We start from the raw sequence: 86,997 nt of genomic DNA on the forward strand, positions 1-86,997 counted from the left end.
CGGTGAAGTGCGAGCCGACCGAGATCAGCTTCGTGCGCGCCTTCCACGTCATCCAGTACGAATTGCACTGGGCCGCCGTCACCCGTGCGCAAGGCAAACTCCCAGCCCTGCTGCAACGTCTGCGCCAGCGCCTCGTTGCACTCCTCAAAGAAGAACGGCCCGGTCGAAAATTCGAGCGGGCCGTGAAGGCTGTACCGAAACGTTATGCCGTCCGCGTCCTTAAAAAGGACCTTAACTGAACGGCATTAGGGCTTAGGCTCGTCTTTTTGTTTAGACTGACGGCACCGGGCCGTCGCATAGCGAGAGAGGGCGGCCTTGCACGATTCAAGGAGCCGTCATGCCCCACACGCACTACACCACGCTGATCTCGGCCGCCAATCTGCACGAACGCCTGACCGCCGCGCCGGGCAGCGTGCTGGTTTTCGACTGCCGCTTCGATCTCGCCAACCCCGCCGCGGGTGAGAACGCCTATGCGCTCGGCCATCTGCCCGGCGCCCAATACCTGCATCTGGACCGCGATCTCTCGGGGCCGAAGACCGGCAAGAACGGCCGCCATCCGCTGCCCGACCGCTCGGCACTCGTCGCCACGCTCCTGCTGCGCGGGCTGAACGAAGGCCAGCAGGTCGTGGCCTACGACGCGCAAGGCGGCGCCTACGCCGCGCGCCTCTGGTGGCTCCTGCGCTGGCTCGGCCACGACTCAGTGGCCGTGCTCGACGGCGGCCTCAAGGCGTGGGAGGCGGCGGGCTTCCCGCTCGTGCGCGACGTGCCCACGCCCGCACGCGGCACCTTCAAGGCCGGCGCGCCGCTGCAGGTGACGGTGGACGCGCAGGCCATCGTCCGCAATCTCGCCACGCATGAACTCACGGTCGTCGACGCACGCGCCGCCGACCGCTATCGCGGCGAGAATGAAACGATCGATCCGGTGGGCGGCCACATTCCTGGCGCGCGCAATCGGTTTTATCAGGACAATCTCACGCCGGATGGCCGCTTCAAGTCGGCGCATGCGCTGCGCGAGGATTTCACGGCGGTGCTGCCGGGCATCACGCCCGAACACGTGGTCCTGCAATGCGGCTCGGGCGTGACCGCCTGCCACAATGCGCTCGCGATGGAAATTGCCGGCCTGCACGGCGCGGCGCTCTATCCCGGTTCGTGGAGCGAATGGAGCGCCGATGCATCGCGGCCGGTCGCGACCGGCCCCAACCCCTAAGCCGGGTATCCGGAGCCGGGCACGGCGTCACACCACGCCGTGCTCCTTGAACCAGGCAATCGCGCGCTTCCAGCCATCCTCCGCATCGGCCTTGCGATAGCTCGGCCGGTAGTCCGCGAAGAACGCGTGGCCTGCGTCGTCGTACACGACGATTTGCGAGCCGCGCCCGCCCTGCGGACCCTGCGCGATGGCGGCCTTCATCTGCTCGAGCGTGTTCTGCGGAATGCTGTTGTCCTGCAAGCCATACATGCCGAGTACCGGCACCTGCAGACTGCCCGCGAGATCGAGTGGATTCTGCGGCGAATTTTCCGTGTGTGCGCCCGCTACGCGGCCATACCAGGAAACCGCCGCCTTGATGCGCGGATTGTGCTCGGCATAAAGCCACGTGTAGATGCCGCCCCAGCAGAAGCCATTGACGCCCACGCGCTTCAGATCGCCACCGTGCCCGCCAGCCCAGACAAGCGCCGCATCGATGTCGCCGAGCACCTGTGCATCGGGCACCTTGCTCGCGATGTTCTCGCCGATTTGCTGCACTGTCGGGTACACCGAGGCATCGCCCTGACGCACGAAGAAGTCCGGCGCGATGGCCAGATAGCCGAGCTTCGCGAAGCGGCGGCACACATCGGCGATATGCTCGTGTACGCCGAAGATCTCATGGATCACGATGATCACCGGCAAGTGCGTCTTGCCGAGCGGCTGCGCGCGATACGCCGGGACGAGCGTGTCGCCCGACTGGAAGCCGATCTCGCCGGCTTCGAGACCTTCGCTGTCGGTGTGGATGGTTTGCGCCGAGACGGGCAGCACGGCAGCGGCGAATCCGCTGCCGAGCGCCGCCTTGATGAAGGTGCGCCGATCGAACGGTACGTGCGGGACGAGGCTATCGACTTCGGGTTTCAGCATGCAGCGCTCCTTGAAGATAGATCGAACAGCGGAAACAGGCAGAATAGCGCCGCCCCGGACGCAAGCGCCGCTCGGTGCAGCCGCTCAGTGCAGCTTCACGCGCGGCAACGTCGTGCGGCGCAGCCAGTGCGCGAAGGTATCGAGCACCATGCGCGCGTAGCCGTGCAGCGCCGCGATGTGCAGCCGGTACAGCGACATGTACATGAAACGGGCGAACAACCCTTCGATCAACATATTCCCGCCGATCAGCCCGCCCATCAGGTTGCCGACCGCGCTGAAGTGCCCGAGCGACACCAGCGAGCCGAAGTCGCGATAAGTGAACTCCTCGAGCGGCTTGCCGGCGAGCAGATTGCCCAGCGACTTGAACAGGAAAGTGGCCTGCTGGTGCGCGGCTTGCGCGCGCGGCGGCACCCCGCGCTCGTGGCCCGGCCATTCGCAGGCCGCGCAGTCGCCGAGCGCGAAGATGTTGTCGTCGAGTTCCGTTTGCAGCGTACGGCGCACGATCAGTTGGCCGAGCTTGTTGACAGTGAGACCGTCGAGCCGCGAGAGCACAGCCGGCGCGGTAATGCCAGCGGCCCAGACCGTGAGGTCCGCGCGCAGGTTCTTGCCGCTCGCGGTGCGCACGACGCCAGGCGCCACTTCGATCACGCGCTCGCTCGTCAGCAGCTTCACGCCGAGCTTCTGCAGCAGCTCGCCCGTTGCCGACGAAACGCGCTCGGGCAATGCCGGCAGGATGCGCGGGCCCGCCTCGATCAGCACGATGCCCACGTCGTTGCGCGGATCGAGCTTGTGCAGTCCATAGGCCGACAGCACCTGCGCGGTGTTGCGCAGCTCGGCGGAAAGCTCGACGCCCGTCGCGCCCGCGCCGATGATCGCCACCTGCACGCGCGGCTCGGCGCCGGCGTCCATGGCCGGCGCGAGGTCGTCCGCCGTGACCTCCGCCGCGACTTTTTCGGGCGCCTGATGTTCGGCGCGCATACACGCGGCGATCAAGCGCTTGCGAAAGCGCTCGGCTTGCTCGACGGTGTCGAGCGCGATGGAATTCTCGGCCGCGCCCGGCACACCGAAAAAGTGCGTCGTGCTGCCGATTGCGAGCACGAGCGTATCGTATTCGAGCACGCGCTCGGGCAGCATTTCCGCACCGTCTTCGTCGAGCACGTGCCCGAGCGTGATGCGCTTCGCCGCGCGGTCGAGGCCGGTCAGCTCGCCCTGCTGGAACTCGAAGCCGTGCCAGCGCGCCTGCGCTGGATATTCGAGCTGATGGGTGAACGGATCCATGCTGCCCGCCGCGACTTCGTGCAGGAGCGGTTTCCAGATATGCGTTGGATTGCGGTCGACCAGCGTGATCGATGCCGCCTGCGGCTTGCCCCGCTTCGCGCGCGCTTCGCCGTAACGGTCGCCGAGCCGCGTTGCCAGTTCCAGCCCGCCTGCGCCTCCTCCCACAACGATAAAGCGATGCATAGACTCTCCGTGCATGTCGAAAGGCGATAGAAAGGCCGATGCATCGACAACATGACGTGCGAGGCACCGGCCTTCAGTCAAATCATTGTCGGCTGACGGAGCGCGCGGCGGCAACCCTTGCGGCGCGCATTCGCGACATCACGCACGCGAGGCTTGCCTTATCGCGCGCGTGCAGTTACATCCTGGTTACGGCTTTGCGGCGGCACAGCGCATTCAGTATGTACTTAGTAGAGCTTCGCTAAGCACCTTGACGCGTCTTCAGTGCGCCTCTTCCCAGTTCTCGCCCACGCCCACTTCGGCGACGAGCGGCACCTTGAGCTGCGCCACCGAGCACATCAGCTCGGGCAAGCGCTTGCGCACTTCGGCGAGTTCGTCGCCCGGCACTTCGAGCACGAGTTCATCGTGCACCTGCATGATCATCTTCGTGCCGATCTTGCGTTCGTCGAGCCATTTCTGCACCGCGACCATGGAAAGCTTGATGAGGTCGGCGGCCGTGCCCTGCATGGGCGCGTTGATGGCGGCGCGCTCGGCGGCCTGGCGGCGCGGGCCGTTGCCGCCGTTGATCTCGGGCAGCCACAGGCGGCGCCCGAAGACAGTCTCCACGTAGCCGCGCGACTTCGCGTCCATGCGCGTTTCGTCCATATAGCGCGCCACACCCGGATAGCGCGCGAAATAACGGTCGATATAAAGCTTCGCCGCGTCGCGCGTAATGCCGAGATTCGATGCGAGGCCGAAGGCGCTCATGCCGTAAATCAGGCCGAAATTGATGACCTTGGCGATGCGCCGCTGGTCCGCGCTCACTTCGAGCGGCGTGACGCCGAACACCTCGGAAGCCGTAGCGCGGTGAATATCGTCGCCGCGCGCGAACGCCGCGAGCAGCGACTCGTCGCCCGAGATATGCGCCATGATGCGCAGTTCGATCTGCGAGTAGTCGGCGGAAACGATCTTGTGACCCGGCGGCGCGATGAACGCCTCGCGAATGCGCCGGCCTTCGCCCGTACGCACGGGGATGTTCTGCAGATTCGGATCGTTCGACGCAAGACGGCCCGTGACCGCCACGGCCTGCGCGTAGTTCGTGTGCACGCGGCCCGTTTGCGCGTTCACCATGCGCGGCAGCTTGTCGGTATACGTGGACTTGAGCTTGGCAAGCCCGCGATGCTCGAGCAGGATCTTGGGCAGCGGGTAATCCTCGGCGAGCTTTTGCAGCACTTCTTCGTCGGTGGAAGGCGCGCCGCTCGGCGTTTTCTTCACGACCGGCAACTGCAGCTTCTCGAAGAAGATCTGACCGATCTGCTTGGGCGAGCCCAGATTGAATTCGCCGCCCGCGAGCGCATACGCTTCCTCTTCGAGCGCGATGAGCCGCACGGCAATTTCCGCGCTCTGCTTTTCCAGCCTCTCGGTGTCGATCAGCACACCGTTGCGCTCCATCTTGCGAAGCACGCGCGACGTGAGCAGTTCGATGTGGCGATACACGTAATCGAGGCCCTTCTCGGGCGCGATCTGCGGATAGAGCGCGCGATGCAGTTGCAGCGTGACATCGGCGTCTTCGGCAGCGTATTCGGCGGCCTTGTCGAGCGAGACGTCGTCGAAACCGATCTGCTGCGCGCCCTTGCCCGCCACCTCTTCGTACTTGATCGTCTTGATGCCGAGATGGCGCAGCGCGAGGCTGTCCATGTCGTGGTTGCGATGCGATTCGAGCACATACGATTCGAGCAGCGTGTCATGCTCCACGCCGTTCAGCTCGATACCATAGTTCGCGAGCACCTGCTCGTCGTACTTCATGTGCTGGCCGACTTTCTTGTGCTGCTCGCTTTCGAGCCACGGCTTCAGGCGCGCGAGCACTTCGTCCTGCGGCAGTTGATCGGGCGCGTCCGGGCCGCGATGCGCGAGCGGCAAATAGGCGGCCACGCCAGGTTCCGTCGAGAACGAGATGCCGACGAGCTTCGCGACCATCGGATCGAGCGCCGTGGTCTCGGTGTCGAACGCGGTGAGTTCGGCGTCTTCGATTCGCCTGAGCCATGTGTCGAATTGCGGCCACGTCTGGATCGTTTCGTAGTGGCGCGGGGCATCGACGAACAGCGCGGGCTGCACGATCGCATCTTTTTCGGGCGCGTCGCCCTGGGTCGCGGCGGGCACCGTCTCCCTTTGCTGACTCGCTTCGGTGACTTCGCGCAGCCAGGTCTTGAAGCCGTGTCGCGCGAAGATATCGCGCAGTTCTTCGCGCGCTTCGGCTCGCGTGGCGAGCGACGCTTCGATCGACTCGAGATGCGGCGTCAGATCGCAAGCCGTTTCCACCGTGACGAGCTTTCTCGCCATCGGCAGGAAGTCGAGCGCGTCGCGCAGATAGCCGCCCACAGCGCCCTTGATTTCATCCGCATGCGCGATCACGCCGTCGAGCGAGTCGTATTGCGTGAGCCATTTGACCGCCGTTTTCGGGCCGCACTTGTTCACGCCCGGCACGTTGTCGACGGTGTCGCCGATGAGCGAGAGATAATCGATGATGCGCTCCGGCGGCACGCCGAACTTCGCGATCACGCCTTCGCGATCGAGCGTTTCATTCGTCATCGTGTTGATGAGCGTGACGTGGTCCGTCACGAGCTGCGCGAGGTCCTTGTCGCCCGTGGAAACGATGACCTTCATGCCGAGATTCTCGGCTTGGTGCGCAAGCGTGCCGATCACGTCGTCGGCCTCCACGCCTTCGATCATCAGGAGCGGCCAGCCGAGCGCGCGCACGGCCGTGTGAATGGGCTCGATTTGTGCAGCGAGCGGCTCGGGCATGGAAGGCCGGTTGGCCTTGTACTCGGGATACCAGTCGTCGCGGAACGTCTTGCCCTTTGCATCGAACACGCACGCGCTATACTCTGCCGTAACGTCCTTGCGCATGCGACGCAGCATGTTGATGATGCCGTATAGCGCGCCCGTGGGTTCGCCGCCAGGACCGCGCAGATCCGGCATCGCATGGAAGGCCCGATAGAGGTAGCTAGAACCGTCGACCAGCAGCAGGGTCTTACCTTCCAGCCCGTTTTGTAGCTTTAGCTTTGTATCCACGCGTAGTTCTTCAGGCATTATGGACAAGAGAAAAGTGATTCCGAGTCTGCGTTCACTCGCAGATCAAGAGCGCGCGACGGCCAAGAAGGCGCGCGCATCGTGGCAGATGTTCACGATTATGGCAGAGTTTATCGAGGCGACCGAGTACCTGTCCGAGATCCGGCCGGCGGTCAGCATCTACGGTTCCGCCCGCCTGAAACCGGAGTCGGAGTACTTTCAGCTCGCCTCCACCATCGCGCGCAAGGTGTCCGATGCGGGCTTTGCGGTGATCTCCGGCGGCGGCCCCGGCATCATGGAAGCCGCGAACCAGGGCGCGCATGCGGGCAAGTCGCCTTCGGTGGGCCTGAACATCGAGTTGCCGCACGAGCAGTCAGGCAACCAGTGGCAGGACATTTCGTTGCGCTTCCGCCATTTCTTCACACGCAAGGTCACGTTCGTGAAGAACTCGGACGCCGTGATCGTCATGCCCGGCGGCTTCGGCACGCTCGACGAACTGGCCGAAGTGCTCACGCTCATCCAGACAAAAAAGTCGCGTCACGTGCCCATCATTCTGGTGGGCGCCGACTTCTGGAAGGGACTGCTCGACTGGTTCCGCTCGGCGCTCGTGCCCATGGGCCTCATCAATCCCGAAGATATGGACCTGATGCAGGTGATCGACGACCCGGACCAGGTGCTCGAAGCCGTTCTCAAGTTCTACGAAGATGCGGACACTGCCGAAGATACCGGCAAGGAGCACCCGGCGCGCCGCGACCGCGACTCCGACGAAGACCGGATGTTCTATCTCTGATGCACGCTTGCGGATGGCCTGCGGTTAATGTTTTCGCAGGCCTTCGCACCGCTCGTGCATCAGCGCATCACTCCCCTCATGCTTTCTCCGCGCTTGCGGGCACGCCGGACGCACCGAGCGGCGCCCGCGCGCTCGCCTGCTCTTCCAGCCAGCGGCAAAACTGCACGACGAGCGGCGCTTGCGCCACCTCGCGGCGCGCCACCCACCAGTAGCCGCGCGCGTCGAGATGCGGCCCCGCGAGCGGGGTGACGAGACGCCCCGACGCGAGTTCGTCATCGAGCAGCGGCAGCGGGCCGAGCGCGACGCCCAGTCCATCCACGGCGGCCTGCAAGGCCAGATAGAAGTGGTCGAACGACTGCTTCTTGCGGCATTTGGCTTTCACGCCTGCAGCCGCGAGCCAGGTGCGCCACGCATCGGGGCGCGTGTCCGAGTGCAGCAGCACGTGGCGTGCAAGATCGCTTGCCTGATGAATCGGCGCACGTTTGAGCAGCGCCGGACTGCACACCGGCAGTTCCGTCTCGTCGAGAAAATGACCGGCCTCGCAGTCGGGCCAGTGGGCTGGACCGCGCCGCACGGCCACGTCGAAGCCTTCGAGCGTCTCGACCGGCGCGTTCGAGGTCGACAGGCGCAACTCGACGTTCGGCGCGAGGCGCTGAAACTGCGAGAGCCGCGGCAGCAGCCATTTCATCGCGAAGGTGGGCAGCGCGCTCACGCGCAGCACGTGCACCACGCCCGTGTCGCGCAATTGGCTGGTTGCGCGCGCGATGTCGTCGAATGCGGACTGCACGGCCGCGAGGTAGCGCCGCCCGTCCTCGGTCAGCGCGACCCGTTTGCCGTGCCGGTGAAACACCTGCACGCCGACCCACGCCTCGAGCGCGGCCACCTGCCGGCTGATGGCACCGTGAGTCACATTGAGCTCGCCCGCCGCAGCGGAGAAGCTGTTGTGCCGTGCAGCGGCTTCGAACGCGCGCAGCGCGGGAAAGGGAGGAAGGGAGCGTGCCATGCTTGTGAGTGTAGATCACAAGAGCACGCCATAGAAATCGTTTTGCCGCGCGCGCGATTGGGCTTAATCTCCGAACTTGCCTCAGAAGTTCCTTCCATTCATGAAACAACCCATCTCATCGCCCGCCGCAGCCGGACATGGCACGGAAGACGGCCTGCACACGCCGACGGTGCGCGATCTGTTCCTCGGCTTTCTCGGTCTCGGCTTCACGTCGTTTGGCGGCGCATTGCCGTTGGCGCGGCGCACCATCGTCGAGCAGCTCCGCTGGCTCACCGCCAGCGAGTTCACCGACCTGCTCGGCCTCTGCCAGTTCTTACCGGGCGGCAACGTCATCAATCTCTCGGTCGCGCTCGGCATGCGTTTTCAGGGATGGCGCGGCGCGCTCGCAGGCATTCTCGGCCTGATCGCGGGTCCGTCGCTCGTCGTGATCGGGCTCGGTGTGCTCTACGAGCGCACGCAAAACGACCCGCACGTGCGGCATCTGTTCGTCGGGCTCGCCGCGGCGGCCGCCGGGCTGCTCGTCTCGATGGCCCTGAAAATCGTTCTGCCGCTGCGGCGCGAGCCCGCAGCGGCCCTGGTCGCCGCGCTCGGCTTCGTGGCCATCGCCGTGCTGCGCACGCCGCTCTTGCCCACCATGCTCGTGCTCACGCCAGTCGGCATCGCGCTCGCGGCCCGCGCGGCGCGCAAGGAAGGAGGCTTGCGATGAGCGCCACACTCGTTGCGCTCGCCGCGATCTTCGGCCAGCTTTCGCTGCTCGCTTTCGGCGGCGGCAACACGATCCTGCCCGAGATGCAGCGTCAGGTCGTCGAGGTCCACCACTGGATGCCCGCCAGCGAGTTCAGCGCGCTATTCGCGCTCGCCCAGGCCGCCCCGGGCCCGAACATGATGGTCGTGACGCTGGTGGGCTGGCACGTGGCCGGCTGGGCAGGCATGCTGGTCACGTCGATTGCGAAGTTCGGGCCGTCGTCGCTCGTCACGATCGCCGCGCTGCATGCGTGGGATCGCTTCAAGGACCGCCCGTGGCGGCGCATCGCGCAAAAGGGGCTCGTGCCGGTGACGGCGGGTCTCGTGGCCGCGAGCGCCGTGCTGATCGCGAGGGCCTCCGATCCTTCCTGGATCGCCTGGGCGATTACCGGCGTATGCGCCGTGCTCGCGTTTCGCACGAAGATTCATCCGCTGTGGCTGCTTGGCGCGGGGAGTTTGATCGGGCTGTCGGGATTCGGGCAGTAGGCGACACCCGCGAATGATTCGGTATCCGAATTGATGCAAGGCAAGAGCGCAATTCGACGGACTGGCCGGCGCCCACCGTGCGCCAGCCAGCCATAAAGCGGCTACTGAAACGCCACCTCGGCGAAGCTGCGCAATTTGCGGCTATGGAGCTGGTGAAGGCCGTTCGTGCGCAGAATCTCCATCGCCTTCACGCCGATCTGCAAATGCTGATCGACCTGCGCGCGATAGAACGAATCGGCCATGCCCGGCAGCTTGAGTTCGCCGTGCAGCGGCTTGTCGGAAACACACAGCAAGGTGCCGTACGGCACGCGAAAGCGGAATCCGTTCGCGGCGATGGTTGCGCTTTCCATGTCGAGCGCGATCGCGCGGCTTTGCGAGAGGCGTTGCACCGGCTCGCGATGATCGCGCAGTTCCCAGTTGCGGTTGTCGACGCTCGCCACCGTCCCGGTGCGCATCACGCGCTTGAGCTCCACGCCGTCGAGCTTCGTGACCTCAGCGACCGCGCGCTCGAGCGCGAGCTGAACTTCAGCGAGCGCCGGAATCGGCACCCACAGCGGCAAGTCGGCATCGAGCACGTGATCCTCGCGCACATAGCCGTGCGCGAGCACGTAGTCGCCCAGGCGCTGCGTGTTGCGCAAGCCCGCGCAGTGGCCGAGCATGATCCACGCATGCGGACGCAGCACGGCAATGTGATCGGTGATCGTCTTCGCGTTCGACGGTCCGACGCCGATGTTGATCATCGTGATGCCGCTGCCGTCCGCACGCTTGAGGTGATAGGCCGGCATTTGCGGCAGGCGCGCCGTCGCCGTGCCTTCGTCGTCCTGTTCGCCCAGGTTCGCGTTGTACGTCACCACATCGCCGGGCTCCACGAACGAGGTGTATTCGCTGCGATAGTTGCGCAGGTCGGCGTCGTCGGTATGTGCCATCATCGCGCGGCCGAGCTTCACGAACTCGTCGATATAGAACTGATAGTTCGTGTAGAGCACGTAGTTCTGCACGTGCGTGGGCGACGTGGCCGTGTAGTGCTTGAGCCGGTGCAGCGAAAAGTCCACGCGCGGCGCGGTGAAGAGTGCAAGCGGATGCGGCTCGCCGGGCTCCGGCTCGTAGGTGCCGTTCACGATGCGGTCGTCGAGCTGCGCGAGATCCGGCGTATCGAATACGTCGCGCATGGCGAAGAGGCGCTCGCGGTCGAGATCGCCTTCGAGGTGTATGCCTTCGGCGAACGCGAAATGCACGGGAATCGGCTGATCCGACACGCCCACTTCGATGCCCACATGATGGTTCTTCGCCAGCAGACGCAACTGCTCGCGATAGTAATTGCCGAAAAGATCGGGGCGCGTGACGGTGGTCTCGAACACGCCGGGGCCCGCCACGAAGCCATACGAGCGGCGCGAGTCGATATGCGTGTTGACGTTGGTGCGGATGCGCACGAACGGGTAGCACGCGCGGACGCGGCGCTCGAACGCCTCGCCGCGGCGATAGCGCGCAAACGCGTCGCGCAGGAACGACGTATTCGCTTCGTAAATGCTCGAGAGGCGCGCCACGGCGTCGGCGGCGTCTTCGAAAAATTCGTCCGGGAAGTCGTGCGCCGGCGTCATGAGGGGCCGCAGGTAGCTATCGTTGTTCATCTTCGTTCGCCTCTCCGTTTGATGGGTCCACATTACCACGGAAGGTGCGACTTTCTGGCGACGGACCTCGCCACGCCCAGGGCTTTTGGAGCACCCGCCGGGAGGACGCTGCGAGCGTCGCGCACGGCCCGCCGGCGCGGGCCGCAGCGCTTGCGCGACATGGGGCAAAGCGCCCGGATTTGCTAGAATTGGGGCATCCCATCGGAGAAAGACCATGAAGTCGCACCTTCTTGCCGCCGTCGCGGTGACGCTCGCTTTCAGCGGGGTCGCCATGGCCGCGCCGGCCGACGACGCAAAGACCGCCGTCGAGGCACAATCCGCGCAGGCCGAGAACGAACGCGCGGGCCTGCCCGATCTGGCTGCGATCAACAACAAGCCGGCCGCACGCGTCACCTCGAAGGTCAACATCAACGACGTGCCGCGCGTGCCCAGCTATCACGAAGTGAGCCCGAACGGCACAGAAATCACCGAGTTCCGCGACAAGGGCAAGCCCGTCGAGATCAACGTGCATTCGAACTTCGGCACGCGCTATACGATGAGCGCGAACCCCGACACCTCGCCGCAAGTACGCAACAACGGCCAGGCCAGCACGCGCCTGCCGTCGATCAACCTGCATTACTGAGCCATCCGGGCGCGCGCATGCCTTTGAGGAGGCAGCCCGCCCCAACGCCATGTGCGCCGCCCCATGAGCCGGGCCGCGGCCATCGCGCCTGAGCCGGACACGCCTGCAAGCCCCTCGGGCAGTACCGCGCAGCGTTCGCCGACCCGCCATTACCAATCAACCGACCTTCTTGCATGGCCGTCTTTACCGCTGTCACCGACCAGGATCTTGCCCAATGGCTGCGCGACTACGAGCTCGGCGACGTCGTCGAATTTCGCGGCATCCAGTCCGGCATTGAGAACAGCAACTTCTTTCTGACGACGACGCGCGGCGAATACGTCCTGACGATCTTCGAAAAGCTGACGGCCGAACAACTGCCGTTCTACCTCGACCTGATGCGGCATCTCGCCTCGCATCGCGTGCCGGTACCCGACCCCATGCCGCGCAAGGACGGCGCGCTCTTCGGCCTGCTGCAGGGCAAGCCTGCGGCCATCGTCTCGAAGCTCGAAGGCAAGCCCGAACTCGCGCCCGGCGTGGAGCACTGCGCGGAAGTGGGCCAGATGCTCGCGCGTATGCACCTGGCGGGCCGCGACTACCGCGGCGACCAGCCGAATCTGCGCAGCCTTTCATGGTGGGAAGAAACCGTGCCGACGGTGCTGCCGTTTCTGGACGACGCCCAGCGCACCCTCCTCACGAGCGAACTCGACCATCAGCGCGCATTCTTCGGCTCGGCCGACTACGCGGCGCTGCCGGGCGGTCCGTGCCACTGCGACCTGTTCCGCGACAACGCCATGTTCGCGCACTCGCACCCGGCGCCGGGCCACGAAGTTCGGCTGGGCGGCTTTTTCGACTTCTATTTCGCCGGCTGCGACAAGTGGCTCTTCGACGTTGCCGTGACCGTGAACGACTGGTGCGTCGATCTCGCCACCGGCAAGCTCGACGCGGCGCGCGCCGACGCGCTCCTGCGCGCCTACCAGACCGTGCGCCCATTCACGCCCGAGGAAACGCGGCACTGGATGGACATGCTGCGCGCAGGCGCGTACCGCTTTTGGGTCTCGCGCCTGTATGATTTCCACCTGCCGCGCTCGGCCGAACTGCTCAAGGCGCACGATCCCGGCCACTTCGAGCGCATCCTGCGCGAGCGCCTCGCCGGCAGCGAGGCGGGTTCCCATCACGCCTTGCCCCATCGCCCATGCAACTAATTGAAGTCCCCGCGAAGACGGGCTACGTCTGGTTCCGCCAGGGTATCTGGCTGTTCCGCCGCAATCCGCTCGCGTTTCTCACGCTGTTTTTCGCCTATTTGCTGGCGATGACGCTGATTTCCGCCATTCCCGTGATCGGCGGCGTGCTGCCGCTGCTGTTCGTGCCCGGCGTGGCCGTCGGCTTTATGGCGGCGTGCCGCAACACGATCGCGGGCAAGCCGGTGTTCCCGACCATTCTGATCGACGGCTTTCGTTCGTACGGCAGCAACGTGGCGAAGCAACTGCTGGTGCTCGGGGCGATTTACGTGGGGGCGATGTTGCTGGTGCTGGCCGCGTCTGCGTTCGTGGACGGCGGCGCGCTATTGCGGCTGATGACGATCGGCGGCGACCTCGACGCGCAAGCGCTCGCCAACAGCGACGTGCCGCTCGCAGTGCTTGCCTCGCTGCTCTGCTACGTGCCGGTGTCGATGCTGTTCTGGTTTGCGCCCGTCCTCACGGCTTGGCACGACGTGCCGCCCGTGAAGGCCCTGTTCTTCAGCATCGTGAGCTGCTGGCGCAACAAGGGCGCGTTCATGGTGTATGGGGCGCTGTGGTTCGCCGTCTCGACGGTCGTCTCGATCGGCCTGTCGGCGCTGCTGCGCGCGCTCGGCGCCGGCGACTTCACGGTGGCGATCCTGATGCCTGCGCTCATCATCGTGACGACGATGCTCTATTGCTCGTTCTACGCGACCTATCGTGGCTGCTTCGGTGTGCAGGAAAAGCAGGCCGCCGAAATGCCGGATTCGGGACGCTGACCGGCGCGGTAGTCGTTCAAGCTCAAAACGCAAAAACGGCGCCTTTGCGAGCGCCGTTTTTATTTTGCCACGTTAGCAGGGCGCAGCATTCCTGCTTAGCCGTAGTGGTTCATCCACGACGGGTGGCGCGTGGCCTTCTCGCGATCCATCTTGCGCATGCGGAACTCGAGATCGTAGATGTCGACGGACTGCGCGAGATACGCTTCCTCGCGCTGCTGGCGGCGAGCTTCGGCGGTTTCGGAGAGGAACAGGAAAAGACGGCTGAGCAGGTACATGATTTGGCCCTTCTTTGACGGGCACGTGCCCGCGAATCGAATGAAGCCATTATAGGGTAAACCCTGTTTAGGGTAAACCCCTAAGTTGCACCTGGTCGCTTTTAACCAACGTCCTGCGTCAATTCGGCGTCGTAGGCCTCGTCGAAGGCCTCGCGGCGATGAGCCTCGAAAAACTCCCAGATCAGCGCGCTCGCGTCCGGTCCGGTCGAGGAATGGAAGGGCACCGTGTCGTCGCCGCCGCTCCAGGCGTGGTCGAGGTCCGCCACGCGGCACAGCCGCACGACACTCGCGCCGTCCAGCTCGTAATCCTGCTCGCGATAACCGTCCCTGAAAGTCTCGCGCGACACGACGCCCTGACGCACGCCGCGCGTATCCGCAAGACCGTTCAGACGCAGCAGTTGCAGCGCGAGCTGTTCCGCGTTGACGGGCGCGACGACGGCGTCTGCGTCGCCCTGCACGACGATCGCGGGCATGCCCGGGTGGATACGCGCGCCCAATTGGGTATCGACGAGCGCCACCGGATCGTGGTGCACACCGCGCCGCATCACATCGAGCGCGGTCACGCCCGAGCGTGCTTCACCGAATGCGGGGCCGGAATGCAGTGCGATGGCGGCGAAACGGCTGGGCGAGCGCACCGCGAGCAACATCGCGAGCCCCGCGCCCGCCGACAAACCCGCCAGATAGACGCGCGAGCGGTCGAAGCCGTGCTCCTCGACGAGCGCATCGACCAGAGAAACGACGGATGCCGCTTCGCCGCCGCCGGCCGCGTCGCGCGCGTCGTACCAATGCCAGCATTGGTGCGGGTGCGCGCGTTCCGACTGCTCGGGATACACCACCGCGAAGCCATGCCGGTCGGCGAGCAGGTTCATGCGGGTGCCTTCGGCGAAGGAGTCCATTGACTGCTTGCAGCCGTGCAGCATCACGACGAGCGGCATGCCCCGCGTCTTGCGCGCCGTCGGCAGGTACAGCCCGTAAGGCAGGGAACGTCCGGCATGCTGGTCGTTCGCCGGTACCAGGTGATCCGCGCGGCGCCATTCGCCCGCGGCCCAGGCGGCCGCACGCGGACCCACGCGCGACTCGCGCACCGGCGCGCCGCTGCGAGCCTGCCCCGGCGTCACGCGCCTGGCCGCCTGCTCGGCTGCGGCCTGAGCGGCGCGCCAGATTGCCTGCGGCTTGGGCGTATCGATTCCCGCCCCTTTGAGGGCGTTGCGGGTCGCCCCGGTCTGGATGGCGAGCAGACGTCGCATGCCACCTGCCCACAGCTTCGTCAGATTTTTCGTCATCTAAGGCCTCGTAAAAGGGTCCGACGCATCGTGGCGTTTTGCCCCGATACGTCGTTGTGCAACGCACAATAACACCATTTGGATGACGCTGCAGATCGGACAAGCTGGGTTCTGTCCGTCCGTGCGTTCGTCGAGGCACGCCTTCGTCTAGGCGAGGCCAGCTATACTGGATGAACGTCTCACGCGCGTGTCGGCCAGCCAGGCGGCTCGCGCGTTAAGTCGCCATGAAGTAGCGGTTAAGCACCTGCAATCCCAGGATCCTCTTCAGACAGCCGGCAGCGGACTCATGCCAGATTTGCCCATTCACCTTTGGTACTCGATTACCAATCTCGGCGGCGCAGGCCTCACCCTGCCGCTGGCGTTGGCGATCGCGCTGTGGCTCGTCGTCGGCTACTCGTGGCGGATGGCGGCGAGCTGGGTGTTTGTGCTCGGTCTGGCAATCGGCCTGGTAACGCTCACCAAGATCGCGTTTCTCGGCTGGGGCGTGGGGGTAAGAGAACTGGATTTCACGGGGATCAGCGGCCACGCCATGCTGTCCACGGCCGTCTATCCCGTCGCGTTCTTCTTGATGCTGCAAGGCGCGCCGTCAATTGTGCGCGCCACAGGCGTGACCATTGGCCTCGCGGTAGGGCTCGCGGTCGCGCTCTCGCGCGTGGTGCTCGACGCCCACTCGCCTTCCGAGGCCGTCACGGGCTGCGTGGTCGGGGCGCTCACCGCGCTCGTGTTCGCGCGCTACTGGTGGCAGGCGCAAGCCCGGCGAATTTCTGCGGCGGCCGTCGCGCTGAGCCTCACGGCGCTGACCATCGCATTGCACAACGTGCATGTGCCCACGCATCGCTGGGTCACGCACATCGCGCTCACGGTTTCAGGCCACGACCGGCCCTACGTGCGCGCCAAATGGAAGGCCAACCGCGCCAACCGCGCGCCGGTCGCGCCCGTCTCGCAAACCCGCAACGGCCTCACGCCGCCCGCCCAGCGCCACGCCTGAGCAGCCCGCCTGACTGGCGGCGTTCCGTTCGACGCCGCTCAACCGGCCACGCCTAGCAGCACGCTCGAAGCCTTGAACACGGCCGTGGCCGTTTGTCCTGCGGCGAATCCCAGCGCGTCCACGCTCGCGTCGGTCACGATCGCGGCGATCACGGCGCCGCCCGGCAGCGCGAGCCTCACTTCGGCGTTCACGGCGCCGCGCCGCACGACCTCGATGGTCCCGCTGAGCCGGTTGCGCGCCGAAAGCCGCTCCGCGTCCGCCGCTCTCGCGACCAGCACGACCGAAGTCGCCTTCACGAGCGCCACCACGGGCGCGCCCGCGGCAAGGCCGAGCGCTTCAGTGCTCTCGTGTGTGATCGTGGCCACGATGCCTTCGCCGCCGGGTAGCGCGATCGACACCTCGTCGTTCACCGCGCCCCGCACGATCCCCGAGACGGTGCCGAACAGCTGATTGCGCGCGCTCGTGCGCATGGCGAAGCGGCCGAGCACGGCCAGGTCGCGCGTGAACCCGCCAGCGTGTGCATCGCCGCGTTCGCCCGCAACGGCCCCAAGCGCGTGCGCCGCACGCTCGATAAAGCGCTGGTGCTCATGCTCGATGGCGCGAAACGTCTCGACGAGCCGCAGCGCCCGCGGCGTAAGCGTCGTCCCGCCGCCGCCCTTGCCCCCCGTCGCGCGTACCACGAGCGCCTCGCCCGCAAGATTGTTCATGACGTCGACGGCATCCCAGGCGCCCTTGTAGCTCATGCCAACCGCTTTCGCGGCGCCTGTGATCGAACCGGTTGCATGAATGGCTTCCAGCAGCGCAATGCGCGCCGCGCCACCCAGCATCTGCTGGCCGCACTGAAACCAGACCGAGCCGCCGAGACCCAGCTCCGGCGCTTCGGCGGGTGTCGATGTATCAGGGGAACCTGCGTCGGCTTGGCCGGTTCCGGTGATTGGGGAGTTCGGGTCAATGGGGTTCATCATGCGCAAAAAAAGCCAAAACAAGCCGCGCCGGCCTGGAACAGTGCAAGCGGATGAAGCGCCAGGAACTGCAACGACGCGATCGATGGTACACGCGAGCGCGCCTCGATGCCCCCAGGTAACGTCCCTGAGCTTCGGGCAACCGGAGTCTGATGATGGTCAAGACTGCTACGACCAGACGGTGGAAAAATAATTACGTGCCAATTTCCTTCATTTTTCCTGTCTGTAAGGAGTGTTGAGTGTTCCCTGAGTACAGAGATTTGATTTCGCGCCTCAAGATCCAGGACGACCATTTCGCCCGGATTTTTCATCGTCACAACGAACTCGACCAGCAGATCAAGAACATGGAGGCCGGTGTCGTGGCTTCGCACGGCATGGAACTCGAGAAGCTGAAAAAGGAAAAGCTTCGACTCAAGGACTCCCTCTACCTCATCCTCAAAAAGGCGGCAAACGCCTGAAACCAGGCGGCGTCGGGCGCTGGCCGTCAGCTGGACTTAGCGAGCTGGTACCGGCCATCGGCGCGCCTGCTTTTGCCTCGGCGCCGCTCTGCCAATCAAGCCGCGTCGACTTCCCTGCGTGCCATCGCCGCTCGCGCTTCGACGCATTCACCTGAATGCGAGTCACTCCGCACGCACTCCCATCCCCGCATCCGCCGACACCATGCCCAAATCCATTCCCTGTCCCGCTTCCGACTCCGCCAGCCCCGCCGCACGACTGCCGCTCGTCACGCCCCACAGCGCCGAGTTGCGCACCGTCGGCAGTGCCGTCGAGTCCGCGAGCGAGGCCATCGCGGGCGCTGTCCACGATCTCGTCGAGCGGGCTCGCGCCGGGCACAATCCGCCCGCCATGCTGCTCGAGTCGATTGCGGCATTGATGCAAGGCATGTCGCCCGACGAAGCCGCCCAGTTGCGCAGCCTGATCCTCGAAGGCAACCCTGCGGACTGGCGCAACTCATGCACGCGCCACCCCGACGAGGAGCTTGCCTCCGGCTGGCGCGAAGGCGGCTATCCGTATCGCAATTTGATGTCGCGCCGCGCATACGAGCGGCAGAAATACCGGCTGCAGGTCGAACTGCTCAAGCTCCAGGCCTGGGTGCGCGAGACCGGTCAGCGCGTGGTGATCCTGTTCGAGGGCCGCGACGCAGCCGGCAAGGGCGGCACGATCAAACGCTTCATGGAGCATATGAACCCGCGCGGCGCGCGCGTCGTCGCGCTCGAAAAGCCCACCGAAGTCGAGCGCGGCCAGTGGTATTTCCAGCGCTATGTGCAGCATCTGCCTTCGGCTGGAGAGATCGTGCTGTTCGATCGGTCCTGGTACAACCGCGCGGGCGTCGAGCATGTGATGGGCTTCTGCTCGCCTGAGGAATATGCCGATTTCATGCTTCAGGTGCCGGAGTTCGAACGGCAGTTGATCCGGAGCGGCATCCACCTGATCAAGTTCTGGTTTTCGGTAAGCCGTGGAGAGCAGCGGCGGCGCTTCAAGGAACGCAAGGTGCATCCGCTCAAGCAATGGAAGCTGAGTCCCGTCGATCTCGCTTCACTCGACAAGTGGGAGGCGTACACGCAGGCGAAAGAGGCGATGTTCTCGCAGACGGACACCGCCGATGCGCCGTGGACAGTCGTCCGCTCCGATTGCAAGAAGCGCGCGCGGCTCAATGCGATGCGGTTCGTGCTGCATAAGCTGCCTTACGCGAGCCGGGACGCGCAGGCGATTGGGGCGGTCGATCCGTTGCTGGTGAGTCGGGCGCTATAGGCCGACTTGCCGATTCACGGGTTTGCGCGCTTCCCCCAGATCAATGCCTCAGGGTGGCGTTCGAGATAATCGGCCAGGGCGTTCAGGCTGGCCAGCGTCCGCCGCAACTCGGCCAGCGCCTGACGAGTATCGCTCTGCAACGGCGAACTCTCGTCGAGCATCGCGTGCGCGGAACGAAACGCCTCTTGCGCCGATTCGAGCGATGAGCGCGCAGCCGGCACGAGCTCGGTGTCGAGCCGCGCAAACAGGACATTCGACTGCTGCAAGGAGGCGTCCAGGTTGCGCCCGATCTCCTGAAGCGGCATGCGGTCGAGCCGGCGCACGATATTCGACACCTGGTCCTCAAGTTCCTCGAGTGAGTTGGGCACCGTCGGCATTTCGACCGGCGAGCGATCCGTGTCGACGCGCGCCGCTGGTGCGTGCGGGAAGATGTCGAGTGCGACGTACTTCTGCCCCGTCAAAAGGCTTCCCGTGCGTAGCTGTCCGCGCAGTCCCTGAGCGACGAGCTGGCGCAGCAGGCTCTTGCCCCCCATTCCCGCACCGTCACCGAACGCGTCGCGGTAGCTCCGGCCGAGCCGCGAGGAATACAGGCTCAGTGTGACCAGCATGTCGAAACGTCCGCTTTCGGGTTGAAGGTCGATGGCGACCGCCGTGACCGCGCCCAACCCGACGCCGCGAAATTCAACTGGCGCGCCAACGGACAGCCCTTGCACCGACTGCGCGAAGCGCATGCGCACCACGGCAGGCGGACCTTCGTGCGCACGCATCGCGTCCGTGCGGCTTTCCGCGAGCCGGAAATCCTCGACGCTCGTGGCGGACATGGCGCGCACGCCACCGCGAGGGGTATCGAACGCCAGCCCGCCCGCCAGCAACGCCGCGGCGGGCGGGGTATCCAGCCGCATGCCGCTGGAATCGATATTGAGTTCGACGCCGCTCGCCTGCCACCAGCGCGTATCGGACGTGATCAGACGATCGAACGGTCTCCTTACGAAAACGCCAACGCGGACGCTGCCGCCACTGGGCGCCAGCGAGTAACCGAGCACCTCCCCGACCTGCACGCCGCGAAAATAAACAGGTGAGCCGGCATTTAACGAGCCGAGCGTCGGGGCGCGAATCACGAAACGCGTGCCCTCTTCGTCGCTGGTGATGGCCGGCGGCGTGTCGAAGCCGGTGAACGTGTGGCACGCCCTGAGCGAATGAACGTCGATATCCGCGTCGATCCAGGTTCCCGATACAGCGCTCAGGAGTCCGGAGATGTTCTTCACGTCGATGCGTGGACGCACGACCCAGAATTTCGTGCCGCACATGGCGATGTGTGGGCCGGCGGCGTCGAGCCTGAGTTCGGCATCGACGCGCTCACCGTCCGTGGACAAATGCAGATGCTCGAGCCGGCCAACGACCACGCCGCGATATCGCACCGCCGTTTTGCCGGCGACAAGCCCGGCGCCGGACACGAAGCTAACGGTGACGCGAGTGCTGCGTTGCGACAGCGCTTGAGCAAGCATCAGGCCGCCAGCCAGGTTCGCCAAAACCCACGCGGTCCAGACTGCGGCGCGCCACCACCGCCGGTCACTCACAACTTCCCCACGACGACATGCCACACGCGCCTCGCACATCGGAATGCAAAGGCGAGCGCGCATGCAGAGAAGCGAGAGAGATTCACGGTGCGTTGAAGATGTGGCGAGAAAGTCGATGAGGTTCGGACCGGCGGCGCCCTTTGCCCGCAGGCGGCTTCGCCGTTAGCGCAACTGCTCGACGAGTGCATCGGCGCCCTTGTCGATGCCGGTTTCGGCCGCGCTCAGAGAGCCGAACGCGGCGGGCAGATTCATCGCATTCGGGTATTGCTTCGTCACGTAGGCGCGAAGCAGACGCCCCGACGCACTGTCGTAGACCTCCACGGCATACGACACCGAGCCGCTAAACGCCCCCTTGCCGCCCCGGATCGCCTGAACGCCGTTATAGAGATTGCCCGCGATGTCGAAATGCATCGCCTGGCCGATCACGGCAGTCGTTTTCTCGGCGCCGGTCAAGGTGAGTTTCACGCGCAGCGTCGCGGGCGACGGCTGGGTCGCCAGGTCAAAACGCTTTGATAGCGTGTCGGCAAACGTCTTGTGCATGTACGCGGAAAGCACGTCCTTGTCCGAGTCCGAGAGGTCGCCGAACTGATTGTCGGCGCCTTGATACACCGCGACCGGATCGACGATGACCTGCGAATAGCGCGACCAGAGCACCGGCGCCGCATAGCGGAACGGCATCTGCGCGGCGTCGTGATCCCGGTTCTCCTCGAGCTGGGAAGACGAGGCGAGGCTGTTATAGGCAACGGGCTGCACACCCGCACACGCCGATAACATCAGGAGTACTACGCAAGCCGAAGACGTGAGAAGAAGACGGTTGTTGAGCACGAAGGCATCCTTTTAAAAGTTGCCGGATACCGCCTGGCATCCGGCCGAGTCCACGACGAGACGAAGCGTAGCATCGGTCTCGGAGGATGTAAACCGTCTATCCGGTTTGTTTGTGGAACGATGCAGGGGTACAATCGCGCCCATGGACAACCAGACACGTTCCGAGATTTCCCGCAGGAAGGCAATTGACGCGGCGCTTGCGATCCTGACCCGCGACGGGGTCGGCGCACTGACATTCGATGCGCTCGCGCGCGAAAGCGGCATCAGCAAAGGCGGACTGCTCCACCAGTTCCGTAACAAACTGGGCGTGCTGCGCGCGCTGCTGGATCGTCAGCGGGAACAATTCGAGCAGATCGCTCAAGACCACCTGGCGGCGGGCGGCCAGTCCAGGGCCGAACCGGTCCTATCGGCGCAGATCGCGATTTTCAGGGAGTCGATCAATCAGCCGGACTCCGTCGCGCGCGCCGTGCTCGCAGCCCTGGTCGAAAGCCCGGCGCTGCTCGAGGACCTGAAGGCCCAGGACGCGGCCAAGATGGAACAGCTCCAGGCCGAGGCCCGCGATCTCGAACTCTCGCTGCTACGCTACTTCGCCGCGAGCGGCATCGCGTTCAGCGCGCTGCTCGGGCTTTCGGCCGTGCCCGACGCGATGCGGGAACGGCTCTTCGATCGCCTGCTCGACGAGAAGAAGTGGTGACGCGGCTGCCGAGCGGGAGCGTTCGCGAGGCATGCTGACGGCCGCGTCAGGCAACAGGCTCCGCGCTCAAGTCGCGTACTGCGCCACGCCATTCCCGAACGACCAGTTCTCCCGCGCGACGTCCACGAGATTCACGAACACGTCCTCGCGCCTCACCCCCGGATCGCGCGCGAGGTTTTCGGCAATCTGCGCGAACAGCGCCTTCTTCTGATCCTGCCCGCGCGTGTTGCTCACGGCGATCTGGATCATGACCAGATCGTCGCTGCGCTCGATCCCGAGGTAATGCCGGCCGAAGACGAAATTGTCCGCATCGTGCTCGGTGATGACCATGAAGATGTCGTCTTCGGGCGCCTTGAACACCTCCATCAACGCTTGATGAATGCCCCGCGTGAGCGCCTTGCGATACGTGGCGGGCTTGCCTGCGCGAACCGCGATACGTGTGAACGGCATGTCGATCTCCTGCTTCGGTGGGTTGGACATGACATCAGCTTAGATGCGCTCTATCATAATAAACAGCCATAGATAGATATTTCATCCATTTACACCTGAAATGAAACCCCTCGATCTCGACGCCGTGCGCGCCTTCGTGCTCGTCGCCGAACTGCACAGCTTCACGCGTGCCGCCGACGCCCTCGACACCACGCAATCGGCGGTGAGCCTCAAGCTCAAGCGCCTCGAGACGCATCTGGGCAGGCAATTGCTCGAACGCACGCCGCGCGTCGTGCGGCTTTCGGCGGATGGCCTCGCGTTCCTCGCCGCCGCGCGCGACCTGCTGGGCGCGCATGAGCGCGCACTCGGCGCGCTTGCTGGCGACGAGCGGCGGCTCGCGCTCGGCCTGAGCGAGCACGTTGCCGACGCCAACCTGGCCCGCCAGCTCGCCCAGCTTCGCGTCCATGATCCGGCCCTCGTAATCGAACTGCACCTGGGGCTCTCGGCGCATCTGCTCGCGCAGTTCGACGAGCGGCGGCTCGATGCCGTCATCGTCCGTCAGGAGGAAGAGGAGACGCCGCGCGGCGATGCCCGCCGGCTCTTCGCGGAGCCGCTCGTCTGGCTCGCCGCGCCGCAATGGCAGTGGCAGCCCGGCACGGCGCTGCCGCTCGCGCTGCTCGCCGCGCCATGCGCGGTGCGGGCAGCGGCGATTCGCGCGCTCGAGGCCGCGGGCGTGGCGTGGACCGAAGTGTTCGTGGGCGGCGGTGTCGCCGCGGTGGGAGCGGCGCTGGCCGCCGGTCTCGCGGTTTCGCCGCTGGCGCGCCGCGTGGCGCCGCGAGAACTGATCGACGTCGGCGCGCGGCTCCGTTTGCCCGAACTGCCGGTTTCGCAGGTCCTGCTTCACTCGCGAGTACGCGAGCCGCGAACCGCGGCAACGCTGCAATTGCTCGCGTCGGGGCTCGGCACCGGCTAGCCGGGCGCTCAGCTCAAGATGGGCGGCAGCGCGTGCGGCACCGGAATCGCACGCGGGATGTGCGGCGGCGCCACATCCACCAGAGCAGTCAAACTTGCAATAATCCACATATGGACTAATATCTACTAAAAGTTCAATTCAGGACTCGACCACCATGTCACCCGCTACCGCTTCCGTCACTCCGTCGCGACGTCCCCGCGCCGAACCCTCGCTCACCGAAATGTCCGCAGCGGGGCTCAGGGCGTTCTTCAACATTGCGCGCGACTGGGACCTGAGCGCCGAAGAGCAGATTATTCTGCTCGGCTCGCCGGGCCGATCCACGTTCTTCAAGTGGAAGCAGTCCCCGCAAACCGCCCGGCTGGGCCGCGACACACTCGAACGCCTTTCGCTGCTGCTCGGCATCTACAAGGCGCTGCAGATTCTCCTGCCCCAACCCACCTCCGCCGACACCTGGATCAAGCGTCCCAACAGCGCGCCGCCCTTTGGCGGACGGCGCGCGCTCGACCGCATGCTGGCCGGCAACGTCAGCGACCTCGTGGCGGTGCGCCAGTATCTCGATGCAATGCGAGGCGGCTGGGCGTGACGCAAACGAACTGGCAAGACCGCTGGCGCAGCGCGCAGCTCGCCTGGTCACCCGCGTTCAGGGTAATTCCCACCCGGTTTCCCGCCGTCAACCTGTTCGACCGCGTGGCTTGCGCAGACGACTTCGAGGCGCTCTACGCGCTCGAAGCGCTCACCAATGACCGCCTGCGCACCGAAACCGGCGACCTCGACCTCGTGCCGCGCGAGGAGCGCCGCTTCGGCCCCGGCTACGGGCCGATCATGGCGGCCTTCACGCACCTGAATCCGCAGGGCAGCCGTTTTTCCGACGGCACCTACGGCGTGTTCTACTGCGCGCGCTCGCGCGCCACCGCCGTGGCGGAAACGCGCTATCACTCGGGGCTTTTTCTCGCGGCCACGAACGAGCCGCCCATCCGCCAGCAAATGCGGCTGTATACGGTGATCGCGCATGGCGAGGTGATCGATCTGCGCGATGACCCCGCGCTCGACCCGAGCGTGCTCTCGCCCGACGACTACACGGCCGGCCAGGCGCTAGGCCGCGCCGCCCGCGAGGCGCGTGCACCAGGTATTGCGTATCCGTCGGTGCGCGACGAGGACGGCGAATGTCTCGCCGCCTTCAGCACGACGCTGCTGCGCGCGTGCCATCACGCGGCGTATCTGGAATACAACTGGAATGGGCACACCATCGACATGGTGTTCGAGTTGAACCGCATCGTATAAGCCGAGCGGCCAACGGGGGACCGGCAGGCGCGAGGCCTCAGGGCAGCACGATCGCGGCCGCGCCATGCGCGAGCGCCTCGACCTGCGAGACCGACAAGATGCGCGATGTGAGCGCCTCCACCATGGTGAGGCGTCCTTCGGTGATGAACGCTCCGGTGTCGATGAACACCTGCGAGCCGATCTGCCGGACTTCACGCACCGGCGTATGCCCGCAGAACGTGAGCGAGAGCGCATGGCGCGCCGGGTCGCCCGTGCCGAGCACAAGATCGCGGCCCCAGAGCATGCGTTCGCGCACGTCGGAATCGAACTGGCCGCTGTCGAGCGCGGCGTCGTCGCCAAAAAATTCCGCGTGAATGATATTGAATCGCTTTTCGCCCTCGCCTACTACGCGCGCGAGCGGCAATTGGCGTAGCCGTTGCGCGTAGTGCACGAGTTCGGCGTCAGGCACGCTGTGCGCCCAGCCGCCGCCGATGCCGTACCAGCGGTTGCGCGGCATCCGCCCTTCGGCCACGGCGCACAGTGCGTCTTCGTGATTGCCGAGCACAGCGTAGAACCATGGTTTATCGAGCAGCGCGAGCGCCTGTTCGCACTGCTCGCGCTCGCCCCGGTCAACGAGATCGCCCACCGAAAACAGCCGGTCACGCGCGGTGTCGAACTCGACTTCGCGCAAAAGATAGCGCAACGCCTCCACGCAACCATGCAAATCGCCTATTACGAAGTCGCGACCTGCAAGATTGGCGGCATGGTGCTGCACGAGAGCGTCGGGTGTATGCGTCATCACTTCATCATAGCGCTGTGTGAGTGGACCATATGAGCGCCAAATATCGTACCGAATACGATTGCGACAGGCGCGTCACAAAGCACACTATATGCAAGCCGCGTGCCTGCGTTCACAGCATACGCGTTTGCGGTTATCAGGGCCGCCGCGGGCGCGGCGCAAACCCCGGCCTCACGGTGAGTTAATGGGGCTGGGCACGCAGCGCCGCGACCTCGCCGGCCGTGAGCGTGGCCCGGGGATCGCCGAACTGCGTCGTCACGTAGTTGGAAATGGCCGCCACCTGTTCGTTGCTCAATGCATCGCCGAATGCCGGCATCAGCACGTCGCTGTCCTTCGTTTGACGCCTCACACCGTGCAGGATCACCATCGTGAGATTGTCCGGGCTCGGCGCGCCCGCGACGCTGTTATGAATGAGCGATGGATACGCGCCCGGCGCGCTTCCCCCCACGCCCTCGCCGGTCCAGTGGTGGCAACTCGCGCAGTTCGCCACGAAAAGCTGCAAGCCGTTCACGGCCGTGACCGCCGTACCGCGCAGCGCCGTGACGTCGTTCACGGCGGGCTTGCCCCAGGCGTCGCGCGGCCGCGTCACGCCGCCCGAAACCGGCGGCAGCGCGCGCAGATACGCCACGATCGAACGCAGGTCCTCATGCGTCAGATATTGCGTCGAGTGCTGGACCACGTCGGCCATCGGACCGGCTGCGCTCGCATGACCGGCGGCAATGCCCGTGGAGAGATAGGCGATCACCGCGTCGTCGCTCCAGTTGCCAATGCCGCTCGCGCGATCGGGCGTCATGTTGTAAGCCTGCCAGCCTGCTTGCGTCGCGCCCGAGAAACGCTCCGTCGTCTTGAGACCCTGCATGAAGTTGCGCGGCGTGTGGCATTCCTCGCAATGCGCGAGGCCTTCGACGAGATAGGCGCCGCGGTTGAATTCGGCGCTTTGCTTCGGGTCCGGTACGAAGCGGCCTTCGTTGAAGTTGAAGAGATTCCACAAGATCATCAGCCAGCGCTGGTTGAACGGAAAGCGCAGCTCGTTCGCGGGCGGCGTGTAATGCACCGGCGCGACCGTATTCAGATACGCGCGGATCGCGAGCATGTCCTGCTCGGTCATACGCGTGAATTCGACGTAAGGAAACGCGGGATACAGGCGCTCGCCGCCCTTGCCGATGCCTTCATGCAACGCGCGTATGAAGTCGGTATCGCTCCACTGGCCGATGCCGGTATCGGGGTCCGGCGTGATGTTCGGCGTGTAGATTTTTCCAAACGGCGTGCTGATGGGCAAGCCGCCCGCAAACGGCCTGCCTGGGTCGGCGGTATGGCACGCAATGCAGTCGCCTATGCGCGCGAGATAGGCGCCGCGCTTGACGAGTTCGGGCTTGTCCGCGTCCGCGATGGGCGTCGACGTGTCGTCGCCGCGCGCCGTGGACATCGGCAGTTCGTCGACGGGACGCGTGTTCGACTCGTGCGACGCGTGCCACGCGATATACAGCGCGAAGGCACAGAAAAGCGCGGCCGCGATAGCGGCACGCGCGCGTCTCTCTCGCTCGTGATTCGTGGCGGCCGCGGTGGAGGACTTCGCTGTTTTCATCGTCTGGCTCGTATCAAAGCTCGTGGCGCAGCTTGTCGGCCAGCTTCAGCGACAGCGCGGCAATCGTCAGCGTGCAGTTGACCGAGGCGGCCGAAGGCATCACCGCGCTGCTGGCGACGAACAGATTCGCATGATCGTGCGTGCGGCAATCGGCATCGACGACCGAATCGGCGGCGTTCGCGCCCATGATCGTCGTGCCCATGATGTGACTGTTGGGTGCGAAGGTGTCGTCGAATGCGATGTCCGTGCCGCCGAAGAGCTGCGCGATCTGCGCATAGAGTTCATGCGTGTTCGCCGCGCTCTTCTTTACGTAATCGTTGATCGAGTAATAGATCTCGGGCCGTGGAATGCCCAGTCCGTCCTTGTGATCGTTCGAGGGCAGCACGCGGTTCTGCGGTTCGGGCAAATGCTCGTGGAAACTGTTGATGTTGAGCGTGCGCGACGTGCGTTCGCGTATTTCCCGGTCCAGCTCCGCGCCGGTCAAGCCGTTCGCGATGAGCGCGGCCGTGACGGCCATGGTCGGCACCGCGTTCGACAGATGCAGTTTCTTCGCGGCGTATGCAGAGCGGAACGCGCCGTCACGGAAGTTCACGACCGACGTCATCTCCATGGGCCCGCGTCCCGGCCATAGCGGTTCGTTGGCCATGAACGTGATGCCCGTGCCCGGATGATCCATGAGATTGCGGCCCACCTGGTCGGAGCTGTTGCCAATGCCGCGGGCAAATGCATCGCTCTTCGACATCAGCATGAGCTTAGGCGTCTCGATGCCGTTCGCGGCGAGCACGAAGAGCTTGCCGGTCACACGCGTGCTTCTGCCGCTCGGGTCCTTGTAGTGGACCGCGGTAACGAGCCCTTTGTTGTCGGCCTCGATGCGATAGACCACAGCCTGCGCAATGAGCTTCGCGCCCGCACGCTCGGCCTTGTCCGCGTGAACCACGCCGTTGTACATCGCACCGATCGGGCAGATCGGCATGCAGTTGTTGTTGCCGCAGCAGGTGGGACGCGCATCGAAGGGGCGGCTATTGCGAGCGACCGGCTCGGGCACCACGTGAAAGCCATTCGCATTCAGCACTTGCGAGAAGCGCTGATCCATCCAGGAGAGCGGCAGCATGCTCATTGGATACGGCTTCGCGCGCGGCGAGCCGAGATCGTACGTCGCGTCCGGTCCGGACACGCCCAGTTCCTCTTCCGCGAGCTGATACCACGGCTCCAGCGTCTCGTAGGGATAGGGCCAGTCGCGCCCCACGCCGTACTGCGTCTTCAAGCGAAAGTCCGCTGGCAGCAAACGCCACGCGGCGGCGGCCCAGTGCCACGTGGTGCCGCCCACGAGCCGCAGATATTGTGAGTTGTACGGATAATCGCCCTTCTGCACGAGATACTCGTTGGGCGGCGCGTATTCCGGATGCGGCGCGTAGTTCACCGACGGATACGGCGTGGCGAAATCGGCTTTGGCGGGCGAGTTGCGGAAATTCTCCACGATCTGCCAGCGCGGGAGGCGCGGCCCCGCTTCGAGCAGCACCACGGAGGCGCCGGCCCGGGCGAGCTGATGCGCCACCAGACTGCCCGCCACGCCGGAACCGACGACGACCACGTCGGCGGAATGTCCTGTCGCCATTGTCGACCTCATCTTTTGGCTTTCGTTGTGGGGGCCTGGCGCGGCCGGCGATGGGCGTGCCTGTTGCTCCGCTATTCGCCTGTGGGTTTGTGCTTCCAGTAGAACGGCACGTCGCGGCAATACGAGGGAATCGTGAGTACGTCGTTGACGGGGTCGAACATCAACGCCTTTTCGAACGCCACCACCTGCATCTTCGGCATCTCGCCCACGACACCGAGATACCACGCGCGCATGATGTCGCCCACCATCGAGGCCAGCTCCGGCTGATCGGGCTTGAGCGCGGCGGTCACGGTATCGGAAGGCACGCCGCCGTGACCTTGAATCCAGGTGTTGAGCGTCGCGACGTTCGCGTCGAACTGAGTGCTCGCGTGTTCGAGCGCGGCATAGACGCGCTTGCCGAGCACGGCGTCGAAGCTCGTGCGGCCAGTGAGGCGCTGCGATAGCTTGATGAAGGCTTCATAGCCGCTGCCGGATGCGCTCGCCGGTGTAGCCGCAAAGGCGCGGCCCATGCCGAAAGGCGCACGTGAGCGCCCGGCAGCCGCGAAGGCGAGCAGCGCCGCTGCGCACGTTCCCAAGATGAAACGCCTGCGGCGGGGACGGCCGAGGCGCTCGAATACAACGGGAAGATCGTGCGGCGCCTGAGACATCCCGTGTTGGGTCACATCTGTCATGGGCACTCCAGATGAGGTCGATCCCGCCAGGTTCCCCTGGCTGGGGCGAAACACGCTTGCCGCCGGCGCGGGCGGCGCCTGAAACCAGGCCATACGGAAAACGTTTGCTATCGACGGCCACCCGCGATCAATGCATATGCACCCTCGCTGCGCTGACTGCGAGAGCGCGCTCCCGCGTTGCGCAAGCAATATAGCCCCTTATCGCCCGATAAGACAAACCGAAAGCTTGCATGCCCGGCATAACGGCGAACAGCGCGTCACCGCGGCGGACCACGCACGGTAGAATCGCCGCAATTGATTGCTAACCCGCGCCACCCCGCGCCACGCCATGAACCTCATCCCGCTGGTACTGCGCAACCGACCGCACTTGATGATCGCCATCGCCGTGGGCGTCGTGCTCGGCTTGCTCGCGCCCGCCTCGATCCATACTTCCGCGCGCGTCCTGCTCGGCTGGGACGCCACGGTATGGACCTACCTCGTGCTGATCTGGCTGCACATGGTGTTAGCAAACGAAGAAAGCGTGCGCGCGAACGCCCGCCGCGAAGACGAAAACGCGGGCACCGTGCTGTTTCTCGTCTGCATCGCAACGGTGGCGAGCATCGTCGCCATCGTCATCGAACTCGGCACGACAAAGGATCTCGGCACAGCCTCGAAAGTGCTGCATTCGCTGCTCACAGGGCTGACGCTCATCGGAGCCTGGTTTCTCATTCCCACCATCTTCACGTTGCACTACGCACGCCTCTACTACGGCTCAGATCCCGACGAGCCCGCCCTCGCGTTTCCCGACAAAAAGCTCACGCCGAATTACTGGGACTTTCTGTACTTCTCGTTCACCATCGCCTGCGCGTCGCAAACCGCCGATATCGGCCTGCGCGGACGCAGCGCGCGGCGCGGCGTGCTCGCGCAATCGATTTTGTCGTTCTATTTCAACGTTTCTGTGTTAGGCCTGTGCGTCAATATCGCCGCGGGCATGGTCGGTAGCTGAGCGCCTTCCCTTTTTCGCCCCTGCAACGGATACCGGCAATCGCCGCCGGTTTATCCGCTCGCTTCGCCCGTCGTTGCGCCCAGCCTGTGCGAAGGTGCGCCTGCACGCGCCGCCGCGCGCCGGGATCGGTCATGGGCATGTGCCTTGCTCGACAGCCCCGCAAGTCGCCACGCGGCGCACGCGGTTTGGTTCCGGCCTGCTCTTGCACTACTCTGAACAGGTGCCTGTCCACCACGCGCAGCGCGGCACGCTCCGGCAGCCCCCGGGCGGCGCGATCGCATTTCGGCTAACCCCGACTTGCATCCCCTTCGCCTGACGTACCTGGAATACGACCGATGGAACCCCCCCACGCCTATGCGCCGCGGATCTACTTCGTCCATTCCGTCCTGGCAGGACCCCTCGACGCGTGGCCGGCGCTTATCGCGCGTGCGGCGTCGCTCGGCTTCGATCATGTCCTGATCGGCGCGCTGTTCGCCTCGGGCGCGTCGGGCGACGACCGCATCGTCGCCGACCACGCGCGCCTGAACGCGGCCTTCGGCAGCCAGCTTTGCGCAGACGACGCCATGCGCGAACTCGCGCTCGCGGCGCAATCGCGCGGCATCACGCTGCTCGCCGATCTCGTGCTCGACCGCAGCGCCGCCGACGGCGCGCTCTACGCCGCGCATCCCGAATGGTTCTACCCCTTCGAGGCCGAAGACGCACGCCTCGACCCACGCCACGGCCACAGCGAAGCCAACGTGGCCTATGCCGATTTCGAGCGCGCGAGCGCGCCGCTCATCGCATGGTGGACGGCGCGCGCCATCGCGCTCGTCGAAGCGGGCATCGGCGGCTTTCGTGTGGACTCGCCGCACCGCACGCCGCCCCATGTGCTGCGCGCGATTTTCGATGCCGTACGCGCGCGCTTTCCGCAAACGCGCTGGCTCGCCGCTACACCGGGCCTGCCGCGCGAGGCGCTCGCGCACCTCGAAGGTGCGGGCTTCGACGCGGCCTTCTCCTCGCTGCGCTGGTGGGACTTCTCGTCGAGCTGGATGGTTGAGGAGCACGCCGTCTTGCGCCGCGTGGGCTCGCCGATAACGTTTCCAGAAGCGCCCTATGGCGCGCGTTACGCACACGACCAGGAAGGCGCCGCCGATGCGCGCGCGGTCGAGCGCGCCTACCGCCGCATGCTGCGCGCGGCAGCCGCACTCGGCACCGGCTGGCTCATGCCGATGGGTTTCGAATACGGTGTAGACGAAGCGATCTCGCACAGCGGCACCAGCGCGCAGGCATGGGAAGCGGCAAAGGCGCGTGCGCCCTTCGATCTGAGCGCCGATGTCGCGCACGCCAACGCGCTGCAACGCGAAACTTGGGCGCTACAGACCAACGGTGAACTGCGCGCGCTCAGTGGCCCTGGCGCGAGCGTCGCGGCGCTCTTGCGCGGCGACCGCGCGGACCTGCGCGACGCGGACGACGCCATCCTCACGCTCATCAATCCGGCACTCGCCGCGCCTGTGCGCGTGGATCTCGCGCGCCTGCTCGACGGCGTGCCTGGCGGCTTCACGCGCTTCGCACCGCTCGACGCCGAAACGCTGCGCGGCGCCCGCCTCCCCGCGCGACGCGACGCGAGCGCGATCCCCGACGCGTTCACGCTCCCAGCGGGCGCATGCTGGATGTTCCGCGCGCTTGCGAGCCCGTACGTCGTTCTTGCACCGCCCGAAGATCGCGGCAAGACCGACACGAGTGGACACAAGAGCGTGCTCGAAGCGATCGCCGCGCCGCGCATTGCCATCGAGAGCGCGCAGCCGTCGATCGATCACGGCCGCTTCGCCGCGAAGCGCACCGTGGGCGAGCGCTGCGAAGTGCGCGCGGCCATTTTCGCCGAGGGCCACGACCGCATCGACGCCGCCGTGCTCTGGCGCGCCGCCGACGAAACCGCCTGGCACGAGTCGCCGATGACGCCCGTGCCGCCCGCGGGCACCGACCTGTGGGCGGGCCACATTCCGCTCGATCGCATCGGACGCTACGAGTATGTCGTGATTGCATGGCGCGACGACTTCGCCTCGCTTGCTGAACATGTGCACAAGAAGCGCGCGGCGAACCAGTCCGTCGATCTCGAGCTGGAGGAAGCGAGCCGCCTGTTCGCGCTCGTGCTCGCCACGGCGGAAACATCGGGCGCCGGCGACGACGACCAGAAGCGCACCAATGAAACGCTCGACGCCATCCTCAAGCGCTTCATTGCTGCGGACACCGAAACACGCTGCGCAATTATCGCCGCGCCTGCGACGGCTGCGGCCGTGCGCGCCGCGCGCCATCGGCCGTTTCTTTCGCGCGACACAATCGTCAATCGCGTGGATGCGGAGCGCGGCGCCGCGCGCTTCGCGAGCTGGTACGAGATCTTCCCGCGCTCGATGAGCGACGACGAATCGCGCCACGGCACCTTCGACGACGTGATCGCGAAGATGCCGCGCATCCGCGAAATGGGCTTCGACGTGCTGTACTTCCCTCCGATCCACCCCATCGGCCTCGCGAATCGCAAGGGGCGCAACAACACGCTCAATGCACAGCCCGGCGACGTGGGCAGCCCCTACGCGATCGGCGCGGCCGAAGGCGGCCACACCGCGGTGCATCCGCAACTGGGCACGCTCGAGGATTTCTGCCGCATGCTTGCCGCGGCGCACGAACAAGGCCTCGAAATCGCGCTCGATTTTGCGATTCAATGCTCGCCCGACCACCCGTGGCTGAAGGCGCATCCCACCTGGTTCGCATGGCGGCCCGACGGCACCCTGCGCTACGCCGAAAACCCGCCGAAGAAGTACCAGGACATCGTGAACCCCGAGTTCTACGCGCACGACTCGAAGCCTGATTTGTGGCTCGCGCTGCGCGACGCGATTCTGTTCTGGGTGGACACGGGCGTGCGCATTTTCCGCGTGGACAACCCGCACACGAAGCCGCTGCCGTTCTGGGAATGGATGATCGCCGACGTGCGCGCACGCCACCCCGACGTGATCTTCCTCTCCGAGGCCTTCACGCGCCCGCGCCTCATGTACCGCCTCGCCAAGCTCGGCTTCTCGCAGTCGTACACGTATTTCACGTGGCGCGAATCGAAGCGCGAATTCACCGAGTACCTCACGGAACTCACGCAAACCGAGGTGCGCGACTTCTATCGGCCGAACTTCTTCGTCAACACGCCCGACATCAATCCGCGCCATTTGCAGACCGGCGCGCGCTCGAGCTTCCTGATCCGCGCCGCGCTGGCCGCGACGCTCTCGGGGCTGTGGGGCGTGTACTGCGGCTTCGAACTGTGCGAAGGACGCGCCATGCCCAATTCGGAGGAATATCTGGACTCCGAAAAATATCAGCTGCGCGCATGGGACTGGCATCGCCCCGGCAACATCGTCGCGGAGATCGCCACGCTCAACCGCATCCGGCGCGCCAACCCGGCGCTGCACACGCATCTCGGCATCACGTTCCTCGACGCGCGCAACGACTCGCTGCTCTGCTTCGAGAAGGCCACGCCCGCGCGCGACAATGTGCTCGTCGTGGCGATCAACCTCGATGCCTTCAACGAGCAGGGCGCCGACTTCGAACTTTCGTGGGCGACGTTCCAGCGCTGGCACCTCGACGACCACGCCCCCCTCAATGTGATCGACGAAATGACGGGCGAGCGCTTCGAGTGGCGGGGGCGCTGGCAGCACGTGCGGCTCGACCCCCATGCGCGAGCGTTTGCGATCTGGCGCATCGAGCCCGCGATGGGTCTGCCGCGCGAAGAACCGCTGCCGGAACACGCCGATGAACACATCGAGGGCCATCCCGAACTGGACGCGGACTTCCCGCCCGGAGGAGCGACATGAAACGCGACCCCGCTACGCACGAGCCTGTGGCAACGAACGTGCAGACCGTCACGCGAGACTCGACCGCGCACGATCCAAACCACGAGGAACGCGGCACGCAACGGCGCGGCAAGCCGTCGATGCTGTCCGACGACCCGCTCTGGTACAAGGACGCGATCATTTACCAGGTGCACGTGAAATCGTTCTTCGATGCGAACAACGATGGCGTGGGCGACTTCCCTGGCCTGCTCGCGAAGCTCGACTACATTGCCGGCCTCGGCGTCACGGCGATCTGGCTGTTGCCGTTCTACCCCTCGCCGCGCCGCGACGACGGCTACGACATCGCCGACTATCGCAACGTGCACCCCGACTACGGCCAGCTCGCCGACGTGCGCCGCTTCATTCAGGAAGCGCATGCGCGCGGCATGCGCGTGATCACCGAACTGGTCATCAACCATACCTCGGACCAGCATCCGTGGTTCCAGCGCGCGCGGCGCGCCAAGCCCGGCTCGAATCATCGCAACTACTACGTGTGGTCCGACACCGACCAGAAGTACCAGGGCACGCGCATCATCTTCATCGACACGGAGCCGTCCAACTGGACGCACGACCCGGTGGCCGGCGCGTACTACTGGCACCGTTTCTATTCGCACCAGCCCGACCTGAACTTCGACAATCCGGCCGTGCTGCGCGAAGTGCTGCAGGTCATGCGCTTCTGGCTCGACATGGGCATAGACGGGCTGCGACTGGACGCCGTGCCGTATCTCGTCGAGCGTGAAGGCACGAACAACGAGAACCTGCCCGAAACACACGGCATTCTCAAACGGATCCGCGCGGCCATCGACGAGAACTACCCTAACCGCATGCTGCTGGCCGAAGCGAACCAGTGGCCGGAAGATGTGCAGGAGTACTTCGGCAACGAAGACGAATGCCACATGGCGTTCCACTTCCCGCTCATGCCGCGCCTCTACATGGCGATTGCGAGCGAGGACCGCTTCCCGATTCTCGACATCATGAAGCAGACGCCTGACTTGCTGCCGAGCTGCCAGTGGGCGATCTTCCTGCGCAATCACGACGAACTCACGCTCGAAATGGTGACGGACTCTGAGCGCGATTACCTCTGGAACACCTACGCGAGCGACCGGCGCGCGCGGCTGAACCTCGGCATTCGCCGGCGTCTCGCGCCGCTCATGGAGCGCGACCGCCGCCGCATCGAACTCATTAACTCGCTGCTGCTCTCGATGCCCGGCACGCCCGTGATCTATTACGGCGACGAACTCGGCATGGGCGACAACATTCACCTGGGCGACCGCGACGGCGTGCGCACGCCGATGCAGTGGTCGTCCGACCGTAATGGCGGCTTTTCGCGCGCCGACCCCGAACAGCTCGTCTTGCCGCCGCTCATGGGCTCGCTCTACGGCTACGACGCCATCAACGTCGAGGCGCAAAGCCGCGATCCGCATTCGCTGCTCAACTGGACGCGCCGCATGCTCGCCACGCGTCGCGCAAAGCAGGCGTTCGGGCGCGGCACGATCCGCTTCCTGCGGCCCGCGAACCGCAAGATTCTCGCGTACCTGCGCGAAATGCCCGGCGAAGCGCCGATCCTGTGCGTGGCGAACCTGTCGCGCGCGCCGCAGGCGGTGGAGCTCGATCTTTCCGAATTCGCGGGCATGTCCCCCGTCGAAATGACGGCCGACTCCGTGTTTCCGGCCATCGGGCAGTTGCCCTATCTGCTGACTTTCCCGCCCTACGGCTTCCTGTGGTTCCTCCTGAGCGCCGGCCATCAACGGCCTTCGTGGAGCCAGCCGACCTCGGAGCAATTGCCCGAGTTCGTGACCGTGGTGATCCGCGAAGGGCAAACCGGTGCCACGCCCGAAAACGTGCGGCTGCTCGAATCGGAAGTGCTGCCTTCGTGGCTCTCGCGTCGCCGCTGGTTCGCCTCCAAGGACAAGCCGCTGCGCGCCGTACGCCTCGCGGCGCTCACGACGATTCACGGCGCGGGCTTCGCGTTCACGGAGATCGAGGCCGAGTTGGCGGATGGCACGAGCGAGCGCTACGTCCTGCCGATCGCCATTACGTGGGGCACCGAAATCACTACGCCGCTGCACATTCAGCTCGCGCTCTCGCGCGTGCGGCGCGGCCGCACGGTGGGCTATCTCACGGATGCGTTCTCGCTGCCGTGGTTCGCCTACGGCGTGCTGCGCAAGCTGCGCGAGCGCGCCGCGGTGCCTACCGTGCAGCAGAGCACGATCCGCTTCGAGCCGACCGATCGACTCGACGAACTCGACCTTGGCGAGACGCCGGAGGTGCGCTGGCTCGCCGCTGAGCAGAGCAACAGCTCGCTCGTGATCGCGGAAACCCTCGTGCTCAAAATCGTGCGCCGCCTGATGGCTGGCGTGCACCCCGAAGCGGAAATGAGCCGCTATCTAACGAAGCTCGGCTACGCGAACACCGCGCCGCTCTATGGCGAAGTGGTGCGCGTCGACCCCGCGGGCGTGCCGCATACGCTCATCATCGTGCAGGGATTCATCGACAATCAGGGCAACGCGTGGGACTGGGCGCTCGACTATCTGCGCCGCACGATCGACGAACTTGCGCTCGCGGTGGACGACGACACGAGCGCCGACCACGCGCACGAAGAAGAAGCCGTGCAGGGCTACTGCGCGGTGATCGGCGCCATCGGCAAGCGGCTGGGCGAACTTCACGCGTTGCTCTCGAGACCCAGCGACGACGAAGCCTTCGAGCCCGTTGCCGCGACACCCGAGGACGTGCGCGCCTGGATAGCCGACGCGAAGACCATGCTCAACGAGGCGCTCGACATCGTCGCGCAGCATACGGGCGAAGACGAGCAAACGCTCGACCAGGACGCACGCGAGCTCGCGCGCAGCCTGATCGACCGGCGCAAGGCGCTCGTCGCGAAGATCGACGAACTCGTGCCGGACGACACCAAGGCCGCGCGCATCCGCATACACGGCGATTTCCACTTGGGCCAGGTCCTGCTTTCCCAAGGCGACGCGTATTTGATCGACTTCGAAGGCGAGCCCGCGCGAGCGCTCGACTACCGGCGCGCCAAGGCCTCGCCGCTGCGCGACGTGGCGGGCCTGTTGCGCTCCCTCTCGTACGCGGGCGCCGCCGCGCAATCGACGCTCGAAAGCGCGCCGCAGCAAGTCGTCGATCGCAAGCGCGCCCTGTTCGAGCGCTTCCGCGGCTATGCGGCCGAAGCGTTCCTGAGCCAGTACCGCGCAGCCGTCGCCGAAGGACCGCTCACGCTCGTCAGCGCTTCGCACGAGCAGGCGCTGCTCGACCTGTTCCTGATCGAGAAGGCGGCCTACGAGATCCGCTACGAGGCGGCCAACCGGCCCACCTGGCTCGCACTGCCGGTACGCGGTCTCGCGGCGCTGGCGGCACGCGTGCTCGGACTCACGCCTACGCAGTCCACGCAATCGCATACCGGCGGAGGCGGCCATGGTTGAGCGCGCGGCCCAAGCCGGCCTGAATCCCCACGACGCCGACGCACTCGCCGGCGCGTACCACTCCGATCCTTTCTCCGTGCTCGGGCTGCACTGGGTGGACGGCGCCCCCTACGTGCGCGCCTGGCTGCCGAACGCCTCGGGCGCGAGCGTGGTGGCGCGCGACCGCGCCCACACGCTCGGCGAACTCTCGCTCGTGCATCCCGCAGGACTCTACGCAGGGCCAATCGCGGAAGCGGTGCCCTACCGGCTCGTGGTCGACTGGCACGGCGTGAGTCAGGAAATCGAGGATACCTATTCATTCGGTCCGCACCTTTCTCACGAAGCGCTGGTGCGTCTCGCAGACGGCGACCCCTACGCCGTGCTCGAATGCCTCGGCGCGCGCCCCTTGACGTGGGATGGCGTACCCGGCGTGCGCTTCGCGGTCTGGGCGCCGAACGCGAAGCGCGTCTCCGTGGTGGGCGACTTCAATGCGTGGGACGGGCGGCGTCACCCCATGCGGCTGCGCCACGAAGCGGGCGTTTGGGAGCTTTTCATTCCGCGTGTGGCGCCCGGTGCCCGCTACAAGTACGAGATACTCGGCGCGCGCGGCGTCGTCCTGCCGCTCAAGGCCGACCCCTGCGCGCTGCAGACGGAATGCCCGCCGGGCACCGCTTCGATCGTCGCGCCCGTGGAAGCGATCGACCACTACGCGTGGCGCGATCAGGAGTGGCTGCAAACGCGCGCCGAACGTCAAAACGCGCGCGCGCCCATGTCGGTCTACGAGGTGCATGCGCCTTCGTGGCTGCCCACGCAAGGCGCCGACGCCCCGGCGCCCGACTGGGGCGCCCTCGCCGAGCGCCTGATTCCCTACGCGCAGGGCATGGGCTTCACGCACATCGAATTGCTGCCCGTGGCGGAACATCCGTTTGGCGGCTCGTGGGGCTATCAGCCGCTCTCGCAGTTCGCCCCCACCGCGCGTCTTGGCGCGCCGGTGGACTTCGCGGCGTTCGTCGATCGCGCGCACGAAGCGGGGCTTGGGGTGATTCTCGACTGGGTGCCCGCGCACTTTCCAAACGACGCGCACGGTCTCATCGATTTCGACGGCACGGCGCTCTACGAGCATGCCGACCCGCGCGAGGGCTATCACCCCGACTGGAACACGATGATCTACAACCTGGGACGCCGCGAGGTGAGCGCGTTCCTCATCGCATCGGGCCTTGCGTGGCTCACGCGCTATCACGTCGATGCGCTGCGCGTGGACGCGGTCGCCTCCATGCTCTACCGCGACTATTCGCGCGCGCAAGGCGAGTGGGTGCCCAACATCTATGGCGGCCGCGAAAATCTCGAATCGATTGCGTTTCTCAAGCGCCTCAATCACGAAACGCAGTATGTTCCGCAACGCCCCGGCGTCATCACCATTGCTGAGGAATCCACAGCGTGGCCGGGCGTCACAGCGCGCCCCGAGGATGGCGGCCTCGGCTTCCAGTTCAAGTGGAACATGGGCTGGATGCACGACACACTGCACTTCATGCACGAAGACCCTGTGTATCGCCGCTATCACCATCACCTGATGACGTTCGCGATGGTCTACGCGTGGTCCGAACGCTTCGTGCTGCCGCTGTCACACGACGAAGTGGTACACGGCAAAGGGTCGCTGCTCGGCAAGATGCCGGGAGACCGCTGGCAGAAGTTCGCAAACCTGCGCGCGTATTTCGGCTTCATGTGGGCGCACCCCGGCAAGAAGCTGTTGTTCATGGGCGGCGAGTTCGGGCAGATGGCCGAGTTCGATCACGACGGCACGCCGCACTGGAACCTGCTCGACGACCCGCTGCATCGCGGCGTGCAAACGCTCGTGCGCGACCTCAACCGTCTCTACGCGAGCGAGCCCGCGCTGTACACGCTCGACTCGGAACCCGGCGGCTTCGAATGGCTGGTGTCCGACGACAACGAAAACAGTGTGCTCGCATGGCGCCGCGTGGACGGCTCGGGCCGCGAAATCGTGGTGATCTGCAACTTCACGCCGGTGCCGCGCCACGGCTACCGCATCGGCATGCCCCAGCCGGGACAGTGGGAAGAAGCGCTCAACACCGACGCCGAAGTGTACGGCGGCTCGAACATCGGCAACGGGGGCCTCGTCACCACGGAGAGCGTGGTGAGCCACGGCAAGCCGCAGTCGGCCGCACTCGTCCTGCCGCCGCTCGGCACGCTGATCCTGCGCCTGCGCCGCTAGGCCGGCGCGGGGGCGGGATTTGATCAGGAACCCGATGCAAAACGAAGAACAACAGATGGAGCATCGTCATGGCAAACGGTCCGCCTGAGCGCCTGCTGACCGGCTCCCCCTGGCCGCTCGGGGCGACGTGGGACGGACTCGGCACCAACTTCGCCGCATTCTCGGCCCACGCCTGGCGCATCGAGCTGTGCCTCTTCGACCCCACCGGCCGCAAGGAGCGCATTCGCTACACCTTGCCCGAATGCACCGACGAGGTCTGGCACGGCTATCTGCCGGGCGCGCATCCCGGCACCGTCTACGGGCTGCGCGCGCATGGGCCCTATCAGCCGCATCTGGGGCACCGCTTCAATCCGCACAAGCTGCTGCTGGACCCTTACGCGAAGCAGCTCATCGGCCAGTTCCGCTGGTCGGACACGCTCTATGGCTATCGCGCGCATTCGAACCGCGTGGATCTCTCGATCGACCGGCGCGATTCGGCACCCGCCATGCCCAAGTGCGTGGTCGTGAACGACAACTTCGACTGGTCGCGAGACAGGCGCCCCAATACACCGTGGGGCGACACCGTCATCTACGAGGCGCATCTGCGTGGGCTGACGATGCAGCGCCACGATTTGCGCACGCACATGCGCGGCACGTTCGCAGGGTTAGCCGCGCCGCGTTTCATCGAGCACCTGCACAAGCTCGGCGTGACGGCCATCGAGATCCTGCCAGTGCAGGCGTTTCTCTCCGAGCGCTTTCTGATCGATCGCGGACTGCGCAACTACTGGGGCTACAACTCCGCCGCGTTCTTCGCGCCCGAGCCCAGCTACCTCGTGGGCTACGACACCGACGAAATGCGCATTGCCGTGCGACAGCTTCATGCGGCGGGTATCGAAGTCATTCTAGACGTGGTCTACAACCACACCTGCGAAGGCGGCGAAATGGGCCCCACCGTCTCGTGGCGCGGCCTCGACAACGCCAGCTATTACCGCTGCGTGCCTGGGGACGAGCGCCACTTCATCAACGACACGGGCTGCGGCAACACGCTCGACCTGTCACATCCACGCGTGCTGCAGATGGTCGCCGACTCGCTGCGCCACTGGGTCACGTCATACGGCATCGACGGCTTTCGCTTCGACCTTGGCGTCACGCTCGGGCGCGAGCCCGCGGGCTTCGACCCGAACGGCGGCTTCTTCGACGTGCTGCGTCAGGACCCCGTGCTGTCGCAATGCAAGCTGATTTCCGAGCCGTGGGACGTGGGCCCGGGCGGCTATCAGCTTGGCAACCATCCCCCCGGCTTTTCCGAATGGAACGATCGCTTTCGCGACAGCGTGCGGCGCTACTGGCGCGGCGCGCCGGGCCAGCGCGCCGACCTCGCGGCGCGCCTGACCGGCAGTGCTGACCTGTTCGACAAACGCAAGCGCCGGCCCTGGGCGTCGATCAATTTCGTCACCTCGCACGACGGCTTCACGCTCGCCGACCTCGTTTCTTACGAGCGCAAGCATAACGAGGCGAACGGCGAGGAGAACCGCGACGGCCACAACGAAAACTGGAGCGCTAACTGGGGGGTGGAAGGCCCGACCGACGACCCCGCCATCCTCGCCACGCGCGCGCGCGTGGGCCGCTCGATGATGGCCACGCTCCTCATCGCGCTCGGCACTCCCATGCTGCTCGCAGGCGACGAGGCCTGCCGCACGCAGCGCGGCAACAACAACGCGTACTGCCAGGACAACGACATTTCGTGGTTCGACTGGGCGCTCGCCGAAACGCCCCAGGGCAAGGCCATGACGCGTTTCGCCGCGCGCGTGATCGCGCTGCGCCGCGAACATCCGCTGCTGCACGAAACGCGCTTTCTGTTCGGCGAGCGCGACCTGATGCCGGGCGTCCACGACATCGACTGGTTCGACGAACGCGGCGAGTCGCTCTCGCCAGAGGCATGGCACGACCCGGAAGCGAGCGCATTCACCATGCGGCGCGCGGGAGCGGGACTCCACGGCCAAATGGAAGTATTGTTGATGATGCTGAACGCCTCGCAGGGCGCGGTGACGTTCGTCGCGCCCGCGCCGCGCATGGCATGGGAGGTGCTGCTCGATACCGCGCGCCCCGACGCGGCGCCCTACGCGCTGCCCGACACGACGTACGAGCTGGCAGCGCGCGCGCTCGCCGTGCTCTGCGCCCGTCCGGCGCGCGCCGACACGCACCGGCCAGCGGCCGCGCGCGGCGACGCGCCCACGCCGGACCCGCGCCGCACGCCGGGCGCTTCCGGCTCGGGCGCCTCCGCCCGCCCGGACGAAGCCGCCGCTGGATAGGAACAGGACGCAACGAGGAATCCACCATGTCCCCGCTTTCGCACCATCCGCACACCCGCCAGTACATGTATTGCCTGCCGTTCGGCGCACAGCTGACCGGCGCGGCGCAGGCGCAGCCGCATACGCGCTTTCGCTTCTGGGCGCCGTCGTGTCAAACGGTGCAGGTCGTGTTCGAGAACGTAAGAGACGCACCGCCGCTCGACATGACGCCGAGCGGCAACGGCTGGTTCGAAGCGCAGGCGCCGTGCGGGCCGGGCACGCTGTACCGCTACCGCATCGACGGCCAGCAACACGTACCTGACCCCGCATCGCGCTTCCAGCCGCAGGGCGTGCACGGGCCGAGCGAAGTGCTCGACCCGCGCGCGTACGCCTGGCAGCATGCGCACTGGCAGGGACGCCCCTGGGAAGACACCGTGATCTACGAGCTGCACGTGGGAGCGCTGGGCGGATATCAGGGTGTAATGAAACGTCTGCCCGCGCTCGCGGCGCTCGGCGTGACGGCCGTCGAACTCATGCCGCTCAACGACTATCCGGGCGAGCGCGGCTGGGGTTACGACGTCGTGCTGCCTTACGCGCCGCACGCGGCCTATGGCAGTCCTGACGAACTCAAAGCGCTCGTCGATGCCGCGCATGGGCTGGGGCTGCAGATGTTCATCGACGTCGTGTACAACCACTTCGGCCCCGACGGCAACTGGCTCGGCCTCTACGCCAAGCCGTTTTTCCGCCAGGACGTGAAGACGCCGTGGGGCGAAGCGTTCGACTTCGACCGCTTCGAAGTGCGCGACTATTACTGCGACAACGCGCTTTACTGGCTCATGGAATATCGCTTCGACGGTCTGCGCATTGACGCTGCGCACGCGATCGGCAACACCGCCTGGCTGCGCGAACTGGCCGACCATGTGAAGGCGCGCGTGGAGCCCGGCCGGCATGTGCACCTCGTGCTCGAAAACGAGCACAACGAAGCCAATCTGCTCGAATCGCATTTCAGCGCGCAATGGAACGACGACGCGCATCACTGCTTTCACGTGCTGCTGACCGGCGAGTCGGAAGGCTACTATCGCGCTTTCCAGGATTCGCCCATCGGCAAGCTTTCACGCGTGCTCGGCGAAGGCTTCGCTTACCAGGGCGACCCGTCGCCCGTGCACGGGGGCAAGCCGCGCGGCGAACCGAGCGCGCATCTGCCGCCCACCGCATTCGTGATGTTCTTGCAGAACCACGACCAGATCGGCAACCGCGCAATGGGCGACCGGCTGCGCACGCTGGCCGACGACGACGCCCTGCGCGCCGCCACGGCAGTGTTGCTGCTGTCGCCGCAGATTCCGCTGCTCTTCATGGAAGAGGAATACGGCTCGACGCAGCCGTTTCAGTTCTTTACCGCCTTCACCGGCCAGCTCGCCGATGCGGTGCGTGAAGGCCGCCGTCGCGAATTCAAGGCGTTCGGCGCGTTTAGCGACGAAGCGAGCCGCGCGCGCATCCCCGATCCGAACGATCTGCAGACCTTCGTGAATTCGTCGCCGCTGGCCGACGCGCCGCTCAGCGGCGAAAGGCTCGAATGGATGCATTTCTACAAGTCGGCGCTCTGCGTGCGGGCGCATTTGCTGATGCCGCGCCTGCGCCACGTACGCGCGCTCGGCGCGACCGTGATTGCCGACGACGCCGCGAACGGCCTCGCCGCGCTCGTCGCGCGCTGGCGCCTCGACGATGGCGAAACGCTCACGATCGCGCTGAACCTCGGCCGCGACGGCGTGCCGCTCGATCCCCAGCCCGAGGGCATGGTGATCTTCGAAACGCCGCCGCGTGCGCGCGACCATGCCGACAACGGCGTGCTGCCCGAGAGCGCGTGCATTGCATGGCTCACTGGCAACGTGCCCGAGTATTCGAGCGAACACGACGCGCGCATCGTGCATCGCGAGGAGCCCAACGCATGAGCCCGGCGCGCCGCGGCGAAACGCTCGCGACCCTCGCCGCCCGCGCGGGCTTCGAGGTCGAATGGACCGACGCGCACGGCACCGTGCAGCGCGTGCCCGACAGCACGCTCGCCGCCCTGCTGGAATGCGCGGGCCTGCCTTGCGCCAACGCCACGCAGATCCGCCAGAGCACCTCCGCGCTCAACGCGGAACAGTCGGCGCGGCGACTGCCCCCGCTCATCACCGCCGAATACGACAGCGCGATCGAGCTGCCGCCTTCGGCCGTACGCGCGGGCAGCCACTATCGGATCGACCTCGAAAGCGGCGAGCATATCGAAGGCCGCTTCACCTCGCCGCGCGGCGAGAGCGCGCTGCTCGCGCCGCTCGCGGAGCCGGGCTACCACACGCTCACCGTCAACGACCATCGGCTGACGATTGCGGTCGCGCCGCCGCACTGCCATACCGTCGCCGACGCCTGGCGCGCACGTCATGGCGACAACGGCGCAGTGCCACCGCTGTGGGGCCTCGCCGCGCAATTGTACGGACTCCGACGCAACGGCGACGGCGGCATCGGCGACTACACCGCGCTCGCGACGCTCGCCGCGCAAAGCGCGCAGCGCGGCGCGCAGGCGCTCGCGGTGAGCCCGACCCATGCGATGTTCAGCGCCGAGCCGGGCCACGTCAGCCCCTATTCGCCGTCGTCGCGCCTGTGGGTCAATGTCGCGCATATCGACCCCGCCGCGGAATTCGGCGCGAAGGCCGCGCACGACGCGAGCGTGGCCGCGAATGCGCTCGACGCCTGGCACGAACTCGAAGCCGCGCCGCTCGTGGACTGGCAGCGTGCGTTGCCGCTCAAGCTCAAGGTGCTGCGCGCGCTGTTCGAGCGCTTCGACGCCGAAGAGCGCGCGAGCGGCTCGCCGCGCGCCGCCGCCTTCGCGGCATTCTGTGCGCAGGGCGGCGAGGCGCTCGAAGACCACGCGCGTTTCGAGGCGCTGCAGGAAGCCATGCTGCACGGCCCCGGCGGCGCGCGCCACTGGCGCGACTGGCCCGAGCCGCTGCGCGACCCGCGCAGCGCCGACGTGGCGACGTTCGCGCAGGAGCACCGGCGTGAAGTCGACTTTCACTGTTTCCTGCAATGGCTCGCGGCGCAGGGGCTCTCGGGCGCGCAGCGCAGCGCGCGCGAGGCCGGCATGGCGATCGGCCTCGTCGCCGATCTCGCCGTGGGTTGCGACGGCGCCGGCTCGCACGCGTGGTCGCTGCCGCAGGACATGCTGCAGCGCGTTTCGGTCGGCGCCCCGCCCGACATCTTCAACCAGGCCGGGCAAAGCTGGGGCCTCACGACGTTCTCGCCGCGCGCCATGCACAACAACGGCTTTCGCGCGTTCATCGACATGCTGCGCGCCGCCTTCGCCCATGCGGGCGGCGTGCGCATCGATCACATCCTCGGGCTGCGCAGGCTCTGGCTCGTGCCCGAAGGCGAAAGCGCACGCCATGGTGCGTATCTGCGCTATCCGTTCGACGACCTCGTGCGGCTCATCGCGCTCGAATCGTGGCGGCATCGCGCGATCGTGATCGGCGAAGACCTCGGCACCGTGCCGCCAGGGCTGCGCGAGCGGCTCGCCGCGCACGGCCTGTATGGCATTCGCGTGCTGTGGTTCGAGCACGACGGCAAGGGCTTTCTCGCGCCCGAGCGCTGGGACCCGCACGGCGTCGCGACGACCACCACGCACGATCTGCCGACCGTCGCGGGCTGGTGGAGCGGCGCGGACATCGACTGGCGCAACCGCATCGGCCAGACGCTCCCGCGTGCCGACGGGCGCGACCCCGTCGCGGTCGACCAGGCGCGGCGCGCGACAGATCGCGTCGCGCTCTGGCATGCGCTGCAGCACAGCGGGCTCGCGCCGCGCGACACCGAACCGCCGCCCGCCGACGAGCCGCCCGTGAATGCCGCGCTCGCCTATGTCGCGGCAACGCACAGCCCGCTCGTCACGTGCCCGCTAGAAGACCTGCTCGCGTTGTCCGACCAGCCGAATTTGCCCGGCTCGATCGACGAGCATCCGAACTGGCGCCGCCGCCTGCCGCTGCCCGTCGAGGCGCTGTTCGCCGATGCGGCCGTCGCCGCGCGCGTCGAAGCCGTCGTACGCGCACGCGAGGCCGTCGCGCGCACCGAGGCCGACCCGGGCGCCGATGCAGGCGCGAGCGACGCCAACTCAACCGCCAGCTCGGCGCCAGGTGCGCCCGAAAAGAAGCCGACGCCATGACACACCCTCGCGCGACGCTGCGCCTGCAGCTCCACCACGGCTTCACGTTCGTCGACGCGCTCGCGCAGCTCGACTACTTCGCCGCGCTCGGCGTAAGCCATCTCTACCTTTCGCCCGTCACGACCGCGCAGCCCGGGTCGATGCACGGCTACGACACCGTCGACTACGGCACGGTGAGCGCGGAACTGGGCGGCGAAGGCGCGCTGCGCCGCTTCGCCGCGAAAGTGCACGAGCGTGGCATGGGCATCATCGCCGACTTCGTGCCGAATCACATGGGCGTGGGCGGCGGCCACAACGCCTGGTGGCTCGACATCCTCGAATGGGGCCGTCACAGCGCGTACGCGCGCCACTTCGACGTGGACTGGCACTCGCCCGACCCTGCCCTGCGCGGCAAGGTGCTGATGCCGTTTCTCGGCGCACAGTACGGCGAAGAACTCGCCGCGGGCCGCATCGAGCTGAAGTTCGACCCCGCCACCGCGCGCTTTTACGTGCAGTACGGGCCGCACGTGTGCCCGATCTGTCCGACCGATTACGCGGCGCTCCTGCAGTCCGCGAACCGCGCCGATCTGAACACGCTCGCCGGACCGTTCCAGGGCCTCACGACCCAACCCGACGACCAGGCGCGCGCCGCCGCGGGGCGCGACGCGCTGCGCGCGTTCGTCGAGCGGGCCGGCACGGACCCCATCGACTTCGTTCTGGAATCCTATTCAAGCGCCGACCCGGTGCCGCGCGAGCGGCTGCACCGCCTGCTGGAGCGCCAGCACTTCCGGCTCGCGTGGTGGCGCACCGCCACCGACGAGATCAACTGGCGGCGCTTCTTCGACATCACGGCGCTCGCCGGCGTGCGCGTGGAACGGCACGACGTGTTCGAGGCCGTGCACAAGCTCGTGTTTCGCCTCTATGCCGACGGCGTGATCGACGGCATGCGCATCGATCATATCGACGGACTCGCGGACCCGCGCGAGTACTGCGAGCGCCTGCGGCAGCGGCTCGCTGCGTTGCGCGCCACGCCGCCGTTCATCGTGGTCGAGAAGATTCTCGCGCAAGGCGAAACGCTGCGCGACGACTGGCCCGTGCAAGGCACGACCGGCTACGACTTCATGAACGACGTGGGCGCCTTGCTGCACGATCCCGCGGGCGCAGCGCCGCTCTTCGAGGCGTGGAGCGCCATCTCCGGCGACGACCGGCCGTTTACGGCCTACGCGCTGGATGCGCGCCGCGAAATGCTGGCCGCCTATCTGCCCGCGGAACTCGACCATGTGACGCGCGCGCTGCACCGAATCGCGCGCGAACTTCCGGGTACGCGCGACACCACGTATGCGTCGGTGCATCGCGTGGCCGCGCATCTGGCCATGTACTTCCCGATCTACCGGATTTATCCGGCGAACGGCTTGCGCAGCGCGCTCGACAACCGTTATTTCGACGTTGCGCTCGACGCCGCGCGACGCGCACTGCCGCGCGCGAGTCTGGCGGCGCTCGATCTCGTCGATGGCTGGCTCGGCGGCCGCACCCCCGAACCGGCCGCGAACAACGCCACCAGCGGCAGCGGCAGCGGCAACAGTAGCGTCGGCGCCAGGCCGCCACGCGCCGCGTCAGGCGGTGCGAACGCGAGTGCGGGCAACAACCCGGCGAATACGCCGCTCAGCCACGCGCTGATCGCGCAACGCACGGCGCTCGCGCTGTTTTCGCAGCTCACCGCGCCGCTCGCGGCGAAGGCCACGGAGGACACCGCGCTCTATCGCTACGGCCGCCTGCTCTCGCGTAACGAAGTGGGCGCCGACCCCGACGATTTCGCGCGCACGCTGCATGACTTTCACGCGACGAACCGGCTGCGCCAGCGGCGTCCTTATGGCCTGCTCGCCACCGCCACGCACGACCACAAGCGCGGCGAGGACGTGCGTGCGCGACTCGCCGTATTGAGTGAGATTGCGCTCGACTGGAGCGCCACGCTGCGCGCCTGGTCGACGCTGAACCAGACGCATCGCCGCAACGACGGGGGGGCCGGCGCGGCGTGGTCGCCGGGACCGGCCGCCGAGGCGATGCTGTATCAAACGCTGGTGGGCTGCTGGCCGCCCGAACTGGACCCGGGCGACGAAGCGGGGGTGCATGCGCTGGCAGAGCGCGTCTCGACGTGGCTGCTCAAGGCGTTGCGCGAAGCGAAGCTGCGCACGAACTGGCTCTCGCCCGACGAGACCTATGAGTCGGAGTGCCAGGCATTTCTCTTCGATATCCTCGCACCGCAACGGCGCGACGGCTTCCTGCAGGCGCTGGCCGGATTCGTCGCGCGCGTGGCGCCCGCAGGGGCGCTCAATACGCTGCTGCAAACGGTGCTGCGGCTCACCTCGCCGGGCGTGCCCGATCTCTATCAGGGCACCGAACTCTGGGATTTCAGCCTCGTCGATCCGGATAACCGGCGGCCCGTCGATTACGCCGCCCGCGCGGCCGCGCTAGATGAGCAAGCGCCCGCCGCGAAGCTGCAGGACTGGCGCAACGCGCAGGTGAAGCTGGCCACCGTGCACCGCCTGCTCGCGCTGCGCTCGCGCGCGCCCGAACTGCTGCGCGAAGGCGACTACCTGCCGCTCACAGCAAGCGGCGCGCAGGCCTCGCATGTGATCGCGTTCGCGCGCCATCACGGCGACGCGTGGGCCATCGTGATCGGCACACGCCTCGCGGCGGGTTTGCTCGATGGCGACACCCCGCTCGTCGCGCCCGAGCGCTGGGAAGACACGACGGTCGAGTTGCCCAAAGGATGCGCGCCAGCCACACTGCACGACTGGCTCAGCGACGCGACCCACGCGGTGGGCGAAGGCGGCACGCTCGCACTGCGCGACATCCTCGGCGCAATGCCCGTAGCGGTGCTCTCTACAGTCACGCGCAACTAAGCACGCGGGGCGCGCTCAGCCGCCCTCGTCCTCGAGATCTTTCGGATACACGCGCACGAGCACGATGCGCGGCCCCCTCATTTTCTTCACGACGATGTCGAAGCGGTCGAACCCGACGCGCTGCCCTTCGGTGGGCAGGTCGTTGAGCGCATGAATCACGAGACCGCCCACCGACTCCGCACGCCCTTCGTCGATGTCGATGCCGAGCGCCTGCTCGAGCGACACCACCGGCAGGCTGCCGCGGCCCATCAGCGTGCCGTCGTCCATGCGGGTCCAGTCGGTGTCGGCCTGGTGAAATTCGTCGTGAATCTGGCCCACGAGCGCGCCGAGCAGGTTGTCGAGCGTGAGAAAGCCGACCGGGCGCGCGTTCTTGTGCCCCACCAGCGCGAAATGTGGCGCGCCCTTGCGAAAGCGGCGGAACAGCGCGAGCGCGGGCGTGTCCGGCCGCACGTACTGCACGGGGCGCACGAATTTGCCGAGATCGCTGAGGGCGTTGCCTGCCTCGCGCGCGAGCAGCAGGTCCTTCAGGTGGATGAGGCCCGCCACGCGCTCGCCCGCGGCGTCTTCGAACAGCGGGTAGCGGCTGAAACGATGGCGCGCCACGATCTGCATGTTCTCGCGCAGAGACAGGTCGCGGCGCAGGCCCACCATCTCGTGCGTAGGCCGCATGAGGTCGGAAATCGTGAGGCGCGAAAAATCGAGCGAATGGGCGAGCGTGTTCCATTCGTCGGCGCTATAGGCGTTCGCGGCCGGCGCGGGGAGCAGCGGCACCGCGCCCTTCGCACTTTTTGCGCCGCGCGGCTCGTGCTTCGCGTCATGCGCCTCGGCCTGGGCGGCAGCGCGGCGGCTGCGCAGGATCAGCTTGAGTTCGTCGGTCGAATAGTGCGTGTCGTGGCCGTGCTCCGACGAAAGGCCCGCGAGACGCAGTACCGTGTTCGCGCTCGTGTTGAGCACCCAGATCGCGGGATACATGGTCCAGTAGAAGCCGTAGAGCGGCATGGCCGTCCACAACGAAATCTTCTCGGCCTGGCGGATGGCGAGCGACTTCGGCGCAAGCTCGCCCACCACGATGTGCAGGAAAGAAATGACCGTGAACGCGAACACCAGCGAGATGGCGTGCACCAGATGCGCCGATTGCACGCCGAGCAGTTCGAACACCGGCGCGAGCAACTGCGCGAAAGCCGGCTCGCCGATCCAGCCGAGGCCGAGCGAAGCGAGCGTGATGCCGAGCTGGCACGCGGAGAGATAGGCGTCGAGCTGGCCGTGAACCTTGGCGAGCAGGCGCCCGCGCAGGCCGTGCTGCTGCGCGAGGGCGTGCACGCGCGTGGCGCGCAGCTTGACGAGGCCGAACTCGGCCGCGACGAAGAAACCGTTGAGGGCAACGAGCAGGAACGCCCCGATGAGGGCGAGAAGCTGGATCAAGACACATGGCTCCGAGGGACGAAGCGCTCAGTATAAGGGTGCAAGGTGAATGAAAGGCGCGGGCGGGCTCAATCCGGCGCGCCGCTCACGCGGCGGCCGTTCACGTGTGACCCGGCTCGATTCCGCTCACGCGCCGTTCAGCGGCACATTCAGCACAAGCACCATCTCCTCGCCCTCGCCAACGAGCGCCGGCGCCTCGAAGCGGCCGCCATGCGCCTCGGCCACGCGTTGGCACAACGCCAGCACCCAGCCGTAGCGCCCCGCTTCCTGCTGTTCGCTCGCCTGGGCGCGCGCGAACGGTTCCAGTATGTGCGCCAGCGCGTCGTCGGTGAGCGCCGCACGCGTGGCGTGCCATTGCACTTCCAGTTGCGCGGCAGTGGCGCTCGCGCTCGCCGCGAGCGTCACGCTGCCCCCCTGAGCACTCGTTTCCGCCGCGAACACCAGCATCAGCCACAGCGCCTGCGCAATGCGTTCGCGGTCGCCGTCGAGTGTCGCCGCGCCTGTCGTATCCTGCACCGCGAAGGTCACGCCGCGCGCATCGCCGAGCGCGGCGCGGGCGTCATCCACCGCTTCGCCCAGCAGCGCCGCGACGGCGAACGGCGCGCGCTCGATACGCAGCTTGCGCGTTTCGGCGCGCGTGGTATCGACGAGCGTTTCGAGCAGCCGAACCTGCTGCTCCACGCCCGTGCGAATGCCGCCCAGCGCACGTTGCGCGGAGGCGTCGGCGTTGTCGATCTTGCGCTCGAGCACGTAAGCCCAGCTATGGATTGCATTGAGCGGGCTGCGCAGATCATGCGAGACGCGCGATAGCACGTGGTCGCGCATGAACAGCGCTGCCTCGGCGCACAGGCGCGCAGTGCGCTCGGTACGGTTTTGCGAAGTCGACATCTGATTCCTCGTATTTCGCCCCAAGCCGGGCGAGCGGTCCCCATTATAGGCAGCGGGTAGCGAGCAACTGGCGTGCCCGGCAAGCCGCTGCCCGCCCGGCCCTGCAAAGCGCCTACAATATCGGGTCCAACCTATTCGAATCAGGAGTTTTTCCATGTCTATCGTGACCACCGAATCCGGCCTCAAGTACGAGGACCTGACCGAAGGCACCGGCGCCGAAGCCAAGGCCGGCCAGACCGTCAGCGTGCACTACACCGGCTGGCTGACAGACGGCCAGAAGTTCGATTCGAGCAAGGACCGCAACGACCCCTTCGCCTTCGTGCTGGGCGGCGGTATGGTCATCAAGGGCTGGGACGAAGGCGTGCAGGGCATGAAGGTGGGCGGCGTGCGCAAGCTGACCATTCCGCCGCAACTGGGCTACGGCGTGCGCGGCGCGGGCGGCGTGATTCCGCCGAACGCGACACTCGTGTTCGAAGTCGAGCTGCTCGACGTCTGATGCCCGCTTGACGCTTCACGGCGCTCGCCTTATTTGCAAACGCAACCGGTCAGCATGAATCCGCATCACCACGCCCCCGTCACCGCGCCAGGCGTCGAACTGCGCCGCTACGGCGCGATCGAGGAAACCGATCTGCACGATTTTCACCAGATCGTGCTCGGGCTCGACGGCGAGATGGAGATGACCGTGAACGGCCGGGGCGAGCGCATCGACCGTTGTTCCGCGTGGCTCATTCCGGCGGGGGCGCGGCACGACTACATGGGTATCGGCGATAACCGCCAGCTCGTGCTCGACCTGCCCGCGGCCACGCTCGCGGTGCCCGAACGGCTGTTCGACACCGCGCGCGCCGTGCGCCTCGACCCCGCGCTCACGCAGCTCGTGAGCAAGATCGCACAGCGCGCCGCCGCGGCCACGCCGCCGCGCGACAACGCCGGCCTGCGCGCGCGCCGCTTTCACTGGGACGCCTCGGCGCGCCTGTGCGCGGCCTTCATCGCACAAACCGGCGTGGCAGCCAGCGCCCAGTTCAGCGCGGCTGCCGGGCTGGACTTCGCCCGCATCGACCGCTGGCTGCGCGCGCATCTCGCCCAGCCGCTGCGTATTGCGGATCTCGCCGCGCACTGCGGCTTCGGCATGCGGCGCTTCCATCAGCTTTTTATCGAAGCGTTCGGGGAGACGCCGCATCGCTACCTGCAGCGGCTGCGGCTCGACACGGCGCTCACGCTGCTCGCGGAGCCGCGCGCCTCGCTCACCGACATTGCGCTCGAAGTGGGCTTCGGCGACCAGAGCGCGTTCACACATGCGTTCACGCGCCGCTTTGGGCTCGCGCCCGGCCAGTGGCGCGCGCTGCCGTCACACTGAGCGCGCAGGCGCGGCTCAATCCTCGAAGCGGTATTCCCACGCGGCGCGTGCACCCACCGTCACGTGCTTGCCCACGCCCGTCACGACCATCGCGTTCTGGCCGAACGTGAGGCCGCCGTCCACGCGCGGATCGGCGCGAAACGCAGCGAGCGTGTCGAGCGGTTCGGTGGGCCATTGCGCGTCGCGCTCGCCCGTTAGCTGATCGATCGTCGTGATCGGGCAGCGCGCGCAGGGCTTCACGAAACGCAACACGATCTCTTCGCCGCCGGAGGCCGATTCGATGGCGAGCGTGTCGATGAAGTCTTCCTCGAATGCGTCGCCCACGTCGCCGACGACGATGTTCGGACGAAAGCGCGCCATCGGCACGGGCGGCGCGCCCTTCGCCGCGAGGCGCTCGTTGAGTTGCGCGAGCGACGCCTCGCTCGTCACGAGAATCGGAAAGCCGTCGGCAAATTGCGTGGGCGCGTCTTCGCCGTTCGTCCACTTCTTGCTCGCGAGACGCGTCACGTCGTGCGCGAAGCGCAGCAGGCGCACCGGCACGCCTATCGCCTGCGTGAACCACTGCGCCGCGTGATCGCCTTCGTCGAGCGCCTCGAAATTATCGTCCCAGACCGTCGCCCACACGCGCACCTCGCCGCCGCGCGGCGCGAACGGCAGATGGAGCGCTTCGCTCATGCCGTCCATGGTGAGGCGCACGCCGTCTTCGACGAACGCGGGCACGATGCTCGCCATGGCGGCGTACTGGCGCTGCGTGATGAACCGGCCGTTCTCGTCGGCGACCATCCAGTGGCGGTCCCACTCGATGCCCTGCAGGCCGAGCTGCGCATCGTCGAGCGCGATCGCGCCGCATGACTTCACGGGATAGACGAACAACGCACGAACGATGGGCATGGCGAACTCACGGGAAAGAAAAAGGAAATGGGCCGAACGGCGCTTGAGCCACGATGATACAACCGCTGCTTAAAACCGCTTACCGCGCCGCATGGAGCCCGCGCGAGATCGACCGCGAGCTAAGGTCTCGTCCATGTTCGTGTTCCCCGCGTGCTGAACAATCAGGCTTCAATCCTGCACTGGCAGGCGCAAAAAAGCCCGCTTTCGCGTCGGCAGAAAGCGGGCTTTCGGATCGGCGGGAACGCGAGCCTCACGCTCGCGTTCGCCGACGGGATCACTCCACCGAGAGCTGCAGGTGCAACTGCGAGCGGGAGCCGCCGTCCATCGCGTCGCTGGCGGCGTCGCGGTCCGATTGCGCCTGGGGCGCGAGGCGCGCCGTCTCGATGTTGTCGAGGTACGTGCTCGTGATGTCGCCGGTGATGTAGTCGCCGTCGAAGCAAGAAGCTTCGAACTCCTTCAATTCCGGATTGATGTCGCGCACTGCCTGCTTGAGCGAGTCCACGTCCTGATACACGAGGTAATCCGCGCCGATGATGCGCGCCACTTCGTCATCGGTGCGGCCGTGGGCGACAAGCTCGCCGCGCGTCGGCATGTCGATGCCATAGACATTCGGGTACTTCACGGGCGGCGCCGCGGAAGCGAAGATCACCTTGGTCGCGCCGGCGTCGCGCGCCATCTGCACGATTTCCTGCGAGGTGGTGCCGCGCACGATCGAGTCGTCGATGATCAGCACGTTCTTGCCCTTGAACTCGATGCCCATGGCGTTGAGCTTCTGGCGCACCGACTTCTTGCGCATGGCCTGGCCCGGCATGATGAAGGTGCGGCCCACGTAGCGGTTCTTGAAGAAGCCTTCGCGATACTCCACGCCGAGCTTGTTCGCGACCTGCATGGCCGCGGGGCGCGACGAATCGGGGATCGGCATGACCACGTCGATCTTCACGTCGGGCAGCTCGCGCTTGATCTTCTCGGCGAGATAGTCGCCCATGCGCAGACGTGCGTTGTACACGGGCACGCCGTCGAGCACCGAGTCCGGACGCGCGAGATACACGAGTTCGAAGATGCAGGGGTTGAGCGTCGGCGCCGTGGCGCATTGCTGCGAGTGGAAGTTGCCGTCGAAGTCGATGAACACCGCTTCGCCGGGGCGAACGTCGCGCACGAACTCGAAACCGATGCCTTCGAGCGCCACCGATTCCGATGCGAGCATCCATTCGGTGCCTTCCGGCGTTTCCATCTTGCCGATGCACAGCGGGCGAATGCCGAACGGGTCGCGGAACGCGAGCAGGCCGTAGCCGGAGATCAGCGAGACGATCGCGTACGAGCCACGCAGGCGGCGGTGCACACCCGCAACGGCCTTGAAGAGCGCAGCCGGGTCGAGCTCGAGGCCCGAGGTCGCGAGCTGCACTTCGTGCGCGAGCACGTTGAGCAGCACTTCGGTGTCGGAATGCGTGTTGATGTGGCGCCGATCCACGCGGAACATCTCTTCCTTGAGCTGTTGCCAGTTCGTGAGATTGCCGTTGTGGGCGAGGACGATGCCGAACGGCGCGTTCACGTAGAACGGCTGGGCTTCTTCTTCGCTCGACGCCGAGCCGGCCGTCGGGTAGCGCACCTGGCCGATGCCGCTGGTGCCGGGGAGGCTGCGCATGTTGCGCGTGCGGAACACGTCGCGCACCATGCCGTTGGCCTTGTGCATGTGGAACGTGCTGCCGTTCGCGGTGGCAATGCCGGCCGCGTCCTGACCGCGGTGCTGCAGGAGCAGCAGCGCGTCATAGAGGAGCTGGTTGACGGGAGAGCGGGAAACTACGCCTACGATGCCGCACATGGCAGGTCCTTCAAAAAAGCGAAATCGGTCGCGGGTCACCCGGCTTCATCAACACCGGTCGAGCGCCGCAAATGGGCAGTGTTGCCGGGAACCTGCGCCTCGTTTCGCGTCCGACCAGTTTCTGATCAGACGTGTACGTAGGCCGCGAGCGCCTCGGGCAACAGCGGTTTCAGTTCGTGCACGCCCTGCACGGCATACGGCCGCAGCAGCGCGTGGCGCCAGAAGTCCTGCTGGGGCAGCTCAGTCAGCCCGCCGAGGACGACGAGGATCAGCACCAGCACGACGCCTCGCACGAGGCCGAACATCATTCCGAGCGAACGGTCCACGCCGGACAATCCGCTTACCTGCACCAGCCGGCCGATCAGTGCGTTGCCCACGCCGGCCACGAGCACCACGGCAATGACGATCAGCGCGAAGGCGATCAGCCACTGGGTGAGCGCCCCGCCCGGCCAGTTCGCCGGAATCCAGGGCACCACGTGGTCCACGTAGCGGCAGGCCACGAGCAACGCCGCGATCCAGCCGATCAATCCAAAAATTTCGCCGATCAAGCCCCGCCACGCGCCGCGCAGCGCCGACAGGCCTATCACCGCCATTACAGCGTAGTCGAATGCGGTAAACATCGACGGCTTATTCCGCGTTGGCGTTCGAGCCCGCCATCAGCCCGGCGCCGCGCACCTTGGCGATCGCCGCCGTGGCCGAGGCGCGGTCCGGGAACGGGCCCGCGCGCAGCAGTGTGCGCGTCGTGCCGTCTGCTTCCTTACGCTGTTCGGTATATGCGGGCACACCCGCAGCTTTCAACTTCGTTACCCAATTGTTCGCTGTCGTGCCGTTCGAGAACGCGCCGAGCTGCACCGCGAAACGCGCGCCCGGGGGCGTCGCCGGGGCGCTGGACTCGGCCTTCGCGCCATTTGCGCCGCTGCTGTCAGCGGCGTCGTTTGCGGCAGTCGTCTGCTTGGTGTTCGCGGCAACGGGCGCGCTGGCCGACGCCGCCGGTTTGGCAGCGGGCTTTTGCGTCTGGGCGGTTTGCGTCGATTGGGCGGGAGCGGCTGCCGCCTGGGCGGGCTTTTTGGCAGCCGCTGCCGGCGTGTTGTCCGTGCTTTGGGCGCTCTGCGTGGCCGCGGCGCCCGAAGCGGCCGCGAGGCCCGACGCGCCAGGCGTCGCTTCGGCGGCTGCGGGATTGTCGGGTGCGACGCCGGCCTGCGTGTCTTCGGCGTCGTGCTGGCGCGCGGCGGCCTTGTCGGTCGGGCGGCTCGGAATGTCGATGGCGATGTCGTCGGTGACGGGCTTCGGGTGCGAATCGAGCACCATCGGCAAGATCACGATGGCCGCGAGCACCAGCGCGATCGCACCGACCAGACGGCGGCGCGCGCGTTGCTTTTCAGGGAGTGTGGGGTCGAGCAGCATTGCCTCGGCGTCGCCCGACCGGTCCGGCCGGCGGCTGCGCCGCTCAACGCGCGCGCCCTGATTGCTGCGCCGGCTGGAGCCGGACTCGGTGCCGCGCCGGCGGGGCGCGTCAGCGTCATCTTTCTTGCCGAACGAGAAAATTCCCATGTATGGCTTGCTGTTGGCCTACCTGGCCTGTCTTACGTGGGCGGCGTGCGGGTGCCGGGCGGTCAGTGTTGCTGCGACTTTCGCCAGGCCATGACCCCGGCAACCGTCAGAAAACTACCGAAAACAATAATTCTATCATTTTCGGTTGCACGTTTTAGCGCATCTTGGAAGGCGGCAGCGGGATTTTCATAGCGCGTGACGCTGCTGTCAGCGCCGTCCGTCACGCCCGCGTCGCGCAGCACTTCTTCGAGCTGTTCGGCCGTAGCCGCGCGCGGCAGCGGCAGATCGGTCACGCACCAGTGGTCGATCTCGCCCTTCAGGTGCTCTATCACGCCCGCGATGTCCTTGTCGCGCATCGCGCCGAACACCGCGTAGGTGTACGGGAAATAGCCCATGCTGCCGAGGTTTTGCGCAAGCACGGCAGCCGCATGCGGGTTGTGGCCGACGTCGAGGATGATCGACGGCTTGCCCGGCAGCACCTGGAAGCGCCCCGGCAATTCGACGTTGGCGAGGCCGAGGCGGATGTCCTGCGCGGAAACCGGCAGGCGGTCGCGCAGCGACTCGAGGCCCGCGAGCGCAGCCGACGTGTTGATCAACTGGTTGGCGCCGCGCAGCGCCGGATAGGCGAGCGCCGAGCGCCGCATCGTCGGGCCCACGTAGCTCCACTGCTGGCGCTCGTTGCCGGGCTGCCCTTCGTAGCGGAAATCGCGGCCGAAGAGCCACAGTTCGGCGCCGATCGCCTCAGCATGGTCGATGAGCGACTGCGGCGCCATCGGATCGGCGCAGATCGCGGGCTTGCCCGCACGGAAGATGCCGGCCTTCTCGAACGCGATCTTCTCGCGCGTGTCGCCGAGGTATTCCGTGTGATCGAGGTCGATGCTCGTGATGATCGCGCAGTCGGTGTCGAGCACGTTGACGGCGTCCAGACGGCCGCCCAGACCCACCTCGAAGATCACGGCGTCGAGTTCGCGCGAGGCGAACAGATGCATGATCGCGAGCGTCGTGAACTCGAAGTAAGTGAGCGTAACGGGTGTCGCGAGCGAATTGCGCGCGGCTTCCACGGCCTCGAAGTGCGGCAGCAGCTCCGCGTCGCTGGCCTGCTGGCCGTCCACGCGCGCGCGCTCGTTGAACTCGAGCAGATGCGGCGAGGTGTGGCAGCCCACGTGATAGCCCGCCTTGAGCAGGATCGTTTCGAGAATCGCGCAGGTCGAGCCCTTCCCGTTCGTGCCGCCCACCGTGATGATCGGGCAGTCGAACTTGAGGTCCAGCGCGTCCTTCACCTGGCGGATGCGGTCCAGCCCCATGTCGATGCCGACCGGATGCGCAGTTTCGAGGTGCGTGAGCCACGCGTCGAGGGTGGGAAAGGTACTCATCGGGATAGAAATTGCCAGGTGCTGCGCGTGAGACGCCGCCAACGGCGGAGGGTTCACACGAATGATCCGCTTCGAAAGAACGGCATTATCGCGGAAATGACAACGCGCCGCTTGCTTTCGCTCGCGGCGCGTTAGGTAAGCCGTTACGGCTTGCGGCGCTCGCGGCGCCGCAGATCGCTCAAAGCTCGGTTCAAGCCACCGCGTCGGCGGGTTGACGCTGCATCAGCGCCAGCATTTGCGCGATTTCGTCGCGCAGCTTGCGGCGGTCCAGGATCATGTCGATCGCGCCCTTCTGCAGCAGGAATTCGGCGCGCTGGAAGCCTTCCGGCAGCTTTTCGCGCACGGTCTGCTCGATCACGCGCGGGCCGGCAAAGCCGATCAGCGCCTTCGGCTCGGCGATCACCACGTCGCCAAGAAACGCGAAACTCGCCGAAACGCCGCCCATCGTCGGGTCGGTCAGCACGGAGATGAACGGCAGTTTGGCCTCGGCAAGCCTCGTCAGCATGGCCGTGGTCTTGGCCATCTGCATGAGCGAAAGCAGGCTTTCCTGCATGCGCGCGCCGCCCGACGCCGTGAAGCAAATGAACGGCACTTGCTGCTCGAGCGCGTTTTGTGCGCCGCGCGCGAAGCGCTCGCCCACTACCGAGCCCATCGAGCCGCCCATGAACGAGAACTCGAAGCAGGCCACCACCACGGGCAGCGTGCGGATCGCGCCGCCCATCACCACCATGGCGTCGGTTTCGCCGGTTTCGTCCATTGCCTCTTTCAGGCGGTCGGGGTACTTGCGGCTGTCCTTGAACTTGAGCGCGTCGACCGGAACGATCTCCTGGCCGATCTCGTAGCGGCCTTCCGGATCGAGCAGGCCGTCAAGACGCTCGCGCGCATTGATGCGCATGTGGTGATCGCACTTCGGACAGACGTGGAGATTCGCCTCGACGTCGTTGCGGTACAGAACCGCTTCGCACGACGGGCACTTGATCCACAACCCTTCCGGAATGCTCTTGCGGCTTTTCGGATCGGTTTGCTTGATCTTGGGCGGCAGCAGTTTATCGAGCCAGCTCATTGATGTTCCTTCCTTGACCTTCGTGATGCGCGGGCGCGGCGGATCGTTTCATCGTCCCGATCGGTAAAACCGACCGGGTTCCGACCCCGACCGCCCATGGCGAAAAGTGGATTTTACAGCAGTCTCGAATCTAGCCAACTACGCCAGCCTGCAGCCCTATCCGGCGCGGACTTCGTCCAGCGCAGCGCGAATGCTCATGATGAACTGCGTGAGGGTGTCGCCGGCCGTCTCCGGCGCGGCCTGTTCCAGCAGCTGAACGATGCGGCTGCCGATCACCACGGCGTCCGAAACCTGCGCGACGGCAGCGGCCGTTTGCGCGTCGCGAATGCCGAAGCCCACGCCAACGGGCAGCGAGACATGCTTCTTGATCGCCGGGATTTTACCCGCGATGCTCGAAACGTCCAGATTGGCGGCGCCCGTCACGCCCTTGAGCGAGACGTAGTAGACATAACCGCTCGCGGCGCGCCCCACTTCGGCGATGCGCTCGTCGGTCGAAGTCGGTGCGAGCAGGAAGATCGGATCGATGTCGGCGGCCTTCATCTTCGCCGCGAACTCGACCGACTCCTCGGGCGGATAGTCCACCACGAGCACGCCGTCCACGCCCGCTTCCTTCGCGGCCTGCGCGAACGCATCGGCGGTCATGCGCTCGATGGGATTCGCATAGCCCATCAGCACGACGGGCGTCTTGTCGTCGGTTTCGCGAAAGCGCTTCACGTCGGCGAGCACGCTCTTGAGCGTCACGCCCTTTTCGAGCGCGCGCTCGGACGACTGCTGGATCACTGGGCCGTCGGCCATCGGGTCGGAAAACGGCACGCCCAGCTCGATGACGTCGGCGCCGCCTGCGGCCAGCGCGTGCATGAACTCGACGGTGCGCGCGGGATCGGGGTCGCCGGCCGTCATGAACGGGATCAGGCCTTTGCGGCCTTGGGCGGCGAGCGCCTCGAACGTGGTCTTGATACGGGACATTTCAGGGTCCTCAGCTTTTAGGCGTTACTGCGCGTGGGCCGGCGGCGGCGCATCAGGCGCCTGCCGCAACGGCGCTTGCGGCGGCCGCGCTGACGCGTTCGCGCGCGATCGCGCAGTAACTTTCGTTAATTTCATAGCCGACGAATTCGCGCTGCTGACGTGCGCAAGCCACTGCCGTGGTGCCGCTGCCCATGAACGGGTCCAGCACGCGGCCACCGGGCGGGCAGCTCGCGAGCACCATGCGCTCGACGATTTCCAGGGGCTTCTGGGTGGGATGATCCACGCGCTCGGCGTGCTGGCGATGCAGCCGCGAGACGGACCAGACGTCCTTGGGGTTGTAGCCGAGCTCCAGCCACTTGCTGCCTTCGAACAACTTGCGCGAACGCGCCTTCTTCGTGACAGCATCGTACGGGATGCGGACGGGATCGAGATCGAAGTAATACTCCTTCGACACCGCGAAGAAACCGATGTTGTCGTGCACCGAGGTAAAGCGGCGCGTCGTGCCACCCATGCTGGGTACGCGACGATCCCAGACGATTTCGTTGATCATCGTGAGTTTCGACTTGAGATAGACGAAGATCTCGGGCGCGTACTGCCACGTGCAGAACACGTAGAGCGACCCCGTGGGCTTGAGCTTCGGAATCGCCAGGTCGAGCCACTCATACGTCCAGGCGAGGAAGTGCTCGCCCGAACGCATGTCGGAGTCGTTGCCGTAGTCCTTGCCGAGCCCGTAGGGCGGGTCGGCGACGATCAGGTCGATTGAGGCCTCGGGCAGGTTGGCTGCATCGGTCAGAAAATCGCGGTTCAGGAGCCGGATGGTTTCCGGCACCGTGGCGAGTGTGGGTAACCCGGCGGCTGCATTGGCTACCGCCTGGGCGGCTTCCAGAGCAGCCGCTTCGGCGTTCACGTCGCCCACCGGCGCCGGCATCTGCGGCTCGTCGAACTCGTCACGCATCGCTTATGTCACTCCGGGCGCTCAGAACTGGATGCCCGATCGCTCAGCGACCGTGTGCATGTCCTTGTCGCCGCGGCCCGACAGGTTGACCAGCAGGATTTTCTCCTTCGGCAACGTCGGTGCGAGCTTCGCCGCGTACGCGAGCGCATGGCTCGATTCGAGCGCGGGAATGATGCCTTCGATGCGGCAGCAGTCGTGGAAGCCCTTGAGCGCTTCCTCGTCGTCGATCGTGACGTACTGCGCACGGCCGCTGTCCTTGAGCCACGCGTGCTCGGGACCGACGCCCGGATAGTCGAGGCCCGCCGAGACCGAATGCGTCTCGATGATCTGCCCGTTCTCGTCCTGCAGCAGATACGTGCGATTGCCGTGCAGCACGCCCACGGTGCCCGCCGCGAGCGAGGCCGCGTGACGGCCGGTGTCCATGCCGTCGCCGGCAGGTTCGACGCCGATCAACTGCACCGAAGTGTCGTCGATGTAGGGGTAAAAGATGCCCATCGCGTTCGATCCGCCGCCCACGCAGGCGATCACGGAGTCGGGCTGGCGGCCCGTCATCTCGGGCATCTGCACGCGGCATTCGTCGCCGATCACACGCTGGAAGTCGCGCACCATCATCGGATACGGGTGCGGGCCCGCCACGGTGCCGATGATGTAGAAGGTGTTTTCGACGTTGGTGACCCAGTCGCGCATGGCTTCGTTGAGCGCATCCTTGAGCGTGCGCGAGCCCGACTCGACCGGTACCACGGTCGCGCCCAGCAGCTTCATGCGGTAGACGTTGGCGGCCTGGCGGCGCACATCTTCTGCGCCCATGTAGACCACGCACTCCATGCCGAAGCGCGCCGCGATCGTTGCGGTTGCCACGCCGTGCTGGCCTGCACCGGTTTCGGCGATCACGCGCGGCTTGCCCATGCGCTTGGCGAGCAGCGCCTGGCCGATCACGTTGTTCACCTTGTGTGCGCCGGTGTGATTCAGGTCTTCGCGCTTGAGATAGATCTGCGCGCCGCCCAGCAGCTCGCTCCACCGTTGTGCGTGATAAATCGGCGACGGACGGCCGACAAAATGCTTCAACTCGCGCTCATATTCGGCGCGGAAATCGGGATCGTCCTTGAATTTCGCGTAGGCCTCGCGCAGTTCGTCGATCGCCTGCATGAGGGTCTCGGCAGCGAATACGCCGCCATAAGGGCCAAAATGGCCGCGTTCATCTGGCAAATTGTACATAGGTCACTCGCTCGGCCGGGCTTGGGGACCCGCGTTGCGCGGGCCGTGCCGGCCAATGGGGCATCCGCCCCGGATTTTATCCCGCGTCCGCTTCGCGCACTGCGCGCACGAACGCCGCCATGCGGGCGTGATCCTTCACGCCCTTTGCGCCCGGTACTTCGATGCCACTGGAGACATCGACAGCGAACGGACGCACCTGGCGAATCGCATCACCGACGTTTTGCGCGTTCAAGCCACCACTCAAAACGGCCCGACGCGCGAGCCCTGCGGGAATAAGTGACCAATCGAAGACCTTTCCGCCGCCGCCGTAACCTTCGACATGGGTGTCGAACAACAGGCCGCTGGCTGATGAATAACGATTAGCCGATTCTATCAAATCGGCCTGCTGAGTATCGGCCGCCACCCGCAGCGCGCGCAACCAGGGCAAACCGGCAACGGAGGCCAGCGACTCGCACTGCTCAGGCGTTTCGTCGCCGTGGAACTGCAGCATGGTGAGCGAGATATTGCTCGCCACTTCGCTCATCCACTGCGGCGTAGCGTTCACGAAGAGACCGACGACCGAAACGAACGGCGGCAGGTCGCGCGTGAGCTCGACCGCCTGCGCCACGCTCACCGACCGCGGGCTGGGCGGATAGAACACCAAACCGACGGCGTCAGCGCCGAGGTCGATGGCGTGCGCAACCGCCTCAGGCGTCGAAAGTCCACACAGCTTGATGCGGGTGCGGTGCGCGGGGGCGAGTTGCTCGGCTGACGTCATGGTTCTCGATGCGGTGTTGGTCTCGATGATTCAATCCCGATGCTTCAATCGCGCCGTGATTGGTAGCGTGATCGCGGTGGGGCCCGCTTCAGGCGCGGCCTTCGGGCGCGTCGCTCCAGATCGCGCTCCACGGCACGCTCGCGGTATGCGGCGCGGGCACCGCGAACTCATCAGGATAGCCTACCTGGGCCAGATAGAGGCCGTCGGGCATGAAGGTCGGCGCGGCCACGGTGCGGTCGCGGCCTGCCAGCACCTCGGCCATCCACGCAGCCGGATAGCGTCCTCGCCCCACGGCGACGAGGCAACCCATGAGGTTGCGCACCATGTGGTGCAGGAACGCGTTGGCGCGAAAGCGGAAGTGGATGAAATCGCCCTGCGGCCGGATGTCGATCTGGTACAGGTGCTTCACCGGCGTCTTCGCCTGGCACTCCGACGAGCGAAACGACGAAAAATCGTGCTCGCCGATGAGGTGCCCCGCCGCCTCACGCATGGCATCGACGTCGAGCGGCATGTGGATCCAGCCCGCGCGGGCCGCCAGCATCGGCGAGCGCACGGGGTTCACGTAGAGCACGTAGTAATACGTGCGCTCGAAGGCGGCGAAGCGCGCGTGGAATGTGTCGGGCATCGGCTTGGCCCACTGCACCGCCACCGTGGAGGGCAGGAACGCGTTGGTGCCGCGCACCCAGGAGAACGGGGTGCGGTCGAGGTCGGTGTCGAAGTGCACCACCTGGCCGAGGCCGTGCACGCCGGTGTCGGTGCGGCCCGCGACGATGGTGGACAGCGGCACGGTGGCGAACTCGCGCAGTGCGCGCTCGAGCGCGTCCTGCACCGTCTTGCCGTGCGGCTGCGACTGCCAGCCGCAGAACGCGGCGCCGTCGTACTGGATTCCTAGCGCGATACGCATACGGCTTGCAGCGGCGTCACGAAAGCGGAGCGAGCGTCGACAGCAGCGCCTGCGCGTCGCTGCGCGTGGCGGGGTCGTTCGACTCGATCACTTCGTTGATGAGCGAGCGTGCGCCGGACACGTCGCCCAGTGCGATGTATTCGTGCGCGAGGTCGAGCTTGTTGCGGGCGATGCGTGCGAGTTGCTCGGGCGTGAAGACCGGCAGCGGCTCGGCCGAATCGGGCGGCAGGTTCAGGTCGAAGTCGAGCGTGAGCGCGCCAAAGCGCGGCGCGCCGAGGCCCGCGAGCGCACCTGCGCCCGCCGTACCCGCTTCGATGGCCTGGCCCGCCAGCGGCGGCGGCGGCTCGAAGAACGGCGAAGAGAGACGCGCCGAGGCCTCGGGCGTGGCGGCCGGCTCGGTCGACAGCGGCGCCGTGGGCATGACCGGCTCCCCGATACGCGGCGGCAGGGGCAGGTCGAGGCCGCCCAGCGCGTCTACTGCGTCTTGCGGGAACGCGATCGGGACTTCGGCGTAGCTCATGTCTTCCGCGGTGACTGCGGGTGCAGACGGAATTTCAGGCGCGGTATGCGGCGCCGGCGGGCGCTCGAAGGCTTCGGTGATGGGCGGCGTCGCGACGGGCGGTTCGGCTTGCTGCGCTTGTGCGGCTTGCGCTGCGCCGTCGCCGAACTCGAGCGCGATATCGGGCGTAGCAGGCTTTTGGGCGCCCGCCGGTTCATCCAGCGTGCGCGCCAGCGCCGCGGCGTCTTCGGCTGCGCGCGGCGCGCCAAGACTTTCGGGCGGCAGCGCATCCGCTCCCAGCTCCGCCGCGGCGGCGAGGCTGGCGGCGTCGGTCGCGTCGGCAAGCGTCTGCGGCTCCGCCGGTTCGACGTCGTGCGGCAGTTCGGGGGCCGCGTGAGTTTCCTGCGCCGCCGAAGGTGCCTGGGGGGCGGCCGGGTGCAGCGTCTCGGTCAGCGTCGGCGGTGGCGCTTCGTCGTGTTCGAGCGGCGCGGCAGTGACGTCTGGCGTGGGCACCGGCGTGATCGCGACTTCGTCCGCAGCGGCTTCGGCCGGCGCAACCGGCGGCACAACCTCTGCTTCCTCCCTAGGCGCGACTTCGTTCACGCCCGGTTCTTCCCCGGCGCGCGAAATCGGCTCGTGCAATACCGGCGGCTCCTCGGCCACAGGCGCGGCGGCAACGGCGGCGGCAGCCGATGCTGACGCCGTTGGCTCGTGCGCTGCGGGCGAGACCTCAAGTGCCTGCTCAGCCGGTTTCTTGCGCTTGCGTGTGATCAGGCGCACGAACAACGCGAGCAGCGCCATCACGATCGCCGCCACGGCACCCATGGCGATCGGCGAGACTTCCGGTTGAGCGCCAGCCGGGCCGGCGTTCGCCGCACCGTTCGGTAGTGGCGCGCCGCCTTGCGCAGCAGGCGCACCCGCGGAAGCACCGCCCGCCGTTTGCGCCGGCTTGCCGATGCCGTGCTGCTGCAACGCCATCAGCACGCGGTTCTTCAGGGCGAGGAGCTGCTGCAGGCTCGAGACCGTCACGGGCGCCTTCGCGCCTTGCGTCGATGCGCTGCTCGCCGGGGCCTGCTGGACCGCACCGCTCCACACGTGCGCGTCGCTGGCCGCCGACGCCGGCGCCGCTCCGCTGGCGCCCACCGCAGCGGCGCCAGACGCGCCTTGCGCGGCCGCCTCGGGGCGGCTCGCGGCGGCTGCCGAAGCGGCCCCCGCTGTCGTCGAGGCAGCGCTGGCCGAACTCGCGCCACCCGTTGCGGCAGCAGCCGCCGCCGACGATGCAGCCGCTACAGCCTCGGCAGCGCCACTCGAAGCAGCGGCGGGCGCGCTGGCAGGCGCAGCCGCCGCCGTGGAGGGCGCGCTGGCGGCACCCGAAGCCGCAGCCGCACCCGAAGCCGCAGCCGCAGCCGATGCCGCCGTCATGCCCGCCGCCGCACTCGAAACGTCCGGCGTCGCCGGCACGTTCAGCGTCGCACCCACGCGCATGCGGCTGGGATCCTGCTTGATGAACGCGTTGGGGTTCGCATCGAAGAGCGACTGGCTCATGCGTGCGAGCGTGGCCTTGTCGTGCGACTGCGTGACATCGACGGCCACGTCATGCAACGACTGGCCCGGATGAACGGTGTATTGCCCCGCGATGCCAACCGCCGCCGCGGCGGACGATGCAGCACTGGAAGCACTGGCACCTGCGGCGCCTTGCGCCGCGGCGAGGCCGCAGAACAGCAAGCTTGCCGCCGCCACGGTGGCGCGGACGGCGTGCCACCCTTGAGCGCGCTTCGCGCGAGGCGCGGCGCAAACAGAATCAAATCGAACGATCATCAGTTGCCTTGGCATACCGCTCTTGCGGCTGTCGATCAAATAGGTGTGTGCTTCGGGGCGATTGCATCGATGCATGCAATAAAAAGCATGCAATAAAAAAGCGCCGCGACTGGCGCGGCGCTTTTCACCCTGTCTACGCGTCATTAGCCGCGTAGTTTAATTCATTCACTTGTCGAGCAGAATGCGCAACATGCGGCGCAGCGGTTCAGCCGCGCCCCACAGCAGCTGGTCGCCCACCGTGAAGGCCGACAGATATTCGCCGCCCATGGCCAGTTTGCGCAGGCGGCCCACCGGCACCGACAGCGTGCCCGTGACCACGGCCGGCGACAGATCGCGCATCGACGCTTCGCGCTGGTTCGGCACGACCTTGACCCAGTCGTTGGCCGAAGCGAGGATGCCGTCGATCTCGTCGAGCGGCACGTCCTTCTTCAGCTTGATCGTGAGCGCCTGCGAGTGGCAGCGCATCGCGCCGATACGCACGCACAAGCCGTCGACCGGAATCGAGCCCGGCTGGCCCATGGCCGGCTTGCCGAGAATCTTGTTGGTTTCCGCGCCGCCCTTCCACTCTTCCTTCGACATGCCGTTGCCGAGATCCTTGTCGATCCACGGAATCAGCGAGCCCGCGAGCGGCACGCCGAAGTGTTCGGTCGGCATGGCGTCGCTGTTCATGGTGGCCAGCACCTTGCGGTCGATGTCGAGGATCGCCGACGACGGATTCGCGAGATCGCTCGCGACCGATGCGTTGAGCGCACCCATCTGCGAGAGCAGTTCGCGCATGTTCTGCGCGCCCGCGCCCGAAGCGGCCTGGTAGGTCATGGCCGTCATCCAGTCGACGAGGTTTTCACGGAACAGGCCGCCGAGCGCCATCAGCATGAGGCTGACCGTGCAGTTGCCGCCGACGAAGTCCTTCTGACCCTTGACGAGCGCGTCCTTGATGACGTCGAGGTTGACCGGGTCGAGGATGATGACGGCGTCGTCCTTCATGCGCAGCGCCGAGGCCGCGTCGATCCAGTAGCCCTTCCAGCCTGCCGCGCGCAGCTTCGGATACACCTCGTTGGTGTAGTCGCCGCCCTGGGCAGTGATGATGATGTCGCACTTCTTGAGCTCGTCGACGCTGTTCGCGTCCTTGAGCTTCGTCTCGTTTTTGGCGTACGACGGAGCTGCGCCGCCTGCATTGCTGGTGCTGAAAAACACCGGTTCGATCAGGTCGAAATCACGTTCTTCCTGCATGCGCTGCATCAGCACGCTGCCGACCATGCCGCGCCAACCTACGAGACCTACGTTCATGACTAACCCTTGAGATGGACACACTTCCCCGCTTCGCTCGCCCGGCGTGGCCGCGCGGGGAAGATGAGCGGGCACGACGAGCGATCAACGAATGGTGATCGTTTTGATAATCGTCGTTTTCGTGGTGATGGCGAGCGAAATCGCACGGGCTTTCATGCCGTGGATGTTCGTAACAGTCGTGATCTGGGAGATCTTCGCCATCGAAGCAATATACACGAAACAGTTAATTCGCGCGGAAAAAACCTACTTTCCGCTATTTGCAACGCTCATTCTTCAGGCGCGCGAAGCAAAAAAGGGCACGCCTGAAACGGCATGCCCTTCGTGCGGCTTTACAGCGCTGCGACCACCGCATCGCCCATTGCCACCGTGCCGACCTGCTTGCAGTCCGGCGTGATGATATCGGCGGTGCGATAGCCTTGTTCCAGCACCTTCTTCACCGCGTTCTCGATGCGGTCCGCCTGTTCCGGGCGGCCCAGCGAGTAGCGCAGCATCATGGCCGCCGAAAGGATCGTGGCGAGCGGGTTGGCGATGCCCTTGCCCGCGATGTCCGGCGCCGAACCGTGCGACGGCTCGTACAGACCCTTGTTGTTCTTGTCGAGCGAGGCCGAGGGCAGCATGCCGATCGAGCCCGTGAGCATCGCGGCTTCGTCCGAGAGAATGTCGCCGAACATGTTGCCGGTCACCACCACGTCGAACGCCTTCGGCGCCTTCACGAGCTGCATGGCCGCGTTGTCGACGTACATGTGCGACAGTTCGACGTCCGGATATTCCTTCGAGACATCGATCATGATGTCCTTCCAGAACTGCGACGTTTCGAGCACGTTGGCCTTGTCGACAGAAGTGAGCTTCTTCTGGCGCTTTTGCGCGGCCTGGAACGCCACGTGAGCAATGCGGCGCACTTCGGGCTCCGCATAGCGCATCGTGTCGAAGCCTTCGCGCGCGCCCTTGAAGTTGCCGTCCGGCGCTTCACGCGTGCCGCGCGGCTGGCCGAAGTAGATGTCGCCGTTCAGTTCACGCACGATCAGGATGTCGAGGCCAGAAACGATTTCCGGCTTCAGCGACGACGCTCCCGTGAGTTGCGGATAGCAGATCGCCGGACGGAAGTTCGCGAACAGTTCCAGATGCTTGCGCAGGCCGAGAATGGCCTGCTCCGGACGCAGCGCGCGCTCGAGCTTGTCGTATTTCCAGTCGCCCACGGCGCCGAACAGGATCGCGTCGGCGGATCTGGCCAGCGCGAGCGTTGCATCGGGCAGCGGGTGGCCGCTTGCCTCGTAGCCCGCGCCGCCGACCGGCGCCTCTTCCAGCTCGAACTTTTCGCCCAGTGCGTTGAGCACCTTGACGGCTTCCTTGACGATCTCGGGACCGATGCCGTCGCCCGGCAGCACTGCAATCTTCATCCTGTGATTCCTCGCTGTTTGTTCAGTGTGCGTATGTGCAGGTATCAGAGCACGCGGTTGTTCAGCCAGGGCTGGCGCGCGAGGCGCTCGGCTTCGTACTGGCGGATCTTGTCGGCGTGACGCAGCGTGAGACCGATGTCGTCGAAGCCGTTCAGCAGACAGTAGCGGCGGAACGCGGCCACTTCGAACGGATATTCCTTCGAGCCGTCCGTCGTGCGCACGACCTGCTTGTCCAGATCGATCGTGAGCTGGAAGCCGTTGAACGCATACGTCTCGTTGAACAGGTGATCCACATCGGCTTCGGAAAGCACGATCGGCAGCAGGCCGTTCTTGAAGCAGTTGTTATAGAAGATGTCCGCGAAGCTCGGCGCGATGATCGCGCGGAAGCCGTACTGGTCGAGCGCCCAAGGTGCGTGCTCGCGCGAGCTGCCGCAGCCGAAGTTCTTGCGCGTGAGCAGCACCGAGGCACCCTGATAACGCGGCTGGTTCAGCACGAAGTCGGGGTTCAGCGGGCGCTTCGAGTTGTCCTGGCCCGGCTCGCCGTGGTCGAGGTAACGCCATTCGTCGAAGGCGTTCGGGCCGAAGCCGGTGCGCTTGATCGACTTGAGGAACTGCTTGGGAATGATCGCGTCGGTATCGACATTCTCGCGATCGAGCGGCGCCACGACGCCGGTGTGTACGATGAATTTTTCCATGATCCGTGTAGCCTCAGCTCAGCCCAGCTTGCGAATGTCGACGAAATGGCCTTCGATTGCCGCGGCGGCTGCCATGGCCGGGCTCACGAGGTGCGTGCGACCGCCCGCGCCCTGACGGCCTTCGAAGTTGCGGTTCGAGGTCGATGCGCAGCGCTCGCCCGGCTCCAGCCGGTCGGCGTTCATCGCGAGACACATCGAGCAGCCCGGTTCGCGCCATTCGAAACCGGCTTCGGTGAACACCTTGTCGAGGCCTTCGCGCTCGGCTTGCGCCTTCACGAGACCCGAACCCGGCACGACCATCGCGAGGCGGATGTTCGGCGCCACGCGGCGGCCGAGCTTTTTCACGACGTATGCGGCGGAGCGCAGGTCTTCGATGCGCGCGTTCGTGCACGAGCCGATGAAAATCTTGTCCGGCTTGATCGACTCGATCGGCGTATTCGGTTCGAGCGCCATGTACTGCAGTGCGCGTTCCATCGCGTCGCGCTTGACCGGGTCCTTCTCGCGCTCGGGGTCCGGCACACGGCTGTCGACTGCCGTGACCATTTCCGGCGACGTGCCCCACGTGACCTGCGGCACGATGTCGGCCGCGCTCAGTTCGACCACGCGGTCGAAGTGCGCGCCTTCGTCGGTGCGGAAGTTCTTCCAGTCCTCGACGGCCTGATCCCACTCCGCGCCTTGCGGCGAGTACGGACGGCCCTTGAGGTATTCGATCGTGGTGTCGTCCACGGCGACCATGCCGGCGCGCGCCCCGCCTTCGATCGCCATGTTGCACACGGTCATGCGGCCTTCCATCGTGAGGCTGCGGATCATCGAGCCGCCGAACTCCATGGCGTAGCCCGTGCCGCCCGCGGTGCCGATCTTGCCGATGATGGCGAGCACGATGTCCTTCGCGGTGCAGCCGCGCGGCAGTTGGCCCTCGACCTTGACGAGCATGTTCTTGCTCTTCTTTTGCAGGAGCGTTTGCGTGGCCAGCACGTGCTCGACTTCGGAGGTGCCGATGCCGTGCGCGAGCGCACCGAACGCGCCGTGCGTGGACGTATGCGAGTCGCCGCAAACGATGGTCATGCCAGGCAGCGTTGCGCCCTGCTCCGGACCGACGATGTGAACGATGCCCTGGCGCTGGTCGGCCATCTTGAACTGCGTGATGCCGAAGGAGTCGCAGTTCGAATCGAGCGTGTCCACCTGCAGCTTCGAGACCGGATCAGCAATACCGTGGCTGCGGTCCGTGGTCGGCACGTTATGGTCGGAAACGGCCAGGTTCGCGCTGATGCGCCACACCGGGCGCTCGTGCAGTTTCAGGCCTTCGAAAGCCTGCGGACTGGTGACTTCGTGCAACAGATGACGGTCGATGTAGAGAATCGTCGTGCCATCGTCTTCCGTGTGGACCACATGGGTGTCCCACAATTTGTCGTAGAGCGTCTTTGCCATGATGTGCGGGGAAATGTTTGACTGCGGGGCAATACGGTGTGAATCGATTATGCCACGCGAAACCCGCTTGCCACAGGGCCTTTCCCGAAAAAAAGCGATAAAAAACAGGGAGTTGGGTGGTAGTCGCGATACCTGTATCAGCGTTACCCGGCGCGCGCGTCGTCGGCGCGCAAGGGCGCCACGGCGTAGCGGGCGCCGCTCGGCCGCGCATTAAAAGGGTTCGGGGATGCAAAAAGGAGATGCGCCGGCCCGACCACGACCGGCGCAAGTTGGTGAACGCTGTGAGAACGTTGCAACATGGGCTTCGGGTTCCGCGACACAGGGGGGTGCCGCATCGCCGAGGTCCATAGCTGTCTAACGGCAAATCGGCGCCAAGGTTTAATCGGGCGATTGCGGCGCACGAAAACGGTGCGTCGTAGCTCTCGCCATTCAGTTAGCCATCCTGATTATCATGACCGGTTACCCCGGCTGACGGCCATCGCCATCGCCACCGGCAAGCGCGGCGAATCGGGGCGAACGCCGCCCGGTCATGCACAAGCCAGGCACGAGGTTTGCTCGACGAGCCCGGCCGCGCGGAGTTCCACTGTGAGTGCGTCGCACTCAACAAACGACGCCGCGGCTGACCAGGCAAACCCGGAGGCTTCATGCCACTCGCAATCCGCACTGCGCAACAACGAAAAAGCAGAATAAAACCATCGGCGCCGCGCCGCTCGCCGGCCACGCAGCGTGCGTCGCTCGCCGCCGTGGCATGCGCCCTCGCAGCGCTCGCCCCGCGCGCCGAGGCGCAGACCCCCTCGCCGCTCGGCGAATGGCAATATTCCGCAGGCATCCCGCTCGAAAAGATGTTTCAGCCGAACCGTCCCGACTTCGAGGCGCGGCTCGGCGTGGGCGCGACCTTCGAACCGCGCTACGACGGCTCGGACCGCTATCACACGCTGGTCGGGCCGAGCATCGACCTGCGCTACAAGGACATCCTTTTCGGTTCGACGGGCGAGGGCTTCGGCGCCAACGTTCTGCAGGGCCCGAACTGGCGCGTGAGCGTTGCCGGGGCCTATGACCTCGGGCGGCGCGGCCAGGACGACCCGACGCGGCTGCACGGTATGGGCAACATCAACCCGGCGCCGGAATTGAAGATAGCCGGTGAGTACGTGATTTCGAAGGACTTTCCGCTCGTGTTCCGCACCGCCTTCACGCGCAGTTTCGGCGGTTCGAACGGCTGGACCGCGGATCTCGGCGCCTACATGCCGCTACCGGGCAGCAACCAGAACTTCTACTGGTTCGCCGGCCCCTCGGTCACGTTCGCCGACTCCAACTACATGCAGAGCTGGTTTGGCGTGACGCCGCAGCAGGCGGCCGCATCGGGTTACCGTCAGTACAACGCGAGCGCGGGCCTCAAGTCGGCCGGCTTCGGCATCACGATGGTGTACTTCGTCGACAAACATTGGTTCGTGAGCGCGGACGGCGCCATCAAGCGCCTGCTCGGCAGCGCCTCGAACAGCCCGATCATCCAGTCGAAGACGGGCGGCGTTTGCGACGTCTCGATCAATTACCAGTTCTAGCGTGGCCGGCCGCCTGACCGGCGTCGGGCCGGCGCATGTCGCGCGAGCAGGCGCCTGAGCGGCCACCGCTCATTCAGCGCTCATTCTTCGCCACTATCCTTGACCGTATGCGCCAGCCCAGTCGGCGGTCGGGCTCGGCGCCGCGCTCGTCGCGCACTTCGAGTGGATGCTGTACGTGTTCGGCGTCTTTCGCGCCGTGACCGGCGTGAAGATGCTGCTGAGCCCGAAGGACGAGCCCGGTATGAACGACAGCGCCGTCTTGCGCTGGCTGCGCCGCAAGCTGCCGGTGACGCCGCAGCTCGAGGGCCGCGCGTTCGTCGTGCGGCAAGCGCATCCGCGCACCGGCAAGCCCGCGCTGCTCACGACCGATCCGTTCATCGTCTATACGAGCAACATCTTCGCCGTGCTCGGCCTGCGCGCGCTCTACTTCGCGCTCGCGGCCATGGCGCATCGCTTCCACTACCTCAAGCATGCGCTCGCGCTCGTGCTGGTGTTCATCGGCGCGAAGATCTTTCTGGTGGGCGTCATCGGCAAGATTCCCGCCCTGTTCAGCCTGGGCGTGACCGCCGCGCTGCTCGCGGGCGGCGTGGTGGTGTCGCTCGTCAAGACCCAGAAGCCGAAGGACACGCTCGGCACGTCCTGAAGTCGAACCCGCTCGAACGGTGCGCCCCGCGCGTTCCTCATTCTTCGCTCATTTTGCTCTGCCAGGATGATTTCCATCGAGGCCGCGGTGCCCTCAACGCAAGGTAGCCGGGGCCTCGATGACGTGTCACTCATCACGGAGCGCATCATGAAATGCCCCAACTGCCCTGACGTCACCCTCTCGCTCGCCGAGCGTCAGGGCGTCGAACTCGACTACTGCCCGCAGTGTCGCGGCGTCTGGCTCGATCGCGGCGAACTCGACAAGCTGATCGAACGCAGCGGCAACCGGCACTATCGCAACGAAGACGATGCACAGCCATTCCGCCAGCACGGTTCGAAACACGGCGCGCAACACGGCGACTACGCCCCGCGCCGCGCGCACGAAAGCTACCGCGGCAACAGCCATCGCCGCAAGTCGTGGCTGCAGGACATCTTCGACTGAGCCACGGCTACGCCTGCTATCCCATCGACATCATGTTTCAAGAGGATTCCTGATCATGCGCACCTGTACCTGCAACAGCCCGCAAGCCGCAGGCCGGATCGTCGCCGTCGCACTGCTCGCAGACGGCCACCTGAGCAGCGAAGAGCTCGCAGCCGTCCATCGCGCGCGCCTGGCCGACCGGCTCGGCCTCGCGCCCGGCGAATTCGGCGACATCCTCAAGGGCCTCTGCGAAGACTTGCAGACCGCATCGCACCTGAACTGGATCGATGTGTGCAAGCTCGACTCCGACGTGATGCAGCAAGTGATGCGCGAGCTCGACGATCCCGCGCTGCGTGCGGAAGTGCTGAATCTGTGCCATGTGGCCGTTTATTCGGACCGCCACGTGGCAGAGAGCGAAGTCGCGCTGCTAGCCTCGCTTAGCCGTGCGTGGCAGAAGGAACCCTGGCAGCGCCTGCTTGCGTAAGTTCGCGCGCGATGCGTGACCTTCCCCCGCGCATCGCGCCACGCGGCGAGCCCCGCGCCCGCCGCGGTTTTTACAGCGCGCAGCTTTTTTGCGCGTTTTTTTATTTTCGATTGCACCGGCGCTCACACGCATACGGCCCAGCCGAGCCCGCGCACATTGCGGATCACCGCGTGCCCGAACTTGCGGCGCACGCTGTAGATCACGGCGTCGACCGCATTGCTTTCCACTTCCTCGCCCCAGCCATAGAGCCGCTCCTCGATTTGCTGACGCGACAGGATCGCGCCCGGCCGCTCGAGCAGCGCCAGCATGAGTGCATATTCGCGCGCAGAGAGATCCTCGGACTGGCCATCGAACGTGAGGCGGCGCGCGTTCATGTCGAGCGTGACGCGGCCGCTGCCCATGGTCGGCGAGGCAAAGCCCGACTTGCGCCGCACCACGGCGCGGATGCGCGCGAGCAGTTCCTTGCTCTCGAATGGCTTCACGAGATAGTCGTCGGCGCCGAGATCGAGGCCTTCCACGCGCGTGTCCACGTCGTCGCGCGCGGTGATGATGAGGACAGGCGTGGCGTCCTGCGACTCGCGCAGCGCGCGCAGCACGTCGAGCCCGCTCATGTCCCCGAGCCCCAGATCGAGCAGCACTGCCGTATATGAGCCGTCGCGAATGGCGTCGCGACCGCTCTCGCCCGTGCGCACCCAGTCGACGCTGTATGACGCGTCCTTCAACGCGCGCAGTAGCGCCGGGCCGATCAGCAGATCGTCTTCGATCAGCAGAATGCGCATCGTGTCCGTCCTTTGTATCGCATGCTTCCCCGGATTTTGCCTGACCTGCGTTCGCTAGATCGACGTGGCGCTCACGCGCGCGGCAATTCGATACGCGCGACGATGCCGCTTTGCCCGTCGCGCCGGTTCGCGAGCGTCACGCACCCGCGATAGCTGCGCGCCACCGCCTGCGCGATAGCGAGGCCGAGGCCGCTGCCGTGCGAGTCATGCTCACCGCGAGGGTCGCCCAGGTGACCGCCCGCGCGGAAAAACCGGTCGAACACGCGCGACAAATCGGCTTCGGCGATGCCGGGCCCGTTATCGGTCACGTCGATGACGACGCCCTCGTCCTCGCGGCGCACCGCCACGTCCACGTTCGCGCCTGCGTGGCTATAACGGATCGCGTTGTCCACGAGATTGCGCACGAGCACGCGCATATCGGTCCCGGTGGCGCGCACCGTCACATCGTCGAGGCGCGTCACGCCCAGATCGACACCGCGCGCATCGGCGAGCGGCAGCAGGTCGGCCAGCACGTCCGTGACGACTTGCGCGAGCGGCACCTCGGCCAGCACGCGCTGCGTGCTGCCGATTTCGACGCGCGCAAGGCCGAGCAGTTGCGAGACGAGCGCCCCGGTGCGCACGATGCCGCGACGCAGCTCGTCGAAGCGTTCCGGGTACTGTTCGGGCGGCGCATTGCGGAGGTTGTCGATTTGCAACTGCATCGCGGAGATCGGCGAGCGCAGTTCGTGCGCGGCATCGGCGATGAACATGCGCTCGGCATTCACTAGCAGGGAGAGGCGCTCGATCATGCGATTGATCGACTCGACGAAGGGCCGCAACTCGACGGGCGCCTGCCCCACCTCCAGCGGCTTGAGGTCGTGCAGATCGACCTTCGCCGCACGCCGCCCGATGCGCTCGAGCGGCCGCAGCGAAACTCGCACCGTCACCGCGATCGTGAGCGCGAGCAGCGGCAGCAGCGCGAGCACGGGCAGCAGGCTCCAGAACGCCACGCGCAAGGCGTTGCGATTGCGCATGCTGCGCGATTCGGCCACCTGAATGTATTCGTCGCCGGCGGCGAGTGCGAACACGTCCCAGGACTCGCCGTCATGTTCGACCGACGAGAAGCCGCTGGGCGCGCGCGGCAGCGCGATACGCGCATTGCTCGTGCGGTTCGGAACCGCGCCGTCGTCGGCGGACCAGATCTGCACGACGAAATTGTCCGCGGCTTCGCTGTCGCCGCTAGGCTCGATCGCGCGATGCGGCGCGCCGGTTTGCACGTGCGCGGCGGCGTCGCGCAGTGTCGTGTTGAACTCGGCGGCGAGACTGCGCACGACGAGGAAGGTGCCGAGCGCACCCAGCACGCCGACGAGGATCGCGAGCGTGCCGATCGCAATGCTCAGGCGGCGATGCAGGGAATGCGCGGCAAAAAACATGGAGCGTCTCGGGTAGGAAGGCGCGCTCCATCATAAAGGATTCGCCGTGCGCAAATCAGGCCGTGCGGTGCGTTTCAGCGATGCGAGCCGCCGTGCATGCCACCCGTGCCGCTCCAGACGCCGTCGTGGCCTCCGTGGAAGCCGCCATGAAATCCGGCGTGCATACCAGGCGCGGAATGCATATGCGGGCCGCCCGGAAAGATGTGATCCATGTGATGAAAGTGATGGAAGCGATCGACGAACACGAAGGAGCCGCCCACGAACACCGGCGGCCACCAGCCGTACCATGGCCCGGCGTACCAGGTCGTCGCGTCGGTCCATGCCACGGGGTAGACCTGCGTGCCGTCGTTACCCTGCACGATCTGCCAGGTGCCGTCGGGCTGCAGGCAAGCGAGGCCGCTGATCACCTGCGGCGCGCCGTCGATCTCGGCAGTGCCGGTAACGGTGCGGCAGTCGGGCGGCGGGTAATACGATGCGTCCGCGGCCTGCTGCGACGCGACCGGCGTCGTGCAGGCGCCCAGCAGACAGGCCAGCGCAGTGAAGGCGAGAAGTTTGCGCATGATGTCGCCCCTCTCGACGGTCCGGCCTCGCGGCGCGCGGGCTGCGCGCCTTGGCCGTGAAGACTCCATCGGTACGCCTGGCACGCGGCGCGCGCGTTGGCTCGCACTTGCCGCGTGTCATCTACAGAACGTGCAGCGCAGGGGCGCTATTCCTTTGCGCCCGGGTGTGAACGGCCGGACCCTGATTACGACTTGTATCCGCGACTTGTATCCGCGACCTGTTTCCGCCAGTTGGCCGCGTCGCGTTTCAGGCCTGCCAATGCGTTGCGAACGCGCGGATATCGTCGTTCACACGCGCGGCGTGGTTGAAGTACATGCCATGCGTGCCGCCCTCATACACCTTCAGCGTCGCGTGTTCGAGCGCGGCCGCCGTCGGGCGTCCGGTAATCTCGAGGGGCGCCGAAGCATCGCAGTCGCCGTGCAGCACGAGTGCCGGCACGTCGATCGCGGCCAGTTCGCGGCGAAAGTCGGTGACCATCTGTACGCGCGACAGTTGCGCCGCGCCGTAGAGCGACGTGTCGAGCATCATGTCGGCCGTCCACTGAATGACTGCATGCGAAGTACCGGGGCTGAAGTAAGCTTCGGCGCGCCGCGAGATCCAGTCGGGAAACGACGTGAGCATCTCTTCGATGGACGCTTCGAAAAGGCTCGCGTCGAGCCCGCCGGGATTGTCAGCACTCTTGAGCAAGCACGGCGTCGACGCCGGCGAAACCAGCACGATGGCCGCCACGCGGCGCGAGCCGTAGCGGCTCAAATACCGCACGATCTCGCCGCTCGCGAGCGAATGGCCGACCAGCGTGACTCGCTCCAGACCTCGGGCAGCGAGTACGGCTTCGAGATCGTCGGCGAGCGTGTCGTAGTCGTAGCCGCGGCCCGGGTCGCTGGAGCGGCCATGCCCGCGCCGGTCGTATGCAACGCAGCGAAAACCCGCGGCCGCGAGCGGTGCGCACTGGTAGTTCCACATGTCGGCGTTGAGCGTCCAGCCTGAGAGAAACACAAGCGGTGCGCCGTCGCCCCAGTCGCGATAGTGCAGCGCGGTATCGTCGTCGATGCGGATGTAGCCGGGTTGGCGGGCGTTGAAAGTTGCCATGGTCGTCGCTCCTTGCGGGTGGGGTGTGCCGATGAGCGACATCGTCGTCGATGCCGTGCGGGCTGACGATTACGTCGGAGGTAATGGCCGCGCGTGAGCGCGCTGCGCGCAGTCGCACCAGGCCGGTGCTAGATTCGTCACACGTACTGCCCAGGAGACAAGCATGAGCAACACCTCGCCGCGCCCGGCCTTTGGGTCTGCCATCTACTATCGCGATCCGTTCGCCGCGCTCGACTGGCTCGAAAAAGCGTTCGGCTTCACGCGCCAGTTCGTCGTCACGTCGGCGGACGGCAAACTCGGTCACTCGGAAATGCGCTTCGAAGACGGCTACGTGATGATCTGCGGCGGTTGGCCCGGCATGCCCTACTCGAGCCCGGCCGATGTGGAAGGCAGGAACACGCAAACCGTGCACGTGCAGTTGAAAAGCGGCCTCGACGCCCATTGCGAGCGCGCCCGCGCCGCTGGTGCGAAGATCATCCGGGAGCCGGCGGACCAGTTCTACGGCGACCGCATTTATGCAGCGAGCGACCCCGAAGGCCACGTGTGGAGCTTCGGCGAAACGGTGCGCGAGGTCACGCGCGAAGAAGCGGAAGCGGCGAGCGGGCTGAAGATCGACGGCTGGATTTGAGCGCGGCCGCGGCCTCAAATAAAAAACGCCCCGACGGGCGATAACCCGTCGGGGCGCTTGCACGAGAGCTTGCACGCGGCGCGCCATCGGGCGCGCGGCGTGGCAGCGAAACTGCTTAGCGTTGCGAGATCGGCAACGCTTCGCGCGGCGTTTCGCCGATGAACAGCTGACGCGGACGGCCGATCTTCTGCTCCGGGTCGGCGATCATTTCGTTCCACTGCGCAATCCAGCCAACCGTACGCGCCATCGCGAAGATACACGTGAACATCGAGGTCGGGATGCCCAGCGCGCGCTGCACGATGCCCGAATAGAAGTCGACGTTCGGGTAGAGCTTGCGCGACACGAAGTATTCGTCTTCCAGCGCGATCTTTTCGAGCTGCATGGCGAGCTTGAAGAGCGGATCGTCGTGCAGACCGAGTTCGTTCAGCACTTCGTAGCACGTTTCGCGCATGAGCTTCGCACGCGGGTCGTAGTTCTTGTACACGCGGTGGCCGAAGCCCATCAGCTTCACGCCCGAGTTCTTGTCCTTCACCTGCTTGATGAACTCAGGAATCTTGTCCGGCGAGCCGATTTCTTCCAGCATGTTCAGTGCGGCTTCGTTCGCACCACCGTGCGCCGGGCCCCACAGACAGGCGATACCTGCGGCGATACACGCGAACGGGTTCGCACCCGACGAACCGGCCAGACGCACGGTAGACGTCGAAGCGTTCTGTTCGTGGTCGGCGTGCAGGATGAGAATGCGGTCGAGCGCGCGCACGAGCACGTCGTTGACCTTGTACTCTTCGCACGGGTTCGAGAACATCATGCGCATGAAGTTCGCGCTGTACGACAGATTGTTCTGCGGATACACGAACGGCTGGCCGATCGAGTACTTGTACGCCATGGCGACGAGCGTCGGCAGCTTCGCGATCATGCGGATCGCCGAAACTTCGCGGTGCTTCGCGTTGTTGATGTCGAGCGAGTCGTGATAGAACGCCGACAGCGCGCCGACTGCGGCGACCAGAATCGCCATCGGGTGCGCATCGCGACGGAAGCCACGGAAGAAGAACTGCATTTGCTCGTGAACCATCGTGTGCTGCGTGACGGTCTTCACGAACTCGTCCTTCTGTGCCGCGTTCGGCAGTTCGCCGCGGTACAGCAGGTAGCAGGTTTCGAGGAAGTCGGCGTTTTGCGCGAGGTTGTCGATCGGGTAGCCGCGGTAGAGCAGTTCGCCCTTGTCCCCGTCGATGTACGTGATCGCCGAGTTGCACGACGCCGTCGACATGAAGCCCGGGTCATACGTGAACTTGCCGGTCTGACCGTACAGTTTGCGGATGTCGATCACATCCGGGCCCATCGTGCCCTTGTAGATCGGCAGTTCGACGCTCGGCGAATTATCGCTGAACGATAGCGTGGCTTTTACATCAGACGGGGTCATAGCACATCCTCAATCGAAGATAAACGGGATTCGATAGTTTTGACGTCCGGCGCGGCGCCTCCATATTGCCGCCGCGCTCAGACGTTCCGAAGCAGCTCCAGCACCCGCTTCACGTCCGGGTCGGCAAGGTCGCCTTCTGGTTCCTTGCGCGCGAGCAGCAAGTCCATCAGGTCGTTATCGCTCAGCTCGAGCAGGCGCGTGAGAGCGCCCACGTCGGCGTCGCTGAGTTCATGCTCATAGCGCTCGAAAAACCGCTCAAAAATCAGATCATTTTCGAGCAGGCCGCGCCGCGCGCGCCAGCGAAGGCGCGCGCGGCGATGAGGGTCAGACTGGTGCGATTCCATTTCAGAACAGCAGCATCAAACCGCGCGGCGGAACATCAGTTCCTTGATCTTGCCGATCGCCTTCGTCGGGTTCAGGCCCTTCGGGCAAACGTCGACGCAGTTCATGATCGTATGGCAACGGAACAGACGGTACGGGTCCTCGAGGTTGTCGAGGCGCTCGCCGGTCGCTTCGTCACGGCTGTCCGCGATGAAGCGGTAAGCCTGCAGCAGACCTGCCGGGCCGACGAACTTGTCCGGGTTCCACCAGAAGCTCGGGCACGAAGTCGAGCAGCTTGCGCACAGAATACACTCGTACAGGCCATCGAGTTCGTCACGCTGCTCAGGCGACTGCAGACGCTCCTTCTCGGGCGGCGGCGTGTCGTTGATCAGGTACGGCTTGATCGAGTGGTACTGGTTGAAGAACTGCGTGAAGTCGCAAATCAGGTCGCGCACGACGGGCAGGCCCGGCAGCGGACGCAGCACGATCTTCGCCGGCAGGTCGTTCAGGTTCGTGAGGCACGCGAGGCCGTTCTTGCCGTTGATGTTCATGGCGTCGGAACCGCACACGCCTTCACGGCACGAGCGGCGGAACGACAGCGTTTCGTCCAGTTCCTTGAGCTTGACCAGCGCGTCGAGCAACATGCGCTCGTGCGTGATTTCCAGCTCGTACGTTTGCATGCGCGGCGCCGCGTCCTTGTCCGGGTCGTAGCGATAGACTTCAAAAATGCGTTTGGCCATTTCCAATTCCTTTTGACTGGCGTGTGCCTTAGAACGTACGCGCCTTCGGCGGCACGGACTCGACGGTCAGCGGTTGCATGTGGACCGGCTTGTATTCGAGTCGGTCGCCTTCGCTGAACCAGAGCGTATGGCGCAGCCAGTTTTCGTCGTCGCGGTGTTCGAAGTCGCTCTGTGCGTGCGCACCACGGCTTTCCTTACGGGCTTCAGCCGAAACCATCGTTGCGCGTGCAACTTCGACCAGGTTCGCCACTTCGAGCGCTTCCACGCGCGCCGTGTTGAAGACCTTCGACTTGTCCTTCAGGTGGATGTGCTTCGCGCGCTCGGCGATCTGCGCGATGTCCTGCACGCCGTCTGCGAGCAGCTTCGAGGTGCGGAACACGCCTGCATGCTTCTGCATCGAGCCGCGGATGTCGTTCGCAACGCTTTGCGCGTACTCGCCCGAGGTCGACTTGTCGAGCTCGGCAAGGCGCGAGAGAGCGAAGTCGGCGGCGTCGGCCGGCAGCGGCTTGTGGTCCTTGAGCTCCTTGACGTGCTTGACGATGTGGTTGCCAGCCGCACGGCCGAACACCACGAGGTCGAGCAGAGAGTTCGTGCCCAGACGGTTCGCGCCGTGCACCGACACGCACGAGCATTCGCCCACGGCGTAGAAGCCGTTGACGACTTCTTCGTGACCCTTCGGCGTGCCAACCACCTGCCCGTTGATGTTCGTCGGGATGCCGCCCATCTGGTAGTGGATGGTCGGCACGACCGGGATCGGCTCCTTGATACAGTCCACGTTCGCGAACTTGAGCGCGATTTCGCGGATCGACGGCAGACGCTTCATGATCGTCTCGGCGCCGATGTGCGAAAGGTCGAGCAGCACGTGGTCCTTGTGCGGACCCACGCCGCGGCCTTCCTTGATTTCCTGGTCCATCGAACGCGAAACGAAGTCGCGCGGCGCCAGGTCCTTCAGGGTCGGCGCGTAACGCTCCATGAAGCGCTCGCCGTTCGAGTTACGCAGAATGCCGCCTTCGCCGCGCACGCCTTCCGTGATCAGCACGCCCGCGCCGGCCACGCCGGTCGGGTGGAACTGCCAGAACTCCATGTCCTGCAGCGCGATGCCCGAACGGGCCGCCATGCCAAGGCCGTCACCCGTGTTGATGAACGCGTTGGTCGATGCCGCGAAGATCCGGCCCGCACCGCCCGTGGCGAACAGCGTGGTCTTGCCTTCGAGGATGTAGACGTCGCCCGTTTCCATTTCGAGCGCGGTCACGCCGAGCACGTCGCCGTCGGCGTCGCGGATCAGGTCGAGCGCCATCCATTCGACGAAGAACGTGGTCTTCGCCGCGACGTTCTGCTGGTACAGCGTGTGCAGCAGCGCGTGGCCGGTACGGTCAGCAGCAGCACAGGCGCGCTGAACCGGCTTTTCGCCGTAGTTGGCCGTGTGGCCGCCGAACGGGCGCTGATAAATCGTGCCGTCGGCGTTACGGTCGAACGGCATGCCCATGTGTTCGAGCTCATACACGGCGTTCGGCGCTTCACGGCACATGAACTCGATGGCGTCCTGGTCGCCGAGCCAGTCGGAGCCCTTGATCGTGTCGTAGAAGTGGTAGTGCCAGTTGTCTTCGCTCATGTTGCCGAGCGAGGCGCCGATGCCGCCCTGGGCCGCGACCGTATGCGAACGCGTGGGGAACACCTTCGAGAGCACGCAAACCGACAGGCCAGCGCGCGCGAGTTGCAGCGAAGCGCGCATCCCCGAGCCGCCAGCACCGACGATGACCACGTCGAACTTGCGACGCGGCAATGAATTCTTGATTGCAGCCATTCTTTTACACTCTCCAGAGAATCTGAGCGGCGTAGCCGAGGCTGCCCAGCAGCCATGCGATCGTGAGGACGTCCAGCGTGATGCGCAGGCCGACCGGCTTGATGTAGTCCATCCAGATGTCACGCACGCCGACCCACGCGTGCAGGAACAGCGCGATCAGGGTGACGAACGTCGCGAGCTTCATCCACTGCGCGGCGAAGATCGAGGCCCAGCCGTCATACGAGAAGTCGTGCGCGCCGAAGAACAGGACGAGCAGCACGATCGTGTAGATCGCCATGATCACGGCGGTGGCGCGTTGCGCGATCCAGTCGCGAATGCCGTAGTGAGCGCCGACGACAAGGCGCTTCGGACCGATACCGTTATTAGCCGACATTTTTTAGAACGCTCCGAAGAGTTTTGCCGCAAAGGCGATCGTGAGGACCGTGGAGATGATCACGACGACGAGGGAGGTCGACTTGCCTTTTTCCTTGCTCACGAGGCCATGGTTGAAGTCCATGCACAGGTGACGCACGCCAGCGCAGAAGTGAAACAGGAACGCCCATCCGAGGACCAGCACGATGAGCTTGACGATGATGTTGGAGAGGAAGCCCTTGAATACCTCGAAGCTAAGCTCCGAAGTGAGGCTCTGGTCCAACAGGAACAAGATGAAAGGCAGGAACAGGAACAACAACACACCGCTGATGCGGTGGCCGATCGACACACGACCGGCCAGAGGCAGGCGGTATGCGAACAATATCTGCCCAAGCCCGATGTTCCGGTATTCCGGCCTCGGTTTTTTTGCGGCTTCTGCCATGCTAGACCCCTACTATGTGTTAACACTAATTCGCAATTTTAGCGCCTTTTTATATCGCGCTGCAGCGAAATCCACGTCGGGTACGGCTGGTGGTGCGCGCAAGCAAAGGCACTCTGGGGAAGGGCTCCGCGCCTTTCGCGCGGCCGCCCGTCAACTCAAATCATTCTGATAGTAGTACCCGGTTGTGACATACCATCCGCGGCGCACCTCGACCGGCCGGTCTCCATAGGTATAGGACACGCGCTCGACCGACAGCAAAGGAAAACCTGCGGGCACCTTGAGAAGATCGGCCACCGTGGGCTCCGCGGCCACGGCGCGGATCTTCTCGGTCGCACGAATCATGCGCGTGCCGAATTCCGCCTCGAACATGGCGTAGAGCGGGCCTTTGTACTCGGCGAGGCGCTCGCTCGTGAGCCCGCGGAACACGCCGCCGGGCAGCCAGATCTCGTCGAGCACGGTGCTCTCGCCGTCGAACTGCAGCAGACGCCGGATCAGCACCACCGGGTCCGAGGGCTTCAGGTCGAGCTGGCGCGCGATCTCGGCCGAAGCGCGCAGGCGCCGGCACTCGAGCAGCTTGCTCACGTGCGGGTGTTCCGCGCCGTCATCGGCGAGTAATCTGAGAAAGCGAAACTGGGCGCGTTCTTCGTTGTGCGTCGCAACAAACGTGCCCTTGCCCTGGCGGCGCACCAGCAGATTGTCGGCAGCCAGCTCGTCGATCGCCTTGCGCACGGTCCCCTGGCTCACCTTGTAGCGGGCGGCAAGTTCGACTTCGCTGGGAATGATTTCGCCGGGCTTCCATTCGCCGGACTCGAGGCTCTGTGTAATGAGCCCCTTGATCTGCTGGTACAGCGGACTGAAGGTCGGGGACGGCGGAGCCGCGGGCGCAGACGCTTGAGCCCCGCTCTCGGGAGCGGTGGAATTCGCGTTGCTGGCCGGGTTTGCACTCATGGCGCGCATTTCAACATAAAGCCCCCTACGCATCAAGCATTTTGCCCGCAATAGTTATGTCTTATATAAGACATAAGATACTGTTGACTTTGACCCTGACGACTCCTACACTCCCGATCGAGCAAGGGTTTGCGGGCGAGCCGCATGCTAATTTTCAGGACATGAAAGGGGCATGACGAAGAGGCGCCGCCGGCTGCATCCACCTCGTGGCGAATGCGCCGCGAGCCGCCTTGCACGATGCTGTTCCCTCACGCAGTAAACGCAGTAAAGGTTTCGATCCGCCCAGCCGGCACGCGTGAGTCGTTGCGCGCCGCGCGTCTGTGGGAGAGCCCGAGCGAGCTGTTGCAGGAGTCGGCACACGCGAAGCGGCCAGCGTCTGGTGTCCCTCGAAGGGCGCCCCGTTCATCTCTTGCCCTGTTGCACAGGTTACCGGCACGGCGGTCCGTGGCGGCGGCGCACGCTTCACGGCTTGTCAGTCATGGTCGTTCCAGTGAAGCGCGCACGCCGGCGATAAAGACCGCCTGTTTCACCTACGCTTCGTGTATCGCGCATATAGAATGGCGTTTTACCCTGGCGTCTAACGCATCTTCCTGGAGATTTTCAATGGCTAAGCCCGCAAAGCGCGTTGCCGTCACCGGCGCCGCAGGTCAGATCGCTTACTCCCTGCTGTTCCGCATTGCGAATGGCGACCTGCTCGGCAAGGATCAGCCCGTCATCCTGCAACTGCTCGACCTGCCGCAAGCGCAAGCCGCCGTCAAGGGCGTCGTGATGGAACTGGACGATTGCGCATTCCCGCTGCTCGCGGGCGTTGTCATCACCGACGACCCGAAGGTCGCGTTCAAGGACGCCGACGTCGCCCTGCTGGTTGGCGCACGTCCGCGCTCGAAGGGCATGGAGCGTAAGGACCTGCTCTCGGCCAACGCCGAAATCTTCACGGTTCAGGGCAAGGCGCTGAACGACGTCGCCAGCCGCGACGTGAAGGTGCTGGTCGTCGGCAACCCGGCCAACACGAACGCCTACATCGCCATGAAGTCGGCTCCGGACCTGCCGAAGAAGAACTTCACCGCCATGCTGCGTCTGGATCACAACCGCGCGCTCTCGCAACTGGCCGCCAAGTCGGGCAAGCCGGTCGCTTCGATCGAGAAGCTCGCCGTGTGGGGCAACCACTCGCCGACGATGTATCCCGACTTCCGTTTCGCCACCGTCGACGGCCAGTCGCTCAACGCGCTGATCAACGACGACGAATGGAACCGCAACACGTTCATCCCGACGGTCGGCAAGCGCGGCGCGGCGATCATCGAAGCGCGCGGCCTCTCGTCGGCAGCGTCGGCCGCCAACGCAGCGATCGACCACGTGCGTGACTGGGTCCTGGGCACGAACGGCAAGTGGGTCACGATGGGTATCCCGTCGGACGGCTCGTACGGCATTCCCGAAGACATCATCTACGGCGTGCCGGTGACCTGCGAAAACGGCGAATACAAGCGCGTGGAAGGCCTCGAAATCGACGCGTTCTCGCGCGAGAAGATGGACGGCACGCTGGGCGAGCTGCTCGAAGAGCGCGAAGGCGTGGCTCACCTGCTCGGCAAGTAAGCCAGCTGTACGAACGGAACGCGCGTTTGACGCCCGTTCCGTTCTGCTTTATGGGCACGCGGGGCAGCCTCCGCAACCCGGCCTGAGCGGCCCGCGTTCATCGGGGCCGCCCTCGGCGGGCCCGGCTATGCGCCCCAGCCTGGGCGGCCCCCCCTCGGCGGGCC

Annotated in this window: 74 protein-coding genes and 1 pseudogene; 31 read left to right on the forward strand and 44 right to left on the reverse strand. The window is 65.9% G+C overall.

Annotation, left to right across the window (positions count from 1 at the left end; all coding sequences use genetic code 11):
• A pseudogene (locus M3I53_RS27255) lies at positions 1 to 239 on the forward strand (DDE transposase); the annotation flags it as partial.
• A 98-nt stretch (positions 240 to 337) separates the two neighbouring features.
• On the forward strand, positions 338 to 1,207 hold the full coding sequence (locus M3I53_RS27260; protein WP_069261337.1) for a sulfurtransferase: 870 nt from the start codon (positions 338 to 340) through the stop codon (positions 1,205 to 1,207).
• A 27-nt stretch (positions 1,208 to 1,234) separates the two neighbouring features.
• Here the strand turns inward: M3I53_RS27260 and M3I53_RS27265 are convergent, their stop codons facing one another.
• From M3I53_RS27265 to polA, 3 genes are all read right to left on the reverse strand, one after another.
• Positions 1,235 to 2,107 (reverse strand): dienelactone hydrolase family protein, encoded by an 873-nt coding sequence (locus tag M3I53_RS27265; protein WP_254318983.1) that lies wholly within the window; start codon positions 2,105 to 2,107, stop codon positions 1,235 to 1,237.
• A gap of 84 nt (positions 2,108 to 2,191) precedes the next feature.
• Positions 2,192 to 3,568, reverse strand: coding sequence for an NAD(P)/FAD-dependent oxidoreductase (locus tag M3I53_RS27270; RefSeq protein ID WP_254318984.1), 1,377 nt, complete (start codon positions 3,566 to 3,568; stop codon positions 2,192 to 2,194).
• A 258-nt stretch (positions 3,569 to 3,826) separates the two neighbouring features.
• Complete coding sequence (gene polA / locus M3I53_RS27275; protein ID WP_309249551.1) at positions 3,827 to 6,634, reverse strand: DNA polymerase I; 2,808 nt, start codon at positions 6,632 to 6,634, stop codon at positions 3,827 to 3,829.
• A gap of 1 nt (position 6,635) precedes the next feature.
• On the opposite strand from polA, the gene M3I53_RS27280 reads away from it, so the two are divergent.
• Positions 6,636 to 7,403 (forward strand): TIGR00730 family Rossman fold protein, encoded by a 768-nt coding sequence (locus tag M3I53_RS27280; protein ID WP_254318985.1) that lies wholly within the window; start codon positions 6,636 to 6,638, stop codon positions 7,401 to 7,403.
• 76 nt (positions 7,404 to 7,479) lie between these two features.
• On the opposite strand, the gene M3I53_RS27285 is transcribed toward M3I53_RS27280, so the two are convergent.
• Entirely contained in the window at positions 7,480 to 8,406 is a 927-nt protein-coding gene (locus M3I53_RS27285; protein ID WP_254318986.1) for a transcriptional regulator GcvA, read from the reverse strand.
• Positions 8,407 to 8,506: 100 nt separating this feature from the next.
• Between M3I53_RS27285 and M3I53_RS27290 the strand changes: the two genes are divergently transcribed.
• Positions 8,507 to 9,112 carry a chromate transporter gene (locus tag M3I53_RS27290; protein ID WP_254318987.1) on the forward strand — a complete coding sequence of 202 codons (606 nt, stop codon included), beginning with the start codon at positions 8,507 to 8,509 and terminating at the stop codon, positions 9,110 to 9,112.
• Positions 9,109 to 9,636, forward strand: a complete 528-nt coding sequence (locus M3I53_RS27295; RefSeq protein WP_254318988.1) for a chromate transporter — start codon at positions 9,109 to 9,111, stop codon at positions 9,634 to 9,636. The genes M3I53_RS27290 and M3I53_RS27295 overlap by 4 nt, the downstream gene beginning before the upstream one ends.
• Before the next feature lie 101 nt (positions 9,637 to 9,737).
• Here the strand turns inward: M3I53_RS27295 and M3I53_RS27300 are convergent, their stop codons facing one another.
• Complete coding sequence (locus M3I53_RS27300; RefSeq protein WP_375542594.1) at positions 9,738 to 11,234, reverse strand: AMP nucleosidase; 1,497 nt, start codon at positions 11,232 to 11,234, stop codon at positions 9,738 to 9,740.
• A gap of 244 nt (positions 11,235 to 11,478) precedes the next feature.
• Here M3I53_RS27300 and M3I53_RS27305 point away from each other — a divergent pair, with 244 nt between their 5' ends.
• The 3 genes from M3I53_RS27305 (at position 11,479) to M3I53_RS27315 (ending at position 13,861) form a co-directional block, all read left to right on the forward strand.
• Positions 11,479 to 11,886: a hypothetical protein gene (locus M3I53_RS27305; protein WP_254318990.1), complete on the forward strand. Its 408-nt coding sequence runs from the start codon at positions 11,479 to 11,481 to the stop codon at positions 11,884 to 11,886.
• 173 nt (positions 11,887 to 12,059) lie between these two features.
• Positions 12,060 to 13,067 carry a homoserine kinase gene (locus M3I53_RS27310; protein WP_254318991.1) on the forward strand — a complete coding sequence of 336 codons (1,008 nt, stop codon included), beginning with the start codon at positions 12,060 to 12,062 and terminating at the stop codon, positions 13,065 to 13,067.
• Positions 13,058 to 13,861, forward strand: a complete 804-nt coding sequence (locus M3I53_RS27315; RefSeq protein WP_254318992.1) for a BPSS1780 family membrane protein — start codon at positions 13,058 to 13,060, stop codon at positions 13,859 to 13,861. The genes M3I53_RS27310 and M3I53_RS27315 overlap by 10 nt, the downstream gene beginning before the upstream one ends.
• Before the next feature lie 95 nt (positions 13,862 to 13,956).
• Here the strand turns inward: M3I53_RS27315 and M3I53_RS27320 are convergent, their stop codons facing one another.
• Positions 13,957 to 14,136: a DUF3563 family protein gene (locus M3I53_RS27320; protein WP_042269847.1), complete on the reverse strand. Its 180-nt coding sequence runs from the start codon at positions 14,134 to 14,136 to the stop codon at positions 13,957 to 13,959.
• 101 nt (positions 14,137 to 14,237) lie between these two features.
• The gene (locus M3I53_RS27325; RefSeq protein WP_254318993.1) at positions 14,238 to 15,419 is read right to left on the reverse strand and encodes a PHB depolymerase family esterase; all 1,182 of its coding nucleotides are present in this window, start codon (positions 15,417 to 15,419) and stop codon (positions 14,238 to 14,240) included.
• 286 nt (positions 15,420 to 15,705) lie between these two features.
• Here M3I53_RS27325 and M3I53_RS27330 point away from each other — a divergent pair, with 286 nt between their 5' ends.
• On the forward strand, positions 15,706 to 16,407 hold the full coding sequence (locus M3I53_RS27330) for a phosphatase PAP2 family protein (RefSeq protein ID WP_254318994.1): 702 nt from the start codon (positions 15,706 to 15,708) through the stop codon (positions 16,405 to 16,407).
• Positions 16,408 to 16,445: 38 nt separating this feature from the next.
• Here M3I53_RS27330 and M3I53_RS27335 read toward each other — a convergent pair whose 3' ends face one another.
• Positions 16,446 to 17,234: a TOBE domain-containing protein gene (locus M3I53_RS27335; protein WP_375542595.1), complete on the reverse strand. Its 789-nt coding sequence runs from the start codon at positions 17,232 to 17,234 to the stop codon at positions 16,446 to 16,448.
• 374 nt (positions 17,235 to 17,608) lie between these two features.
• Here M3I53_RS27335 and M3I53_RS27340 point away from each other — a divergent pair, with 374 nt between their 5' ends.
• Together M3I53_RS27340 and ppk2 are read left to right on the forward strand one after the other, a co-directional pair.
• A complete protein-coding gene (locus M3I53_RS27340) occupies positions 17,609 to 17,827 on the forward strand; it encodes a YdcH family protein (protein WP_254318996.1) in 219 nt (72 codons plus the stop codon).
• Positions 17,828 to 18,029: 202 nt separating this feature from the next.
• On the forward strand, positions 18,030 to 19,121 hold the full coding sequence (ppk2, locus tag M3I53_RS27345; RefSeq protein ID WP_375542592.1) for a polyphosphate kinase 2: 1,092 nt from the start codon (positions 18,030 to 18,032) through the stop codon (positions 19,119 to 19,121).
• Between the two features lie 14 nt (positions 19,122 to 19,135).
• Here ppk2 and M3I53_RS27350 read toward each other — a convergent pair whose 3' ends face one another.
• Both M3I53_RS27350 and M3I53_RS27355 read right to left on the reverse strand, forming a co-directional pair.
• Positions 19,136 to 20,650, reverse strand: coding sequence for an intermembrane transport protein PqiB (locus tag M3I53_RS27350; RefSeq protein WP_254318997.1), 1,515 nt, complete (start codon positions 20,648 to 20,650; stop codon positions 19,136 to 19,138).
• 210 nt (positions 20,651 to 20,860) lie between these two features.
• Positions 20,861 to 21,472, reverse strand: coding sequence for a DUF3313 domain-containing protein (locus tag M3I53_RS27355; RefSeq protein ID WP_254319044.1), 612 nt, complete (start codon positions 21,470 to 21,472; stop codon positions 20,861 to 20,863).
• Positions 21,473 to 21,665: 193 nt separating this feature from the next.
• Between M3I53_RS27355 and M3I53_RS27360 the strand changes: the two genes are divergently transcribed.
• Positions 21,666 to 22,217 (forward strand): TetR/AcrR family transcriptional regulator, encoded by a 552-nt coding sequence (locus M3I53_RS27360; RefSeq protein WP_254318998.1) that lies wholly within the window; start codon positions 21,666 to 21,668, stop codon positions 22,215 to 22,217.
• 66 nt (positions 22,218 to 22,283) lie between these two features.
• Here M3I53_RS27360 and M3I53_RS27365 read toward each other — a convergent pair whose 3' ends face one another.
• Entirely contained in the window at positions 22,284 to 22,667 is a 384-nt protein-coding gene (locus M3I53_RS27365) for a tautomerase family protein (protein WP_254319045.1), read from the reverse strand.
• Positions 22,668 to 22,767: 100 nt separating this feature from the next.
• Here M3I53_RS27365 and M3I53_RS27370 point away from each other — a divergent pair, with 100 nt between their 5' ends.
• From M3I53_RS27370 to M3I53_RS27380, 3 genes are all read left to right on the forward strand, one after another.
• Positions 22,768 to 23,619, forward strand: a complete 852-nt coding sequence (locus tag M3I53_RS27370) for a LysR substrate-binding domain-containing protein (protein ID WP_254318999.1) — start codon at positions 22,768 to 22,770, stop codon at positions 23,617 to 23,619.
• Positions 23,620 to 23,773: 154 nt separating this feature from the next.
• Positions 23,774 to 24,202 (forward strand): MbcA/ParS/Xre antitoxin family protein, encoded by a 429-nt coding sequence (locus tag M3I53_RS27375; RefSeq protein ID WP_028202945.1) that lies wholly within the window; start codon positions 23,774 to 23,776, stop codon positions 24,200 to 24,202.
• The gene (locus M3I53_RS27380; protein ID WP_254319000.1) at positions 24,199 to 24,900 is read left to right on the forward strand and encodes an RES family NAD+ phosphorylase; all 702 of its coding nucleotides are present in this window, start codon (positions 24,199 to 24,201) and stop codon (positions 24,898 to 24,900) included. Before M3I53_RS27375 ends, M3I53_RS27380 begins: the two co-directional genes overlap by 4 nt.
• Before the next feature lie 37 nt (positions 24,901 to 24,937).
• On the opposite strand, the gene M3I53_RS27385 is transcribed toward M3I53_RS27380, so the two are convergent.
• The 4 genes from M3I53_RS27385 to M3I53_RS27400 form a co-directional block, all read right to left on the reverse strand.
• Entirely contained in the window at positions 24,938 to 25,678 is a 741-nt protein-coding gene (locus tag M3I53_RS27385) for a metallophosphoesterase (RefSeq protein ID WP_254319001.1), read from the reverse strand.
• A gap of 181 nt (positions 25,679 to 25,859) precedes the next feature.
• Positions 25,860 to 27,263: a cytochrome c gene (locus M3I53_RS27390; protein ID WP_254319002.1), complete on the reverse strand. Its 1,404-nt coding sequence runs from the start codon at positions 27,261 to 27,263 to the stop codon at positions 25,860 to 25,862.
• A gap of 13 nt (positions 27,264 to 27,276) precedes the next feature.
• On the reverse strand, positions 27,277 to 28,878 hold the full coding sequence (locus M3I53_RS27395; RefSeq protein ID WP_254319003.1) for a GMC family oxidoreductase: 1,602 nt from the start codon (positions 28,876 to 28,878) through the stop codon (positions 27,277 to 27,279).
• 71 nt (positions 28,879 to 28,949) lie between these two features.
• Entirely contained in the window at positions 28,950 to 29,525 is a 576-nt protein-coding gene (locus tag M3I53_RS27400; RefSeq protein ID WP_254319046.1) for a sorbitol dehydrogenase family protein, read from the reverse strand.
• A gap of 352 nt (positions 29,526 to 29,877) precedes the next feature.
• Between M3I53_RS27400 and M3I53_RS27405 the strand changes: the two genes are divergently transcribed.
• From M3I53_RS27405 to treY, 8 genes are all read left to right on the forward strand, one after another.
• The gene (locus M3I53_RS27405; RefSeq protein WP_254319004.1) at positions 29,878 to 30,534 is read left to right on the forward strand and encodes a DUF1345 domain-containing protein; all 657 of its coding nucleotides are present in this window, start codon (positions 29,878 to 29,880) and stop codon (positions 30,532 to 30,534) included.
• Between the two features lie 335 nt (positions 30,535 to 30,869).
• Positions 30,870 to 34,364, forward strand: coding sequence for a maltotransferase domain-containing protein (locus M3I53_RS27410; protein WP_254319005.1), 3,495 nt, complete (start codon positions 30,870 to 30,872; stop codon positions 34,362 to 34,364).
• A complete protein-coding gene (gene treS, locus M3I53_RS27415) occupies positions 34,361 to 37,816 on the forward strand; it encodes a maltose alpha-D-glucosyltransferase (RefSeq protein ID WP_375542593.1) in 3,456 nt (1,151 codons plus the stop codon). The genes M3I53_RS27410 and treS overlap by 4 nt, the downstream gene beginning before the upstream one ends.
• A complete protein-coding gene (gene glgB / locus M3I53_RS27420; RefSeq protein WP_254319006.1) occupies positions 37,809 to 40,025 on the forward strand; it encodes a 1,4-alpha-glucan branching protein GlgB in 2,217 nt (738 codons plus the stop codon). The genes treS and glgB overlap by 8 nt, the downstream gene beginning before the upstream one ends.
• A gap of 68 nt (positions 40,026 to 40,093) precedes the next feature.
• Positions 40,094 to 42,313 (forward strand): glycogen debranching protein GlgX, encoded by a 2,220-nt coding sequence (gene glgX, locus M3I53_RS27425; RefSeq protein WP_254319007.1) that lies wholly within the window; start codon positions 40,094 to 40,096, stop codon positions 42,311 to 42,313.
• A gap of 26 nt (positions 42,314 to 42,339) precedes the next feature.
• Positions 42,340 to 44,241 carry a malto-oligosyltrehalose trehalohydrolase gene (treZ, locus tag M3I53_RS27430; RefSeq protein ID WP_254319008.1) on the forward strand — a complete coding sequence of 634 codons (1,902 nt, stop codon included), beginning with the start codon at positions 42,340 to 42,342 and terminating at the stop codon, positions 44,239 to 44,241.
• A complete protein-coding gene (gene malQ, locus M3I53_RS27435; RefSeq protein WP_254319009.1) occupies positions 44,238 to 46,481 on the forward strand; it encodes a 4-alpha-glucanotransferase in 2,244 nt (747 codons plus the stop codon). The genes treZ and malQ overlap by 4 nt, the downstream gene beginning before the upstream one ends.
• The gene (gene treY, locus M3I53_RS27440; protein WP_254319010.1) at positions 46,478 to 49,363 is read left to right on the forward strand and encodes a malto-oligosyltrehalose synthase; all 2,886 of its coding nucleotides are present in this window, start codon (positions 46,478 to 46,480) and stop codon (positions 49,361 to 49,363) included. Before malQ ends, treY begins: the two co-directional genes overlap by 4 nt.
• A gap of 15 nt (positions 49,364 to 49,378) precedes the next feature.
• Here treY and M3I53_RS27445 read toward each other — a convergent pair whose 3' ends face one another.
• Together M3I53_RS27445 and M3I53_RS27450 are read right to left on the reverse strand one after the other, a co-directional pair.
• Positions 49,379 to 50,785, reverse strand: a complete 1,407-nt coding sequence (locus M3I53_RS27445; protein WP_254319011.1) for a hemolysin family protein — start codon at positions 50,783 to 50,785, stop codon at positions 49,379 to 49,381.
• Positions 50,786 to 50,911: 126 nt separating this feature from the next.
• On the reverse strand, positions 50,912 to 51,673 hold the full coding sequence (locus M3I53_RS27450; RefSeq protein ID WP_254319012.1) for a sensor histidine kinase KdpD: 762 nt from the start codon (positions 51,671 to 51,673) through the stop codon (positions 50,912 to 50,914).
• A 154-nt stretch (positions 51,674 to 51,827) separates the two neighbouring features.
• On the opposite strand from M3I53_RS27450, the gene M3I53_RS27455 reads away from it, so the two are divergent.
• Together M3I53_RS27455 and M3I53_RS27460 are read left to right on the forward strand one after the other, a co-directional pair.
• Complete coding sequence (locus M3I53_RS27455) at positions 51,828 to 52,169, forward strand: FKBP-type peptidyl-prolyl cis-trans isomerase (RefSeq protein ID WP_028202932.1); 342 nt, start codon at positions 51,828 to 51,830, stop codon at positions 52,167 to 52,169.
• A gap of 54 nt (positions 52,170 to 52,223) precedes the next feature.
• On the forward strand, positions 52,224 to 53,027 hold the full coding sequence (locus tag M3I53_RS27460; protein WP_254319013.1) for an AraC family transcriptional regulator: 804 nt from the start codon (positions 52,224 to 52,226) through the stop codon (positions 53,025 to 53,027).
• A 15-nt stretch (positions 53,028 to 53,042) separates the two neighbouring features.
• On the opposite strand, the gene M3I53_RS27465 is transcribed toward M3I53_RS27460, so the two are convergent.
• The 16 genes from M3I53_RS27465 to leuC form a co-directional block, all read right to left on the reverse strand.
• A complete protein-coding gene (locus M3I53_RS27465; RefSeq protein WP_254319014.1) occupies positions 53,043 to 53,918 on the reverse strand; it encodes an MOSC domain-containing protein in 876 nt (291 codons plus the stop codon).
• 274 nt (positions 53,919 to 54,192) lie between these two features.
• Positions 54,193 to 55,737, reverse strand: coding sequence for an amidophosphoribosyltransferase (gene purF, locus M3I53_RS27470; protein ID WP_254319015.1), 1,545 nt, complete (start codon positions 55,735 to 55,737; stop codon positions 54,193 to 54,195).
• 125 nt (positions 55,738 to 55,862) lie between these two features.
• Positions 55,863 to 56,357, reverse strand: coding sequence for a CvpA family protein (locus M3I53_RS27475; RefSeq protein WP_254319016.1), 495 nt, complete (start codon positions 56,355 to 56,357; stop codon positions 55,863 to 55,865).
• Positions 56,358 to 56,364: 7 nt separating this feature from the next.
• Entirely contained in the window at positions 56,365 to 57,288 is a 924-nt protein-coding gene (locus tag M3I53_RS27480) for an SPOR domain-containing protein (protein WP_254319017.1), read from the reverse strand.
• A gap of 62 nt (positions 57,289 to 57,350) precedes the next feature.
• Positions 57,351 to 58,661 (reverse strand): bifunctional tetrahydrofolate synthase/dihydrofolate synthase, encoded by a 1,311-nt coding sequence (gene folC, locus M3I53_RS27485; RefSeq protein WP_254319018.1) that lies wholly within the window; start codon positions 58,659 to 58,661, stop codon positions 57,351 to 57,353.
• A gap of 190 nt (positions 58,662 to 58,851) precedes the next feature.
• Positions 58,852 to 59,724 (reverse strand): acetyl-CoA carboxylase, carboxyltransferase subunit beta, encoded by an 873-nt coding sequence (accD, locus tag M3I53_RS27490; protein ID WP_254319019.1) that lies wholly within the window; start codon positions 59,722 to 59,724, stop codon positions 58,852 to 58,854.
• A gap of 156 nt (positions 59,725 to 59,880) precedes the next feature.
• Complete coding sequence (gene trpA, locus M3I53_RS27495) at positions 59,881 to 60,690, reverse strand: tryptophan synthase subunit alpha (protein WP_254319020.1); 810 nt, start codon at positions 60,688 to 60,690, stop codon at positions 59,881 to 59,883.
• 52 nt (positions 60,691 to 60,742) lie between these two features.
• Complete coding sequence (locus tag M3I53_RS27500) at positions 60,743 to 61,645, reverse strand: site-specific DNA-methyltransferase (protein WP_254319021.1); 903 nt, start codon at positions 61,643 to 61,645, stop codon at positions 60,743 to 60,745.
• A 21-nt stretch (positions 61,646 to 61,666) separates the two neighbouring features.
• A complete protein-coding gene (gene trpB, locus M3I53_RS27505; protein WP_254319022.1) occupies positions 61,667 to 62,860 on the reverse strand; it encodes a tryptophan synthase subunit beta in 1,194 nt (397 codons plus the stop codon).
• A 76-nt stretch (positions 62,861 to 62,936) separates the two neighbouring features.
• Positions 62,937 to 63,617 (reverse strand): phosphoribosylanthranilate isomerase, encoded by a 681-nt coding sequence (locus tag M3I53_RS27510; RefSeq protein ID WP_254319023.1) that lies wholly within the window; start codon positions 63,615 to 63,617, stop codon positions 62,937 to 62,939.
• Between the two features lie 88 nt (positions 63,618 to 63,705).
• Positions 63,706 to 64,521 carry a tRNA pseudouridine(38-40) synthase TruA gene (gene truA / locus M3I53_RS27515; RefSeq protein WP_254319024.1) on the reverse strand — a complete coding sequence of 272 codons (816 nt, stop codon included), beginning with the start codon at positions 64,519 to 64,521 and terminating at the stop codon, positions 63,706 to 63,708.
• Between the two features lie 16 nt (positions 64,522 to 64,537).
• On the reverse strand, positions 64,538 to 66,838 hold the full coding sequence (locus M3I53_RS27520) for a FimV/HubP family polar landmark protein (RefSeq protein ID WP_254319025.1): 2,301 nt from the start codon (positions 66,836 to 66,838) through the stop codon (positions 64,538 to 64,540).
• Between the two features lie 165 nt (positions 66,839 to 67,003).
• Positions 67,004 to 68,125 (reverse strand): aspartate-semialdehyde dehydrogenase, encoded by a 1,122-nt coding sequence (asd, locus tag M3I53_RS27525; RefSeq protein WP_254319026.1) that lies wholly within the window; start codon positions 68,123 to 68,125, stop codon positions 67,004 to 67,006.
• Between the two features lie 329 nt (positions 68,126 to 68,454).
• Entirely contained in the window at positions 68,455 to 69,522 is a 1,068-nt protein-coding gene (gene leuB / locus M3I53_RS27530) for a 3-isopropylmalate dehydrogenase (RefSeq protein WP_254319027.1), read from the reverse strand.
• Positions 69,523 to 69,566: 44 nt separating this feature from the next.
• Positions 69,567 to 70,217, reverse strand: a complete 651-nt coding sequence (gene leuD, locus M3I53_RS27535; protein WP_254319028.1) for a 3-isopropylmalate dehydratase small subunit — start codon at positions 70,215 to 70,217, stop codon at positions 69,567 to 69,569.
• An 18-nt stretch (positions 70,218 to 70,235) separates the two neighbouring features.
• A complete protein-coding gene (gene leuC, locus M3I53_RS27540; RefSeq protein ID WP_254319029.1) occupies positions 70,236 to 71,645 on the reverse strand; it encodes a 3-isopropylmalate dehydratase large subunit in 1,410 nt (469 codons plus the stop codon).
• A gap of 644 nt (positions 71,646 to 72,289) precedes the next feature.
• On the opposite strand from leuC, the gene M3I53_RS27545 reads away from it, so the two are divergent.
• The 4 genes from M3I53_RS27545 to M3I53_RS27560 all read left to right on the forward strand — a co-directional run bounded on the left by M3I53_RS27545 (position 72,290) and on the right by M3I53_RS27560 (position 74,751).
• The gene (locus M3I53_RS27545; protein ID WP_254319030.1) at positions 72,290 to 73,204 is read left to right on the forward strand and encodes a MipA/OmpV family protein; all 915 of its coding nucleotides are present in this window, start codon (positions 72,290 to 72,292) and stop codon (positions 73,202 to 73,204) included.
• 175 nt (positions 73,205 to 73,379) lie between these two features.
• Entirely contained in the window at positions 73,380 to 73,847 is a 468-nt protein-coding gene (locus tag M3I53_RS27550) for a hypothetical protein (RefSeq protein ID WP_309249550.1), read from the forward strand.
• Between the two features lie 147 nt (positions 73,848 to 73,994).
• Positions 73,995 to 74,288: a zf-TFIIB domain-containing protein gene (locus M3I53_RS27555; RefSeq protein ID WP_254319031.1), complete on the forward strand. Its 294-nt coding sequence runs from the start codon at positions 73,995 to 73,997 to the stop codon at positions 74,286 to 74,288.
• 55 nt (positions 74,289 to 74,343) lie between these two features.
• Positions 74,344 to 74,751 (forward strand): TerB family tellurite resistance protein, encoded by a 408-nt coding sequence (locus M3I53_RS27560; RefSeq protein WP_254319032.1) that lies wholly within the window; start codon positions 74,344 to 74,346, stop codon positions 74,749 to 74,751.
• A gap of 122 nt (positions 74,752 to 74,873) precedes the next feature.
• Here M3I53_RS27560 and M3I53_RS27565 read toward each other — a convergent pair whose 3' ends face one another.
• The 4 genes from M3I53_RS27565 to M3I53_RS27580 form a co-directional block, all read right to left on the reverse strand.
• Positions 74,874 to 75,530: a response regulator transcription factor gene (locus M3I53_RS27565; protein WP_254319033.1), complete on the reverse strand. Its 657-nt coding sequence runs from the start codon at positions 75,528 to 75,530 to the stop codon at positions 74,874 to 74,876.
• A gap of 71 nt (positions 75,531 to 75,601) precedes the next feature.
• Positions 75,602 to 76,942: a HAMP domain-containing sensor histidine kinase gene (locus M3I53_RS27570; RefSeq protein WP_254319034.1), complete on the reverse strand. Its 1,341-nt coding sequence runs from the start codon at positions 76,940 to 76,942 to the stop codon at positions 75,602 to 75,604.
• Positions 76,943 to 77,016: 74 nt separating this feature from the next.
• Complete coding sequence (locus tag M3I53_RS27575) at positions 77,017 to 77,502, reverse strand: hypothetical protein (RefSeq protein WP_254319035.1); 486 nt, start codon at positions 77,500 to 77,502, stop codon at positions 77,017 to 77,019.
• 247 nt (positions 77,503 to 77,749) lie between these two features.
• A complete protein-coding gene (locus tag M3I53_RS27580; protein ID WP_254319036.1) occupies positions 77,750 to 78,592 on the reverse strand; it encodes an alpha/beta fold hydrolase in 843 nt (280 codons plus the stop codon).
• A 163-nt stretch (positions 78,593 to 78,755) separates the two neighbouring features.
• Here M3I53_RS27580 and M3I53_RS27585 point away from each other — a divergent pair, with 163 nt between their 5' ends.
• Entirely contained in the window at positions 78,756 to 79,220 is a 465-nt protein-coding gene (locus M3I53_RS27585; RefSeq protein WP_254319037.1) for a VOC family protein, read from the forward strand.
• A 115-nt stretch (positions 79,221 to 79,335) separates the two neighbouring features.
• Here M3I53_RS27585 and gltA read toward each other — a convergent pair whose 3' ends face one another.
• The 7 genes from gltA to M3I53_RS27620 all read right to left on the reverse strand — a co-directional run bounded on the left by gltA (position 79,336) and on the right by M3I53_RS27620 (position 85,243).
• Positions 79,336 to 80,637: a citrate synthase gene (gene gltA / locus M3I53_RS27590; protein WP_254319038.1), complete on the reverse strand. Its 1,302-nt coding sequence runs from the start codon at positions 80,635 to 80,637 to the stop codon at positions 79,336 to 79,338.
• 77 nt (positions 80,638 to 80,714) lie between these two features.
• Positions 80,715 to 80,981, reverse strand: coding sequence for a succinate dehydrogenase assembly factor 2 (locus tag M3I53_RS27595; RefSeq protein ID WP_028202905.1), 267 nt, complete (start codon positions 80,979 to 80,981; stop codon positions 80,715 to 80,717).
• Between the two features lie 15 nt (positions 80,982 to 80,996).
• Positions 80,997 to 81,698, reverse strand: coding sequence for a succinate dehydrogenase iron-sulfur subunit (locus M3I53_RS27600; protein WP_183606462.1), 702 nt, complete (start codon positions 81,696 to 81,698; stop codon positions 80,997 to 80,999).
• A gap of 28 nt (positions 81,699 to 81,726) precedes the next feature.
• Complete coding sequence (gene sdhA, locus M3I53_RS27605) at positions 81,727 to 83,502, reverse strand: succinate dehydrogenase flavoprotein subunit (RefSeq protein ID WP_254319039.1); 1,776 nt, start codon at positions 83,500 to 83,502, stop codon at positions 81,727 to 81,729.
• A gap of 4 nt (positions 83,503 to 83,506) precedes the next feature.
• Positions 83,507 to 83,875 carry a succinate dehydrogenase, hydrophobic membrane anchor protein gene (gene sdhD / locus M3I53_RS27610; protein ID WP_042273220.1) on the reverse strand — a complete coding sequence of 123 codons (369 nt, stop codon included), beginning with the start codon at positions 83,873 to 83,875 and terminating at the stop codon, positions 83,507 to 83,509.
• 3 nt (positions 83,876 to 83,878) lie between these two features.
• Positions 83,879 to 84,295 (reverse strand): succinate dehydrogenase, cytochrome b556 subunit, encoded by a 417-nt coding sequence (sdhC, locus tag M3I53_RS27615; protein WP_133183855.1) that lies wholly within the window; start codon positions 84,293 to 84,295, stop codon positions 83,879 to 83,881.
• A gap of 150 nt (positions 84,296 to 84,445) precedes the next feature.
• Positions 84,446 to 85,243, reverse strand: coding sequence for a GntR family transcriptional regulator (locus M3I53_RS27620; protein ID WP_254319040.1), 798 nt, complete (start codon positions 85,241 to 85,243; stop codon positions 84,446 to 84,448).
• 603 nt (positions 85,244 to 85,846) lie between these two features.
• On the opposite strand from M3I53_RS27620, the gene M3I53_RS27625 reads away from it, so the two are divergent.
• A complete protein-coding gene (locus M3I53_RS27625) occupies positions 85,847 to 86,833 on the forward strand; it encodes a malate dehydrogenase (protein ID WP_254319041.1) in 987 nt (328 codons plus the stop codon).
• The last annotated feature ends 164 nt before the right edge of the window (positions 86,834 to 86,997 follow it).

Source organism: Paraburkholderia sp. CNPSo 3272 (genome assembly GCF_024206495.1).
Lineage (GTDB): Bacteria > Pseudomonadota > Gammaproteobacteria > Burkholderiales > Burkholderiaceae > Paraburkholderia.

Bases quoted from the DNA above. Each gene is read 5' to 3' on its own strand.
- M3I53_RS27315 (WP_254318992.1), top strand. From the start codon at position 13,058: ATGCAACTAATTGAAGTCCCCGCGAAGACGGGCTACGTCTGGTTCCGC.
- M3I53_RS27565 (WP_254319033.1), bottom strand. From the start codon at position 75,530: ATGCGCATTCTGCTGATCGAAGACGATCTGCTGATCGGCCCGGCGCTA.
- leuC (WP_254319029.1), bottom strand. From the start codon at position 71,645: ATGGCAAAGACGCTCTACGACAAATTGTGGGACACCCATGTGGTCCAC.
- M3I53_RS27520 (WP_254319025.1), bottom strand. From the start codon at position 66,838: ATGATCGTTCGATTTGATTCTGTTTGCGCCGCGCCTCGCGCGAAGCGC.
- gltA (WP_254319038.1), bottom strand. From the start codon at position 80,637: ATGACCCCGTCTGATGTAAAAGCCACGCTATCGTTCAGCGATAATTCG.
- M3I53_RS27545 (WP_254319030.1), top strand. From the start codon at position 72,290: ATGCCACTCGCAATCCGCACTGCGCAACAACGAAAAAGCAGAATAAAA.
- M3I53_RS27360 (WP_254318998.1), top strand. From the start codon at position 21,666: ATGGACAACCAGACACGTTCCGAGATTTCCCGCAGGAAGGCAATTGAC.
- M3I53_RS27570 (WP_254319034.1), bottom strand. From the start codon at position 76,942: ATGTTTTTTGCCGCGCATTCCCTGCATCGCCGCCTGAGCATTGCGATC.
- M3I53_RS27290 (WP_254318987.1), top strand. From the start codon at position 8,507: ATGAAACAACCCATCTCATCGCCCGCCGCAGCCGGACATGGCACGGAA.
- M3I53_RS27475 (WP_254319016.1), bottom strand. From the start codon at position 56,357: ATGTTTACCGCATTCGACTACGCTGTAATGGCGGTGATAGGCCTGTCG.
- ppk2 (WP_375542592.1), top strand. From the start codon at position 18,030: ATGCCCAAATCCATTCCCTGTCCCGCTTCCGACTCCGCCAGCCCCGCC.
- M3I53_RS27455 (WP_028202932.1), top strand. From the start codon at position 51,828: ATGTCTATCGTGACCACCGAATCCGGCCTCAAGTACGAGGACCTGACC.
- M3I53_RS27405 (WP_254319004.1), top strand. From the start codon at position 29,878: ATGAACCTCATCCCGCTGGTACTGCGCAACCGACCGCACTTGATGATC.
- M3I53_RS27480 (WP_254319017.1), bottom strand. From the start codon at position 57,288: ATGGGAATTTTCTCGTTCGGCAAGAAAGATGACGCTGACGCGCCCCGC.
- polA (WP_309249551.1), bottom strand. From the start codon at position 6,634: ATGCCTGAAGAACTACGCGTGGATACAAAGCTAAAGCTACAAAACGGG.
- M3I53_RS27620 (WP_254319040.1), bottom strand. From the start codon at position 85,243: ATGAGTGCAAACCCGGCCAGCAACGCGAATTCCACCGCTCCCGAGAGC.
- sdhA (WP_254319039.1), bottom strand. From the start codon at position 83,502: ATGGCTGCAATCAAGAATTCATTGCCGCGTCGCAAGTTCGACGTGGTC.
- M3I53_RS27625 (WP_254319041.1), top strand. From the start codon at position 85,847: ATGGCTAAGCCCGCAAAGCGCGTTGCCGTCACCGGCGCCGCAGGTCAG.
- M3I53_RS27555 (WP_254319031.1), top strand. From the start codon at position 73,995: ATGAAATGCCCCAACTGCCCTGACGTCACCCTCTCGCTCGCCGAGCGT.
- M3I53_RS27580 (WP_254319036.1), bottom strand. From the start codon at position 78,592: ATGGCAACTTTCAACGCCCGCCAACCCGGCTACATCCGCATCGACGAC.
- glgX (WP_254319007.1), top strand. From the start codon at position 40,094: ATGGCAAACGGTCCGCCTGAGCGCCTGCTGACCGGCTCCCCCTGGCCG.
- M3I53_RS27460 (WP_254319013.1), top strand. From the start codon at position 52,224: ATGAATCCGCATCACCACGCCCCCGTCACCGCGCCAGGCGTCGAACTG.
- M3I53_RS27335 (WP_375542595.1), bottom strand. From the start codon at position 17,234: ATGCTGGGTGGCGCGGCGCGCATTGCGCTGCTGGAAGCCATTCATGCA.
- M3I53_RS27465 (WP_254319014.1), bottom strand. From the start codon at position 53,918: ATGCCCATCGTTCGTGCGTTGTTCGTCTATCCCGTGAAGTCATGCGGC.
- asd (WP_254319026.1), bottom strand. From the start codon at position 68,125: ATGAACGTAGGTCTCGTAGGTTGGCGCGGCATGGTCGGCAGCGTGCTG.
- M3I53_RS27365 (WP_254319045.1), bottom strand. From the start codon at position 22,667: ATGCCGTTCACACGTATCGCGGTTCGCGCAGGCAAGCCCGCCACGTAT.
- glgB (WP_254319006.1), top strand. From the start codon at position 37,809: ATGGTTGAGCGCGCGGCCCAAGCCGGCCTGAATCCCCACGACGCCGAC.
- trpB (WP_254319022.1), bottom strand. From the start codon at position 62,860: ATGTACAATTTGCCAGATGAACGCGGCCATTTTGGCCCTTATGGCGGC.
- accD (WP_254319019.1), bottom strand. From the start codon at position 59,724: ATGAGCTGGCTCGATAAACTGCTGCCGCCCAAGATCAAGCAAACCGAT.
- folC (WP_254319018.1), bottom strand. From the start codon at position 58,661: ATGAGTACCTTTCCCACCCTCGACGCGTGGCTCACGCACCTCGAAACT.
- M3I53_RS27320 (WP_042269847.1), bottom strand. From the start codon at position 14,136: ATGTACCTGCTCAGCCGTCTTTTCCTGTTCCTCTCCGAAACCGCCGAA.
- M3I53_RS27305 (WP_254318990.1), top strand. From the start codon at position 11,479: ATGAAGTCGCACCTTCTTGCCGCCGTCGCGGTGACGCTCGCTTTCAGC.
- M3I53_RS27560 (WP_254319032.1), top strand. From the start codon at position 74,344: ATGCGCACCTGTACCTGCAACAGCCCGCAAGCCGCAGGCCGGATCGTC.
- M3I53_RS27395 (WP_254319003.1), bottom strand. From the start codon at position 28,878: ATGGCGACAGGACATTCCGCCGACGTGGTCGTCGTCGGTTCCGGCGTG.
- M3I53_RS27285 (WP_254318986.1), bottom strand. From the start codon at position 8,406: ATGGCACGCTCCCTTCCTCCCTTTCCCGCGCTGCGCGCGTTCGAAGCC.
- leuB (WP_254319027.1), bottom strand. From the start codon at position 69,522: ATGAAGATTGCAGTGCTGCCGGGCGACGGCATCGGTCCCGAGATCGTC.
- M3I53_RS27450 (WP_254319012.1), bottom strand. From the start codon at position 51,673: ATGTCGACTTCGCAAAACCGTACCGAGCGCACTGCGCGCCTGTGCGCC.
- sdhC (WP_133183855.1), bottom strand. From the start codon at position 84,295: ATGGCAGAAGCCGCAAAAAAACCGAGGCCGGAATACCGGAACATCGGG.
- M3I53_RS27595 (WP_028202905.1), bottom strand. From the start codon at position 80,981: ATGGAATCGCACCAGTCTGACCCTCATCGCCGCGCGCGCCTTCGCTGG.
- M3I53_RS27310 (WP_254318991.1), top strand. From the start codon at position 12,060: ATGGCCGTCTTTACCGCTGTCACCGACCAGGATCTTGCCCAATGGCTG.
- treS (WP_375542593.1), top strand. From the start codon at position 34,361: ATGAAACGCGACCCCGCTACGCACGAGCCTGTGGCAACGAACGTGCAG.
- M3I53_RS27325 (WP_254318993.1), bottom strand. From the start codon at position 15,419: ATGACGAAAAATCTGACGAAGCTGTGGGCAGGTGGCATGCGACGTCTG.
- M3I53_RS27370 (WP_254318999.1), top strand. From the start codon at position 22,768: ATGAAACCCCTCGATCTCGACGCCGTGCGCGCCTTCGTGCTCGTCGCC.
- M3I53_RS27375 (WP_028202945.1), top strand. From the start codon at position 23,774: ATGTCACCCGCTACCGCTTCCGTCACTCCGTCGCGACGTCCCCGCGCC.
- M3I53_RS27390 (WP_254319002.1), bottom strand. From the start codon at position 27,263: ATGAAAACAGCGAAGTCCTCCACCGCGGCCGCCACGAATCACGAGCGA.
- M3I53_RS27295 (WP_254318988.1), top strand. From the start codon at position 9,109: ATGAGCGCCACACTCGTTGCGCTCGCCGCGATCTTCGGCCAGCTTTCG.
- leuD (WP_254319028.1), bottom strand. From the start codon at position 70,217: ATGGAAAAATTCATCGTACACACCGGCGTCGTGGCGCCGCTCGATCGC.
- truA (WP_254319024.1), bottom strand. From the start codon at position 64,521: ATGCGTATCGCGCTAGGAATCCAGTACGACGGCGCCGCGTTCTGCGGC.
- M3I53_RS27585 (WP_254319037.1), top strand. From the start codon at position 78,756: ATGAGCAACACCTCGCCGCGCCCGGCCTTTGGGTCTGCCATCTACTAT.
- M3I53_RS27400 (WP_254319046.1), bottom strand. From the start codon at position 29,525: ATGTCTCAGGCGCCGCACGATCTTCCCGTTGTATTCGAGCGCCTCGGC.
- M3I53_RS27385 (WP_254319001.1), bottom strand. From the start codon at position 25,678: ATGACGCATACACCCGACGCTCTCGTGCAGCACCATGCCGCCAATCTT.
- M3I53_RS27300 (WP_375542594.1), bottom strand. From the start codon at position 11,234: ATGACGCCGGCGCACGACTTCCCGGACGAATTTTTCGAAGACGCCGCC.
- purF (WP_254319015.1), bottom strand. From the start codon at position 55,737: ATGTGCGGCATCGTAGGCGTAGTTTCCCGCTCTCCCGTCAACCAGCTC.
- trpA (WP_254319020.1), bottom strand. From the start codon at position 60,690: ATGTCCCGTATCAAGACCACGTTCGAGGCGCTCGCCGCCCAAGGCCGC.
- M3I53_RS27600 (WP_183606462.1), bottom strand. From the start codon at position 81,698: ATGGCCAAACGCATTTTTGAAGTCTATCGCTACGACCCGGACAAGGAC.
- M3I53_RS27280 (WP_254318985.1), top strand. From the start codon at position 6,636: ATGGACAAGAGAAAAGTGATTCCGAGTCTGCGTTCACTCGCAGATCAA.
- M3I53_RS27500 (WP_254319021.1), bottom strand. From the start codon at position 61,645: ATGCGTGACGAGTTCGACGAGCCGCAGATGCCGGCGCCGGTGGGCGAC.
- M3I53_RS27410 (WP_254319005.1), top strand. From the start codon at position 30,870: ATGGAACCCCCCCACGCCTATGCGCCGCGGATCTACTTCGTCCATTCC.
- M3I53_RS27265 (WP_254318983.1), bottom strand. From the start codon at position 2,107: ATGCTGAAACCCGAAGTCGATAGCCTCGTCCCGCACGTACCGTTCGAT.
- treY (WP_254319010.1), top strand. From the start codon at position 46,478: ATGACACACCCTCGCGCGACGCTGCGCCTGCAGCTCCACCACGGCTTC.
- M3I53_RS27575 (WP_254319035.1), bottom strand. From the start codon at position 77,502: ATGCGCAAACTTCTCGCCTTCACTGCGCTGGCCTGTCTGCTGGGCGCC.
- treZ (WP_254319008.1), top strand. From the start codon at position 42,340: ATGTCCCCGCTTTCGCACCATCCGCACACCCGCCAGTACATGTATTGC.
- M3I53_RS27330 (WP_254318994.1), top strand. From the start codon at position 15,706: ATGCCAGATTTGCCCATTCACCTTTGGTACTCGATTACCAATCTCGGC.
- sdhD (WP_042273220.1), bottom strand. From the start codon at position 83,875: ATGTCGGCTAATAACGGTATCGGTCCGAAGCGCCTTGTCGTCGGCGCT.
- M3I53_RS27270 (WP_254318984.1), bottom strand. From the start codon at position 3,568: ATGCATCGCTTTATCGTTGTGGGAGGAGGCGCAGGCGGGCTGGAACTG.
- M3I53_RS27355 (WP_254319044.1), bottom strand. From the start codon at position 21,472: ATGTTATCGGCGTGTGCGGGTGTGCAGCCCGTTGCCTATAACAGCCTC.
- M3I53_RS27260 (WP_069261337.1), top strand. From the start codon at position 338: ATGCCCCACACGCACTACACCACGCTGATCTCGGCCGCCAATCTGCAC.
- malQ (WP_254319009.1), top strand. From the start codon at position 44,238: ATGAGCCCGGCGCGCCGCGGCGAAACGCTCGCGACCCTCGCCGCCCGC.
- M3I53_RS27510 (WP_254319023.1), bottom strand. From the start codon at position 63,617: ATGACGTCAGCCGAGCAACTCGCCCCCGCGCACCGCACCCGCATCAAG.